Below are 112,423 nucleotides of genomic sequence, written 5' to 3'. Positions count from 1 at the left end.
CCTGGTCGGCGACCACGCCGTCGACAAGCACCACCACGTGGTCCGCGCGGACCAGCGCGGCCCGCTTGGCGGTCGAGCCGACCACTGTCACCCCGTGCTCGCGCAACGCCGCCCAGAGCGCCAGCTCCGTGGTCACGTCCAGCGCCGACGACACGTCGTCGGCGACGAGCAGTTCGGTACGCGGGGCGAGCGCCCGGGCCAGCGCCAGCCGCTGGAGCTGACCGCCGGAGAGCCGGGTCCCCTTGTGCCCGATGAGCAGCCCGAGCCCGCCTCCGGCGACGGCCAGGTCGTGGTCGAGCTGGGCGGTCGACACCGCGCTCGCGGCGTCGACCGGGTGGCCGAGCGCGATGTTCTCGGCCACCGTGCCGGAGAGCACCCGGGGTAGCTGGCCCACGTAGCCGACCTGGTTGGGGCGCAGGAACAGCTCCGGCTCGGTGACCGGCTCGCCGTTCCAGCGCAACGCGCCGACGTGGTGCACGATCCCGGCGAGCGCGCGCAGCAGCGACGACTTGCCGGCCCCGACCGGGCCGACCACCAGCACCAACTGGCCGCGTTCGACCACCAGGTCGACGTCGCGGACGGCGAGCGTGCCGTCGGAGTGCAGCGCGCCGAAGCCGGCCAGCTCCAGCCGGCGCAGCGGGCGCCGGGGCGGCGGCTCCGGCGCGGGCGCGGTGCCGGCGACCAGGTCCAGCCCGGGCACCGGCTCGGAGTAGTTGGCCGTCCCGGTCATCGCCACGGTCCGCCGCGTCCACACCCGCGCCGACGGGTACTGCGAGACGAGCGCCGCGGTGGTCCACGCGAACCAGCGGGCCGCGCCCAGCGTGGAGACCGCGACCAGGGTGGCGCCGGCGGAGAGCCCGCCGGTCAGGTAGAGCGCCCAGGCCCCGATCGGCAGCAGCCCGCTGACGACCGCCGGGGTGGAGCGGGCCCACACCTGCATGGCGATCTCCCGGCGCTGCCGCTCGCTGCGCACCGCGTCCAGCCCGGCCAGGTGGGTCAGCACCGGCCGGGTGGCGCCGGCCAGCTTCACGGTGCGGGCGGCGGAGAGCGCGGAGACCAGCGCGGTGGCGAACGCGGCGCGGGCGGCGACGGTGCCGGCGGCGGTGCGTTCCAGCCGGGGCCCGAACAGCGTCGCCGCCAGCCCGGAGACCACCATCGTGCCGACGAAGAACAGCGCCGGCACGAGACTGCCGGTCACCAGCGTCATGGTGAGCACGATGGCCAGCGAGATGAACTGGTCCATCAGGTTGTCGGCGAGCTGCACCACCCGGTCGGTGTCGCCGCCCTGCGCGACCACCTCGGCCGGGGTGTGCCCGCTGACCCGGCGCGGGCCGGTCTGCCCGTGCACCAACCGGGCGCTGATCCGCAGCATCTGCCGGATCCACCACTGCGGGAACCACAGGTTGGTCAGGTAGGGCAGCGGCAGCACCAGCAGCAGCGCGGCGGCGATGCCGAGCGCCGGCAGCCACGGGTCGCCGCCGGCGACCAGCTCGGCCCAGAGCCAGGGCAGCACCGAACCGTCCAGCCCGAGCAGCGTCAGCACGATGAACAGGCCGATCGCGGCCAGGCCGTACCGGGGATCGTTGAAGCCCAGCCGGAGGATCTCCCGCATGGTCCGCGCGGGCGGCGCGGGCGGCACCGGCGGCGGTTCGGCGCGCGGCATCCCGGCGCGACGCGGCGCGGGGGCCGGCGCGACGACCGGGGCCGCCTCGTCGACCCAGCCGGGCGCGTCGAGCAGTTCCACGCCGCCGCGCCGCGCGCCGGCGCCGGCGTACGCCCCGGCGTGGCTGGTGGCGAGCAGCTCGGCGAAGCGGGCGGACTCGCGCATCGGGCCGGCCTCCAGCACCGCGCCGTCGGCCATCACCACCACCTCGTCGCAGCGGCGCACCGAGGAGAGCCGGTGCGCGACGACGATGCCGATCCGGTCGGTGAGCAGCCGCTCGGTGGCCTCACGGACCCGGTTCTCGGTGACCGGGTCGAGTCGCGCGGTGGCCTCGTCGAGGATCACCACGTGCGGGTCCCGGACCAGGATGCGGGCGAACGCGACGAGTTGCTCCTGGCCGGCGGAGAGCACGTGCCCGCCCTCGCCGAGCCGGGTGTGCACCCCGTCAGGCAGCTCGGCGATCCAGCCGGCCAGGCCCAGCTCGGCCAGCGCCCGCTCGGCGGCGTCGAGCAGCTCCGGGTCGTGCAACGCGACGTTCTCGGCGAGCGTGCCGGCGAGGATCTCGGTGCGCTGGGGCACCACGGCGATCCACCGGCGCAGCTCCTCGACGTCCAGGTCGACCAGGTCGGTGTCGCCCAGGAAGACGGTGCCACGGGGCACCTCCACGGCCCGGGTGAGCACCTTGGCCAGCGTCGACTTGCCCGAGCCGGTGCGCCCGACCAGCGCGTACGAGCGCCCGCGGACGAAGTCGAGCCGCACGTCGCGCAGCGCCGGGCCGCGCTCCTCCCCGGCGGCCGGGTAGCGGAAGGTGAGCCCGCGCACGCTCAGGTCGCCGTCGGTCGGGGCGGCCCCGCCGGCCGGCTCCTGCCGCGCGCCGGCCAGCAACTGCACCCGGGCCCACGCGCCGAACGCCTGTTGCAGGTGCGGCACCCAGCGGGCGATGTGCTCGACGGTGGCGCCGAACGCGATGGCGAGCAGCCAGACGGCGGTGAGCCGGGCGGCGTCGACCCGCCCGGTCGACAGCGCCCACGCGCCGGCCAGCACCACACCGGCGACGCCGGCCCGGACGCCACCGGCGGCCACCGAGGTGACCCGGGCGGAGAGCCGGAACACCCGGCCGCAGCGGGCGACCACCTCGGCCGCGCGGCGGGCGTAGAGCCGCAGCACATACGGCCGAGCCAGGCTGGTGCGCACGTCGTCCTGCCCGTGCACCGCCTCCTCCATCACGGCCGCGAGGTCGGACCAGGCCTCCTCCTCGGCCATCCGGGCCGGGGCGATGCGGGCGGTGGGCCGGCGCAGCACGACCGCGAGCAGCGTGGTGAGCAACACCATTCCCACACCGGCCGGCCACCAGACGACGAGCGCGCTGACGGTGGCGAGCACACAGACGGCGAGGCCCTGCGCCAGGCGTACGCCGGTGTTCCGCATCTCGGCGGCGACCTGGTAGACGTCGTTGTCGATCCGGTCGAGCAGCTCGCCGACCGGCGTGGTCTCCAGGGCGGGCAGCTCCTGCCCGAGCGCGACCCGGCAGAGCCGGCGACGCACGTCGGCGGACCAGTCGGCGGTGAGCCGGGCCATGATCAGCCCGATCAGCAGGTCGGTGACGACGGCGGCGACCAGCGCCACGGCCAGCGCGACGAACCAGCCGGACGAGCGGTGCACGAGCACCGGCCCGGCCAGCGCGGAGGCGGCGGCCTGGCCACCGGCGCCCAGCACGATCAGCAGCAGAACGGCCGCCATCCGCCGGGGTGCGGTGGCCCAGAGGTCTCGGAGCAGGCGCATGGGACGGTCCTCCGGACTCGGACGGGTGGGGGCGGTGCACCCAGCCTTCCCGCCGGACCGGCGTGGTTCAACCGAATTACCGCGTTCCGGTCAGGTCCGGGCGACCCGGCGGACGATGCCGAGCAGCGCCTCCTGCACGTCGCCGATCGGCCGCTCGGGCTGGAACACCAGCCAGTCCACGGCCACCACCAGCCCGACGCCGAACAGCGCCGAGCTGGCGGTACGCACGTCCAGGTCGGCCGGGAGGTCACCGCTGTCCACCCCGGCCCGGACCGTCTCCGCGATCACCTCGATCGCCTCGCCGCGCAGCAGCCGCAGCGTCTGCTGCCACTCCCGGTTGGTGCGCCACATCTCGGAGAGCAGCAGTTGGGCGAAGGCCCGGTAGCGGCGGATGTAGTCCAGTTCGGCGCGGACCAGCGCGGCGAGCGCCTCGCGCGGCGGCAGCCCGTCGACGGCGGCCCGGAACTCGGCGGTGAGCAGGCCGATGCCGTGTCGCAGCAGCTCCTCGAAGAGGACCGTCTTGGACTCGAAGTTGTAGTAGACGGTCCCCTTCGCCACCCCGGCGCGGGCCGCGATGTCGTCCACGGTGGTCGCCGAGAAGCCCTGCTCGGCGATCAGGTCCACCGCTGCCACGAAGAGTCGTTGGCGGGTGTCCTCCCGCCGGCGGGTCCGTCCGTCCGTCACCAGCCCATCCTCACATGGTCAGTTCGGGGTGCAGCCTGGCCGGGGTGAGCCGGCGGGAGCGGCGCGCCGCGCCGACGCCGAGCGCCAGCGCACCCAGCCCGAACGCGAGCAGCACCAGCGCGGCGGTGACCACCGGGCCGGCCGGCCCGCCGTTGATCGTGTGCCGCAGGCCGCCCACCACGTACGTCATCGGCAGCCAGGGGTGGACGGCCTGGAAGAAGCCGGGCGAGGTCTGCACCGGGTAGGTGCCGCCGGACGAGGTGAGCTGCAGCATCAGCAGCGCCAGCGCGGCCAGCCGACCGGCCGGGCCGAGCGCCACGCCGAGCAGTTGCATGATCGCGGTGAACGCCAGCGAGGTGAGCGCGAGCAGCCCGAACGTCGCCGCGCCGTGCGTCGGGTGCAGCCCGAGCGCCAGCGTCACCACGGTGTAGAGCACGGCGACCTGGGCCAGGCCGATCCCGGCGGCGGGCAGCCAGCCGGCGAGCACCACCCGCCAGCCGGGCGCGCCGGACATCACATGGCGTCGGTTGACCGGCCGCAACAGCATGTACGTGATCATCGCGCCGACCCAGAGCGCCAGCGCCAGGAAGTACGGGGCGAAGCCCACGCCGTACGAGCCGGCCGGGTGCTGCGAGTCGCGGATCAGGCCGACCGGGTCACCGAGCACGTCGGCGCGACTGGCCGCGTCGTCGTACCCGGGCAGTTTCTTCTCCCCGGCGGCGAGCCCGTCGGCGAGGTCGCCGGCGCCGCCCTCCAGCTTGGTCAGCCCGTCGACGAGCGAGGTGCTGCCGGTGCCGAGCCGGGCCAGGCCGCCGTCGAGCGCGCGGGCGCCGGTGGACAGTCGGTAGAGGCCGCCGCGCAACTGGTCGGCGCCGGTGGACGCGTCGCCGAGCCCGTCGCGGAGCTTGGCGCTGCCCTGGGCCAGCGTGCCGAGCCCGCTGGCCAGCTTGTCGACCTTGGCCCGGGCGGCGGCGACGTCGTCGGCCAGGTGCGGCGCGGCGGCGGCCACCTCCCGGGCGGTCTTCGCGACCTCGGTCATCTGCTTCTTCAGCGCGGCCAGGTCGGACCTGTCCACGGCGGACGCCAGCGCCTCGGCCTGGGTGACGGCCCGGTCGGCGGCCGTGCGGGCGGCGGCGAGGTTCGGGTCGTCGGCCAGCTCGGGGTGCGCCTTCGCGACCGCGTCGAGCCGGTCGGAGGTCTCCTTCGCCAGCCTGACCACCTCGTCGGCCTTGGCGGGCAGCGCGTCCAGGCCGGCGGCGAGCTGCTGCGCGCCGGTGGCGACAGCGGTGGCCGCCTGCTGGATCTTGTCGGCGTTGCGGCGCAGCACCGGCTCGTACCTGTCGGCGGCGGCGTCGACGGTGGCGGCGGCGGCCTTCGTCTCGGTGGCGGCCCGGCCGGCGCCGTCGGCGAGCTGGGCGGCGCCGGTCTGCAACTGGTCGAGCCCCTTGGCCAGCTTGTCGGCGCCCTGGACGGACGTGTTCAGCCCGCCGGCGAGCTGCCCGGCGCCGTTCTCGGCGTCGCCCAACCCGTCGGCGAGCTGCCCGGCGCCCCGCTGGGAGGCGTCGAGCCCGTCGGAGATCTTTCCGGCCCCGTCGGCGGCGCGGCCGGTCTCGGCCTTGGCGTCGGTGAAGCCGATCAACATCTTGTCGAAGTACGAGGCGGCGGTGCTCTCCGCGGCGGCGGCCCGGATCTCGCTGAACGCCGAGCGGGCGAGCAGCCCGGAGAGGTAGTTGGTGGCGTCGTCGTTGACCACCTTCAGCTCGCCCTGCCGGGCCGGCCGGTCCGGCTCGGGGCTGGCCGCGAGCGTGGCCGAGAACTCGGCCGGGATGGAGAAGACCAGGTGGTAGCGCCCGTCGCGGAGGCCCTTCGTGGCGTCGGCCTGGTCGGTGACGGTCCAGCCGAAGACCTTGCGGTCGATCAGTTCGTCGGCGAGGTCCCGGCCGGCGTGCACCTCGCTGCCGTCGGCCGCCTTCGCCGGCCGGTCGGCGTTGACCAGCGCGACCGGGATCCGGTCGAGGTTCCCGTACGGGTCCCAGAACGCGTAGAGATAGAGCGCGCCGTAGAGCAGCGGGACCACGGTGAGCACGGCGAGCGCGGCGCGCGGCAGCCGGCCCCGGGTCATCCGGCGCAGCTCGAACAGGGCCAGTCGCAGGATGCTCATGCGGACACCTTCAGAGGTAGGACCGGGTCGCCGATGCGGTGCACGGTGGCGGCGACGCCGGGCTCGACGGCCCGGGCGCTGACGACCACCGCGTACCCCTGGTCGGCGAGGCGTGCCAACGCGGCCCAGATCCACTCTCGTTCGGGGCGGTCGGCGCCGGCGTCCACGTCGTCGGCGACGATCAGGCTGGGACCGCCGAGGCTGGCCAGCACCAGCCCGAGCACCTGCCGGTCGACCGGGGTCAGGTCGCGGCCGTACCGGTCGGGGTCGAGCGGGGTGTCGGTGAAGCCGGCGCCGGCGATGGCGGTGGCGTAGGCGTCGCGGCGGTAGGCGCGGCGAGCCCGCAGCGCGGCCACCGGGACGAGCTGCCGCCGGCGGCGCGGCACCGGCCCGAGCAGCAGCAGCCGTTCGGTGATGTGCTCGGCGACGGTGAGCGTCGGGTCGGGCTCGTGCACGCCGGCCACCTGGCCGAGCGCGGCCGGGCCGCGGCGGCGCAGCTCGCCGTGGCTGTGCGGGAAGCGCCCGGCGAGCGCGAGCAGCAGCGACGTGCGACCGCTGCCGGGTGGGCCGGTGACCGCGTGCAGCTCACCGCGTTCGGCGGTGAGGTCGACGTCCCGGTAGACCCAGCCCCGACGGGTGCGTAGTCCCAATCCGCTGGCCTCGACGATTGCCATGGCGCCCTTCTAGACTGACTGGTCAGTACAAAAACATGACCAGCATAGCGCCGGGTGTCCGGTTCGGGGCAAGGCGGGGCGGGGTGATCCTCAGAACAGCACGGTGGCGAGCGTGCCGACCGGGCGGAAGCCGCACCGCTCGTAGACGCGCCGGGCCGGCTGGTTGAAGTCGTTGACGTAGAGACTGACGGTCGGCGCGACCCGGGCCAGCGCGTCGCGGACCACCGCGGCCATCGCGGCGACCGCGATGCCCCGGCCACGCCACTCGGGTGCCACCCAGACCCCCTGCACCTGCGCGGTGCGCCGGGTCACCACCGCCAGCTCGGCCTTGAAGACCACCCGGCCGTCGACGAACCGGGCGTAGGCCCGGCCGGCGCGCACCAACTCGGTCACCCGCCGCCGGTAGCCGCGCCCGCCGTCCTCGGCCAGCGGCGAGACGCCGACCTCCTCGGTGTACATCGCCACCGCCGCCGGGAAGAGCCGGTCCACCTCACCGACGCGCACGCGACGCACGTGCGGGTCGGGCGCCACCGGCGGCGGCGCGTCCGTGGCCAGCAACGGCTGGTTCGGGCGTACGTCCCGGGCCGGCCCCCAGTGCGCGGAGAGGCGGTCCCAGAGGCCGAGCACCGCGTCGGCGCGACCCACGATCGAGGAGCAGAGCCGCTCCTCCTCGCCCAACTGCTCGGCGAACGCGGCCACCGCCGACCCGGACGCGAGCACCGGCGTCAGGTTGCCGCCCAACCAGCAGATCGACTCCAGGTTGCGCCGGGAGCCGTAGCCGAGGATCCGCGCCTCGGCCCGCCACCAGGCCAGGCCGCGCGCCGCGACCCGCTCGGCGACCTGCGCGCCGGCGTAGGGGTCGAGGTCGAGCAGCCGCTCGACCGAACGGCGCTCCGACTCCCCCAGTTGGCGTACCGGCATCGTGAGCACGGTTACCAGCCTGCCAGATGCAGCCGGGAGCCGGTGGGCCGACCGGGCACTCGCCCGTTCCCGCCACGTCTTGTCGGCGACGCGTTGCCGATATATCGTTGATGCATCAGTGATAGTCGCGGCGAAGGAGGAGTCCGATGGGTTTCCGTCGACACGTCCACACCATGCACGACGAGATGCACCGGCACGGCGGCTTCGGCTTCCCGCCCGTACCCCCGGGTCCGCCGCCGTTCCCACCCGGGCCGCACGGGCCGCACGGCCACGGGCGCGGCCGGGGCGGTCGGGGTCGCGGCCGGCGGCCGAACGTGCGCGGCGCCGTGCTGGCCCTGCTCACCGAGCGGCCGATGCACGGCTACGAGATGATCCAGGAGATCGACGCCCGCACCGGCGGGGCCTGGCGGCCCAGCCCCGGGTCGATCTACCCGACGCTGCAACTGCTGGAGGACGAGGGCGTCATCGCCACCGCCGCCGACTCCGACGGCGGGCGCAAGCGGTTCGCCCTCACCGAGCAGGGGCAGGCCGAGGCCGCCCAGGCGGCGGAGGCCCCGCCCTGGGCGGAGTTCGCCGAGCAGACCGTCAACAGCTGGCACGACATCCGCGACGCGGGGAACCAGGCCATGAACGCGCTGCGGCAGGTGATGACCACCGGCACGGACGACCAACGCGCCCGCGCCGCCCAGGTGCTCGACGAGACCCGCCGCAAGCTCTACGCCATCCTCGCCGACCCCGAGTGACCCCTCCCGCCCCCGCCCACGCCCCTCCCCCTCGCCGCACCAGATTCACGGAAAGCGTGGTCATTCCGCCCGCCATGGCCACGCTTTCCGTGAAACAGCGGGGATGGGGTGCGGGGCGTGGGGTGAGACGCGCGTGCGGCCGGCCCCGACGGGGGACGGCCGCACGGCGTGACGCGGACAGGAGGGTCAGTGCACCGTGACCGTGGCGCCGCCGGGCACCAGCTCGCGCAGCTCCTCGGGCAGCTCGGCGCCCATCTCGTCGGCGATCCGCAGCGCCTCCTCGATCAGCGTCTCCACGATCTGCGCCTCCGGCACGGTCTTGACGACCTTGCCCTTGACGAAGATCTGGCCCTTGCCGTTACCGGAGGCGACGCCCAGGTCGGCCTCGCGGGCCTCGCCCGGACCGTTCACCACGCAGCCCATGACCGCGACGCGCAGCGGCACCGGCAGCCCTTCCAGGCCGGCGGTGACCTCCTCGGCCAGCTTGTAGACGTCGACCTGGGCCCGGCCGCAGGACGGACAGGAGACGATCTCCAGGCCGCGCTCGCGCAGGCCCAGCGACTCCAGGATCGCGGCGCCGACCTTGATCTCCTCCACCGGCGGGGCGGAGAGCGAGACCCGGATGGTGTCGCCGATGCCCTCGGCCAGCAGCGCGCCGAACGCCACCGCCGACTTGATGGTGCCCTGGAACGCCGGGCCGGCCTCGGTGACGCCCAGGTGCAGCGGATAGTCGCACTTCTCGGCGAGCAGCCGGTAGGCGCGGATCATCACCACCGGGTCGTTGTGCTTCACCGAGATCTTGATGTCCCGGAAGCCGTGCTCCTCGAACAGCGAGCACTCCCAGAGCGCGGACTCGACGAGCGCCTCGGCGGTGGCCCTGCCGTACTTGGCCAGCAGGCGCTTGTCCAGCGAGCCGGCGTTCACGCCGATCCGGATCGGCGTGCCCGCGTCACCGGCCGCCTTGGCGATCTCCTTGACCTTGTCGTCGAACTGCCGGATGTTGCCCGGGTTCACCCGCACCGCGGCGCAACCGGCGTCGATCGCGGCGAAGACGTACTTCGGCTGGAAGTGGATGTCGGCGATCACCGGGATCTGCGACTTGCGCGCGATCGCCGGCAGCGCCTCCACGTCGTCCTGCGACGGCACCGCGACCCGGACGATCTGGCAGCCGGACGCGGTCAGCTCGGCGATCTGCTGGAGCGTGGCGTTGACGTCGGAGGTGAGGGTGGTGGTCATGGACTGCACCGAGACCGGTGCACCACCACCGACCGGCACCGAACCGACCATGATCTGGCGGCTGGCCCGGCGCGGGGCCAGCGGCGGCGGCGGTACGGGGGGCATACCGAGACTGACAGCGGTCACTTCAGGCACTCACCTTGAGAAGAGCGTGATCGGGTTGACCACGTCCGCGGTGACGGTCAGCAGCGTGAACACGCCACCCACCAGGATCACCGCGTACGTGAGGGGCATGAGCTTGAGGTAGTCGACGCGACCCGGGTCGGTGCGGCCGATCCGGGCGTAGAGCCAGGAGCGGGCGCGCTCGAACCAGGCGATGGCGATGTGGCCGCCGTCCAGCGGGAGCAGCGGCAGCAGGTTGAACACGCCGATGAAGAAGTTCAGCGACACGAAGAGCATGAAGAACACCAGCCAGGCGTTGTTCTCCACGGCCTCGCCGCCGAGCCGGCTGGCGCCGACCACGCTGATCGGGGTGTCCACGTCGCGCTCCGCGCCGGTGATCGCGTTCCACAGCGCCGGCACCTTCTGCGGGATGCGCTGCATGGCGTGGAAGGTCTGCACCGCCATGTTGCCGGTGAAGTCGGCGGTGGCGCCGAACGCGGCGACCGGACCGTACTCCACCCGGGTCGGCGTGCTGGGCCGCAGCGCCACGCCCAGCGCGGAGACCGCCGAGGTGGCGCCCTTGGGGTCGTCCAGCGGCGGGCGCTGCACCGAGGCCAGGTCGACGGTGGCGGTGGCCGGGGTGCCGTCGCGCAGGTAGGCGACGGTGGCCGGGCCGGGCTGCGTGCCGCGGACCACGTCGAGCATGTCGCCCCAGGTGGAGACCGGCCGGCCGTTCACCGCGGTGATCCGGTCGCCGTCCTTGAGCTGGGCCTGACCGGCCGGGCTGGCCGGGTCGCCGGCCTGGCAGGCGCGGGGGGCGTTCTCCACCACGACGCAGTCGGCGAGCGCGATCACCGCCGGTTCGGCCCGGAAGCCGGCCTCGGTGGTGGGGAACTTCGGGTTCGGCAGGCCGGCGGAGACCGCGATGATCCAGAGCGCGACCAGCGCGATGGCGAAGTGCATCGCGGAGCCGGCGGACATCACGATCGTCCGCTTCCACACCGGGTACCGCCACATGGCGCGCTTCTCGTCCCCGGGCTCGACGTCGTCGTCCTGCGGGGTCATTCCGACGATCTTGCAGAAGCCACCGAGCGGGATGCCCTTGACGCCGTACTCCGTCTCACCCCGCTTGAACGACCAGAGCGTCGGCCCGAAGCCGACGAAGTAGCGGGTGACCTTCATCCCGAACGCCTTGGCGGTCAGCATGTGCCCCGCCTCGTGCAGACTCACCGAGATGAGGATCGCCAGGGCGAACAGCACCACCCCGAGCAGATAGCTCATCGAGCTCCTTCCACCGACCCGACGATGATCTCCTGGGCGTGCGCCCGTGCCCACGACTCGGCGGCGAGCACGTCCTCGACGGTACCTGGTTCGTCGAAATCGGGAGCGTCCTCCAGCACCCGCCCGAGGGTGTCGACGATGCCGAGGAACGGCAGCCGGCCCGCCACGAACGCGGCCACGCACTCCTCGTTGGCCGCGTTGTAGATCGCCGGCCGGCACCGTCCCGCCTCGCCGGCCGCCTTGGCCAGCGCCACCGCCGGGAACGCGGCGTCGTCGAGCGGGGCGAACTCCCAGGTGTGCGCCGTGGTCCAGTCGACAGCGGTGGCGGCCCCGGACACCCGGTCCGGCCAGCCGATGCCCAGCGCGATGGGCAGCCGCATGTCCGGCGGGCTGGCCTGGGCGAGCGTGGAGCCGTCGACGAACTCGACCATCGAGTGGATCACCGACTGCGGGTGGACCATCACCTCGATGTCGGCGTACGGCACGTCGAACAGCTCGTGCGCCTCGATGACCTCCAGCGCCTTGTTGACCATGGTGGCGGAGTTGATCGTGACGACCGGGCCCATCTGCCAGGTCGGGTGCGCCAGCGCCTGCTCCGGTGTGACGTCGGTCAACTCCTCGCGCCGCCGGCCCCGGAACGGCCCGCCGCTGGCGGTGACCACCAGCCGGCGCACCTCGCCCCGGGCGCCGCCGCGCAGGCACTGCGCCAGCGCCGAGTGCTCGGAATCGACGGGAACGATCTGCTCCGGTCGGGTCACCGCGGCCTTCACGAGCGGGCCGCCGGCCACCAGCGACTCCTTGTTGGCCAGCGCGAGGGTGCGCCCGGCGCGCAGCGCGGCAAGCGTCGGCGGCAGGCCCAGCGAGCCGACCACGCCGTTGAGCACGACGTCACACGGCCACTGCGCCAGCTCGGTCATCGCGTCCGGCCCGGCCACGATCTTGGGCAGCTTGAAGTCGCCGGAGGCCCAGCCACGCCGGCTCGCCTCGGCGTAGAACGCGAGCTGAAGATCCTGCGCGGCGGATGCCCGCGCCACCCCGACCGCCGCCACGCCCAGTTCCAGCGCCTGCGCGGCCAGCAGCGCCACGTTGCCGCCGCCGGCGCCGAGCGCGACCACCCGGAACCGGTCCGGGTTGCGCTTGACGATGTCGATGGCCTGGGTGCCGATGGAGCCGGTCGAGCCGAGCAGCACGAGGTCTCGGGGAGTGGTCACGCGCCCCATTGTTCCCCAGCGCCGCCCGCCGCCTCACCCGGCCTGTTCCGGCGCCTCCTCGCCCAGGAGATCGCCGGGATCGACGGTGAAATCGAACGGCTGCCGCATCACGAAGGGAGTGCCCGCCGCCGCAGCGGCCAACGGTCGGTAGTCGCCGTCGACCAGCTCGAACAAAGCGATGGTGGGCACGCGGTTACGCAGGTCGACCCGGAGGAAATACGGCACGCCGGCGGCGGCGTACTCACGCGGACGGTCGATCACGTCCTTCCGCCGATTGCCCGGTGAGACGATCTCACCGAGCAGAACCGCGTGGCGGATGTCCATCGTCGTGCGTCCGCCCCCTGGCACATCGAGGATGACGATGTCGGGGATGAAGAGATCCCGGCCCGATACGACGTTGCTCTCCTGATAGAGCCAGAGCTTGGCGCGTTTGGCGGCCTGCTTCAGCAGATAGGCCAGATCCAGTTCGGCGTCCTGGTGGTCATAGCCGGCATGTGGTGTCACGATCACGCTTCCGCTCAGGACCTCGACCTTCGGGCCGTTGGTCTCCGGTAGGAGATCAAGAGCGAGCTGCGCGGTCCACGGCTCATCGTGCCAGCGGAGCACGTCGAACGACGGCTCGGCGGGCTGCGGTGCCGGCTCGGGCGCGAATGCGGCCTGGGCCATCGGGCTCACCCCCTCGGCGGGTAATCGTGCTACCACCCACCCTAGCGGCGCTGCCCCGTCTCGCCCTGCTCGCACACGGTGTCCGTCACGGCCTACCCGGGGATGACGCCGTCGCGCCGAGAGGCGTAAAGGTCGGCGAGAAAGCGGTCCAACTCGTCGTCCGACTCGAACAGCTCGGGACGAGCCAGTTCGTCAAGGCAGGCGACCGGTTCAATTCCCTGGCGAAGTGCGAGTTCGTCCGCCGTGAGCCCGGATTCCGCATCGGTCGGCCTGACCGCGCTCACCTTCGCCGCCTCACCGGATCGTCCGCTCTGCCGTGATCATGAAGGAGTGGAGGAAGGCGGTGCCGGGCGTGCGCCGCGCCGTGGCCGTGCCAACCGGCCCGACTGCGGCTGCGCCGCGAGTACGCACACGACCGCCCCGGCCTGGCCATCTACCTCTGCGTACTGATGCACGACGCGATCGCCGACGCGCTGCGGCCGGGCTCGGGCGAGGTCGACCCGGCCGAGTACTTCGCCAGGTTCGTCGGCTGGACCCGGCCCTGGCCGGACCGGACGGTCAGACCTCGGGCACGGCCACCGGGCCGGGGCGGTCGTGGCCACCGGACGCGGTGAGGTGCTCCAGGTGGCGCATGGGCAGGTGCGGCGGCTGCCACTCCAGGAACAGCGCGGTGGCGTCGTCGTCCAGCTCGTCCCGCTGGTACGCGAGGACGGCGCGGATCAGGCGACGCATCGTCTCCGGGCTGGGCAGCCGGTCGTTGAGGGCACGCTCGACGAAGTCGACCAGCCGGTCCAGCCCGAACCGCTCCTTGTTGTCGCCGCGCGCGTCGGTGATGCCGTCGGTGTAGGCGAGAATGCGGTCGCCCGGGTGCAGCGCCTCCTCGTGCACCCGGGGGCGTTTGCCCGACAGGTTGCCCAGGCCGAGCGGCAGCGCGGTCGGGCCGGGCAGCGCCCGGACGGCCCGGCCGTCCCGCAGCAGCATGGCGCCCGGGTGGCCCGCGTTGATGATCCGGAGCAGACCGGTACGCCTGTCGAGTTCGGCGAGCAGCGCGGTCGCGAACGTGCCGGGGTGTTCGGCGCGCACCCACCTGTCGATGCTGATCGCCGTGTCGACCAGGTCGAGGCCGGTACGCCGGGCGTTGCGGTACGCGCTGACCACGAGTGAGGCCAGCGCGCTCGCCTTGATGCCGTGCCCGCAGGTGTCGAAGAGGCCGACGCTGAGCACGTCGTCGTTGAGCGCGTAGTCGAAGATGTCCCCGCCGACGTCGTAGCAGGGTTCGAGGATGGCGGTGATCACCAGGTCGTCGGTGGCGAACGTCAGCGGCGGCAGCAACCCCCAGACGATCTCGGCGGCGACCTGCATCGGCAGACGGCGGCGGATCCGTTCCACGACGTCGCCGTAGAGGCGGCGGTTCACCAGAAGCTGGGCGACGTTGACAGCGAGTTCCCAGGCCGGCCGGTCCGACGCGGGGTCGGCGGCGACCGGCGACACGACCTCCAGCACCCCCAGTCGTTCGCAGCCGAGCAGCAGGGGCACCCAGAGCCGGTCCGGGTGGGCGGGCGCGCGCTGCACTTCGAGGCTGGTGAACGCCCGGCCGGCCAGCGTCGTCTCGATCGTCAGCTCGTCCCGGGCCGGGCCGGCGCCGGGCATGGGGACCAGCGACGACTGCGTGTAGTCGGCCAGGTAGATCACGATCTCGCTGGCGCCGACGGCCGGCGCGGCGCTGCTCACCAGGAGCGACAACTCGTCCGGCCCGCCCCGGGACGCGTGGAGTTGCAGCCAACGCGCTGCCTCGCCGCCGTCGACCACCGCACCTCCCCCGCGTCCCCACCACCGTAGGAGTCCGACGGCGAACTGCCAACGTACGGGCACCGGACGAGACGAGGAACTCCGGCTAGGCGGGACGGTCCAGGACGAACGTCTCCAGCTCCGCGCCGCCGTACCAGTCGGTGCGCACGCCCAGGTGCGTCATGCCGAGCCGCCGGGCCACCGCCGTCGACGGCTCGTTGCCGGCCATCACCACCGCGTACACCCGGCCGGTGCCGGTGGCGAACTCCCGCTCCAGCACCGCCCGGGCCGCCTCGGTGGCGTAGCCGTGGCCCTGCGCGTCGGGGTGCAGGTGCCAGCCGACCTCCAGGTCGTCGGTCGGCGTGACACCGTCCCGGCCGGGCAGCGGCTTGAGCAGCACGCTGCCGGCCGCGCAGCCCGTCGCGCGCGGCTCGATCGCCCACAGGCCCCACCGACCGGCGTACGGCGCGTTGCGCTCGCACCAGGAACGCACCCGCTCCCGCGCCTGCCCGGGGTCGGTCAACCGCCCCTTCCCGCCGCCCAGCCAGCGCATCACCTCGTCGCGGGAGTAGATGTCGTACACCCGGGCGAGGTCGTCGGGTGACTCGGTCCAGTCCCGGACCACCAGCCGCTCGGTCGAGGCGATCATCATGACGCCGGATCGTAATGCGTGGCCGGCGACCGCACGGGGAACGAGGGGGCGATGGGCGACGGCTGGCAACGCACGAAACGGATCACCTCGGCGGCGTTCCGGCCGGTCCGGGGCCGGGACCTCTCGCTGCACGCCGCCGCGATCACGTTCTACGGCGCGATCGCCGTGGTGCCGGTGGCGCTGCTGGCGATCTGGCTCACCGGGCTGCTCGCCGGCGCCGACCGGGTGCGCCGGCTGACCTCGTACGCGATCGACACGCTGCCCACCGAGATCGGCGCGCACCGGGCGGTGGCCGCGCTGGTCGAGGCCGGGTTGGGGCTGACCCCGCTGCTGGCGCTCGCCTCGCTGCTGCCCGCCTCGCTCTACGGCGAAGGGCTGCGCCGGGCGTTCGTCTCGGTGGCCGAGCCGCGCGCCGAGTCCGGCGCGCTGGTCGGCTGGCGCGGCCGGCTGCTGCTGCTGCCGCTGCTCGCGCCCGCCCCGGCCCTGCTGCTGTCGATCCTGCTGGCGCTGCCGCTGACCACCCGGCTGGTCCGGCAGGGCGGCTGGATCGGCGCGCTCGGTGTGGTGCTGTCGTTCCTGGCGGTGTGGCTGGTGCTCACGCCGGTGCTGGTGTGGGTGTTCCGGGTGGTCGGGCCGGCCTCCCCGGACTGGTTGTCCACGCTCGGCATGGGCTCGTTCACCGCCGCGAACCTCTCCGGCTTCCTGCACGGTTTCGTGCTGTTCTGCTCGCTGCCGCTGAACCTGGGCGTGCCGTTCGGCGGGTTCGACGAGATCGGCGGCGGGGTGGCGGTGCTGCTCTGGCTCTACCTGTTCCACGTGATCGTGCTGGCCGGCTACTCGGCCACGCTGGCGTTGAGCCGGTGGCGGGCCGCCCGGGCGGCGGCCCGCGCCTGAGCCGGTCAGCGCCGGAACGGGCCGCGCACCTCGTAGGTGATACCGCCGGTACCGGCCTTCGCGCCGCTGGTGCCGCGCTGGGACGAGAAGTAGAGCCGGCTGCCGTCCGGCGCGAACGCCGGGCCGGTGAGTTCCGACGCCGACTGCCCGAGCAGCCGCAGGAACGGCGTCACCACGCCGGCCGGCGTGATCATGTTGATCTCCATGTCGCCGCCGTCCTCGGCCACGTAGAGATCGCCGCCTGCGGTGCCGGTGATGTTGTCCACCCCGGTCAGCGGCGCCGCGCCGGCCTCCACCAGCGAGTCGTCGTACGCGAGGTCGAGCCGCTCCCGCGCCGCGTCGTACGCCCACACCCGGTTGTCGCCCTTGGTGGTGAACCAGCAGGTGTCGTCCGCGTACCAGCAGCCCTCGCCACCGGCGAACGACTTCGCGGCGCCCACCTGGTAGCGGGTGGGCACCGGGAAACCGTCCCGGTCCGGCAGGTCCCGCCAGGTCACCGGGCCGGCCACCTGGTCATCCGGGGCGCAGAGCACCTGCACCCGACCGGTGCGCAGGTCACCCCAGGTGTCCGGGACGAAGCGGTAGAAGCACCCGTCCGGCTCGTCCTCGGTCAGGTAGACCACCTGCCGGACCGGGTCGCAGGCCGCCGCCTCGTGCTTGAAGCGACCCATCCGGGTCCGTTCCTCGCCGCCCCGGCCGCCGTCCGGCCAGGTCTCGAACACCCGGCCCAGCGGCACCTCCTCGCAGGAGAGCCACGTCCCCCACGGGGTGGGACCGCCGGCGCAGTTGTTGTTGGTGCCGCCGAGGATCCGGTACGCGGCGACGATCGTGCCGTCGGCCGCGAAACGCACCGCCGAGGCGCCACCGACGAGCGGCACCTCCGAGTTGGAGACGTAGCACCAGCCGTCGCCGGCCGGGAAACACGCACCGCCGTCCGGCGCCGGGTGCCAGACGTACGAGGTGCCGGCGACCCGCTGGCCGGAACGGGCGATCACCCGACTGGTGAAGCCGGCCGGCAACCGCAGGCCGTTGGCGTCGGCGGCCAGCAGGTCACCGTAGGGGCCGGGGCCGGGCTGGGCGGGCGCCGCCGGCGCGGCGGCGGCCCAGAGGCTGCCCGCGAAGGCGGTGCCGCCCGCCACGGTGGCGGCACGCAGGACGGTACGACGATCCATCGGATGACCTCCCCGAGACGACGACTCCCCGCCGACGGTAGACCCGTCGTCGCATCGAGCGCTGCCGCTGCGCGGTGAACGCCGGATGACCTCAGAGTCGGTCGACGTACCGCTTCGCCTCGGCCAGCGACCAGTTCGTGTGCTCCCGCACCAGCTTGACGGCGTGGATCTTCTTCCCGGCGCGGACGAGCCGGGCCGCCTCGGCCCGCACCTCGTCGTCCCCGACCGGCCCGGACAGGCCACCCGGCCGGGCCGGCAGCGGGCCGCCCGCCCGCAACGCGTCGACCGCCTGCTTCGCCTCCAGCAGCGGCAGCCCGGTCTGCTGGCTCAGCAGTTTGACCGCCTCGACCGTGCGCCCCGCACGGGCCAGCCGGAGCACCTCGCCCTGCCCGCCGCCGGTGGCGGGATCCGGGGCGACCAGGTCCCGGGGGCGGCCGGCGGACCGCCGGAGCACGAACCAGAGCAGGAGCAGGACGACGAGCACGGCCGGGAGCGCGAACTGGACTGCCTCGGGCATGCCGGCCACGGTAGCGCCCGGCCGCGAACCCTCCCGCCGGGGTCGGCCCGGCAGTAGGCTCCGTTCCCATGACTGACGGGACTGAGCTGCCGGCACGCGCCGACGTCGTCGTGGTCGGCTCCGGGCACAACGGCCTGGTCTCGGCGATCCTGCTGGCCCGCGCCGGCCTCGACGTGCTGGTGCTGGAGGCGGCCGAGGTGATCGGCGGCGCCACCCGCACCGAGAACCCGTTCCCGCTGGTGCCCGGGCTGCGTCACTCCACCGGGTCGTACCTGCTCGGGTTGATGCCGCCGGAACTGCTCGCCACGCTCGACGTGAGCATTCCGGTGCTGCGCCGCGACCCGCACTACTTCCTGCCCACGCCCGGCGGCCCCGGCGCGCCGTACCTCCTCTTCGGCAGCGACGCGGCGGCCACCCGGCGGCAGCTCACCGAGATGTTCTCGGCGGCGGACGTGGCGGCCGACGACGCGCTCCAGGCCGAGCTGGCCCAGCTCCGCGAGGACCTCGCGCCGGCCTGGCTGGCCGAGCCGCTGGCGGTCGACGAGACCGCCGAACGCTACGTCCGGCCGGCCCTGCGACAGGTCTTCGTCGACCTGGTCCGCGGCTCGGTCGCCGACCACCTGGCCCGCTTCGACTTCCGCTCCGAGCTGCTGGTCAGCATGTACGCGGTCACCGACGGGCTGTCCGGGCTCAACGCCGGCCCGGACGACCCGGGCACCGGGCACAACTTCCTGGTGCACAACATGTGCCGGCTGCCCGGCGCGGACGGCACCTGGATGATCGCCGAGGGCGGCATGGGCACCGTGTCGCGCACGTTCGCCGACGCGGCCCGGGGCGCGGGCGCCGGCATCGTCACCGGCGCCCCGGTCACCGCCATCACGCTGGACTCCGGCGCCGCGTCGGGAGTGGTGCTGGCCGACGGTCGGCAGGTCGGCGCGTCAGTGGTGCTGGGCGCGTGCGACCCGTACCGGCTGATCGACCTGTTGCCCGACGGCGCGCTCCCGGCGGAGCTCGGCGCGCGGATGGCGGCGGTCCGCCGGCCCGGCACCACGCTCAAGCTCAACCTGGCGCTCACCGGGCTGCCGCGCTTCTCCTGCCTGCCGGCCGACGCGCCGAGCCCGTTCGGCTCGACCATCCACCTGCTGCCCGGCTCCGACTCGCTGGTCGGCGGCGGCGGTGAGTCGCCGATGGCGGCGCTGCGCGGCATGTGGGCCGACGTCCAGGCCGGGCGGCTGCCGGACGAGCCGACCATCGAGTGGTACCTGCACACCACCGTCGACCCGTCGCTGCAGGACACCGCCGGGCACCACTCGTCGGCGCTGTTCGTCCAGTCGGTCCCCTACGAGCTGGCCGGCACCACCTGGGACGCGGCGCTGCCCGGGTACGTCGAGCGGCTGATCGCGATCTGCGAGCGGTACGCGCCGGGCACCGCCGACCTGATCGCGGACGCGGTGCCGCTGCCCCCGCCCGGCATCGAGGCCCACTTCGGCATCACCGGCGGCCACATCCACCACGTCGACAACACGGTGTCGTTCACCGACCGGATGCCGTACGCCACCGGCGTGGACGGCGTCTACGCCGGCAGCGCCGGCTGCCACCCGGCGGGCAGCGTGATCGGCGCCGCCGGCCACAACGCCGCCCGCCGCATCCTCGCCGATTTGAAGTAAGGAGGGGGCCCCGGTTAACGCCTCCGGTATAGGAGGGGCCCCCTTTTAACACCTCACGGCGAGGCGGCCTCCTGGCCGGCGCGTGGGAGGTCGCCCGGGCCCCGGATCACGTAGAGGCCGACCAGCAGCAGGTACGCCAGCAGGCTGAGGATCGGGTCGACGAACACGACCGCGAAGGCCACCAGGTACAACAGCGGGCCGAGCCGGAACCGGCGGGCCACCGCCCGGGCCAGCCGCGGGTCGAGATCCGGGTGCAGCAGACCCCGGCGACGGGCCCACCACCAGCTCAGATTGAAGAACACCGCCTCGCCGAGCACCGTGCCGACGTACAGCGCCGCGGTCAGCCGCTGGTCGCCGACCGAGCCGCGCAGATGGTCCGCCAGCAGGTTCGCGGTGAACGGGATGGCCGCCACGAACATCAGCAGCAGCAGGTTCAACACCAGCAGCATCTGGTCGACCCGGCAGACGTAGCGCCACATGTTGTGGTGCGTCAGCCAGACCTGGCCGACGACCGCGAACGTGATCACGTACGCCAGGTAGGCCCGCCACTCGTGTGCCAACGCGGCCGGCAGCCCCCGGTCGTCCGGGGCGTCCGGGCCGAACTGGAGCAGCTCGACCGCCATCAGCGTGAGCACGATGGCGATCACCGCGTCGCTGAACGCCTCCACCCGGGAGGCGTCCCGCGCCATCTCGCTGCTGCGCGCGAACCGGTACGCCGGCTCCCGGTCCGCCCCCGTCACGCCGCCGCCCTCACCAGGAGATGGTCGCGCGCCGGGGGCGGCGGGCGGGGCGAAAGCGTCAGATGACCGGGTTCCCGGCCGGCGCCGGCGTCTCCTCGTCGGCCCGGTGGGCGCGGATCTTGTGCCCGACGCTGGTCAGGCACCGACCGCTGGGCAGGTCGAACTTCCACCCGTGGAGCTGGCAGGTGAGCTGGTCACCGTCGACGATGCCGAACCGGCTCAGGTCCGCCTTCAGGTGCGGGCAGCGCCGCTGCACCACCCAGCCGTCGACAGTGATGTCCTCGGCGTCGACCGCGCGCTCGTGCTCGTCGTACCAGCCCTCGGCGTACTGGAGGCGCTCCTCGGAGAGGCACTTGAAGAACGCGTAGACGAACTCGTTGTACTGGCCGATCCGGGCCGCCGAGAACCGGCAGGAGAGAAAGAGCGAGTTGACCCAGTCGACCTCGCCGATGTGGAACAGGTGCTCGATCAGCGCCCGCTCGGTGCGGAACCGGTAACGGACCTTCTCGTCCGCGTACGGCCGGACCTCCTTGCCCGGGAAGTCCACCACGATCGACTCGACGTCGGCGCCGTCGTAGCTGACCAGGTCGAAGCGGACCGGGCCGCCGACGCCCTTGGCCAGGTAGATCGACTCGTCGAGCAGCGGCTCGATCCGGCGCTTCATCTCGGCCAGCACGTCGATCTCCGGGTGCCGCCAGGACGCCTTCTCCGCCTCGATGACGCCGCGCTTGCGCTCCCGCATCTCCTCCAGGTGGGCGACCTTGTTGGCGAAGAACTCCGCCACCGGCTGCGGGTGGGTGGTGGTCGCGCCCTCGGTGGTGATCTCGGTGACACTCCCGGGCAGCAGCACGATGCCGTTGTGGCCGCCGACCTTCGCGTACTCGGCCAGGAAGACCGACTGGTCGGGGAAGATGTTTCCCTCGTCGCCGAAGATGTCGTTGAACTGCCACAGCTCGTCGTCGAGGAAGCAGGGCGGGCCGGCGATCGGGAAGACGTGATCGGCCTTCAGGTCGTCGATGTAGCGCCAGGTGCGGTCGAACTGCCGGTCCCGCTTCTGCTTGCCGAACGCGGTCTTCGCCGACTGCGGCAGCTCGTAGACCATCGGGTACCAGATCGCGCCGGAGAACTGGAGCATGTGCGCGTGCACGTGGCCCAGCTCGGCGAAGACGGTCAGGTCGGTGGGGCGGGCGTCGTTCTGGTTGAGCAGCCGGACGCCGTCGTACTCGACCCAGAGCGACGAGTCGCCGATCGGGCCGTCGGTCGGGCTGGTCAACGCCTGGATCATGACCTTGAGGCCGCCGGGCAGCTCCACCACCTGCTCGTTCGGGGCCTTCAGGAACTTCGTGAAGCCCAGCTCCCGCAGCTCGTCCTCCATCTCGGAGGTCGGGTACTCGGGCAGCAGGACGGTGGCGTCCTTCGAGACGAAGTCCCGCAGGTGCTTCGCGTCGAAGTGGTCCCGGTGCAGGTGCGACACGTAGAGGTAGTCGACCTGGCCCAGCGTCGCCCAGTCGAGCTGCGAGTTGTCGGGGAAGGGGAACCACGAGGCGAAGTAGGCGGGATTGACCCACGGGTCGCACAGGATGCTGCCCGCGGGCGTGTCGATCCGCATGCTGGCGTGGCCCGTACCGGTCACTCGCACCGTAGTCCCCCTCAAAAAGGCATCAGGCGTACGACAAGACGCTACCGGAGACAGTGTGGTCGCCGTCCCGCGACGCCCACAGTGCCGGCCGGCCCCCGCGGAACAGGTCCAACGGCCCGGGCCGGTCCGCCCACCGTCGCGTCGGCCGCCGGTCGCCCGTGCGGGTCGTCCGGCCGCGTCGGGTCGGACCCTGCGCCGGGCCCGGCACGCGGCGTGCCAGACTAACCGGAGATCCGATCGCGAGGGGGAAGGACCGACAGTGGCAGGAGACGAGCCGGTAACCGCGCCAGACCAGCACAGGCCCGGGCACCGCAGGTCCGGACGGATCGGTGCGGTGGTGTCGGCGGTGGCCCTGGTGTTGATGGCGCTCTGCGGCACCGAGGAGGGCCGGGTGGAGCACATCTGGCTGTTCGGGATCGCCGCGCTGCTGCTCGCCATCGTCATCGGCGACGCCGTGCTGCGCCGCAACGGCCTGCGGTCCTGACACCCGGCGCCAGCGGTACGCGGAAGGGCCCGTCCCCTCGGGGGCGGGCCCTTCGTCGTCGAGTGCGTCGTCGGGTGCGGTTCAGCGGCCGCCGAGCAGGATGTCCTGCACGTCCTTGAGCGCGGCGTCGACCTCCGCCTCGAAGTAGCCGCCGGGCACCAGCCCGAAGCGCAGCGTGTCCAGCTCCTTCGGGTTCACCGGCATCGGGTTACGCCCCTGCATGCCACCGAGCAGCGTGTCGAAGAACCGGTCGACCTGGTCCGGGTCGTACCCGCTGCCGAACCGACGGACCTGGAAGCCGCGCCGGATCTGGTCGACCCGGTGCAGGTCGCTGCCGGGCGGGCCGGCCATCGGCGGGCCCACCATCGGCGGGCCGGCGGCCGGCGGACCGACAAGCGGCGGGCCCGTCATCGAGGGGCCGCCGCCGTAGCCCTGGTCCGGCGGGCCGTAGCCCTGGTCCGGCGGACCATAACTCTGCTGCGGCAGCGCCGGCGGGCCGGCCGGGCCGCGCCCACGCAGCTCCCGCAGGTCTCGCTCGGGCATCCGGATCTCCGCGGTCATGTCGGCCCGACCGTGCCGGCCGGCCTCGAAGCCGTCGAAGCGGTCGCCCGGTCCGCCGTACCCACCCGGGCCCTTGTCCTGGCCGTAGCCGCCCGGACCGGTCTCCTGGCCGTACCCGCCGGGACCGGTGTCCTGGCCGTACCCGCCGGGACCGGTGTCCTGGCCGTAGCCACCCGGGCCGGTGTCCTGGCCGTAACCGCCCGGACCGGGCGGCAGGCTGCGCGGCGGCGGTCCGCCGTGCCCGATCGGGGCGCCCGGCCCGGGACCCATCGGGCCGGGACCGGCCGGGCCGCGCGGCGCGTCGTAGCCGCCACGGGGGCCGTCGTACCCACCGGCGAACGCGCCGGTCGGCTCGTCGTAACGGTTGCCGTAGCGGTCGACGGGCGGGCCGGCCTGGGCCGGCATCTGCCGGGGCGGCATCGGCGGCTGCGGCACCGGGGACAGGCCACGGTCGTCGCGCATCGGCGGGCCGAGCCGGTCGGCCATCCGGGGATCGGCGCCGCGCCCGCCGGGGGCGCCGGTGCGCTCCTCCAGCTCGGCGAGCTGCCGCTCGACCCGGTCGAGGTGCAGGTCGACCTGCCACTCGTCATAGCCGTTGAACCGGACCCGGAAGACGACGTCGTGGACCTCCTGGGACGCGACGGGCGCACCGACCGGCTGGCCGTCGAGGGTCGCCTCGACCCGGTCCAGGAAGGCGTCCACCTCGTCGACCTTGTATCCCCGACGGAGCGCCTTCCGCCGGAAACGCTGACCCTGACTCGCCACTATGTCTCCTGGTCTCGTACCGCTACGCCGTTGCCGCGCGGGGGTCGCTGTCGGTGTCCTCGGCGGCGGCGAGCTGCCCACACGCCCCGTCGATCTCGCGCCCCCGGGTGTCCCGCACCGTGGTGGACACGCCGGCGTCGCGCAACCGCCTGACGAACTCCCGCTCGACCGGCTTCGGGCTGGCGTCCCAGCGGCTGCCCGGAGTCGGGTTGAGCGGGATCAGGTTCACGTGGGTCAGCTTGCCCGCCAGCAGCCGCCCGAGCAGGTCGGCCCGCCACGGCTGGTCGTTCACGTCCTTGATCATCGCGTATTCGATGGACACGCGACGCCCCGTCGTGGCCGCGTAGTCCCACGCCGCGTCCAGCACCTCGGACACCTTCCAGCGCTGGTTGACCGGGACGAGTTCGTCGCGCAGCTCATCATCGGGGGCGTGCAGCGACAACGCAAGGGTCACGGAGAGGTCTTCGCTGGCCAACCGCCGAATGGCCGGCACCAGCCCGACCGTGGAGACGGTGATGTGCCGCTGGGACAGGCCGAGCCCCTCCGGGGACGGCGCGACCAGCCGGCGGATCGCCGCCACCACCCGCGCGTAGTTGGCCAACGGCTCACCCATGCCCATGAACACCACGTGCGACAGCCGCGGCGGCGAGCCGACCACCGCACCGGAGGCGGCCACGCCGGCCAGGTAGACGGCCTGGTCGACGATCTCCGCGGTGGAGAGGTTACGGGTCAGCCCGGCCTGGCCGGTGGCGCAGAACGGGCAGGCCATGCCGCAGCCGGCCTGGCTGGAGATGCAGACGGTGACCCGGTCCGGGTAACCCATCAGCACGCTCTCCACCAGCGAGCCGTCGTGCAGCCGCCAGAGCGCCTTGCGGGTGGCGCCGTCGTCGCAGGCCAGCTCGCGCACCGGGGTGAGCAGCGTGGGCAGCAACGTGCCGGCCAGCCGCTCCCGGGTCGCCGCCGGCAGGTCGGTCATCCGCTCCGGGTCACGGACCAGGCGGCCGAAGTAGTGGTTCGACACCTGCTTGGCGCGGAACGCCGGTTCGCCCAGCTCGGTGACGAGCGCCTGCCGGCCCGGCAGGTCGAGGTCGGCGAGGTGGCGGGGAGGCATCGCGGGCCGGCGGCCGCGGGCGTCGGGGTCTACGGAGATCAGCGGGAGGCTCGTCATGGCGCGTCCAGTCTGACACGCGCCGAGCCGGACGCACCTGTCCACCGGCGCCGAATCGCCCCCGACCGGCCGGTCGGGGACGTGACGACGACGTGATCCATCCCTCAGCTCACCACCGGCACGAAGACCGCCAACAGCAGGTACGCCGTCGGCACCGCGAACAGGATCGAGTCGAGCCGGTCCATCAGGCCGCCGTGGCCGGGCAGCAGGTTGCTCATGTCCTTGACGCCCAGATCGCGCTTGATCATCGACTCGGCGAGGTCACCGAGCACCGCCGCGCAGGACATCGCCATCCCGAACAGCGCGCCCCACCACGGGGCCACGTCGAACAGCAGCCACAGCAGCAGCGCGCTGCCCGCCGCGGCGGCGGCGACCGAGCCGGCGAAGCCCTCCCACGACTTCTTCGGGCTGATCTTCGGAGCCATCGGACGCTTGCCGAAGGCCACCCCGGCCGCGTACCCACCGGTGTCGGAGAGCACCACCGCCACCAGCGTGACCAGCACCCGCAGGTGACCGTCGTCGGGCGCGGCGGCGAGCAGGGCCGCGAAGCCGGCGAGGAAGGGCACGTAGACCGCGATCAGCGTGGCCGCGGTCAGGTCACGCTGGTAGTTGCCGGGGCCGTCGCCGAGCCGCCAGATCATCGTGCCCAGCACGGTGACGAGCAGCCCGAGGCAGAGCGCGTCCGGGCCGGCGAACCAGGCCAGCCCGACCATGATCACGCCACCGGCGACCAGCGGCACCAGCGGCGGGTGGGCGCCGCTGCGGCGGACCGCCCGCGCCATCTCCCAGATGCCGATCGCCACCGCGGCGGCGAGCACGGCCAGGAACGCCGGCAGGAAGAAGAAGAGCGGCACCACGATCGCCGCGCCGAGGGCCGCCCCGACGCCGATCGCCGCCGGCAGGTTGCGGCCCGCCCGGGACGCCGGCGGCGCGGTGGTCGGGGGACGGTCCGCGCTCGCCCGCCGACGCCCCTTCGACCGGCGACCGGCCGGCGGTTCGGGCGCGGGCTCGTCGCGTACCGCGGGGTCGTCACGGGCCGTGAGCTCGTCGCGGACCGGGGCGATCTGCGCGGTGGGGTAGTCGTCGTCCGGCCGGTCGTCGCCCGCCGGGACGCGGTCGCCGGGCCCGGGCTCCTCCCGCCGGCCACGCGGCGCGGCCGGGGGGCCGTCGGGCGGCCACGGCGCGTCGTGGTGCCGCTGATCCAGCGGGTACGCGTCGGTGACCGGCCCGGCGTACGCCTCCGCGTCGGGAAAGGCGTCCGGGCCGGGGGCGGGACGCCGCCACGGACCGGGCTCCAGGCCGGTCTCCGGCCAGGGCAGGGCGGGGGCCGAGCGGTCCCAGCCGCGCGGCTCGGTGCTGCCGTAGGGGTCGGGGTGGGACATCACGCACCGGCAGACGGTACGAAAGCCACCACATGACGCAAGACCAAGACCATCCCCTACCGGCGTGAGACTTCCTGTTGACCGACCGACGACCGGACGATCCCCGCCGTTCACCCGGTGGTGGTCGCCGAATCGTGCCGAGCCTACTGCAACCGCCCGGCGTCGAGGGTGGACGCCGCCGGGCACGACGACGGCACCGGGCCGCCGCCCGGGGTGCCGGGCGACGGCGGCGCGGTGCCGTGACGGAGTGCGCGGGCCGTTCAGACCTCGAGCAGCTCGCTCTCCTTGTGCTTGATCATTTCATCCACGGTGCCGACGAAGCGCTGGGTCAGGTCGTCCAGGTCCTTCTCCGCGCGCCGGCCCTCGTCCTCGCCGACCTCGCCGTCCTTGACCAGGCGGTCCAGCTCTTCCTTGCCCTTGCGGCGGATGTTCCGGACGGCGACCTTCGCCTCCTCGCCCTTCTGCCGGGCGACCTTGATCATCTCGCGTCGCCGCTCCTCGGTCATCTGCGGGAGCACGATGCGCAGCTGGTTGCCCTCGTTGTTCGGGTTCACCCCGAGATCCGAGTCGCGGATCGCCTTCTCCATCGCATTGGTCTGCGAGGTGTCGTACGGCTTGATGATCACCATGCGCGGCTCGGGCACCGCGATGGACGCCATCTGCGGCAGCGGGGTCGGGCTGCCGTAGTAGTCGATGACGATCCGGGAGAACATGGCGGCGTTGGCACGACCGGTGCGGATCCCGCCGAATTCCTCCCTGGCGTGCTCGATGGCACGCTCCATCTTCTCCTCCGCCTCGAGGAGGGTGTCGTCGATCACCGGTCTCCTCGCCTCCTTCTGTCGCTCGTCGTGGGCTGTGCTGGGGCTGTGGCAGAGGACCGCTGCCGGTCCGGGTGGGCCGGTCAGGCGGTGATCAGCGTGCCGATCTTCTCACCGCCGACGGCGCGGACGATCGTGTCGTCACCCTGGGCGCCGAAGACCAGCATCGGCAGGCCGTTCTCCATGCAGAGGCTGAACGCGGCGGCGTCGGCGACCCGCAGGTTGCGGCGCAGCACCTCGGAGAAGGTGATCGAGTCGAGCTTGCTCGCCGTCGGGTCGATCCGGGGGTCGGCGGTGTAGACCGCGTCCACGCCGTTCTTGCTCATCAGCACCACGTCCGCGCGGATCTCCAGCGCGCGCTGGGCGGCCACCGTGTCGGTGGAGAAGTAGGGCATCCCGGCGCCGGCCCCAAAGATCACCACCCGGCCCTTCTCCAGATGCCGGATCGCGCGCAGGGGAATGTACGGCTCGGCGACCTGGGCCATGGTGATGGCGCTCTGCACCCGGGTCTCGATGCCCTCCTTCTCCAGGAAGTCCTGGAGCGCGAGGCAGTTCATCACCGTGCCCAGCATGCCCATGTAGTCGGCGCGGGCGCGGTCCATGCCGCGCTTCTGCAGCTCGGCGCCGCGGAAGAAGTTGCCGCCGCCGACCACCACGGAGACCTGCACGCCGCGGCGGACCACGGTGGCGATCTGCCGGGCGATGCCCTGCACCACGTCCGGGTCGACGCCGATCGCGCCGCCGCCGAAGACCTCGCCGGACAGCTTCAGCACCACCCGACGGGACCGGCCGGGCGGAGGGGCGGTCGGGTCATCCGCCGCCAGGCTCCGGTCACTCACAACCTGCGTCATCCGCCCCGCCCCTTCTCCCCGCGCACCGCGCGAGCGTCGCGTACCTGCCCTTGCCGACCCTATGTGACGAGGAGGCCGCGGTGCCTGTCGCGTACACCGGCGGCCTCCTCGTCCACGTTCTCGCTGCCCGGGCCCGCGGCCCGGGTGGCGGCTCAGGCCTGGCCGACCTCGAACCGCACGAAGCGGGTCACCTCGATGCCGGCCTCGGCCAGCACCTGCTTGACGGTCTTCTTGTTGTCGGCGACCGCGGCCTGCTCCAGCAGGACGAAGTCCTTGAAGAAGGCGTTCACCCGGCCCTCGACGATCTTCGGGAGCGCCGCCGCGGGCTTGTTCTCCTCGCGGGCGGTCTGCTCGGCGATGCGCCGCTCGGACTCGACCGTCTCGGCGGGCACCTCGTCCCGGGTGAGGTACTTCGGCCGCATCGCGGCGATCTGCATCGCGACGCCACGGGCGTCCGCGTCGCCCGCCTCGTCGTTCTTGCCGGAGTACTGCACCAGCACGCCGACCGCCGGGGGCAGGTCCTGGCTCTTGCGGTGCAGGTAGACCGCGGTGGTGCCGTCGAGCTTGGCGAAGCGGTTCAGCACCAGCTTCTCGCCGATCTTGGCGGACTGCTCCTGGATCAGGTCGGCCACGCTCTTGCCGTCGATGGTGCTGGCGAGCAGCTCCTCGGCGTTGGTGGCGTCACTTGCCACGCCGTGCTCGACCAACTGCTGGGCCAGCGCGATGAACGCGTCGTTCTTGGCGACGAAGTCGGTCTCGCAGTTGAGTTCGAGCAGCGCCTGGCCGGAGTGGGCGACAAGACCGTTGGCGGCGGTGCGACCGGCCCGCTTGCCCACGTCCTTCGCGCCCTTGACGCGCAGGATCTCGACGGCCTTGTCGAAGTCGCCCTCGGCCTCGGTCAGCGCCTTCTTGGAGTCCATCATGCCGGCGCCGGTGAGGTCCCGGAGCTTCTTGACGTCCGCGGCGGTGAAGTTGGACATGACTCTCTCTTCGGTGTCTGTGACTACTGCGGTGGGATGGTCTGACTGCCGGTTACCCGGAACCGGGCCGGTGTCGCCCGGTGTGTCCGCCGCGCCCCGCCGGCCGGCGCAGAACCGGCCGGCGGGGACGCGACGGCGCGATCACTCCGCGGCGGCGGTCGCCGGCTGCTCGGCAGCGGCCGGGGCCGACTGCTGCTCGGCGGCCGGGGCCGACTGCTGCTCGGCGGCGGCCGGCTGCTCGGCGGCGGGCTGCTCGTCGGCCTTCTTCGGCTCCTCGAGCAGCTCGCGCTCCCACTCGGCCAGCGGCTCGTCGGCGCCGACCTGGCCCGCCTCGGGCTTCTCGTCGCCGCCCCGGCCACGGCCGGAACGCGCGATCAGACCGTCGGCGACGGCCGCGGCCACGACCTTGGTCAGCAGCTCGGCCGAACGGATGGCGTCGTCGTTACCCGGGATCGGGAAGTCGACCTCGTCCGGGTCGCAGTTGGTGTCCAGCACGGCGATCACCGGGATGCCCAGCTTGCGGGCCTCGTCGACGGCGATGTGCTCCTTCTTGGTGTCGACGATCCAGACCGCGGCCGGGAGCTTCTGCATGTCCCGCAGGCCACCGAGGGTCTTGGTGAGCTTGATCTTCTCGCGGGAGAGCTGGAGGGTCTCCTTCTTGGTGTAACCGGCGGCGGTGCCGCTCAGGTCACCCAGGGCCTCAAGCTCCTTCATCCGCTGGAGCCGCTTGTACACGGTCTGGAAGTTGGTCAGCATGCCACCGAGCCAGCGGTGGTTGACGTACGGCTGGCCGACCCGGGTCGCCTGCTCGGCGATGGCCTCCTGGGCCTGCTTCTTGGTGCCGACGAACAGGATGCTGCCGCCGCCCGCGACGGTGGTGCGGATGAACGAGTACGCCTTCTCGATGTAGTCGAGGGTCTGGCGCAGGTCGATGATGTAGATACCGTTGCGCTCGGTGAAGATGAAGCGCTTCATCTTCGGGTTCCAGCGCCGGGTCTGGTGCCCGAAGTGCACACCGCTCTCCAGCAGCTGACGCATGGTCACGACGGCCATGGTGGGTACTCCTACTTTGTCCCTGGTTGTCCGTCCGGCCGGCGGCCGGACGCCTGGCGCCCGGTCGCCGGCCAGGGTGGGCCCGGATGAAGAACCGGGACCAGGGAGGCCGTCGCTCCACGGAATGACCATGGAGAGGGCACGCGAGGTCGACCGCACGAGGCGGTCGCCAGTTGACCAGTGTACGCGCCTTCTCCGCCCACCGGCCCCGGGGTGCGCGGTCGGCGGCGGTCAGCGAGCCGCGAGCGCGGCGGCGACGAAGAGCACCAGGCCCACGGTCAGGTACGCGGTCGGCGGGCGGAGCCAGCCGCGGCTGCCGTCGGCCAGCGCGAGCCCACCGGTGCGCAGGCCGTACAGCCCGGCGCCGAAGATCGGCAGCCCGACCACCAGGAACGTGCCCACCACGACGTGCGACGTGGAGACCGGGTCACCCACCAGCCCGTGCAGCAGCACCCGGAACGCGGGCACCTCCAGCACCAGCACGAGCGCCGCCAGCAGCACCGCCAACGCCGGACGCCGGGTCCGGTAGACGCCGTCACCGGGCGGCGGCCCGTCCGGTCGGGGTACGACCGTCGGCATCGGGCCGGTCGGCATCTCCAAGGGGTTCACCGGCGCCGTCGGCTCGGCCGGGGCGGGCGGGCGCTCACCGATGGTCAGCGAGGTGGCCGCACCCGGGCTCGGCCGGCCGCCCACCGAGATCTGCGTCCCGCCGGCCGTGGCGGGCTCCGCCGACCGACCGGTCTCCACGATCGGATAGCCACCGAGCGGGCCGGGACGGGCCGGATCGCCATTCCCGGCCGAGGCGTCCGCGCCGAAACTCCCGAACGAGGCCGGACCGCCCGAAACCGCACCCCCGGCCGGAGCGTCCGCGCCAAAACCCCCGAACGAGGCCGGACGGGCCGGGTCGGCGCCCCCGGCGAGGGCGTCGGTCCCGCGCGACCCGAGCGGGTCCGGCGCGCCACGCGACGCGGTGCCGAGCGCGTCGACGCCGCTGCGCGACACCGCGCCGAGCCGGTCGTCCCCGTGCCCGGCCGCCGCCTCGCGGGCCGCCCGCCGGCCGGCACGCCCCGGCAGCTCCCCGGAGACCTCCGGGTCGTCCGGTCGCTGTGACCGCCAACCACTCGTGTCGTCGACGAGCGGATCGGCGGCGGAGTACCGACCCGGGTCCGCGTACCGGCCTTCGCCCGCCCGCTGCTCCGGGGCGCGGTAGTCGTCGTCGCGGTAGCGCGGCTCGCCCGCGGCTCGCCAGTCCGACTCGTACCCGCGGTCGCCCCACCGCGGTTCCTGCTGATCCTCGGGATAGCTCCGTCGTCCGTCCACGACCGGCACGGTATGCGACCGGCACCAGCCACGCCATTCGGGTCGCCCGGAGCGTCACCGCAGCTCATCCCCACACCGCCCGGTTGTCGCGCGATTACGGGGAGTGTCCTCGTGGATCATGCCTTAGCAGATCGGGCGCGAGATCGGGTGCCCGTCCACAACCCCACCCTCGTCCACAGACCGGCGACGGCAGCTCCGCACGACCACGCCCCTCGGTCGCATCCTGACCGGCATGACGAACCGGAACCAGGCCGTCGGCGCCTACGGCGAGCGGTGCGCGCTGCGGCACCTGATCGAGACCGGGCTACGCCCGATCGCCCGCAACTGGCGCTGCCCCGACGGGGAGATCGACATCATCGCCTGGGAAGGGCCGGTCCTCGCCTTCTGCGAGGTGAAGACGCGGCGCACCGAGCAGTACGGCTCCCCCGCCGAGGCCGTTGTCCGGGCCAAGGCACGCCGGCTGCGCGGCCTGGCCGCCCGCTGGCTCGCCGAGACCGGCACCACCGCCGACGAGGTCCGTTTCGACGTGCTCTCGGTCCGGTTGCCGGCCGCCGGCCACGCCCGCGTGGAACACCTCCGGGGCGCGTTCTGACATGGGCTACGCCAAGGTCCTCAGCGTCGGGCTGGCCGGCGTGTCCGGGCAGGTGGTCGAGGTGGAGGCCGACCTCGCGCCCGGCCTGCCGGCGGTGCTCATCTCCGGCCTGCCGGACACCGCGCTGCACGAGGCCCGCGACCGGGTCCGCGCCGCCATCGTCAACTCCGGCCAGAAGTGGCCCAACCGGCGGATCACGCTCAACCTGCTCCCCGCCACCCTGCCCAAGTACGGTTCCGCGTTCGACCTCGCCATCGCCGTCGCCGTGCTCGCCGGTTCCGGCGAACTGCCGCCGGTCGCCCTGGAGGGCACCGTCGTCCTCGGCGAACTCGGTCTCGACGGGACGGTCCGTCCGGTCCGGGGTGCCCTGCCCATGGTCGCCGCCGCCGCCCGGGCCGGCTGCCCGCGCGTCGTGGTGCCGGCCGGCAACGCCGCGGAGGCCGCCGTCATCCCCGGCGTACGGGTGCACGGGGTCGACACGCTGCACCGGCTCGTCGCGCACGTCCGCGGCGGCGTGCCGCTGCTCGCCTCACCGGAGCCGCCGCCGGCCGGCGCGCCCACCGGTCCCGACCTCAGCGACGTCGCCGGGCAGCCCCTCGGCCGGCGGGCACTGGAGATCGCCGCCGCCGGCGGCCACCACCTCGCCCTGCTCGGCCCGCCCGGGGCCGGCAAGACGATGCTCGCCGAACGACTCCCGTCGATCCTGCCCGCGCTTGACGACGAGGCCGCCCTGGAGGTGACGGCGCTGTACTCGATCGCCGGCCTGCTGCCGCCCGGCGGCGGGTTGCTGCGCCGCCCACCGTTCCAGGCGCCGCACCACACCGCCACGGTGCCCGCGCTGGTCGGCGGCGGCTCCGGGCTGGCCCGGCCCGGCGCCGTGTCACTGGCCCACCGGGGCGTGCTCTTCCTCGACGAGGCGCCGGAGTTCAGCAAGGGCGCGCTGGAGGCGTTACGCCAGCCGCTGGAGAGCGGACGGGTCCGGGTCGCCCGCACCCGGGGCGCCGTCGAGTACCCGGCCCGTTCCCAACTGGTGCTGGCCGCCAACCCCTGCCCCTGCGCGAAGCCGTCCGGCGACGCCGACTGCGAGTGCGCCCCGCAGGCCCGGCGGCGCTACCTCGGCCGGCTCTCCGGGCCACTGCTCGACCGGGTCGACGTGCAGGTGCAGCTGATGCCGGTGACCGCGGCGGAGCTGATGGAGACGATGACCGTGAGCGAGTCCTCGTCGACGGTCGCCGCCCGCGTCGCCGCGGCCCGACGAGCCGCCGCCGACCGGTGGGCCGGCACCGGGCACCGGCTCAACGCCGAGATACCGGGGCCGCTCCTCCGCCGTCCACCGTGGCGGCTCCCCGCCGGCGACACCGCTGAGCTACGCGCCCGGCTGGACTCCGGATCGATCTCCGCACGCGGCTTCGATCGCGTCATCCGGATGGCCTGGACCGTCGCCGACCTGGACGGGCGAGCACGCCCGGACCGGCAGGACGTGCTGGAGGCCCTCCAACTCAGGACGGGAGCGGGCGCATGAGCACCGGGGAGGAGCGGCTGCTCGCCCGACTGGCGTTGACCTGGCTCACCGAGCCCGGCACCTGGACCGTGTACCGGCTGGTGGACTCGATCGGCCCGATAGCCACGCTGGACCTGCTGCTCGACGGCGGCGCGCCCGAGGACCGGCTCCGCGCCACCGTGGCGGCCCGCCGCGCCGGCGGTGACGCACGCGGCGTCGCCGCCGACGCGCTGGCCCGCGCGGAACGGCTCGGTGCCCGCGTCATCTGCCCGGAGGACGCCGAGTGGCCGGCTCGACTCGCCGACCTGCGCCGTCTCCGGCTGCCCGACGCCAGCCGGCGGGTGGACCTGGAAACCGCCCCGCCGCTGTGCCTGTGGCTGCGCGGCGCCCCGCGACTGGACGAATCCCTGGAGCGTTCCGTGGCCGTGGTCGGCGCCCGGGCCGCGACCGCGTACGGCCTGCACGTGGCGACCGAACTCGGCTACGGTCTCGCCGACCGGGGCTGGACCGTGGTCTCCGGGGGCGCCTTCGGCGTCGACGCGGCGGCGCACCGGGGCGCGCTGAACGCCGGCGGGGTGACGGTGAGCGTCCTGGCGTGCGGGATCGACCGGCCCTACCCGCTGGGTAACGCCGCGCTCTTCGACCGGATCGCCGAGACCGGGTTGCTGCTCGGCGAATGGCTGCCCGGGGCGGAGCCGTTGCGTCCCCGGTTCCTCATCCGGAATCGCGTGATCGCCGCCGGCACCCTCGGCACCGTGCTGGTGGAGGCGTCGGCCCGCAGCGGGGCGACCCAGACGACGAGACGGGCGCTCGCCCTCGACCGCCCGGCCATGGTCGTTCCGGGTCCGGTCACGTCGGCCATGTCCGTCGGCGCGCACGAGATCCTCCGCGAGGAACCGAGGGCCCGCCTGGTCACCGGCGTGGCACACGTGCTGGAGGAGGTGGGCCGGATCGGCGCGGACCTCGCCCCGCCCGTACGCGGGCCGAGCCGGCCCACCGACCAGCTCGACGACGAGGCCACGCTGCTGGTGGAGACGTTTCCGCGCCGCGGCGTGATCGGGCTGGAGGCGCTGGCCGCCCGGGCCGGCGTGGACATCCGGGCGGCCATGCGGAAGCTGTCGCTGCTGGAGGAACTGCACCTCGTGGTGCGCCGCGACGGCGGGTACGCGTTGGCGCCCCCGCCGGCGACCGTCAGGCGGACGGACGCTCGGACCGGAGATGGGTGAGCACGTTCCGTTCCCAGGTCTCCAGTTCCGCGACGAGATCCCGGGTCCCCGGGTCCGCATCCGCCAGGTGCGGCGCCAGCATCCCGGCCGCCGTCACCAGGCCGGCCGCGCGCAACAGCCGACGCATCTCGTCCGGGGCCAGTTCACGCCAGCGCGGGGCGACCTCGACCGCCTCCGGGGTGGACATCGGCATGACGGCCGCAAGGCCGGCCAGCGCGAACCGGGGATCCAGCAGCGGGATCGACGGGTCACGGTGTGCGCGGTCCACCGCGGCGGCGGTCACCAGCAGCCGCCGGACGACTGCCTCGCGCTCGTCGATGCCGCCGGCCGCCCGGGCCCGGGCCAGCACCACGTCATACGCGGCGGAGAGCGCCGGCCAGTCCGGCACCGGCGCCCCGGCCACCTCGTCGGTGAGGTACGCCGTGAGACGTTCCAGCACGCCCAACCATTCGTTGCCCGTCCACCGCACGTGCTCCGGCGCGGTGGAACGGAGCCAGGTGACGAGGCCCGACAGGTCGAGCCTCGTCACCTGCTTCCAGTCGGCAATCACCGGAAGATGACGCCGAGCTTCGCGAAGGCGTCGACGCCGCGCTTCTTGGACCCGGCGGAGGGCTTGTAGTGACCGCTGTGCACGTCGATCTCCACCCCCCAGTAGCCGTCCCGGGCGTTGCCCACCACCACCGCTTCCCCGGCGGCCAGCACGTCGGCACCGCGGGTCAGGGCGGTGTGCGGGATCTCCTGCCTGCCCACGAACTTCGGCACCACCACCAGGGTGCCATCCGTGAGCACCGCCCACTTGACCTTGCCCATCTCGGTGGCGTCGGCGTTGATCGCCCGGTCGAACTCCGGGGTGCCCGGGCGACTGGGCCGGACCCCCAGGTCGTCGACGAGCTTGAGCTCCTGCTGCAGGAGATCGGCCATCTGGTTCGGGAACTTCTCACAGCCGCCGTCGGCGGTCGCGGCCATCCGCGTCAGCCCGGCGGTGGCCGCGCCGACGATGCAACCGGTCTTCTTGAACCGCTTGAGCTGCCGGAGCAGATCCACCGCGCGGGCGCCCCCGAACAGCTCACCGGCGCCGGGGATCATCGCCAGGAAGCTCAGCGCCGCTCCCGTCCTGTCCCCGTTCAGCAGTGCGATGACCGCGTCGAGCCCGTCGCAGACCTCACCGGCCACCGGGATGAACCCGCAGACCGCGAGCACCAACTGGATGATCACCATCGCCTGCTCGCGCTCGTGCGCGTTCTTCTCGTCGTAGTACTGCATCACCTCATCGCAGATGGGCCGGTGGCCGAACTGCAACGTGCACGCGTTCTCGCCGTTGGCCAGCGCGTCGAGCAACTCGCCGCCACTGCAGTGGATGCCGTGCAGCTTGTACGCGAGGTTGCACTCCGGCAGCGGCGTCGGGTCGGCCTGGCCCGCCTCCCGGCGTGCCTTCTCCTCGGCCCGCTGCTTCTCCACGCTGATCCGGACCGCATCGGCCGCCAGTCGGGCTGCCTCGGCCGCGTCCTTGCCGGCCGCCTCGGCCGACGCCTGGGCGTCCGCGGCCGCCCGCTGCGCCTTGTCGGCGGACGCCCGGGCCCGGTACGACGACGCGGTCGCCTGCTTGGCGTAGACGTCCGCGCTGGCCGCGGCCTGGGCGGCCCGGGCAGCCGCGTCCCGTGCCGTCTGCGCCGAGGCGGCAGCCTGATTGGCGGACTGCCTCGCCTGCGCCGCCGCGTCGGCAGCCTGTGCCGCGTAGCCGTCGGCCTGGCGCGCGGACTCGGCCGCCTGCGAGGCGTACCCGGCCGCTTCCGAGGCCGCGTTGCGCGCCAGCGCGGCGGCCTCGGCCGCCTTCGCCGCCTCCTTGAACGCGGTCCTCGAATCGCGTGCCGCCTCCAGGATCATCGCTCTGATCTTGGACGCGTGCGCCGTCGCCTCGGCGTCGCGTTGCGCGGCCTTGAACCGGGTGACCTGGAGGAAGTGCCGGATCGCGGAACGCGGCCCGGCGAGCGCGATGCGCCCGGCCGCCTTCACCTCGGGGCCTCCGGCGCTGATGGCCTGGGCGACCAGGATGCGGTTGTCGGTCTCTGCCGCGTCGAACTGCCCACTGCTGAGGAACGCCTGCCGATCGGCGTCCGTGCCGTTGAGCGCGGCCTGTCCGGCCGCCTTCGTCGTGGTCCCCCCGGCGGTGATGATCTGGGCGATCTTCACCCGGTCGTCGGTCTCCTTGTCCGGGTAGGCGCGGGTGCGCAAAAACTCCCGGACCTGGGCGATCGGCGCGGAGAGCGCCTGCTCGGCGGCCACCTTGAGGGCCGGTTTGTCGGCGCTGTCGGCGACCAGTCCGACCTTGGCCCGGTCGTCCTGCTCCGCCGCGAGGTCGGCGCCGACCGCCACGTACTGGATGACGTCTTCCTCGTTGCCCACCAGGGCCCGCTCGGCAGCGGCCTTCGACCACGAACCGCCGCTGACCGCGAGCCGTGCCGCAGCCAGACGGCCATTCCTGACCACCACCGCACGGGGTGCTCCGGCAGCCCGGGCCTCCGTCAGCCACTGCGCCGTCTCGGCGTCCCGGCGGGTCTGCTCCTCGGCGTCCCAGGCGGCCTTGCCGAGCCGTTCCTGCTCCTCCTCCCGGGCCTGCTCCGCCTCGAACACCGCCTGGTCGGTGAGGGCGGCGAGCCGCTCCTCGTCGGCCACGCGGGCCTGCTCCTCGACCACCTGCGCCTTCGCCACCGCGTCCGCGGCGGCGTTGGCCGCCGTCATCGCGGCGGCCGCGTGCGCGGTCGCCCGCGCCGCCGCGCCCGCGGCCTGCCCGGCCTGGTCGGCCGCCTCCTCCGCCGCCACGGCAGCGGCGTCGGCGTGCACGGCGGCGTTGGTGGCGAATCGTTGCGCGTCGTCGGCCGCCGTGGCAGCCTGCCGGGCCAACGACTGCGCCGAGTTGGCCGCGCGCCTCGCGGCTGCGGCCTGTGCCTTGGCCCGGGCAGCGGCGGCCCGGGCCCGAGCGGCCTCGGCCTCCGACACACCGGCCTGTCCGGCCGCCTGCTGGGCAGCGGCGGCAGCCGCTTCGGCATTCGTCACGGCGCCACCGGCCGCGGTGGCGGCATCGGCCGCCGCCCGCACGGCGACGCCGGCCTGCTTGGCCGCATCCGCGGCCCGACGTGCGCCGGCCGCGGCGTCCCGGGCGCGCTTCGCCGCCGCCCGCGCGTCGGCCGCCTTGCCGGCGTCCAACGACGCCGCCGAGGCGGCACTCTGCGCGCGAGCTGCCGCGTCGCCCGCCAGGGCCGCGGCGTTGGCGGCCTTCGCCGCGGCCTGTGAGGCCACCCGGGCGGAGGCCGAGGCGGCATTCGCCGCACCGATCGCGGTCTGCGCCGCCTTCGCCGCCCGGGCCGCCGAGTCGGCGGCCCGGCCCGCCGCCGCCGATGCCTTGGTGGCGGAGTCCTTGGCCGCGGCCGTCTCGGCAGCCGCCCGTTCGGCCGCCGCCTTCGCGGCGGCAGCCGCCCGGACCGCCTGCTGCGCGTTGTCCTCGGCCTGCTGCGTCTCGGCGGCGGCGAGCTGGCTGGCCTCCTTCGCCAGGCCGGCCAGTTGGGACACGCTCAACAGCTCGGCGTCGCGGGCCCGCGCGACGTGCTGCCCGTACTCGATGAACTCGCGCAGGTCCTCGGCGGTGCCGTTGAGCGCCGTCTGCGCGGCGGCCCGGACCTCGGGCCCGCCCGCGGACATGATCTGCCCGACCCGGATGCGGTCGTCGGCCTCCTGCGCGGCGAACTGACCGGTGCTGAGGAACTCGGTGATGGCGTCGTCACCGGCGTTCAGCGCGGCCTGTCCCGCCCGCTGGACGGTGGAGCCGCCGACCGAGATGACGCGGCCCAGGCGGATCCGCTCGTCCGTCTGCCAGGGCGCCTCCCAGCCGGTGGCCAGGAATGCCTGCCGCTCCGCGGTGCTGCCGGCGAGGGCGGCCTGCGCCGCCTGGGTGAGGGACGGACCGCCCAGGGCGATCATCTCCTCGATCCGGACCGTGTCGTCCTGGTCACCGGCGACGCGCAGCCCGGTGCGCAGGAACTCGACGACCTCCGCGTCGGAGCCGACCAACGCGACCTGCGCGGCGCGGGAGACGTTCGTGTCACCCGTCAGCATCATCGTCAACGCGGTCCCGCGCGCGTCGATCTCGGGCGCGGTCTCGGCCGCCCGCGCGGGCGCCACCAGCGCACCGGTGGCGACGATGCCCGCCACCGCCGCCGTCCCGAAGCGCCACCAGCGCGACCGCTGCCGCCATCTGCCTGTTGTTCGCATGCCTCTCCCCGTTGTCGAAGGTGGTGGTGACGCTGAACCGATCGCACCGGCCGTCGACCGGGACGACGCAGCACCGAACGGCCGGCCGCACGGTCGATGCGCCGTGAGCCGTTCCTCGGGAGCACTCCGGAAGTTCCACACCGTCGGGCGGTCGGCCGCCGAACGCGGCGGACGGATCGGCCCGGGCCCGGCGGACCTAGTGCGACGGCGTACGTGTTCGCTGACGCGGCAACGCCTGGGCCGCATGGGCATGCCTCATGGGCAGCACCGGCTCACTCATCAGATCCCCCCGTGGATCGTGTCGCGACACCGGGACACCCACGGTCGCCCGCAGGGCACCGCACGTGTCGCGTGGCCCTCATCCTTGAGGCTGGAGCATGTGGTTGGCAACGACGCCGGCACCGACAGGTCTCGATATCCGGCTTTGTGTCCGCCGGACCACAATGGACCGGCCGTTCGACGGATTGCGGCGCGGGGCGCGTACGCCTGTTGGCACCCGAACGGCGCCCGTAGGCTGACTCCGACGACTGGCGGCGAGCGCGGGATCGACGACGGGGTGGGCATGAGCGGACGAGGCGGCGGCACCCGCGACCGCCACGCGGCGCTGCCCACCGCCATGCGTGCGGCGGTGGACGACTTCGCCGACCACCTGTCCCGGGTGCGGAACCGCTCCGCGCACACCGTCCGGGCGTACGTCACGGACGTGGTCGCACTGCTGGACCACGCGGTGCGGATGGGCTGCACCGACCTGCCCGAACTGGACCTCGCGGTGCTGCGCAGCTGGCTGGCCCGGCAGCGGACCATGGGGACCGCCCGGACGACGCTGGCCCGGCGGGCCGCCGCCGCCCGGACGTTCAGCGCCTGGGCGCACCGGGCCGGCCTGCTCCCCGGCGACGTCGCCGCGCCGCTGGCCAGCCCCCGGGCCCGCCGGGACCTGCCCACCGTCCTGCGCGCCGATCAGGCCGCCGACCTGATGGACGCCCCGGCACGGGCCGCCGAGGCCGCCGACCGGAACCCGGGACTGCCCGCCGAGACCGAAGCCGACGCGGACGCCGGGGCCGGCACGCCCGAGGCGGTGCTGCTGCGGGACCGGCTGCTGCTCGAACTGCTCTACGGCACCGGGGTGCGGGTCAGCGAGGCGTGCGGCCTGGACGTCACGGACGTCGACCAGGCCCGCCGGGTGGTACGCGTGCTGGGCAAGGGCGGCCGGGAACGGGCGGCGCCGTACGGGGTCCCGGCGCAGCGCGCACTGGACGCGTGGCTCGACGCCGGCCGGCCCGCCCTGGTGGTGCCCGGCTCGGGCCGCGCGCTGCTGCTCGGGGCCCGGGGCGGACGGCTGAACCCGACAACCGCCCGGCGGATCGTGGCCGGCTGGACCGCCGCGGCCGGCGTGCCGCGGGTGACCCCGCACGGGCTGCGCCACTCGGCCGCCACCCATCTGCTCGAAGGCGGCGCGGACCTGCGCGCCGTGCAGGAGTTGCTCGGGCACTCGTCGCTGGCCAGCACGCAGATCTACACGCACGTCTCGGTCGAACGGCTGCGGGCGGCCTACCGGCAGGCGCACCCGCGGGCCTGACGGAACCGGCCGGCGGTGATCCACGGCGGGCTACCATCGACGGATGACGGTGCCGCAGCCGCCCGAGCCGATTCCCGGGGCTCGACTGCTCTTCTCCCTCGACCCGTCCGTCAGCCACCTCAACCACGGCTCGTACGGTGCCGTGCCGGTCGTCGTGCAGCGCGCCCAGCAGCGGCTGCGCGACGAGATGGAAGCCAACCCGATGCGGTTCTTCGGCCCGGGCCTGGTCGACCGGATCACCCACGCCCGGCGGCACCTGGCCACCTTCCTCGGCGCCGACCCGGACGGCACTGCCCTGGTCGGCAACGCCACCACCGGCGCGGCCGTGGTGTTGCAGTCGCTGGGGCTGCGCCCCGGCGACGAGGTGCTGACCACCGACCACGGGTACGGCGCGGTCGCCCTGTCGGTGGCCCGGGAGTGCGAGCGGACCGGGGCGGTGTCCCGTACCCTGCCGGTGCCGTTGACGGCCACCGACGAGGAGATCGTCGAGATCGTCCGGGCCGGGCTGCGCCCCGGGCGGACCCGGTTGCTGATCGTCGATCAGCTCACCTCGCCGACCGCCCGGCTGTTCCCGGCGGCGGCGCTCGTCGCGGTGGCCCGGGAACGGGAGGTGCCGGTGCTGGTGGACGCGGCGCACGCGCCGGGCATGCTGCCGGCCACTGTGGCGTCGGTCGGCGCCGACTTCTGGGTCGGCAACCTGCACAAGTGGGCGTACGCGCCGCGCGGCACCGCCGCGCTGGTGGTGGCGGAGCCGTGGCGGGAGCGGATCCAGCCGCTCGTCGTCTCGTGGGAGCAGGGCAGCGGGTTCCCCACCCGGGTCGAGTGGCAGGCCACCGACGACTACACCGGTTGGCTGGCCGCCCCGGTCGGCGTGTTCACGCTGCGCAGCCTCGACGTGGACCGGGTGCGCGCGCACAACGCGGCGCTGGCCGCGTACGGGCAACGGGTGGTCGGGGACGCGCTCGGGGTGGCGCCGGAGCGACTGCCGGCGCCCGGCGGACCGGCGGTCGCCATGCGGCTGGTGCCGCTGCCGCCCGGCGTCGCGACGACGCTGGACGCGGCCCGGGCGCTGCGGGCCCGGATCGCGGACCGGCTGGCCGCCGAGGTGTCGGTGGCCGGCTGGAACGGCCGGGGCTACCTGCGGCTGTGCGGCCAGGTCTACAACACCCCGGAGGAGTACGACCGGCTGGCGGTGCGGCTGCCCGCGCTGCTCGCCAAGGGCTGAGCGCCCGGGTCGGCCGGCATGGCCGGCGTCGGGTCGAGGGGAAGGAGTCGGACCCGGCCCAGCCCGAGCAGGGCGAGCGGGTCCAGGTAGTCGTCACCGTGGCGCAGCCCCCAGTGCAGGCAGGCCGCGACGGCACAGCCGGGGTGGCCGGCGAGCAGCTCGCCGACCGGGGTGCCGGCGTCGACCCGGGTGCCGGCCGCGAGCCGGGAACGGACCGGCTCGTAGGTGGTACGCAGCCCGGCACCGTGCCCGACGGTGAGCACCGGCCGGCCGGCCACCACGCCGGCGAAGAGGACCGTGCCCGCTCCGGCGGCGCGCACCTCGGCACCCGGTGCGGCGACGAGGTCCACGCCCCGGTGCCCGGGCAGCCAGGGCCGGGGTGGCGGGTCGAACCGCCGGACCACCCGGGGTGGGCCCGTCAGCGGCCACCGGAAACGTGCCGCCGGACCGGTTCCCGGCGCCCCGGCCGCCGACGCCGGTGGACTTACCGGCGATGCGGCTCCGGCCGACGGGAAAGCCCGGACCGCCGGTGGCGCGGCCCCGACGGGAGACACGGCCGCGGCCGGTGATGGAGGCGCCGGACGTACGGCGCCGGCCGGGGCCGGGCGACGCGACGGCTCGGCGGACGGGCCCGGCGTGAGGCACAGCACCAGCAGCACGGCCGCACCGGCGGGACCGATCGGGGTAGCCATGCCGCGCACTCTGCCCGCGCCGCCCGGCGTCCGGCCACCGCTCGCGGACGACGCTGTGGACGGACACCCGCTTGTGGACGACGCCCGAACTCGGAACGGATCTGCTAGGGCGGATCCGCCTATGCTGGCCGCGTGACGAAGGACTGGCACGCCTGGCACCGCGACTACGACCAGCCCGACTCGGCGTTGGCCCGGCGGCTCGTCGAGGTGCGGCACCGGATCGTCGAGGCGCTGGACGCGGCGCCGCCCGGCCCGCTGCGCGCGATCAGCCTCTGCGCCGGCCAGGGCCGCGACCTGATCCCGGTGCTCGCCACCCATCCGCGCGGGCGGGACGTGACCGCCCGCCTGGTCGAGTTGGATCCGCGCAACACCGAACCGGCCCGCCGGGCCGCCGCCGAGGCGGGGCTGACCGGCGTGGAGGTGGTCACCGGCGACGCGGCCCTGACCGACCGCTACGCCGACCTGGTCCCGGCGGACCTGGTGCTGGTCTGCGGCATCTTCGGCAATATCGACGACGACGACATCCGGTCGACGGTGCGACACTGTGCGTCGCTCTGCGCCACCGGTGGCACGGTGCTGTGGACCCGGCACCGGCGGGAGCCGGACCTGGTACCCGTCATCTGCGACTGGTTCGCCGAGGAGGGCTTCGTGCCGGTGGCGGTGAGCAGCCCGGCCGACGGGGTGGGGGTCGGCGCGCACCGCTTCACCGGCCCGCCCCGGCCGCTCGCCCCGGGGGTGCGGATGTTCGAGTTCGTGGGGTACGACGAGTTGGAGCAGCGATGACCTCTGTGGACGACGTCAGCCGCCCCTCGCGGGTCGCCGGGCCGGACGAGGCGATCAGCGTCGAGGAGCTTCAGCTCGCCGCGCGCAACCACGGCATCCCGCTGGAGGCGTTGCGGTACGACGTGACGCCGGCGGGCCTGCACTACCTGCTCATCCACTACGACATCCCGGACGTGGACCCGGCCGGGCACACGCTGACCGTGTCCGGGGCGGTCGAACGTCCGCTCCGGCTGGACCTGGCGACGTTGCGCGCCCGGCCCCGGGTCACCCGGCAGGTCACGTTGGAGTGCGCCGGCAACGGGCGGGCGTTGCTGCATCCACGTCCGGTCAGCCAGCCCTGGCTGGTGGAGGCGGTGGGCAACGCCGAGTGGACGGGCACCCCGCTGGCTCCGCTGCTGCGTGAGGCCGGGCTGTCCGCCGACGCGGTCGACGTGGTGTTCACCGGCGCCGACCACGGGGTGGAGCGCGGCGTCGAGCAGGACTACCAACGCGCGCTGCCGGTGGCCGACGCGCTGCGCGAGGAGGTGCTGCTGGCGTACGAGATGAACGGCGCTCCGTTGCTGCCGCAGCACGGCGCCCCGTTGCGGCTGATCGTGCCCGGCTGGTACGGCATGGCGCACGTCAAGTGGCTGCGCGACATCCGGGTCACGACGGAGCCGTTCGACGGTTACCAGAACGCGGTGGCCTACCGGCTGCGGACCGACGCCGGTGACCCGGGCGTGCCGGTGACCCGGATCGAGCCGCGCGCGCTGGTGCGTCCGCCCGGTTTCCCGGATTTCATGTCCCGTACGCGGGTGCTGCGGCCGGGGCCGTGCACGGTGGACGGTCGCGCCTGGTCGGGGCACGCGCCGGTGACGTCGGTCGAGGTGACGTTCGACGGCGGCGACACCTGGACGCCGGCGCGTCTGGACGAGCCCACCGGGGGCGGGTGGGCATGGCGCCGGTGGTCGGTGGCGTGGACGGCGACGCCGGGGCGGTACGTGCTGGGGGCGCGGGCGACGGACGCCTCGGGGCGGGCCCAGCCGGTCGAGCAGCCGTGGAACCGGGGTGGGTTCGCGAACAACCTGGTGCAGCGCGTCGAGGTGGTCGTGCCGGCGGAGTGAGCCGCGCCCGGCGGCGGGCGGTTCGGCCCGCCCGGCTCAGCCGCCGAAGCCCGAATCCGCGGGGAGCGAGATGTCGGGCTTTTCGAGCTCTTCCACATTGACGTCCTTGAACGTCATTACTCGGACGTTCTTGACGAAACGGGCAGGACGGTACATGTCCCACACCCAGGCGTCGTGCATCTCGACCTCGAAGTAGACCTCACCGTCGGAGTTGCGGACGTGCAGGTCCACCTGATTCGCCAGGTAGAAACGGCGCTCGGTCTCCACCACGTAGGAGAACTGACGGACAATGTCGCGGTACTCCCGGTAGAGCTGCAGCTCCATCTCGGTCTCGTACTTCTCGAGATCTTCCGCGCTCATCGCACTCCGCCTTCCATGACCACATCTTCCCCCACCGACACCGGAGGTCGAGGCTGCTCGCCCAACGCCACGCCGACGGTACCCCCTGGCGGGCCGGAGTGCTCCATCGGCTCGTCCCGACCCCCCGCCCCACGACCGGTGAGCGGCGCCGTCGGCTCCCCGCCCACCGGGCGGCGGGCCCGCGGCGGCCGGCCGTCCCGCCCGGAGACGGCCGCCACGTTCACGTACGAGAACCGGTGTTCCCGGCAGGGCCCCCGCTCCCGCAGCGCCGCACTGTGCTCCGAGGTGATGTAGCCCTTGTGCTCGGCGAAACCGTAGCCCGGGAAGCGTCCGTCCAGCTCCACCATGAGGCGGTCCCGGGTGACCTTGGCGAGCACGCTCGCCGCCGCGACGCAGGCCGCCACCCGGTCGCCCTTCCAGACCGCCAGCCCCGGCACGTCGAGCCCGTCCACTCCGAAGCCGTCGGTCAACACGTAGTCCGGCCGGGTGTCGAGCGAGGCGAGCGCGCGGCGCATCGCGGCCAGGTTGCACACGTGCAGCCCGCGGGCGTCGACCTCCTCGGCCGGGATGATCACCACGGCGTACGCCAGGGCCCGGGCCACCACCTCGTGGTAGACCCGCTCGCGGGCCGCCGGGGTGAGCAGCTTCGAGTCGGCCAGCTCGTCGATCTCGCCGCGCCGCCCCTCGGGCAGCACCGCGGCGGCGGCCACCAGCGGCCCGGCACAGGCGCCCCGGCCGGCCTCGTCGGCGCCCGCCACGTGCCGGAAGCCGCGCCGTTGCAGCGCCCGCTCCAACGCGTAGAGGCCGCCGTCGCGGCGCACCACGGTGCGCGGCGGGGTCAGCACGTGCCACCCCCGGTCAGCACCCGGCCGAGCCGGTCGGGCAGGTCCGGCGGGTAGTAGCGCTCGGTGGTGACGGCCAGCTCGGTCACCACCCACCAGCGGTGCCCGTGCACGCTGACCCGCTCGACCTCGTCGAAGCCGGCGGTGTCGACCTCCCACCCAGGCACCCGGACCAGAAAGAACTCCTGCTCCTGGCGGTACCAGACGCCGTCGAACGGGAACTCGACAGTCTCCGACCAGACCGGCGCGCCCAGCTCTGCCGGCGCCAACCGGAGGCCGGTCTCCTCGGCCAGCTCCCGCGCCGCGCCCTGCGCCGGGGTCTCCCCCGGGTCGAGCCCGCCGCCGGGGGTGAACCAGTAGCGGTGCCCCGGCCGGCCCGGATCGCTGCCCTCGAACAGCAGCACCCGGTCGGCGGCGTCGATCAGCAGCACCCGGGCCGCGCGACGAGGGGTGTAGACGGTCACCGCACCAGCCTGCCAGACGCCTCCGACGAACGACCACGCGCTCCGGTCAGGGATTGGGGATGCCGTCGAACTGCTTGGGCACGGTGAGCCAGGTGGCCCGGTCGACCGGCCAGAAGATGGTGAAGGCCCGGCCGACGACCTCGCCCTCCGGGATGGTGGCCTCGGTGATGTCCTCACCGGACTGCTGCCAGTGCTCCAGCGAGTCGCCGGAGGCCTCCCGGTGGTCGCCCATCACCCACAGCCGACCCTTCGGCACGGTGATGTCGAAGTCCTGGTCGGCCACCTTGTTACCGGGGAAGACGAACGGCTCGTCGATCGCCTTGCCGTTGATGACCAGCCGCTCCTGGCCACCGGTGCGGTCGCAGCAGACCACGTGGTCGCCCCCGACACCGATCACCCGCTTGATGAAGTCCTCACCGTCAGGGTTGCCGCTCCACTCGGTGGGCGCCTTGAAGACGATCACCTCACCGCGGTGCGGTGAGCGGAAGTCGTAGACCAGCTTGTTGACCAGCACCCGATCGTCGATCGCGAGGGTGTTCTCCATGGACGGGGACGGGATGAAGAAGGTCTGCAGCACGAAGGCACGAACCAGCACTGCGACCAGGATCGCCACACCCAGGAGGATGGGCAGTTCCTTCCAGAAGGAGCTGCGCGGCTTTTCGGTCTGCTCGTCAATCACGGGAGGAGCCTACGTCCACCGGTGCGGCGCAGTCGCCCCGAACCCGGGAGAACGGCCAGCGTGGCCGTGACCGGAAGAATCAGGACGACACCCCCCAGCGGGTCGGGATCGACCGGGACCGGACGGGCCGGCGCGGCGTCCGCGCGGGGCAGGTCCGCGAACGTCCTGGGTACGGGCAGGCTGGTCCACCGCTCGGACGGCCAGACGATCATGAAGGCCCGGCCGACCACGTTGTCGATCGGGACCGGCCCCTGGCAGCGGGCGTCCTGCGACACCAGCCGGTGGTCGCCCATCACGAAGATCTGACCCGGCGGCACCACCACCTCGGTGAACTGCCGGGAGCGGCACTCCTTCGGGTTGGGCGGCAGGTCGACCGGGGAGTCCTCGGAGACGTACGCCTGCTCCTCCAGCGGCGTGCCGTTGACCACGACCCGGCCGTCGTCGCAGCACCAGACCTTGTCGCCGGGCACCCCGATGACACGCTTGATGAAGTCCTTCTCGCCGGGGCGGCTGACCCCGACCAGGTCGCCGAGCGTGCGGCCGACCTTGCCGGCGAGGTTGGTCGGCGGGGCCGGCGCCTCCTGGGCGACCCAGCGGTCGGTGCCCCGGAACACCACGACCTCGCCGCGGACCGGGTCGCGCATGTCGTAGACGACCTTGTTGACCAGCACCCGGTCCCCGATGAGCAGCGTGTTCTCCATCGACCCGGACGGGATGAAGAAGGCCTGGAGCAGGAACGTGCGGATCAGCACCGCGAGGCAGAACGCCACGACGAGCAGCAGCGGCAACTCCTGCCAGAGCGGCATCTGCCGTCGGGAACGCCGGGACCGCCGGCGCCAGGGATCGACGGTGCCGTCCTCGTCAAGCATCTGCACCATGCCACTCTCCGGATCGCCGCGAAAACGACACTACCGCCCGGGAGTCTCCTCGAAGACCCCACGGGCGGCAGTGGACCGCTTCGCGCCGTCCGGCTGCGCCCGTACCGACCAGGGTAATGCGATCCGGTCGATACGACATCCGCGCAGCTCGGGCGGCGTGGCGAAAGTCGATCAGTTCGCCGGCTGCTTCTCCCGCAGCTCCTTGATCTTGGCCTTCTTGCCGCGCAGCTCGCGCAGGTAGTAGAGCTTGGCGCGCCGCACGTCACCGCGGGTCACGATCTCGATCCGGTCGATGCCCGGGCTGTTCAGCGGGTAGGTCCGCTCCACGCCGACACCGAAGCTGATCTTGCGGACCGAGAAGGTCTCGCGCAGGCCGTCACCCTGGCGACGGATGACCACGCCCTGGAAGATCTGGACCCGGGACCGGCTGCCCTCGACGACCCGCGCGTGCACCTTGACGGTGTCACCGGCACGGAAGTCGGGCAGGTCGGCGCGCTTCGACTGGGCGTCAAGGGCGTCCAGGATGTTCATCGCTGCGTCCTCGTGAGGCTCACGGCGCATCGTCAGTCGATGCGCGAACGGGTGATTCTGACCCCCGGGTGGTGACCGGCGACGCCGGCCCCGGTCGAGGGTCCTCGCAGCCGCCCACGGCGTGAACGGATGCGGCAACCCCTCTACTTTGCCACATGCTCCGGCGGGGACTGAAACCCACCCCGGTCCAGCGCCGCCCGGTCCCGCTGGTCCAGGCTCTCCGGGGGCAGCGCGCCGACCAGGTCGGGGCGACGGGTCGCGGTGCGCCGCAGCGCCTCGTCGCGTCGCCAGCGCGCGATCCGGGCATGGTCGCCGGAGCGCAGCACCTCGGGCACGTCGAGGTCACGCCAGGTCGCCGGCTTCGTGTAGAGCGGCGCCTCCAGCAGCCCGTGCGCGTGCGACTCCTCGTCCAGCGAGCCGGCGTTGCCGAGCACCCCCGGCAGCAGCCGGGTGACCGCCTCCAGGATGACCAGCACGGCGACCTCGCCACCGAACAGCACGTAGTCGCCGAGCGAGACCTCGGTCACCGGCATCCGGGTCGCCGCGTGGTCGAGCACCCGCTGGTCGATGCCCTCGTACCGGCCGCAGGCGAAGAGCAGGTGCGACTCGGTGGCGAGTTCGTGCGCCATCGCCTGGGTGAACGGGACGCCGGCCGGCGACGGGACGAGCAGCCGGGGCAGCGTGTGGCCGTCCGGGCTCAGCTCGTCGGGGGCCAGCGCGTCAAGCGCCTCACCCCACGGCTCCGGCCGCATCACCATGCCGGGACCGCCGCCGTAGGGCGTGTCGTCCACCGTGCGGTGCACGTCGTGGGTCCAGGTCCGCAGATCGTGTACGGCCAGCCGCAGCAGCCCGTTCGCCCGGGCCTTGCCGATCAACGAGAGGTCCAGCGGGGCGAAGTACTCCGGGAAGATCGACACGATGTCGACGCGCATGCGGTGGCTCCAGCTAGAGGTCGAGCAAACCGCCGGGCAGGTCGACGACGACGCGACCGCCGGCGAGATCCACCTCGGGCACGATCGCCTTGACGAACGGAACGAGCACGGGACTCCCCGCCGGACGCCGCACCACCAACAGGTCGGAGGCGGGGGCGTGGTCGATGCGGTCCACCTCGCCGAGCCGCTCCCCGTCCCGGGTGACCACGGCGAGCCCGACCAACTGGTGGTCGTGGAACTCCTCCGGGTCGTCCGGCTCGGCGACGTCCGCGCTGTCCACGCCGACAAGCGTGTTGCGCAACGCCTCGGCGACGTCGCGACCCACCACGCCGGCGAACACGACAAGCAGGCGGCCCTGGTGCCAGCGCGCCGACTCCACGGTCAGCGTCGGCGGCACCCGCCAGGCGCCCGGCTCGGCCGGCACCACCCCCGGCTCGGTGACCAGCACCGAACCGGGGGCGAAGCGTGCTTCGGGCTCATCGGTCCGCACCTCCACGGTGACCTCACCACGGATGCCGTGCGGTTTGCCGATCCGGCCGACGACGAGAAGCATCAGTACGAGTCGACGATGTCGACGCGTACCCCACGTCCGCCGATGGAGCCGATCACCTGGCGCAGCGCCTTGGCGGTCCGTCCGGACCGCCCGATCACCGTGCCGAGATCCTCCGGGTGCACGCGGACCTCGAGCCGCTTGCCCCGACGGGAATCGACCATCCGCACCCGGACGTCATCCGGGTGGTCGACGATCCCCTTGACCAGGTGCTCCAGGGCGGGACGCAGCGCCATGTCAGGCCTGCTCGCCGGACTCGGCGCCGGTCTGCGCCTCGGCCTTCGGCTCCTCCGCCTTCGGCGCCTCGGCCTCGGGCTTCGCGGCCTCCGTCTTGGCGGCCTTCTTGGCCGGCTTGGCCGGGGTGTCCGCCACACCGGCGGCGGCCTTCGCCTCGGCCTCGTACGCCGCCTTGCGGTCGGCCCGCTCCGGGGCGACCTTCAGCGGCGGCGGGGCCGGCAGGCCCTTGAACTTCTGCCAGTCACCGGTCAGCTCCAGCAGACGCTGCACGGCCTCGCTCGGCTGAGCGCCGACCGACAGCCAGTACTGGACCCGCTCCGACCGGACCTCGATCACCGAAGGGTCCTCCTTCGGCTGGTACACACCGACGAACTCGATCGCGCGACCGTCACGCTTGGTGCGCGAGTCGGCGACGACGATGCGGTACTGCGGGTTGCGGATCTTGCCCATCCGCAGGAGCCGGATCTTTACGGCCACAGTTGTTTCGCTCCTGTTGCGATCTCACCGGCCCGTCTGGGCGGTGTGGCGGGTGAGCGCCGACCGGCACAGTGGGGTTTGGGCCGGAGACTGCTCGGTGAACTGGCGACGCGCCCGGGTTAGAGGGCGCCGGACGCGTGCCGGATACCAGCGGACCATTCTGCCAGATCCGACCCGGAACGCTCGCACCGGACCCGGACCGCGCGCCCCGGACCGGCCGGGTCGTGACGAAGGACACCGTCAGCGCGCCGGCGGGCGGTCCCAACCGGGCGGCAGCTCGTCCGGAACGTCCCATTCCGCGGGCGGCGTGAAGTCACACCACGTCCCGTCGAACGGGAACGCGCCCGACTCGGCGATCCGGATCACCCGTTCCCCCTCGGCGCGCACCGCCTTCTCGTCGGTCACCCAGTAGTGCTCCGGGAAGGCGAGCCGCTCGGCGAACTCGTCCTCGTCCTTCCACTCCCAGGTCAGGTCCGGATGGATCACCACATCGAGGTCCTGGTCCACCATGTCGACCCCGGCCACCGCGCCGTCGTCCCAGCGGACGCCGGGCTCCTCCAGGTTCACGTACCAGTTCCTGAACCGGCCCCGCTCGTCGGAGAACCACCACACCGAGTGGGCGGCGCCGGCGGGCAGGAACTTGAGCACCGGCGGCCCGTTCCAGGTGCCGACCGCCAGCGCGTACGAGGAGACGATCCACTCGGCGAACGGCACCGCGCGCATGCCCGACCCGGCGGCGGTCACCTCGTGCGCCGCCGGCGCGCCCCGCGCCACCCAGAGCAGCAGCCCGCGCTCGTCGTCGGAGACGACGCGGGCCGTCCGGACCCACCCGATCCGTCCGTGCCGCACGTTGCGGTGCAGGACCAGCCGGCCGGGTTCGAAGCGCACGCTCACCTTCCCTGACTTGTTAAGAGGGGCCCCCGCCTCTACCGAATGCGTTAACAGGGGGCCTTCCTTACACCCTCAGTAGGCGCGGGCGAGGATGGCGACCAGGTCGGGCTCGTCCTCGGTGTCCGGCACCGACCCGTCGGCGCGGAGCAGGCAGCGGACGGTGACCCCCTGCGCGTTCGCCTCGGCCTCACCGGGCACGCCGACCGCCGACCAGGGCACCATGGCCCAGCCGGTGGCGGACGCCTCGATCGCCTCGGCCAGCGTCGACACCTCGACGGTGCGGGACCGGCGGAACTCCAGCGCCTGGTCGTGCAGCGCCCGCTGGTCGGCCTCCAGCGCGGCCAGCACCGCGCCGACCACGTCGGCCACCGGCGTCGGGGCCTTCGAGCCGTCGGTACGCCGGACCACCACCGCGTTACCGGCGGCCAGATCGCGCGGGCCGACCTCGACGCGGACCGGGTAACCGCGCAGCTCGGCGTCGACGGCACGGCGGCCGAACGCGGTGTCGGTGCGGTCGTCCAGCGCCACCCGGACACCGGCGTCGCGCAGCGCGTCGCGCAGCTTGGCCGCTGCCTCGCCCACGCCCTCGCCGTCCTTGACGACCATCACGTACGCCTGGACCGGCGCCAGCTTCGGCGGCACCCGCAGCCCGTTGTCGTCACCGTGCGCCATGATCAGCCCGCCGAGCATCCGGGTCGAGGTGCCCCAGGAGGTGGTCCAGGCGTGCTCCCGGCCGCCCTCGGCCGACGAGTAGCTGATGTCGAACGCCTTGGCGAAGTTCTGCCCCAGCTCGTGGCTGGTGCCGAGCTGGAGCGCCTTGCCGTCGCCCATCATGCCCTCGCACGTGTACGTGGCGGTGGCCCCGGCGAAGCGCTCCCGGGCGGTCTTCAGGCCGACCACCACCGGGATGCCCAGCACGTTGACCATCAGATCCTCGTACGCCTCGTGCAGGATCCGCCGGGCGTAGGCGCGGGCGTCGTCCCGGGAGGCGTGTGCGGTGTGCCCCTCCTGCCAGAGGAACTCGCTGGTGCGCAGGAAGATCCGCGGGCGCAGCTCCCACCGGACCACGTTCGCCCACTGGTTGAGCAGCAGCGGCAGGTCCCGGTACGAGTCGATCCACTTGGCCATGAACTCGCCGATGACCGTCTCGCTGGTGGGGCGCACCACCACCGGCTCGGCGAGCTGCTTGCCGCCGCCGTGGGTGACCACCGCCAGCTCCGGCGAGAAGCCCTCGACGTGCTCGGCCTCACGCTTGAGGTAGCTCTCCGGGATGAAGAGCGGGAAGTACGCGTTCTCCGCGCCGGCCGCCTTGATCCGGGCGTCCATCTCGGCCTGCATCCGCTCCCAGATGGCGTAGCCGGCCGGTCGGATGACCATGGTGCCCCGAACCGGGCCGTTGTCGGCCAGCTTCGCCTTGGCGATCAGGTCCTGGTACCAGCGGGGAAAGTCCTCCGCACGGGGAGTGAGCACGCGTGCCATGACCGCACATCCTATGCGTCGCGCGGGTCGCCGTTGCGCCGGGGAGCCGACCCGCGCCGTGTCGACCCGGCGGCCGTAGACTTCGACGACGATGGGTGAGGCGCGGAACGCGATCGTGGAGGCCGCCCGGGCGCAGACCGTGGCCTGCGGCTGGGACGGCGTACGGATGGGCGCGGTGGCCGAGGCCGCCGGCGTCAGCCGGCAGACGGTCTACAACGAGTTCGGCACCAAGGCCGGCCTGGCCGAGGCGCTGGCCCGACGCGAGGTGGACCGGTTCGTCGGCGACGTCCGGGCCGCGCTCGGCGAGCACGGCGCCGACGTGCGCGCGGCCGCGTACGCGGCGATCCGCCGCACGCTCGCCGCCGCCGCCGACAACCCGCTGGTCAAGGCGATCCTGACCAGCGCCCGGGGCGGCTCGGACGAGCTGCTGCCCTACCTGACCACCCGCTCCGAGCTGGTGCTCACCGAGTCGACCGCGGCGCTGCTGGAGTGGGCCGGGTGCCACCTGCCCGACGCCGACCCGGCGGCCCTGGCGTTCGCGGCGGACAGCGTGGTGCGCCTGGTGGTGAGCCACATCGTGCTGCCCCGGGCCCCGGTCGACGAGACCGCCGGCAAGCTGGCCGACCTCGCCGTCCACCTCTTCCTGACCGCCGCCCCACCGCACTGACCCACCCCCACCCCACCCCCCCGAACGTCGATCAAGGAGTTCGCGTCGGGGATCGGGCGATCCTGGACGCAAACTCCTTGATCAACTGACCCGGGCGCACCCCCGGGACGGGTAGGGGCGGTCAGCCGACGATCTGGTCGGACGGCGGGGTGAACTGGCGCGTCGGTTGCCCCTTCAGGGCGTCGCGCAGCGTCTCGGCGACCGCGTTCACCGGGATCTGGGACTGCCCGTCACCCACCGCGTTGAACGGGTTGTCCGGATCGGCGATGAAGCTCGCCGCGGCCAGCTCCGGGGTGTAGCCGACGAACCACGCCGACCGGGTGCTGTCCGTGGTGCCCGTCTTGCCGGCGACCGGCCGGCCGACCGTCTTCCGTACGCTGTCCGCCGTCGACCAGCCGCCGCAGCTCCCCTTGGCCGGGGTGTCGCCGGTCGGGCAGCGGGCCGCGTCGGTGGCGGCCCGGGCCGCGTCCGCGTTGACGACCTGGCGGCACCGGGGCTTGGCCACCTCCCGCTGCACCCCGCCCGGCGTGGACCAGGTGGTCGGCGTGCCGTCCCGGTTCATGATCGCGTTGACCGGGATCGCCTCGCAGTAGCGTCCGTCGGCGGCGACGGCCGCGTACGCGTTCGCCATCTCCAGCGGGGTGGCGTCGGAGACGCCGAGCGTGAACGCGCCCCACTTCCTCGCCTTGGCCGGTGACGCCTGCTCCTTGTCCACGTCGGTACGCCAGCGCAGCCCGAGCTGTTCGGCCAGGCGCACCCCGGCGTCCGCGCCGACCTTCTCCTCCAGTTGCACGAAGTAGGTGTTCACCGACTTGCCGAACCCGGACCACATGGTCTGCCGGCCGGTCATCGCGCCGCTGGCGTTGGAGGGCGCCCAGCCGTCGTAGACCGCCGACTGGTACCGGTAGGGCGAGTCGTACGCGGTGGACAGCGGCATCCCGGCGTTGAGCGCGGCGAGCATCGGGAACATCTTGAACGTGGAGCCGGCCTGGTAGCCGGGGAGCGTCCCGCCGCCGAGCAGCGGCGCCACCGTGTTCGGGTAGTTCGCCTTGACCTTCGGGCCGGCCTCCGGGTTCGAGCTGTTCGGGTTCTCGGCCAGGTCGAGCGAGTAGTTCCGGTTCACCGCCATCGCCTTGATCCGCCCGGTGCCGGGTTCGGCGACCACGATGCCGTTGGCGAACGGGCTGCCGGTGTTGTCCTTGGCGCCGACGTTCTTCTCGGCCGCCGCCTGCGTCTTCGGGTCGAGCGCGAGCACGATCCGGTAGCCGCCCCGGCGCAGCTTGTCCATCCGTTCGAGGCGGTTCTCGCCGAACGCGGGCTGGGCGCTCCACCAGTTCTTCAGGTAGTCGCAGTAGAAGCCCCAGGCGCGGTGCGCGCCGTCGATCGCGGCGCAGTCGTTCGGCGGGTCGGTCAGCTTCAGCTTGATCGGCTGGGCCTTGGCCGCGGCGGCGGCGTCCGGTGACAGGTAGCCGAGGCGGGCCATGTTGTCCAGCACGTAGTTGCGTCGGCCGGTGGCGTCCTTCTGGTCGGAGGTGATCGGGTCGTACTCGGAGGGGGACTTCACCAGCCCGGCCAGGGTGGCTGCCTCGACCGGGGTGAGCGTGGCCGGCGTCTTGGAGAAGAAGATCTGCGAGGCGGCGTAGATGCCGTACGCCCGGTGGCCGAAGTAGGCCGAGTTGAGGTAGCGCTCGAGGATCTGCTCCTTGCTCAGGTGCTTCTCGATGTCGAGCGCCATGCGCATCTCCTTGACCTTGCGCAGGCTGGTCTGCTGGGTGGCCTCCTGGACCTCCTTCGGCGTGCTCGCGCTGTCCCGCAGCGCCATCCGGACGTACTGCATGGTCAGCGTCGAGGCGCCCTGGGAGACGCCGCCGGAGCGGGCGTTGGAGACGAAGGCACGTGCGACGCCCTTCGGGTCGACGCCGTGGTGCTGGTAGAAGCGGTTGTCCTCGGCGGCGACGATCGCCTGCTGGATGTTCGGCGACATGTTCTCGATCTTGGTGTACTGCCGGTACTCCTCGTAGAACATGGTCAGCACGGTCTTGCCGTCCGGCGCGTAGAGGTACGAGGTCTCGGCCGGCAGCGCGGTCTTGAGGATGTTCGTCTTCTGCTCCACGGCGTGCGCGGTGGCCTTCGCGCCGATGCCGGTGACGGCGGCCATCGGGTACAACGCGGCGGCGACGACGATGCCGGCGATCAGCCCGGCACGGAGAAGGGGCACGGCACGACCGGCGGACGCAAGGGGTCGGTTGCTCACGGGGTCAAGCTATGACATTTCCGATTCGGAAATGAGAAGAATTCATAAACGGGCGGGCCGTGACGCGACCCACGCCGGGATGCGCTGTCCCGGGACGCGGCTTCCCGGCAGGATCGCGGTCATGCCCGCACCACCGCCCGCCGCCACGCCCGCCGAACCCGACCTGGGACACCACGGGGACGCCGAGGCCACGCCCGGCCTGGTGGACCTGGCGGTCAACGTGCGCCGCGCCCCGATGCCCGACTGGCTGGCCGACCCGGTCACCGCCGCGCTGGGCGAGCTGGCCGCGTACCCGGACCCGGCCCCCGCCCGCGCCGCCGTCGGTCACCGGCACGGGCGACCCCCGGACGAGGTACTCCTGACCGCCGGCGCCGCCGAAGGCTTCGTGCTGATCGCCCGCGCGCTGCGCGACACCCGCCACCCGGTGGTGGTGCACCCGCAGTTCACCGAGCCGGAGGCCGCGCTGCGGGCCGCCGGTCACCGGGTGGACCGGGTGCTGCTCGACCCGGCCGACGGCTTCCGGCTCGACCCGGCCCGGGTGCCCGCCGACGCCGACCTGGTCATGGTCGGCAACCCCACCAACCCGACCTCGGTGCTGCACCCGGCGGACACGATCGCCGCGCTGGCCCGCCCCGGCCGGGTGCTGGTGGTCGACGAGGCGTTCGCCGACACCACGGTCGCGCCCGGCGTCGACGGCGAACCGGAATCCCTCGCCGCCCGCCGCGACCTGCCCGGCCTCGTGGTGGTCCGCAGCCTCACCAAGACCTGGGGGCTGGCCGGGCTGCGGATCGGCTACCTGCTCGGCGCCGCCGACCTGCTGGCCCGGTTCGCCGCCGCCCAGCCGCTCTGGGCCGTCTCCACGCCGGCGCTCGCCGCCGCCACCGCCTGCGCCGGGCCGGGCGCGGTGGCGGCCGAGCGCGCGATCGCCGCCGTGCTCGCCGCCGACCGCGAGCACCTGGTGGCCCGCCTGGCCACCCTGCCCGGCGTACGCGTGGCGGGGCGCCCGGCCAGCGCCTTCGTCCTGATCCACACGCCCGGCGCCGCCGCGCTGCGGGAGCGGCTGCGCGAGCACGGCTGGGCGGTACGCCGGGGCGACACGTTCCCCGGGCTCGGCCCGGACTGGCTCCGGATCGCGGTCCGCGACCGGGCCACCACCGACGCGTTCATCGAGACACTGGCTCGAATCCTGGAGGCATGATGCTGGAGTCCACCGTCGCGGCGATCCGCCCGCTCGACGAGTCGGCCATGGCTGCGGCGCGTGAGCTGCAGGGCCGGCTGACCAAGCCCGCCGGCTCGCTCGGTGCCCTGGAGCCGCTCTCGGTACGCCTCACCGGGCTGGCCGGGACCTGCCCGCCGCCGCTGCCCGACCCGGCCGCGGTGGTGATCTTCGCGGGTGACCACGGGGTGCACGCCCAGGGGGTGACCCCGTGGCCGCAGGAGGTCACCGCCCAGATGATCGGCAACTTCCTGGCCGGCGGCGCGGTGGTCAACGCGTTCGCCCGGCAGGCCGGCGCCTCGGTCACCGTGGTCGACGTCGGCGTCGCCACCCCGCTCCCGATCGGCCCGTCCGTCGACCCGGCCGCGCTCGCCGCCGCCTCGAACGGTCCGTCCGTCGACCCGGCCGCGCTCGCCGCCGCCTCGAACGATCCGCTCGCCGACCCGGCCGCCTCGGACGGCCCGACCAGCGCCCCCGCGGTGCTCTCCGCCAGCCTCGTCGCGACGCCCGCCGACCCGGCCGGGCCGCGTCTGGTGGCGGCGAACGTGCGGGCCGGCACCCGGGACATGACGGTCACCGCGGCACTCACCCGGGACGAGGCCCGCGCGGCGGTGGAGACCGGCATCCGGATCGCCGGCGAGCTTGTCGAGGCCGGCGCCGGCATCCTGCTCACCGGCGACATGGGCATCGGCAACACCACGCCGGCCGCCGCGCTGGTCGCCGCGTTCACCGGCGTCGACGCGGCGGCGACGACCGGCCGGGGCACCGGCGTGGACGACGAGACGTACGCCCGCAAGGTCGGCGTGGTGCGGGCCGCGCTGGCGCGGCACACCCCCGATCCGGCCGACCCGCTGGGCGTCCTCGCGACCGTCGGCGGGCTGGAGCACGCCGCGCTGACCGGGCTGATCCTCGGCGCCGCCGCGCGTCGGGTGCCGGTGCTGCTGGACGGCGTGATCGCGGTCAGCGCCGCGCTGGCCGCCGCCGCGTTCGCGCCGGACGCGGTGGGCGCCATGGTCGCCGGGCACCGCAGCGCCGAGCCGGGTGCCACGGTGGCGCTGCGGCACCTCGGGCTGGAACCGCTCGTCGACCTGGGGCTCCGGCTCGGCGAGGGCACCGGCGCGCTGCTCGCGTTGCCGGTCGTCACCGGCGCGGTCCGGGTGCTGCACGAGGTGGCCACGTTCGACTCGGCCGGGGTGGCCGAGAAGTGAGCGGTCCGGCCCCGGAGGCGTCACCCAGCCCGTACCCCCTGGGGTTGCGGCTGGCCGGTCGGCGTGTGGTCGTGGTGGGTGGCGGAGCGGTGGCCACCCGGCGGGTGCCCGCGCTGCTCGATGCCGGCGCGGACGTCCTGCTGGTGTCGCCGGAGCTGACGCCGGCGCTGCGCGCCCATGCCGACGCCGGGCGGCTGCGCTGGGAGCCGCGGCGCTTCGCCGTCGGTGACCTGGACGGCGCCTGGCTGGTGCAGGTGGCGGTGGACGACCGGGCCGCCGCCGCGGCGGTGAGCGCCGCCGCGGCCGAGCGGCGGATCTTCTGCGTCCGGGCCGACGACCGCGTCGCGGCCAGCGCGTGGACGCCCGCGGTGACCCGGCACGGCCCGGTAACGGTGGCCGTGCTCGGCGGTGGCGACCCGCACCGCGCGAGGGCGGTCCGCGACGCCGTCCGCACCCTCCTGAGCGCAAGGACGGGCCCCCGGTTAACGGATTCGGTAGCGGAGGGGGCCCCGCTTAACACCGCCGGCCGCGGTGGGCGTGTGGCGCTGGTCGGGGCCGGGCCCGGCGATCCGGAGCTGATCACGGTGAAGGGCTGGCGGCTGCTCACCGAGGCCGAGGTGGTGGTCGCCGACCGGCTCGTCCCCGGGCTGCTCCTGGACGAGCTGCGGTCGGACGTCGAGCTGGTCGACGCGTCGAAGATCCCGTACGGGCCGTCGCGCGCCCAGGAGGAGATCAACCGGATCCTGGTGGACCGGGCCCGGGCCGGCAAGGTGGTGGTCCGGCTCAAGGGCGGCGACCCGTACGTCTTCGGGCGCGGTGGCGAGGAGTTGCTGGCCTGCGCCGAGGCGGGGGTGCCGGTGACCGTGGTGCCGGGGGTGACCAGCGCGATCGCGGTGCCCGGGGTGGCCGGGGTGCCGGTGACCCACCGGGCGGTGGCGCACGAGTTCACCGTGGTGTCCGGGCACGTCGCGCCGGACTCGCCGGCCTCGCTGGTGAGCTGGGAGTCGCTGGCGGGTCTGCGGGGCACGCTGGTGGTCCTGATGGGCCTGAAGAACCTGGCGGCGATCGCGGCGACGCTGATCGCGCACGGCAGACCGCCGACCACTCCGGCGGTGGTGATCCAGGAGGGCACCACCGCCACCCAGCGCACTCTCCGCTCGACCCTCGGCGCGGTGGCCGCCGACGTCACCGCCGCGGGCCTCCGCCCACCCGCCATCGTGGTCATCGGCGACGTCGTCACCGCCCTGACCCCCTGACCCGCGGCCCACGTGCCTTCACGCCACCGCCCACGACATCGATCTTGCACTTGACGCCCCAGGGATGCCCCGATTCGCCCGTTTGGTCCGGGCAGTAAGCGCAAGATCGACGCAGGTGTGGGGTGGGGTGGGGGATGTGGGGCGGCCCGGGACCGTGGGGTCCCGGGCCGCGTCAGCGTGGTCGGGTTACTGCTTGAGCATGTTGTCCAGGAGCAGGGCGCAGCGGATCAGGCCGAGGTGGCTGTACGCCTGCGGGTGGTTGCCCAGGCCCCGTTCGGCCAGCGGGTCGTACTGCTCGGGGAGCAGGCCGGTGGGACCGGCCGTGTCGATCATCTGGGTGAACAGCTCCTCGGCGTCGGTGCGGCGGCCGGTGCGCAGGTACGCCTCGATCAGCCACGCCGTGCAGATGTGGAAGCCGCCCTCCCGGCCGGGCAGGCCGTCGTCCCAGTGGTAGCGGTAGACCACCGGGCCACTGCGCAGGTCCGCCTCGATCTTGAGCACGGTGGAGAGGAACCGCGGGTCGTCGCCGGGGAGCAGCCCGGACAGGCCGATCCAGAGCGACGAGGCGTCCATCTCGTCGTGCCCGTACGCGACGCTGTACGCCTCGGCCTCCGGGTGCCAGCCCTCGTCCAGCACGTTGGCCCCGATCCGGTCGCGCAGGTCGACCCACTCCGGCCGGTCCTGGCCGCCGTGCTGCCGCACCACGTGCAGCGCCCGGTCGACTGTCATCCAGAGCATGACCTTGGAGAACACGTGGTGCCGGGGTGGGAGGCGGGCCTCCCAGATGCCGTGGTCGGGCTCGTGCCAGCGGCGGCGGACCGCCTCGACCATGTTCTCCAGCACCCGCCACTCGTCGTCGCGGACCGAGCCCCGGGCGTCGGCCACCGCGGCGATCAGGTCCGCCACCGGGCCGAAGACGTCGAGCTGGAGCTGGTGGTTGGCCAGGTTGCCGACCCGTACCGGCCGGGAGCCGGCGTAGCCGGGCAGCGTGTCGATGACCGCCTCGGCGCCCAACTCGTAGCCGTCGACGGTGTAGAGCGGGTGCAGCCGCTCCGGGTGCCCGCCGGTGCGCTCCACCACGCCGTCGATCCAGCGCAGCAGCCCTTCGGCCTCCTCGGTGGAGCCGAGGTCGACGAGTGACCGCGCGGTCATCGCCGCGTCCCGCAGCCAGCAGTAGCGGTAGTCCCAGTTGCGGACGCCGCCCAGCTCCTCGGGGAGCGAGGTGGTCGCCGCGGCGAGGATCGAACCGGTCGGCTCGTGGGTGAGACCGCGCAGGGTGAGCGCGCTGCGGGCGACCAGGTCCCGGGCGGTGGTGGGCAGCCGCAGCGAGGCCACCCAGTCCTTCCAGGGCTGCTCGGCGGCGGCCTGCCGCTCGTGCACCGGCACCCGGTGCGGCTCCAGGCTCTGCGTGCCGAAGCGCAGCTCCAGCACCACCTGCCCGCCGGCGGCGGAGAGGTCCACCACCGCCTTCGCGGTCTCGTACCCGGCGTCGTTGGTGACCTCCCACTCGACGCCGGGGGAGTGCAGCGCGACCGGCTCGTTGGAGCCGAGCACCAGCAGCCCGTCGTCGAGCGGCTGGAGCTGCACCGCGACCTGCCCGAACTCGGGGCGCGGGGCGAACTCGACGCGGGCCCGCCCGGTGCCGCTGAGCACCCGGACGAGGGTCGAGTCGCCGCTGACCACGGCCGGGTCGTCCGGCGTGGTCTCCCGGACCGGCAGGTCCAGCCAGTCGGTGACGGTCAGGCCGGACCAGCGGGTCTCCACCGTCATGGTGTTGCTGCGGTAGCGCTGGCCCAGCGGGATGCCGCCGCGCTCCGGGCCGATGGTGAAGTGCCCGGCCGGGCTGCCACCCACCAGGTCGGCGAAGATCGCCGCCGAGTCCGGCTTCGGGTGGCACAGCCAGGTGATCTTGGCTTCCGGTGTGACGAGCGCGACCGTACGCCCGTTGGCGAGCATCGAGTGCCGCTCGATCGGCACCGCCCGCTCCCCGAAGAGCCAGTGCCGCCGGGTCTCCAGCAGCAGGCCGAGCGCGCGGGCCGCCTCGATCGGCTCGGCCACCCGGTAGTCGGCCTGGGTGTCGCCGGGGCCGATCTTGATGCCGACGTCCGGCCCGTGCAGGTTGCCGAACGCGTTCTCGTCGGTGACGTCGTCGCCGATGAAGAGCACCGCTCCGGCCGCGAGCTGGGTCCGGAGCTGGTCGACCGCGGTGCCCTTGTGGGTGGCCACCACCGACAGCTCGATGACCTCCTTGCCCTGGGTGACGGTGACGCCGTCCCAGGTGGCGGGGCCGCTGCGGACCGCGTCCACGGCGGCGGCGGCGACCTGCGGGTCGACCCCCCGGGTGTGTACGGCGACGCTGGCCGGCTTGCGTTCCAGCCGGACGCCCGGGTGGGCCGAGGCGATCTCGCGCAGTTCCTGGCGGAGCCGGTGTCGGACCGCGATCAGCTCCGGGCTGAGCCGCTCGACGAAGCCGATGTCGAACTCGGAGCCGTGGCTGCCGACGAGGTGCACCTCACTCGGCAGCCGGGAGAGGGTGGCCAGGTCGCGCAGCGCGCGCCCGGAGACCACCGCGACGCTGGTCTGCGGCAGCGAGGCCAGCGCCCGGATCGCGGCCACCGACTCGGGCAGCGGTACGGCCCTGGTCGGATCCTCGACGATCGGCGCCAGTGTGCCGTCGTAGTCGCAGGCGATCAGGAGTTGGGGAGTCCGGGCGATGCGGCCGATCGCGGCACGCAGTTCCGGGTCGAGCACGCCACCGGAGGAGGTGGCGGCAGCGGGCGGGGTCACGCAGCCTCCGTATCGGGGACACCGAGCTCGCTGAGGAACGACTTGGCCCAGTGGCCGACATCGTGGCTGCGCAGATGGCGCTGCATGACGCGCATCCGGCGGCGGGCTTCGGGCTTTTCGACGTGCACGGCCCGGAGCAACGCGTCCTTCACCGCGTCCGGGTCGTGCGGATTACACAGGAACGCCTGGCGCAGCTCGGTGGCGGCGCCGGCGAACTCACTGAGCACGAGCGCGCCGCCCTGGTCGGCGCGCGATGCGACGTACTCCTTGGCCACCAGATTCATTCCGTCTCGCAGCGGGGTCACCATCATCACGTCGGCGGCCACGTACATCGCCGCCAACTCGGAGCGACTGTACGACTGATGCAGATAATGAACAGCAGGCACGCCGACCCGGCCGAATTCACCATTGATCCGGCCAACCTCGCGTTCCACCTTCACCCGAAGTGCCTGGTAGTGCTCCACGCGCTCGCGGCTGGGCGTGGCGACCTGCACCATAACCGCGTCCGGAACTGTCAACTTTCCGTCAGCAAGGAGTTCCCGGAAGGCCTTGAGTCGGAGCTCGATGCCCTTGGTGTAGTCGAGCCGGTCGACGCCCAGGATGATCGTCTTGGGGTTGCCCAGCTCCTCGCGGATCTGCTTGGCCCGGGCCTGGATCGTCGGGTCCTCGGCCAGCCGTTCCATCTCCCTGGTCTCGATCGAGATGGGGAACGCGCCGGCCTTCACCTGCCGGCCGTCGACCTGGATCATCTGCCCCTCGTAGCGCAGGCCGAGCAGGTGCCGGGCCAGCCGGACGAAGTTCTGCGCCGCCAGCCGCTGCTGGAAACCGACCAGGTCGGCGCCGAGCAGGCCGCGCAGGATCTCGGCGCGGAACGGCATCTGCATGAACAGCTCGATCGGCGGGAACGGGATGTGCAGGAAGAACCCGATCTTCAGGTCGGGGCGCAGCTCGCGCAGCATCGCCGGGACGAGTTGGAGCTGGTAGTCCTGGACCCAGACCGTGGCGCCCTCGGCCGCCACGTCCGCCGCGGCCTCCGCGAACCGGGCGTTCACCAGGCGGTACGCCTCGCGCCAGCGCCGCTTGTAGGCGGGCGTCTCGACGGCGTCGTGGTAGAGCGGCCAGATCGTCGCGTTGGACTGGCCCTCGTAGTAGCGCTCCAGCTCCTCGGCGCTCAGCGGCACCGGGTGCAGCCGGATGCCCTCCAGGTCGAACGGCTCGGGCGCGGCGCCGGTGCCGCCGGCCCACCCGACCCAGGTGCCCTGGTGCTCGGCGAGCACCGGGTGCAGCGCGGTCACCAGGCCGCCGGGGCTGCGCCGCCACTGCCGTCCCTCGGGTGTGCTCACCTCGTCGACCGGCAGTCGGTTGGCCACTACGACAAAGGAGCTACGGACGGTCACGATCGGCCACCTCCGGGTACTGACGGGTCCACCGCGATGAGCGTACTGAGCGTAGCTGCGGCGTCTGATCCCCCGTGCCGGAGTCCACTACCCGCCCCCGGAACCGCCGAACCCTGCCCGTGATCTTGTCGACACCCGGCTCACAGGTCGATGACCGGCCATTCCTTCGGCAGCACCTCGCCGAGCAGCTCCCGCCGATCCGTTATGATCGGTGTGGTGGCCCGAGCGGCCTCCAGCGCCGTCTGGGCCAGGTCCATGCTGCCCAAGGTGCGCGACCAGCCACCGAGGAACATGCACGTGTCGTGCGCGACCGGCGCGACGACCGCCTGGTCGAGGTCGCCGAGAATGTCCAGAAGGCGCCAGCCGTCGGTGTTCACCCGGCGGTACGCCTCGGCCAGGCAGAGCGCGGGCACGATCACGTACTGCCCTCGGTCCGCCACCTGGACGATCTGCTCGCCGACCGTCTCGGCGCCCTCGGAATATGCCAGCAGGCACGCGGTGTCGAGCACCAGCCCGGGGTCAGCCACCGGCGGTCAACCGTCCACGGGACGACTCGCTCAGCAGCGCCGCCGCCCGGGCGCGCAGCTCCGGCGTGATCGCTGCCTGGGCCTCGTCGAGCGTGCGTCCCGCCTCGGCCAGCCGGTCGTCGGCGAGTCGGAAGCCGACCTGTCGCAGGGCCCGACGGGTGCGTTCCCCGGCCATCCGCTGCCGCACGCTCTCCGTGACGAAGGCGGAGACGTTGGGTTCCTCCGCCAGTCGCGCCGCGACGTCGTCCGGGACGCTGATCGCGATCTTCTTGGTCATACTGAAAAGGCTAGTGAGTAGTATCGAGGGCTGCAACGGGCCACGCCGTACCAGGGCTGGGGTGGGGTGATGTGGGCGCGGCCGCCCGTACCTGTCAGGATTGACGACGGCGTGCGCACGGCCGGCTCCCGGCCGGCGGCGGCGGGCGGAGTCGAAGCCCGCGCCCCGCGCCCCGCAAGCCCGCGATCGCAACCGACGGAGGTAGCCCGCACCGTGGCTCAGTTCATCTACGTCCTGGAGAAGGCACGCAAGGCGCACGGCGACAAGGTCGTGCTGGACAACGTGACGCTGAACTTCCTGCCGGGTGTCAAAATCGGTGTGGTCGGTCCGAACGGCGCCGGTAAGTCCAGCCTGCTCAAGATCATGGCAGGGCTCGACCGGCCGAGCAACGGCGAGGCCCGGCTCATGCCCGGCTTCTCCGTCGGCATGCTGGCGCAGGAGCCGCCGCTGAACGACGCCAAGACCGTCCTGGGCAACGTCGAGGAGGCGGTCGCCGAGACCAAGGCCAAGCTGGAGCGGTTCAACAAGATCGCCGAGCAGATGGCGACGGACTACTCCGACGAGCTGATGGAGGAGATGGGCAAGCTCCAGGAGGACCTGGACGCCGCCGACGCCTGGGACATCGACTCCAAGCTCGAACTGGCCATGGACGCGCTGCGCTGCCCGCCGCCGGACGCCGACGTGACCCAGCTCTCCGGCGGTGAGCGCCGCCGGGTGGCGCTGTGCAAGCTGCTGCTGGAGGCGCCCGACCTGCTGCTGCTCGACGAGCCCACCAACCACCTGGACGCGGAGAGCGTGCAGTGGCTGGAGCAGCACCTGGCCAAGTACGCCGGCACCGTCCTGGCCATCACCCACGACCGGTACTTCCTGGACAACGTGGCCAACTGGATCCTGGAGCTGGACCGCGGCCGGGCCTACCCCTACGAGGGCAACTACTCCACCTATCTGGAGAAGAAGGCCGCCCGGCTCTCCGTCGAGGGTCGCCGCGACGCCAAGATGCGCAAGCGCCTCTCCGACGAGCTGGAGTGGGTCCGGTCGAACGCCAAGGCGCGGCAGACCAAGTCCAAGGCCCGCCTCGACCGGTACGACGAGATGGCCGCCGAGGCGGAGAAGACCCGGAAGCTGGACTTCGAGGAGATCCAGATCCCGCCGGGCCCGCGCCTGGGCAGCACCGTCATCGAGGCGCAGGGCCTGACCAAGGGCTTCGGCGACCGGGTGCTGATCGACAACCTGTCGTTCTCGCTGCCGCGCAACGGCATCGTCGGCATCATCGGGCCGAACGGCGTCGGCAAGACCACGCTGTTCAAGACCATCGTCGGGCTGGAGCAGCCGACCGGCGGCGAGGTCAAGGTCGGCCCCACCGTGCAGTTGTCGTACGTCGACCAGAACCGGCAGGGCCTCGACGGGGACAAGACCGTCTGGGAGGTCGTCTCCGACGGGCTGGACCACCTCATGGTGGGCAAGGTCGAGATGCCGTCCCGGGCGTACATCGCGGCGTTCGGCTTCAAGGGGCCGGACCAGCAGAAGCCGACCAAGGTGCTCTCCGGCGGCGAGCGCAACCGGCTCAACCTGGCGTTGACGCTGAAGATCGGCGGCAACGTCATCCTGCTCGACGAGCCGACCAACGACCTGGACGTGGAGACGCTCTCCAGCCTGGAGAACGCGCTGCTGGAGTTCCCCGGCTGCGCCGTGGTCATCTCCCACGACCGGATGTTCCTGGACCGGGTCGCCACGCACATCCTGGCCTGGGAGGGCGACGACACGAACCCGGCCAGGTGGTTCTGGTTCGAGGGCAACTTCGAGGCGTACGAGAAGAACAAGATCGACCGCCTGGGCGCCGACGCGGCCCGGCCGCACCGGGTGACCTACCGCAAGCTCACCCGTGACTGACCGGTTCGTCTACCACTGCGCGCTGCGCTGGTCCGACCTGGACGCGTACGGCCACGTCAACAACGCCCGCTTCCTCACGCTCTACGAGGAGGCCCGGGTGGCGATGATGTTCGCCGGCGGCCGGGCGTGGGGCGTCGACTCGTTCGCCGACGGGGTGGTCATCCGCCGGCACGAGGTCGACTACCTGCGCCCGGTCGACTACGCGCTCGGCCGGGCCAGCGCGGAGGCCGCGCCGACGGTGCGGATCGAGCTCTGGGTCGACGAGATCCGGGCCGCCTCCTTCTCGGTCGCGTACGAGCTGTACGACGGCGACACGCTGGCCGGCACCGCCCGGTCGGTGCTGGTCCCGTTCGACCTGTCCACCCAGCGCCCGCGCCGGATCTCCGCCGACGAGCGGGTGTTCCTGCTCCGCCACGCCCCCGGGCTGACCGGATGACCGGGACGACGGGCGGGCACGGGTTGACCGGGGTGGCCGACGCCGGCGCGTTCCTCGCCCGGCTGGTCCGGCTCGACCCGGCCGTCCTGGTCCGGCTCCGTCCGGTGCCCGGCGTCGGCCGTACCGCCCTCTGGGCCCGCCTGCCCTGGGGGGTGCTCGTGGTGCGTACCGTGCCCGGGGACGCGCCCGGCGACGTCACGGTCGCCGCCGCGGACCTGTTGGCCGAACTCTCCGCCGGAGGCACGGCGCTACCGCGGCGACGCGACGACGGCTGGCGCTGGCCGCTGCCGCCACCGGTCAGCCGCCCGGTCGAGCTGCTGCCCGGCGCGGAGCTGCGCCGGATCGCGGACGCGGCGGCCGGGACGCTGCGCGAGGCGGCCACCCACGGGGTGGCGGGCCGGGCGGTCGGCCAGCGGGTGCTGCGGGACGCGCTGCTGGACCACGTCGCGGTGGTGGTGACCCCGGACGGCGCGCCCAGCGCGCCGGTGGAGGTGTCGCAGCGGCTGGTGCAGGGCGTGGTGCGGCTCGGCTTCCTCGGCACCGGTGCCGGCGACGTTCAGGTGCGGGTGGCCGGTCACTGGGTCGGGCTGGTCGGGCCGTACGGGGCGGCGTGGTCGCGGACGGTCGCGGACCTTGCACTCACGCCTACCCGGGTTCATCCGAACGGATGACCCGGCATCATTCTTCCGGGCTGGGGCGGCCGGTGGGGGGATGCCTCCTGCCGGCTGTCCGGGTACCGTCCATCCTCGGATCCAACGCACCGTAGGCGGCTGGATCCGCTGGGGAGTGAGGTGCGCGAGCGATGCCGTGGTGGTCATGGCGCCCCGGTCCCGCCGGTGGCGGCGAGCCGGAAACCCGAAGCGGGACCACAGTGGACGACAACGTCCGGGTCGGGCCACCGACCCCACGCCGGCCGGACGACGACGCGGCGGCGCCCGAGCGGCCGGTCATCGCGGACATGCCGGCCACTGTCGCCCCGGTCACGCTGAGCCGGGTCTGTGACGCGCTCGACCTGCTCGACGTGCGTTACCTGGCCGACGGTGACGGCAACCTGCTGGCCATGTGGGAGCGGCACGCCGTGCTGGTCGCGCTGGAAGGGCCGGAGGACGAGATCCTCGTGATGCGGGCCCGTCCACACGCGACGGTGCCGCCGGACTGGGCCGACCGGGCCTACCGGGTGGTGAACGAGTGGAACCACACCCGACGGTTCTGCAAGGCGTACATCGGCGACCCGACCGAGCGTGGCCAGCTCCCGATCTACGCCGAGCTGCAGGTGCCGCTCGGCGCCGGCACCCACGACGCGCTGCTGGTCGAGATGCTCGACTGCGGCGCCGCGGTGGCCACCACGTTCGTCGACTGGCTGCACGACGAGGGCGCCCTGCTCTGAGCCCGAGCCGCCGGGCGGCGCCGGTCAGCCGGCGGCCGGGTCGTCCGCCACGTTCACCATGAAGTACGCGGCCCGCTCCAGGTAGTCCCAGAGCGCGACGGCGAGCTGCGGCGGCAGGTCCAGCGTGTCCACCGCGTGCCGCATGTGGCGCAGCCAGGCGTCGCGTTCGGCGGCGCCGATCCGGAACGGGGCGTGCCGCATCCGCAACCGTGGGTGCCCGCGCTGGTCCGAGTAAGTGCGCGGGCCGCCCCAGTACTGGATCAGGAACAGGGTCAGCCGGTCCGCCGCCGGGCCGAGGTCCTCCTCCGGGTACATCGGCCGCAGCAGCGGGTCGTCGGCGACGCCGGCGTAGAACTCGTCCACCAGCTTGCGGAAGGCGGGTTCACCGCCGATCGCCTCGAACAGCGTCATCGACTCGCCTGGGGAAGTCACGCTCCCATCCTGCCAGGCGCGACCCGGTGGCCGCGCCCGCCCGCCGGGCGGCGGAGGTCACGTCACCGCGTGCCGGTGCCGGGCTCGCTCCAGCCCCCGGTCGCCCCCGGCCGGCTCCCGGGCCGCCGTGGGTCCGTTCCCGGCGGCCGACTCGGCGCGGGCGGCGTCGACGGCCGCCCCGATCGTCGCCGGGCGGGGCCAGGTGACCGCCGCGACGACCATGAGCAGCACCCCGGCCGCGCTCCACACCCCGACCACTGTCGGAATGGTGAACCGCTCGGCGAGCGCGCCGGTGGCCAGCACCGAGACGCCCTGCAGGATCTGCGTGCCGCTGGCCATCACGCCGAACGCCCGCGCCCGGTAGCCGTCCGGCAGCGCCTGCACGAAGAGGCCGTTGGCGACCGGGACGATGCCCCCGACCGCGAAGCCGCACGCGGCGGCCAGCAGGGCCACCACCACCGGTGGCGGATCGAGGAGTGAGGGGACGAGCACCGCCGGCGCGAGGACCGCCAGCGGCGGCATCAGGGCCAGCCGGCGGGCCGGCGTGGCGAGCCGGCCGATCAGCAGTCCGCCGACGACGTAGCCGACCGGGTTGGCGGCCATGATGACCGCCTGGGCGGTGCCGGTGTCCATGCCGCCGTCGGTGCGTTCGGCGGCCCAACCTGCGGCCAGCCCCTCGGGCACGATCGAGAAGAGCATGGCGCTGAACACCAGCACCGCGATGGCGCGCAGCACCGGCCGCTCGAAGACGATGCGGAAGCCCTGCGCGGTCTCCCGCAGCAGGTGACTGCGGTGCGCCTCGGTCATCGACGGGGCGCGGTCGCGCAGGCCGAACCGGACCAGCGCGGCCGACAGCGCGAACGTGCCCGCGTTGAGCAGCAACGCGGTGCTCGGATTCAGCACCGCGATGGTCGCCCCGGCGAGGTAGCCGACGACCTGGGCGGCCTGCGCCGCACTGGTCGAGGCGGCGAGGCCCACCACCAGCCGGTCGCCGGTGAGGACGTGCGGCAGCAGCGCCGAGCGCGCCGCCTGGCTCGGCGGGTTGGCAAGCGTCGCCAGGAAGATCAGGCCGAGAATCGACCAGGCCGGCATGAACGGCATGGCGACCAGCACCATCAGCGCCATCCGGATCAGATCGCAGAGCACCATGACCCGGCGGTAGCGGTGCCGTTCGGCGAGCGCCGAGAGCAGCGGGCCGCCGATCAGCCAGGGCAGGTAGCTGGCCGCGAAGGCGGCGGCGGAGAGCGCGACCGACTGGGTCTCGCGCAGCACGAGCACGGTGACCGCGGCCTTGGCGAGGTAGTCGCCGACCCAGGACAGGACGTTGGCGGCGAACAGCGCGCGGAACTCCGACTGGCCGAACACGTCACGGAAGGTGGCCGGACTCTCCTCGGCGGGTCGCTGGTCGGACACCGTCGCCTCCATCGTTCCGAGCCGGCCACTTGTGATGGCCCGACCGGGAACCGTCGTCAGATCAACCGATCGGCGAGGACACGACACACTCCCCGGGGGAGCGTGTTCACCGGATTCTGCCCGATCGTCTGACAACTGACTAGGGCGAACGGATTGATCGTCGCATCTCCGACTGAACGAACGGACGATACCCGAGGGGCCGCGCGAGGCGCGACCCCCGGAAATCGGTCGTCCGCGCCGGCCCTCAGGCGGTCCCGCCGGTGCCGGTTCCCTCCGGCCGGAGCGGTGCCGGCGGCTGCGGCGGCAGCCCGGGATAGAGCCGGGCGGCGGCGATCCGGGCGGTGATCCCGGAGTTCTCCAGCGCCTCCGCGAGTCGGCGGCGCAGCTCACGGCCGACCGCGAACTGTCCGTCGGCGGTGGTCTTGACCACGGTGCGGATCACCGCGCCGTCGACGGTCATCTGCTCCACGCCGAGCACCTCCGGCTGCTCCACGACCTGTGGGGCCAGCTCCGGGTCCAGCGCCACCGACGCCGCCGCGGTCCGCAGCACCGCGGTGGCCTCCTCGGTGCCGGCGAAGCCGATCGGCAGGTCCACCACGACCAGCGCCCAGCCCTGGCTCTTGTTGCCGACCCGGATGATCTCCCCGTTGCGGATGTACCAGAGCACGCCCCGGCCGTCGCGGACCGTGGTGACCCGCAGGCCCACCGCCTCCACCACGCCCGTCGCCTCGCCGAGGTCGACCGTGTCACCCACCCCGTACTGGTCCTCGATCAGCATGAACAGGCCGGCGATCAGGTCCTTGACCAGGCTCTGCGCGCCGAAGCCGAGCGCCACGCCGGCGATGCCGGCGCTGGCCAGCAGCGGCGCCAGGTCGAAGCTGAACTCCTTGAGCACCATCAGCAGCGCGATGCCGAAGACGAACGCGGTGACCATGCTGCGCAGCACCGACCCGATCGCCTCGGCGCGCTGCCGCCGGCGTTCCGGCACGAACTGCTCCGGGTCGAGGGTGGCGCTGGGGATCCGCTCGCGCAGCGGCCGGAGCATGGTCGGCACCGAGCCCTGGGTGGTGGTACGCACCAGCCGGTTGATGGTGCGGTGCACCGCCCAGCGGGCGGCGACGGCCAGCAGCAGGATCAGCGCGATCCGCAGCGGCTTCAGCAGGATCCAGTAGCTGCTCTCGGCGAACCAGGCGGAGTTGGTGGCCCGGTACACCCACTCGCAGGAACTGCTGCCCTGGCAGTCCGGGCGCCGGTCGGAGACGGCGGACAGCACGGCGGTGATCAGGTCGGAGACATTCACCGGAAATTCGTACCGCACCGGCGGCGCACGGACCGCACGGACCCGCCCCGACGGGGCGGCCCGGGGGCGGCGATCATCCCGGCTGGAACCGGCCATCTTGGCACGCCGGGGTCAGCCTCCCAGCGGGTACCCCGGATTAGTGCGTGCAATCCGGGGCGCGATCAGGGACTATTGGCCCAACGGACGTCGGTGATCCGGCCGGCGCCGGGGCCGTTCCGCGCAGTGCGCGGGGCGGTCTCGGCGTGGTGGCGGCGGGAGGGCTGGACCGGGAGGGTGAGCGCGATGCCTGACATACGACCCACGGCGGGCTCCGGTGCACTCGTTCTCAACGCCACCTACGAGCCCCTGTGCGTCGTGTCGGTGCGTCGGGCCGCCATCCTCGTCCTCTCCGCCAAGGCGGTCTGCGTGGCCGACGGCGAGGGCATCCTGCACAGCGCGCGCAACGCGCTCCCGGTGCCCTCCGTGGTACGGCTGACCCGCTACGTCCGGGTGCCCTACCGCACCCAGGTGGGCCTCTCCCGCCGGGGGATCTTCGCCCGGGACGGGTGGCGGTGCGCCTACTGTCGCGGGCCTGCGGAGACCATCGACCACGTCTTCCCGCGTAGCCGGGGCGGCCGGCACGCCTGGGAGAACGTGGTGGCGGCCTGCGCGCGTTGCAACCACACCAAGGGCGACAAGACGCCCGCCGAGTTGGGCTGGCGGCTGCACCACCTGCCGGCGGCGCCGAAGGGCAGCGCCTGGCGGGTGCTGGGGCACCGCGCCCCCGACCCGCGCTGGGCCGACTGGCTCGACCTGCGCGAGCCGGAGCCCGAGGCGGCCTGACCGGCCGCTCAGCGCGCCTGCACCAGCGACGCGTAGACGACCAGGTTGTCGGCGTACCCGGTCGCGCCGCCCACCCAGCGACCACCGCAGGTGATCAGCCGCAGGTTGGGGCGGCTGAAGTCGCCGTAGACCTCCTGCACCGGCAGCTTCTCCTTGCCGTACCGCTCGATCGAGGTCACCTCGAAGACCGCCACCGACCGGTCCTGGCGGGTCACCTCGATCCGGTCACCGTCGTCGAGCTCCCGCAGCCCGTGGAAGACGGCCGGGCCGGTGGTGGTGTCGACGTGACCCACGAGCACCGCCGGGCCGTACTGGCCGGGGGTCGGGCCCTGGTCGTACCAGCCGACCTCGCCGGCCCGGCTGACGTCCGGCACCGCGATGCTGCCGTCCGGCGCGATGCCCACCCGGTGCACCGGGGCACGCAGGTTCAGCTTGCCGATGGTCAGGTCGGTCGGCGGGCTGGCCGGCAGCACCGGGAACTTCTTCGGCGCTGGTCGCAGGCCGGCGACGATCCGGTCCGGCAGCACGCTCGCGCCGGTCACCCGCTCCACGCCGAGCATCGCCACGATCAGCACCATCAGCCCGGCCACCACCAGCACCGGGACGCCGGGGCCGGGCGTCGGGGCGTACCGGCGGGTGGTGGGCGTGGTGGTGCGGGCCGCGACCGGGCGGACGTGCGGGTCGGCGGTGGCGACGCTGGCCGAGAACGCGTGCCCGGCGGCGTGGGCGAACCGGCGCGCGGCCCGGGACGTCACGCGGAGCGCGGCCCGCAGCCGCCCGGTCCGGTCCGGCCGGTCGGCGGCGGGGCGGGTCCGGCCGCGGCGGGCGCGGCGTGGTGAGCGGGCCATGGCCGCGTCCCGTCAGACGCGGCCGCCGGGCTTGCGGCGGGCGCTCACGCCGGCGATCACGGCCACCGCCGCGAGCCCTCCGACCAGCAGCAGCGAGCCGGTGCCCCGACCGCTGGCCGCGGTGCCCCCGCCGCCGGTCGCGGGCCCCTTGCTCGGCTGCGACATGTTCAGCACGGTGAGCATGGTCGAGGCGGTGTTGCCGTTGGCGCAGTCCAGGTTCACCGGGTAGTCGCCGGGCGCCTTGTTGCCGGGCACGGTGACCGAGCCGGTGAGGAAGCCGTTGTTCGACCGCAGCGTCACCCGGCCGAACGCGTCCGAGGTGACCTGGGCCTGGCGGTTGTTGTTGGCGTCGCAGCCGGCCCGGAGGTTCACCCGCGAGCCCGCCTGGACGCTGTTCGGCGTCACCTCGATGAAGACACTCTCCCCGGCCCGGGCCGGTACGGCCGTGGTGAGGACGAACGCCGCGACCAGGCCGAGCAGGCCCAGTACGGATGACAGCGCGCGATGTGACAGGAGCCCTGGCATGATTCCCCCCTCCCGGTGCGACGGCGCACCGGAATCCTGCTGACGGGCAGCGGGGGCTGCCTTCCCGGCCGGCCGGGGAGTTAACCGGGGCCCCTTCCGCTACCGGAGGCGTTAACCGGGGGCCCCGCCTTTCACCACCGGGTGCCAGGACAGGGGCGTGGACAGGACCATGGTGCTGGAGGGCTGGCCGTAGGGGGCCAGGCGGTCGATGACGGCCTCGAACTCGCCCATCGAGGCGGCGGCGACCTTGAGCATGCTGCACGCGTCGCCGGTGATCCGGTGGATCTCCATGATCTCCGGCCACCGCGTCACCGTCGGGTCGTTGAGGATGCAGCGGGAGCCGTAACAGGACATCCGGATCAGCGCCAGCACGGTCCGCCCGGCCCGGGCCAGGTCCACGTGGGCGTGGTAGCCGGTGATCACCCCGGACTCCTCCAGCCGCCGGACCCGCTCGGCGACGGCCGGCGGGGACAGGTGCACCCGGCGGGACAGCTCGCTGAACGACAGCCGGGCGTCGGCCTGGAGCTCCCGGAGCAGCGCCCAGTCCATGTCGTCCACGCGGCGGCCTTTCTTCCGTGAAGTCGGAGACCCGAGATGCTTTCGGCTCGTGAGGTCAGACCACCATACCGCCGTTGAACCGGCATTCCCTCGGCCCGCGTACCGGCGAGATCATGGCGATTACCCCGCGCACGGACGGAGATGACGGTGGAACACACGACGGCGGTGCGCCCGGCCACCCCGCAGCAGCGGGCGGCCCGAGCGGCGCGCAACGGAGGCGAGCCGACGCTGGAGTTCGCCGAGCGCGTGCCGTACGACGCGTACGTGCACGCCAGCACGCTGCACCAGCTCCAGCAGCCGCTCAGCGACGACCCGGGCGAGATGTCCTTCCTGATGGTCAGCCAGATCATGGAGCTGTACTTCAAGCTGACCTGTCACGAGCTGCGGCACGCCCAGCGCGAGCTGCGGGCCAACCGGATCTGGGAGGCGCTGCCGCCGCTGCGCCGCGCCGCGCTGCACCTGGAGGGGCTCAACGCCGCCTGGCAGGGGCTGCGCTGGATGACGCCGGCCGACTTCAACCGGTTCCGGGACCGGCTGGGCGAGGGTTCGGGCTTCCAGTCCGCGATGTACCGCCAACTGGAGTTCCTGCTCGGCCTGCGGGACCCGGCGCTGATCCGCCCGTTCCGCCGGCAGACCGACGTGCACGCCGAGCTGACCGCCGCGCTGGCCACGCCGAGCCTCTGGGACGACGTGATGGCGCTGCTCGCCCGCCGCGGCTTCCCGCTGCCGGCCGAGCTGCTGGAGCGGGACGTCGCGGTCGAGCACGAGTCGCACCCGGCGGTCGAGGCGGCCTGGGTGCGCGTCTACGGCGACGGTGGTCCGGACAACCACCTGCGCCTGCTCGGCGACGCGCTCACCGAGGTGGCCGAGCAGTTCGGCGACTGGCGGTGGAACCACGTCAAGGCGGTGCAGCGCACCATGGGCGCGAAGGTCGGCAGCGGCGGCTCGGCCGGCCTGGCATGGTTGCAGCGCAGCATGGCCCGGGTGGTCTTCCCGGAGCTGTGGTCGGCCCGTACCGCGATGTGACCGGAGAACACACGATGATCACCCCCGAGAGCGAAGCCCACCGGCTCGACGCCGCCGACCCCGGCCACCGGCACCTGTTCCACGTGCCGCCGGCCGAGGGCGGGCGGCACCCCGACGTGGCGTACCTGGCCGGCAACTCGCTGGGCCTGCAACCCCGGGCCACCCGGGACGAACTCGTCGCCGACCTGGACGCCTGGCGTCGGCTGGGCGTGGAGGGGCACCTGGAGGCGGAGCGGCCCTGGCTGTCGTACCACGAGTTGTTGACCGCGCCGGCCGCGCGACTGGTCGGCGCGCTGCCCACGGAGACCGTGGTGATGAACTCGCTCACGGTGGACCTGCACCTGCTGATGGTGAGCTTCTACCGGCCCGCCGGGGAACGCACGAGGATCGTCATCGAGGACAGCGCGTTCCCGTCGGACAGCTACGCGGTGCGCAGCCAGGCCCGGTTCCACGGCCTGGACCCGGACGCCACGGTGGTGCGGTTGAAGCCGCGCCCCGGTGCGGACACCCTGCGCACGTCCGACGTCACCGACTTCCTGGCGGCCGAGGGGCACACGGTGGCGTTGCTGCTGCTCGGCGGCGTCAACTACCTCACCGGCGAGCTGATGGACATCCCGGCGATCACCGCCGCCGGGCGGGCCGCCGGCGCGGTCGTCGGTTGGGACCTGGCGCACGCGGCCGGCAACGTGCCGCTGGCGCTGCACGACTGGGACGTCGACTTCGCCGCCTGGTGCTCCTACAAATATCTCAACTCCGGTCCGGGCGCGCTGGCCGGCGTCTTCGTCCACGAACGCCACCTCGGCGACGCGTCGCTGCCCCGGTTCGAGGGCTGGTGGAGCACCGAGGCGGCCACCCGGTTCGAGATGACGCCGGTGTCCCGCCCGCCGGCCACCGTGGAGGCGTGGCAGATCTCCAACCCGCCGATCCTGGCGATGGGCCCGGTACGCACCTCGCTGGCGCTGTTCGACGCCGTCGGCATGCCCGCGTTGCGGGAGCGTAGCCTGCGGCTCACCGGCTGGCTGGAACGGCTGCTCGACGAGGTGACGCCCGGCCGGCCGCTGACCGTCATCACACCGCGCGACCCGGCCCGCCGGGGCTGCCAGCTCTCGGTGCGGATCTCCTCGGGTAGTGCGAGCGAGCTGACCAAGCGGCTGCGGCACGAGCACGGCGTGATCGCCGACGCCCGGGAGCCGGACGTGGTCCGGTTCGCGCCGGTGCCGCTCTACTCGACGTACCACGACTGCTGGCGGGTCGCCGACGCGCTGGCCGCGACCGTGGAGGCCGCCTCATGAGCACGGAACGCGACGAGATCGCAGTGGTCGGCGCCGGGCTGGCCGGCTGCCTGCTGGCCTGCTTCCTGGCCCGGCGCGGCTACCCGGTGGCGCTCTACGAGCGGCGGGGGGACCCGCGCACCGGCACCGTCGAGCGCGGGCGCTCGATCAACCTGGCGCTCTCCGAGCGCGGCCTGGACGCGCTGCGCCGGATCGGCCTGGACGAGCAGGTGATGGCGGACGCGCTGCCGATGCGCGGCCGGATGATCCACCCGGTCGAGGGCGGGCCGCAGTTCCAGTCGTACAGCGTCTCCGGCGACCGGGCGATCAACTCGATCAGCCGGGGCGCGCTGAACAACGCGCTGCTCGACGCCGCCGCCGCGCTGCCGGGCGTGCGGGTCGCGTTCGACCACCGGCTGGTCGGCCTCGACCCGGTCGGCGGCGAGATGACGTTCGAGACCCCCGAGGGCAAGGTCACCGCCACCGCGTCGGTCGTCCTCGGCGCGGACGGCGCCGGCTCCGCGGTGCGCGGGCAACTGCTGGCGTACGGGGGGCTGACCGAGAGCCTTGACTTCCTCGACTACGGCTACAAGGAGCTGACCATCCCGCCGATCGGCGGGGAGTTCGCCCTGGACCCGGGCGCCCTGCACATCTGGCCGCGCGGCACCTCGATGATGATCGCGCTGCCGAACCCGGACCGTTCCTTCACCTGCACGCTGTTCTGGCCCACCCACGGCACCCGCAGCTTCGCGTCGCTGAGCAGCCCGGCCGCGATCGAGCGGTTCTTCGCCGACCACTACCCGGACCTGGTCCCGCTCGCGCCGAACCTGGTCGACGACTACCAGCACAATCCGGTCGGCGTGCTCGGCACGGTGCGCTGCACGCCGTGGCAGGTGGCCGGCCGGGTCGGTCTGCTCGGCGACGCCGCGCACGCCATCGTGCCGTTCTACGGTCAGGGCGCGAACTGCGCGTTCGAGGACGTGGTCGAGTTGGACCGCTGCCTCGACGAGTGCGACGACGAGTGGGCCGCCGCGCTGCCGCTGTTCCAGCACCGCCGCCAGGACGACGCGGAGGCGATCGCCCGGATGGCGCTGGCCAACTTCGTGGAGATGCGGGACAAGGTCGCCTCGCCGGTGTTCCGGGCCCGCAAGACGGTCGAGCACGCGCTGGAACGGGCGCTGCCCGGCCGCTACGTCTCCCAGTATGAGCTGGTCTCGTTCTCCACCACCCCGTACGCCCAGGTGCGCCGCCGCGTCCGCCGGCAGTACGCCGCCGTCGGCGCGGTCGCGGCCGGCGCGGTGGCGCTGCTGGCCGCCGGTGTCGGCGCGGCGTCGGGGAGGCGGCGGTGACGCGCTGGGACCCCCGGCTGATGACCGGGCACGCGCCGGACGGCCCCGGCCTGCTGCGCAACTTCGTCGGCGGCGCGTTCGTCGACGCCGGCCCCCGGTTCACCAAGCGCAGCCCGGTCACCGGCGAGCCGGTCTTCGAGGTGGTGGAGGCGTCGGAGTCGGTGGTCGACGACGCGGTGGCCGCCGGCCGGGCCGCGTTGCGCGGCCCGTGGGGCCGGATGGGGGAGCGGGAACGCGCCGAGGTGCTGCGCCGGGTCGCCGACGAGTTGGAGCGCCGCTTCGACGACCTGGTGGCGGCCGAGGTGGCGGACACCGGCAAGGCCATCTCGCAGGCCCGCACGCTGGACATCCCGCGCGGCGCGGCCAACTTCCGGGCGTTCGCCGAGATCGTGGCGACCGCGCCGACCGAGTCGTTCACCACGGTCACCCCGACCGGCGGCCGGGCGCTCAACTACGCGGTCCGCAAGCCGGTCGGCGTGGTCGCCGTCATCGTGCCGTGGAACCTGCCGCTGCTGCTGCTCACCTGGAAGGTCGCCCCGGCGCTGGCCTGCGGCAACGCGGTGGTGGTCAAGCCCAGCGAGGAGACGCCGGCGTCGGCCACGCTGCTGGCCGAGGTGATGGCCGCGGCCGGCGTGCCGGACGGCGTGTTCAACCTGGTGCACGGCTTCGGGCCCGGTTCGGCCGGCGAGCACCTGACCCGGCACCCGGGCGTGGACGCGATCACGTTCACCGGCGAGTCGGCCACCGGCAGCGCGATCATGCGGGCCGCCGCCGACGGCGTGAAGGCGGTCAGTTTCGAGCTGGGCGGCAAGAACGCCGGCCTGATCTTCGCGGACGCCGACCTGGACGCGGCGGTCGCCGGCTCGGTGCGGTCCAGCTTCACCAACGGCGGCCAGGTGTGCCTCTGCACCGAGCGGATCTACGTGCAGCGGCCGGTCTTCGAGGAGTTCACCGCGCGGCTGGCGAAGCGCGCCGACGAGCTGGCGTACGGCTGGCCGGCGGACGAGGCCACGGTGAACATGCCGCTGATCTCGCACGCCCACCGGGACAAGGTGCTCGGCCACTACGCGCTGGCCCGTACCGAGGGCGCCGAGGTGCGCGCGGGCGGCGGCACGCCGCGTTTCGGCGACGCCCGCGACGGCGGCGCGTACGTGCAGCCGACCGTGCTCACCGGCCTCGGGGCGGACGCCCGGACCAACCGCGAGGAGATCTTCGGACCGGTGGTGCACGTCGCGCCGTTCGACTCCGAGGACGAGGCGTACGCGCTGGCCAACGGCACCGACTACGGCCTGGCGGCGACCGTCTGGACCCGGGACGTGGGGCGGGCGCACCGGGCCGGGGCGCGGCTGGACGCCGGCATCGTCTGGGTCAACACCTGGTTCCTGCGCGACCTGCGCACCCCGTTCGGCGGCGTGAAGGCGTCGGGTGTGGGCCGCGAGGGCGGCGTGCACTCGCTGGCGTTCTACTCCGAACTGACCAACGTCTGCGTGGATCTGACGTGACCGCGAGTGAGGAGCCCGACATGACGGTGGACATCGAGGCCGCCAACCGGGAACTGGCGGTGGCCCGGCAGGAGGGGAAACCCTGCCCGCCGCTGCGCGGCCGGCTGCTGCCGGAGGGCGACGTCGAGGCCGCGTACCAGGCGCAGCAGGTCTACACCCGGCAGCGGCTCGGCAAGGGGCACCGCCGGGTCGGCGCGAAGATCGGCCTGACCTCGCGGGCGGTGCAGGAGAGCTTCGGCGTCTTCCAGCCCGACTTCGGGATCCTCTTCGACGACATGGCCGTCGGCGACGGCGTGGAGGTGCCGATCGACCGGCTGCTCCAGCCCCGGGTGGAGGCGGAGATCGCGTTCGTGCTCGGCGTCGACCTGCCGGACGAGCGGGTCACCACCGTCGACCTGATCCGGGCCGTGGACCACGTGCTGCCGGCCATCGAGATCGTCGACTCGCGGATCGCCGGCTGGGACATCTCCATCGTGGACACGATCGCGGACAACGCGTCCAGCGGGCTGTTCGTGCTCGGCACCGCGCCGCGCCGGCTGGCCGACGTGGACCTGCGGCTGTGCGGCATGGTGCTGGAACACGCCGGCGAGCCGGTCTCGGTCGGCGCGGGCGCGGCCTGCCTCGGCAACCCGCTGCACGCGCTGGCGTGGCTGGCCGGCACGCTGGCCCGCGCCGGTGACCCGCTGAAGGCCGGTGACGTGGTGCTGTCCGGGGCGCTCGGACCGATGGTGCCGGTCACGCCCGGCGCCGCGTACGAGGCGCGGATCTCCGGGCTCGGCTCGGTGCGGACCTGTTTCTCCCGGGAAGGACACTCATGAGCGTCGGCGTTGCGGTGCTCGGGTCGGGCAACATCGGCACCGACCTGATGATCAAGGTGCTCAGGCTCAGCACCGAACTGCGGATGGTGGCGATGGCCGGCATCGACCCGGCCTCGGACGGGCTGGCGCGGGCCCGCCGGCTCGGCGTGACCACCACCGCCGAAGGCGTCGACGGCCTCGTGGCGCTGCCCGAGTTCGCCGACGTGGAACTGGTCTTCGACGCCACCTCGGCCGGCGCGCACCGCCGCCACGACGAGGTGCTGCGCGCCCACGGCCGGACCGTGGTCGACCTGACCCCGGCCGCGCTCGGCCCGTACGTGGTGCCGCCGGTCAACCTGGACGAGCACCTGACCGAGCCGAACGTCAACATGGTCACCTGCGGCGGGCAGGCCACCGTGCCGATCGTGCACGCGGTCGGCCGGATCACACCGGTCGCGTACGGGGAGATCGTCGCCTCGATCGCCTCGAAGTCGGCGGGGCCGGGCACCCGGGCCAACATCGACGAGTTCACCGAGACCACCGCGCGGGCCATCGAGGTGGTCGGCGGCGCCGAACGCGGCAAGGCGATCATCGTGCTGAACCCGGCCGACCCGCCGCTGCTCATGCGGGACACGGTCTACTGCCTCTGCCCGGACGCCGACGCCGACCGGGCCGCGATCGCCGCCTCGGTGGCCGACATGGTCAAGACCGTGCAGGAGTACGTGCCCGGCTACCGGCTCAAGCAGGAGGTGCAGTTCGACCCGGTGGACACGTACGCGCCGGTGCTCGGCCGGCACGTCACCGGGCTCCAGGTCTCGGTGTTCCTGGAGGTCTCCGGCGCCGGGCACTACCTGCCCGCGTACGCCGGCAACCTGGACATCATGACGTCGGCCGCGCTGCGCACCGCCGAGCGGCTGGTCACGCTCCGGAAGGCGGCTGTGCGATGACCGACCTCTACATCCAGGACGTGACGCTGCGCGACGGCATGCACGCCATCGCCCACCGCTACACAGTCGACCAGGTCCGCACCGTCGCCGCCGCGCTCGACGCCGCCGGGGTGGCCGCCATCGAGGTCGCGCACGGCGACGGGCTGGCCGGCTCCAGCGTCAACTACGGTCACGGCGCGGCCTCCGACGCGGAGTGGATCTCGGCCGCCGCCGAGGTGCTGACGAACGCCCGGCTCACCACGCTGCTGCTACCAGGCATCGGCACCATCGCCGACCTGAAGGCGGCGAAGGCGCTCGGCGTGACGAGCGTGCGGATCGCCACCCACTGCACCGAGGCGGACATCTCCGCCCAGCACATCGCCTGGGCCCGGGAGAACGACATGGACGTCGCCGGGTTCCTGATGATGTCGCACCTGAACGACCCGGCCGGGCTGGCCGCCCAGGCCAGGCTGATGGAGTCGTACGGCGCGCACTGCGTCTACGTCACCGACTCCGGCGGCCGGCTGCTGATGTCCGACGTGGCGCAGCGCGTCGACGCGTACCGGCAGGTGCTGGCGCCGGAGACGCAGATCGGCATCCACGCGCACCACAACCTGTCGCTGGGTGTGGCGAACAGCGTGCTCGCGGTCGAGCACGGCCGCGTGCTCGGCGACGGTCCGGTCGGCTCGCCGTCCGGGCGCACCGTGCGGGTGGACGCGTCGCTGGCCGGCATGGGGGCGGGCGCCGGCAACGCCCCGCTGGAGGTGTTCGTGGCGGTCGCCGAGCTGCACGGCTGGAAGCACGGCTGCGACGTGTTCGCGCTGATGGACGCCGCCGACGACCTGGTCCGCCCGTTGCAGGACCGGCCGGTCCAGGTGGACCGGGAGACGCTCTCCCTGGGGTACGCGGGCGTCTACTCCAGCTTTTTGCGCCACGCCGAGCGGGCCTCGGCGAAGTACGGCGTGGACGTGCGCTCGATCCTGGTCGAGCTGGGTCGCCGCCGGATGGTCGGCGGCCAGGAGGACATGATCGTGGACGTGGCGCTGGACCTGGCGAACAAGGAGAGCAGCTCATGATCGGGCCGGACGTCGCGGAAATCGCCGAGAAGCTGGGCGCGGCGGCCGACTCCGCCACCGCCATTCCGCAGCTCGCCGCCGAGACCGGCCTCGACGTGGACGCCGCGTACGCGGTGCAGGCCGCGTTGGTGCAGCGCCGCCTCGACCGCGGTGAGCGGCTGGTCGGGCTGAAGATGGGGCTGACCAGCCGGGCCAAGATGGCCCAGGTCGGCGTGGACGAGGTGATCTGGGGCCGGCTCACCGACGTGATGCGGGTGCCGGACGGCGGGACGGTCGACACCGGCGACTTCATCCACCCCCGGGTCGAGCCGGAGGTGGCGTTCCTGCTGGACCGGCTGCCCGGGCCCGGTGAGCCGGTCGGCGCGTTCACCCGGGCCGTCCGCGCGGTCGCCCCGGCGATCGAGCTGATCGACTCCCGGTACGCGAACTTCACGTTCTCGCTGCCGGACGTGGTCGCGGACAACACCTCGGCCGCCGCGTTCGCGATCGGGCCCTGGTCACCGGTGCCCGACGGGCTGGACAATCTCGGTGTGCTGCTGGAGATCGACGGGCGGGTGGCGCAGGTCGGCTCGACCGCCGCCATCCTCGGTGACCCGCGCCGCGCGTTGGACGAGGGCCTGCGGCTGGCCGGCCGGTACGGCGTGCGGCTGCGCAAGGGCTGGGTGTTCCTGGCCGGCGCGGCCACCGCCGCGGTGCCGCTGCGCCCGGGCGCGCACGTGCGCGCCGTGGTGGAGAAGCTCGGTACGGCCTCCCTGAAGGCGCTGCCGTGAGCGCGGGGGTGGGGGTTCCGGGCAGCCCGGCCCGCTCCGGGCGGTCAGGCTTGATCCCTGCGCGGGCCGGGCTGCCCGGAACCCCGTCGTGGTCGTCGTCCGCGTCGTCGTCCCGGGGTGGTGGGTCATGAGTGGTCGTGGGCTCGTCGTCGCCGGGAAGGCCGTGCCGCGCGGCGCGTTCCCGCACGTCAAGGTGGCGGGCGGGTTCGTCTTCGTCTCCGGTACGTCGTCGCGCCGGCCGGACAACACGTTCGCCGGTGTGTCGGTGGACGAGTTCGGCACCACCGACCTGGACATCCGGGCGCAGACCCGGGCCGTGGTCGAGAACATCCGCGACCTGCTCCGGTCGGTGGGCGCGGAACTGACCGACCTCGTGCAGGTCACCAGCTACCTGGTCAACATGAACGACTTCGGCGGCTACAACGAGGTGTGGGCGGAGTTCTTCGACGCCGCCGGGCCGACCCGGACCACGGTGGCCGTGCACCAGCTCCCGCACCCGCACCTGCTGATCGAGATGCAGGCCGTCGCCCTACTTCCGTCGGGAGGTTCCCATGAGTGAGATCGCCGAGCCGTTCAGCTTCTCCGGCTGGATCGGTGAGAACCAGCACCTGCTCAAGCCCCCGGTGGGCAACAAGGAGATGCTGCCCGGCAGCGACGACTTCATCGTCATGGTGGTGGGCGGGCCGAACCAGCGCACCGACTTCCACGTCGACCCGTACGAGGAGTTCTTCTACCAGGTCAAGGGCAACATGCACATCAACCTGATGACGCCCGAGGGGCCGCGTACGGTGCACGTGCGCGAGGGTCAGATGTGGATGCTGCCGCGTAACACCCCGCACTCGCCGCAGCGTCCGGAGGCCGGTTCGATCGGCATGGTGATCGAGCGGGTCCGCGAGGAGGGCACGCTGGAGAAGTTCCAGTGGTACTGCGCCGAGTGCAGCCACAAGGTGCACGAGGTCGAGTTGCAGGTGCGCGACATCGCCGCCGACCTGCCCCCGGTCTTCGCCGCGTTCTACGCCGACGAGAAGGCCCGCACCTGCGACAACTGCGGCGCGCTGCACCCGGGCAAGGGCTGATGCCGGTGCCGGTCGTCGACGTGCACACGCACGTCGTACCGAAGGGGTGGCCGGACCTCGACGCGGCCTGCGGCGGGTCCGGTTGGCCCTGGTTGCGGGTGGACTCCGAGCGCGCCGCCATGATCATGGTGGGGGAGACGGAGTTCCGGCCGGTCGGCGCGGCGTGCTGGGACGCGCCCACCCGGCTCGCCGACATGACCACCGACGGCGTCGACGTCCAGGTCGTCTCACCGACCCCGGTCTTCTTCGGCTACGACCGCCCGGCCGACCAGGCGGTCAAGGTGGCCCGGATCTTCAACGACCTCACGCTGGAGGTCACCGCCGCCGGTGGGGACCGGCTGGTGCCGTTCTGCCAGGTGCCGTTGCAGGACCCGGACGCCGCCTGTGCCGAGCTGGACCGCTGCCTCGCGGCCGGGCACGCCGGGGTGGAGATCGGCAACCACGTCGGCGACCGGGACCTCGACGACGCCGGCATCGTGGCGTTCCTGACCCACTGCGCCGAGGTCGGCGCGCCGGTCTTCGTGCACCCGTGGGACATGCCCGGCGGGCCCCGCCTGAATCGGTGGATGGCCCGCTGGCTGACCGGCATGCCGGCGGAGACGCACCTGTCGGTGCTGGCGTTGATCCTCGGCGGCGTGTTCGACCGGGTGCCGGAGACGCTGCGGATCTGCTTCGCGCACGGCGGCGGCAGCTTCCCGTTCTGGCTGGGCCGCGCCGACAACGCCTGGCACCGCCGCGGCGACCTGGTACGCGGCGCGTCCGCCGCGCCGCCCAGCTCGTACGTCGACCGGTTCAGCGTCGACTCGGTGGTGTTCGAGCCCGCCGCGTTGCGGCTGCTGGTGGACACCATGGGCGTCGACCGGGTGCTGCTCGGCAGCGACTACCCGTACCCGCTGGGGGAGCGGCCGGTCGGGCAGGTGGTGCACCGGTCCGACTTCCTCACCGACGCGCAGCGGACCGCGCTGCTGGGCGGCAACGCCCTGCGCTTCCTCGGCCGGTGACTCGGCTCGGGCGGTCCTGACGGCTTTGGGTGCGTCTGTTGTCGCTGGGGCGACGAGAAACGCACCCAAAGCTTCCGACGGGGTCCGGTCAGGAGTGCGGGCAGGTGTCGCGGTACTCCTCGATGGCGCTGCCCCGGGGCGCCGGGCAGAGGAACTGCTCGTAGCGGGTGTCGTCGTCGACGAACCGCTTGAGCCAGGAGATGCTGTACTTCGCGACCGTCACGTTCGGCGAGGTCGGCGCGGAGTGGCTGGCCGCGTTCAGCTCCAGGTACGCCTTGTTTAGGGTGGCCGGCAGGCTGGTGTAGAACGGCTCCGAGTGCGACGCCACCGGCGCCACCGTGTCGTTCTCGGCGCCGACGACGAGCGTCGGCACGCGTACCGACGACCAGTTCTTCACGGTGTGCCAACCGGTCAGCGGGATCGCCGCCTGGAGCGTGGGGCGGGTGTTGGCCGCGGACAGGCTGCCGCCGCCGCCCATCGAGTGCCCCATCACCGCGAGCCGGTTGCGGTCGATCCGGGTCCGTACCGCGCTGGTGGCGGTCAGGTAGTCCAGGGCGGCCAGGAGTTGGGTGCCCCGGCTGGCCGGCTGGTCGTAGACGGAGAGCGTGTCGATGGTGATGACCACGAAGCCCTGGGAGGCCAGGCGCGGTCCGAGCCAGGCGACCGAGGACTGGCTGGCGGTGAACCCGGGGGAGACGGCCACCGCGCCGAACGTGCCCTCGGCGGTGCTGGTCGGGTAGTAGATCGTGCCACCCCGGAATCCGCTCACGGCCGACGCGGCGACAGTGGTCTGGGCGATGGCGAACGGCCCCCGGGTGGCCTCGATGCTGGCCACCGTGGGCGCGGGACCCCGCTCGTAGGGGTTCGCGGCCAGCGCGGCGAGCGGGGCGCCGTCGCGGGCCCCGGCCGGCGCGGCGGGCAGCGCGGTGAGCCCGGCGGCGGCCAGGGCGAGGGCGAGCAGCGTACGGAGGACGTGGTGGATCCCGCGCCGGGGCGGGACGGTCGGCGAGTCGGGTACGGATCGCACGGCGGGCTCCTGAGGTGGTGGTATCGATCGAAGGTTAACGATGGATCGATCGTGCGCCCGCCACCCGGCCCGGCGGCAATCCCGGCTCGGTCATGCCGGCCGGATATGGGGCCGAGCCACCCGCCGCCGGACGTGTCGACCGGCGAACCCACCACCGAGCGGGCAGGATGGTGGTCATGGCCGAGCCGCACGACCTGACCGCGCTGGAGCAGGCCGCCACGATCCGCCGGGGCGAACTGTCCAGCGTGGAACTGGTCGAGCACCACCTGCGCCGGGTCGACGCGCTCGGCGACACCGTCGGCGCGTTCGTCACGGTCACCGCCGAGCGCGCCCGCGCCGCCGCGCGGGCCGCCGACGCCGTGCCGACGGAGGCGCGCGGGCCGCTGCACGGGGTGCCGACCGCGATCAAGGACCTCACGCTGACCGCCGGCGTCCGGACCACGTTCGGCTCGGCCGCGTTCGCCGACTTCGTCCCGCCCGTCGACGCCGACGTGGTGCGCTTCCTGGCCGGTGCCGGGCTGGTCAGCCTCGGCAAGACCACCACCTCCGAGCTGGGCTGCTCGCTCTACTCCGAGGGGCGGGTCGCGCCGCCGGCCCGCAACCCGTGGGACCTGGCGTACACCGCGGGTGGATCCAGCGGCGGCGCGGCGGCCGCGGTCGCCGCCGGCCTGGTGCCGGTCGCGCAGGGCTCCGACGGCGGCGGCTCGCTGCGCATCCCGGCCGCGCTCTGCGGCCTGGTCGGCCACAAGCCCAGCCGGGGCCTGGTCTCCGGCGGCCCGCTCGGCTTCGGCGCGTTCGGGCTGCCCACCAACGGCCCGCTCGGCCGCACCGTCGCCGACGTGGCGGCGCTGCTCGACGTGCTGGCGCAACCGGTGCCCGGCGAGCCCTACCTGCCGCCCGCCGCGCCCGCCGGCGGCTATCTCGGCGCCGCCCGCGCCGCCCGGCCCGGCCGGCTGCGGATCGGCTGTTTCACCACCGGGATGCTCGCCGACGAGCCGGTCCACCCCGACTGCGTGGCCGCCGTCGACCGGGCCGCCGCGCTGCTCGCCGACGCCGGCCACGACGTGGTCGAGGTTCCCGCGCCGCTCGGCCCGGAGGCGTGGCCGATGTTCGAGACCGTCTGGTACGCGCTGGCGCTCGCCCCCGTCCCGGCCGGTCGGACTGGTGAGCTGCTGCCGCTGACCCGGTTCCTGCGCGAGCGGGGCGAGGCGATCGGCGCCGCCCGACTGATGGCCGCGCTCGGCGAACTCCAGGCCCAGGTGCGCCGGGGCGCGCGCCGGACCGCCGGCTGCGACCTGCTGCTCTGCCCCACGCTGACGGCCCCGCAGGCGCCGGTCGGCGCGTTCGCCGCGCTCGACCCGGCAACGGATTTCGACAGGCAGCGGCGTTTCTCGCCGTACTGCGCGGTCTTCAACGTCACCGGCGACCCGTCCGTTTCGCTGCCGGTCGGCCGGACCGCCGAGGGCCTGCCGGTCGGGGTGCTGCTCACCGGCCGGTACGGCGACGACGCCACGCTGATCGCCACTGCCGCGCAACTGGAGCACTGCTGTGGCGGGTGGGATCAGCACCCCGCAATCTGGCGGGCCGTCGACTCCGCTAACGTGAACATCACAAGCGAGGTCGGGCGCGGCCCGTCGTGACCGTCCACCCGACCCGGAACATTCCTGGTCTCTCTTCCGCCTGGGGGCGTTGGGATTGTCTGTTACCGAGACGTTGGTGGTCTTCGTCGGCATCCCGGTCGCCGCGGTGCTGGTGATCGCCGGTCTGGCGGCCGCCGGCAGCCGTGGCCACGGTGGCGGCGCCAAGCGCTACCGGCCGGGCCGGCCCTTCGACTTCACTCCGGTCTGGTTCCTGGGCCGCCCGGAGCAGCTGGCCGACTCGGCCGGCACCGCGCTGACCGCCGGCGCGCAGGCGCCGGCGCTGACCAGCCACAAGCAGGAGCAGGCCGGCCGGGAGGCGCCGGCCGGTGGAACCGGAGGCGCAAGTGACCGTTGGTGAAGCGCGGCCCACGACCGGGACGGGCACCCCGCCCGACGTGCTGGACGGGCCGTTCTCGACCCGGCAGCTGCTCCGCATCGACGAGGCGCTCCGCCTGGCCGACCAGGGCACCGGCCTGGTCTTCTCGGTCTACGTGGGCGGCCTCGACGAGCCGATCCGGGAGCACGCCGAGCGGCTGCACCGGCAGCTCGCCGAGCCGGACAAGTCGGTGCTGATCGCGGTGTCGCCCAACCAGCGGCAGCTGGAGATCGTCACCGGCAAGTACGCCCGCAAGCGCATCCCGGACACGTACGCGAAGCTGGCCGCGCTCTCCATGGTGGCGTCCTTCGGCGGCGGCGACCTGGCCGGCGGCGTCATCCAGGGCCTCGACCAGCTCGCCAGCCACGCCGGCAAGGGCTGAGCGCAGCCCGGCACGCACGACGAAGCCCGGCCCACGTACGCGTGGGCCGGGCTTTCTCGTGGGCTCAGCGGGGCCAGGCGGAGGGGTCCAGGCGCATCGGCCATGGCTCGTCGATGTGCACCGGATCGTCAGGGCCGAGAGTCCCGACCAGGTCGTAGTGCACCCCCTTGACCAGGTGGTAGCGGTAGACCACCGGGCCGAAATCCCCCTGCTCGACCCGCCAGTAGTGCGGGATGCCGGCCTCGGCGTAGAGCGCAGGCTTGGTGAACCGGTCGTGCCGCCGACTGTTGGGCGATTCCACCTCGATGACCAGAGCGACGTTCGCCGGTTCTGCCCACATCTGTTTCCGAGGTGCATCCGGCTTGAGCACCGTGATGTCCGGGATCAGGTTGCCCTCGGGCACTCGCACCCCGATCTCGCGAATCACCCGCCAGCCCTCCGGTGCGGCCTGTCGCAGGGCCATCCGGATGTCGTCCGCGATCTCGTGGTGCTCCGGCAAGGCCGGTGGGGTCACGTGCAGGCTGCCATCGATGATCTCGTAGCGGTTCGCGTCCTCCGGAAGGTCGGACAGGTCCTCCTCCTGCCACGGCCGCTGACGCGGATGCCACTCGTGGGTCGGTTGTGCCATCACGTCCACCTCCTCCGTACACGATAAAGGGCCGGGGCCGGCGCGGGCTTCCACCCACGCCGGCCCCGGCCGTCGTACCCCTGCTCAGGCGCTGCGGGCGTCCCGCTCACGGGCCTTCAACGCGCGGACCACGCCGTCGCGGCCCTCGGCCACCAGCCGACGCAGCGACGCCGGCTGACCGTCACGGGCCAGCCACGCGTCGGTGGCCGCGACGGTGTCCTCGTCGACCAGGTACGCCGGGTAGGCGAGCTGCACGAACTCCTGCGCCGGCTCGCTGTCCCGCTGCGCCCACACCTGGTCGACGGCGGCGAAGTAACGCTCCCGGTAGGGCGCGGTCAGCTGCACCTGCGCCGGGTGGGTCAGGCCCTGCAACAGCGCGCGGTTGCGCCAGTTGGGCAGCGCGTCCGGGCCGGTGAGCTGCGCCCACACCGCGGCCTTGTTCGCCTCGGTCGGCACCAGCGCGTACGCGTACGCGGCCTCCCGCTCGCCGCTGGCGGTGCGGTCGCTCGCCAACTCGGCCTCCACCTCGGCGACCCCGGCCGCGCCGTTGGCGACGAGCGACTGGAGCACGGTCCACCGCAGCTCGGTGTCGACGGTCAGGCCGGCCGGCACCCCGCTGCCGTCCAGCCAGCCACGCAGCGTCGCCAGGTCCTCGCCGGAACGGGCCGAGGAGGCGCACGCCCGGGCCCAGGCGAGCTGGAAGCCGCTGCCCGGCTCCGCCGCGGCCAGCGCGGTCCGCGCGGTCCGGGCCAGGTCGGCCCAGCCGGTCGGCGCCCACTCCGGGTCGGCGTAGAACGTGAGCGCGGTGGACGCCTGCCGCAGCGTGGCGGTCACCAGGTTGATGTCGGTCTCGGCGGTCAGCCCGGCCAGCACCAGCGCCACGTAGTCGCGCGCCGACAGCTCGGCGTCCCGGGTCATGTCCCAGGCGGCCGTCCAGCACAGCGCCCGGGCCAGCGACGAGTCGAAACCGGCGATGTGCTGCACCACTGTCGACATGGACCGTTCGTCCAGCCGCAGCTTGGTGTAGGTGAGGTCCTCGTCGTTGAGCAGCAGCACGTCGGCCGCGGGCTTGCCGTGCAGCGCGGACAGCTCGGTCAGCTCGCCGGTCACGTCCACCTCGACCAGCTCGCGCCGGACCAGCCGGCCGTCGGTCAGGTCGTAGAGGCCCACGCCGATCCGGTGGGTCCGCAGCGTCGGGTGCCCGGCCGGCGCCTCCTGCCGCACCACCACCCGCTCGTACGCGCCGTCGGCGCCGATGGCGACGTCCGGGCGCAGCGTGTTGACCTGTGCGGTCTCCAGCCACTGGGCGGCGAACTTGCGCAGCTCCCGGCCGGAGGCCGCCTCCAGCTCGGAGAGCAGGTCGTCGAAGGTGGCGTTGCCCCAGGCGTGCTTGCCGAAGTAGGCGCGCAGGCCGGCCAGGAACGGCTCCTCGCCCACGTACGCGACGAGCTGCTTGAGCACGCTGGCGCCCTTGGCGTACGTGATGCCGTCGAAGTTGACCTCGACCGCCTCCAGGTCCGGCATCTCGCAGTAGACCGGGTGGGTGGAGGAGAGCTGGTCCTGCCGGTAGCCCCAGTTCTTCCGGATCGACAGGAACGTCGTCCAGGCGTCGGTGAAGCGGGTGGCGTGGGTGTTGCACCAGTGGCTTGCCCACTCGGCGAACGACTCGTTCAGCCACAGGTCGTTCCACCAGCGCATGGTGACCAGGTCACCGAACCACATGTGCGCCAGCTCGTGCAGGATCGTGTTGGCGCGCTGCTCGTACTCGAAGTCGGTGACCTGCGAGCGGAAGATGTAGTGCGACTCGGCGTGCGTGACGCAGCCGAAGTTCTCCATCGCGCCGGCGTTGAAGTCCGGCACCCAGAGCTGGTCGTACTTGGGCAGCGGGTAGCGCACGCCGAACTTCTCCTGGAAGAAGTCGAAGCCCTGCGTGGTGATCAGGTGCAGGTCGTCCGCGTCGAGGTGGGGCGCCATGCTGGCCCGGCAGAAGTAGCCCATGTCGATGCCGTCGTGGGAGTGGCGCACCTCGTGGTACGGCCCGGCGCACAGCGCGGTGATGTAGGTGCTCATCCGCTCGGAGCGGGCGAAGTGCAGCGTCTTCATGCCCTCGTCGGCGGCCTCCTCGCGGGCCACCGGCATGTTCGACACGACCTTCCAGTGGTCCGGGACGGTGGCGTGCCAGGTGTAGACGCTCTTCAGGTCGGGCTGGTCGAAGCAGGCGAAGACCCGCTGCGCGTCGGCGGTCTCGAACTGGCTGTACAGGTAGGTCTCGCCGTCGACCGGGTCGACGGTGCGGTGCAGGCCCTGGCCACTGTTCGAGTAACCGAAGTCGGCGTCGACCACGAGGACGTTCTCGGCGGCCAGGCCGGTCAGCGTGAGGCCCTGCTCGGCGGACCAGTCGGACAGGTCGACCGGCTCACCGTTCAGCGTGGCCGACCGCACCGTGTCGGCGGCGGCCTCGATGAACGTGGTCGCCCCCGGCTCGGCGCAGCGGAACCGGACCTCGGTCACCGAGCGGAACGTGCGGCCGGTGGGCTGCACGGCGGTCGACAGGTCGAGGCTGATGTCGTACCCGGTCACCTCGAGCAGGCGGGCCCGCTCGATCGCCTCGACCTGGGTCAGGTTGCGCACTCCCGGCACTGTTCGTCTCCATCCCAGTCGTCTCGCCGCGCCCCGCGGCACCGGCCTCCCCGTCCGCTCGTGACGGGCGGTCCGAAACCGAGTCTTCCATGCAGACGCCCCCTTCGGCGGCCGAGGTCAGGCTCTCATTCGGGTGCGTGTCGATACGGTGCGGGGTGCAGACTCGACAGGAGAAGGCGCCGGAAGGCCGGCGCGGTGCGGAATACGCGAAGGGACAATACCGTGACCGATCGTGTCACCGCGGACATGTGGTTCGACCCGCTCTGCCCGTGGGCCTGGATCACCTCCCGTTGGCTGCTCGAGGTCGAGCAGGTCCGGGACGTGGACATCCGGTTCCACGTGATGAGTCTGTCCGTGCTCAACGAAGGCCGGGACCTGCCCGAGGAGTACCAGGACATCATGCGCCAGGGCTGGGGCCCGGTACGGGTGTGCGTCGCCGTCGAGCAGGCGCACGGCGCCGAGAAGCTGGCGAAGCTCTACACCGCGATGGGCACCCGGATCCACCTGGGCAAGGAGGAACTGGGCCGGGACATGCTGGTCGGCGCGCTCACCGACGTCGGGCTGGACCCGGCGCTCGCCGACGCCGCCGAGTCGACGCAGTACGACGACGCGCTGCGGGCCAGCCACGAGGCCGGCATGCGTCCGGTCGGCACCGAGGTCGGCACCCCCGTGGTGCACGCGCCCGGCCCGGACGGCGGTCAGGTCGCGTTCTTCGGCCCGGTGATCACGCCGGCGCCGAAGGGCGAGGCCGCCGGTCGGCTCTGGGACGGCGTGCTGCTGGTCAGTGCCACCCCCGGCTTCTACGAACTCAAGCGCACGCGCACCCAGCCCCCCATCTTCGACTGAGGTGCAAGGAGGGGCCCCCTGTTAACGCCTCAGGCATAGCAGGGGGCCCCGTTTAACAGCGCCGAGCCCCGCGCCGCCCGTCACCGGGCCGGTGCGGGGCTCGTTTCACCGGGTGTTCCCGCCGGCGGCCCGATCGTCGCCGCACCCGGCAGTTCCTGGAGGCGTTCCGCATGGGTAAGCACCGCCGCCTGTCCGACGACGTACCGCCGGCGGCGGCCGAGGACTCCGGTGCGACGTACTGGTCGGTGGCCGAGGGCGACTGGTCCGGCGGCCCGCCCGAACTGGCCGACCTGCTGGCTCCACCGATCGTGGTCGGGGTGGCCCGGGTGGTGGCCACCTCGCGGATGACTCCGCCGGAGGCGGCCCGCCCCGGCCGCGCGACAGCCCGCTCCTCCGCCGGCCATCCGGCCGCTGCGGGCGCGACGACGGTACGCCTCAACGCCGGCCCTCACCCGTCCGCGCCGCCCCGTCGCCCGGCCGGTCCCGGCCGCCACCGCGACCCCGTCGCCTGACTGTTAACCGGGGGCCCCGCCTCTACCGGAGGCGTTAACCGGGGGCCCCTCCTTTCACCTGGTGGAAGGAGGCGAGTCCGGTGACCGGGGTGGGGTGGGCGCGGGTAGCGTCAGCGGACATGACGGTCGTGCATCCGATCGCCCGGGCCTGGATCACCACTGGCGGCACCGGCGCGCAGAACTACGACGAGTTCGCCGACGACGCGGAGATCACCGCCATCGTCGAAGCGAATCCGCACAGTGCCCTGGGCATCGAGATGCCCCACCGGGCGCCGGGCAGCCTGGGGAAGTCCTTCCTCGACGCGCTCCCGGACGCGGTGTCCCGCCTCGCCGAGGCCAAGGCGGACGGCAGCTACACCCCGGCCGAGCAGGTGGTGGTGCTCTACCGGATCAGCGCGCCGGGGGAGGAGAACGCGTACGGACTGTGGGCGATGGTCGACACCGACCAGATCTCCACCCGCGCCGACGAGCCGGGCCTGGTGATCCGCAACGAGGATGTGTTCATCGCCAAGGTGCGGGAGCGCGTCGCGCTGGCGGAGGCCGTCGGCCACCTGCTCTCACCCGTACTCCTGCTCCAGACCGGGCGTGGCGACGAGCTGCACGCGGCGCTCGCGGCGGCGACCGAGACGGCCGGTGCGCCCGCCGCCACCGACGTCGACCAGTCCGGCCGGACGCACGCGATCTGGCTGGTCGGCCCCGGCCCCGCGCAGGACGAGCTGACCGCGCTGGCCGGCGGCGGCGAGCTGGTGGTCGCCGACGGCAACCACCGCAGCCTGGCCGCGCAGACCGGCGGCTTCCCGCGCTTCCTCGCGGTGGTCACCACGCCCGCGTCGGTCGCCATCCAGCCCTACAACCGGCTGGTCAGCGAGCTGACCACCACCCCGGACGAGCTGCTCGACCGGCTCCGCGCCGCCGGCGCCGAGGTCACCGAGGCCGCCGGCCCGGTCGGCGTGCCGGCCACCGGCGGCGCCGTCCACCTGCACCTCGCCGGCCGGGGGTACGCGGTGACGCTGCCGCACGTCGCCGCCGGCCGGCTGGAGAACCTCGACCACGCGCTCGTCGAGCGGCTGCTGCTGCGCGACGCGCTGGGCCTCGACCCGGGCGACAAGCGGATCACGTACGTGGGCGGCGACTACCCGGCGAGCTGGCTCACCGGTGAGGTCGACGCCGGCCGGGCCGAGCTGGCCGTGCTGGTGGCGCCGGTGACGGTGGACGACTTCGTCGCGGTCAACCTGGCCCGGGAGAAGATGCCGCGCAAGAGCACCTGGTTCACCCCGAAGGCGCGGGCCGGCCTGGTCGTCGCCGAGCTGCCCCGCTGAGCACCCGTGTGACGAATCCGCCTCCGGGTCGCCGCCCGCGCGTCGGCCCGGGGGCGGGCCTGTCAGACTGCGCGGTATGCGCGTCTATCTGGGATCCGACCACGCCGGTTTCGAGCTGAAGGTGCACCTGGCCAACCATCTGGCCAAGCAGGGCTACGAGGTGGTGGACGTGGGTCCGCACGCCTTCGACCCGGACGACGACTACCCGGCGTTCTGCCTGCACACCGGCGACCGGGTGGTCGGCGACCCGGGCAGCCTCGGCGTGGTGATCGGCGGGTCCGGCAACGGCGAGCAGATCGCCGCGAACAAGGTGGCCGGCGTCCGGGCGGCGCTCGCCTGGAACATCGACACCGCGCAGCTGTCCCGGGAGCACAACGACGCCAACGTGGTCGCGATCGGCGCGCGACAGCACACGCTGGACGAGGCGACCGCCCTGGTCGAGGCGTTCCTGACGACGGCGTTCTCCGGCAATCCCCGGCACAGCCGGCGCATCGCCCAGGTGGCCGACTACGAGCAGAGCCGGCGGCTGCCCGAACTGCCGGCCTGACGCGTCCGGCCGGGCGCCGGGAACCCGGCGCGACACACGTCATCAAGCGGTCGTCAGCGTCCGCCGCGCGGCAGGTCCTCGCGGGGCACCCAGTTGCGGCGCACCAGCACCACCCGCGCCTCGGCCGCGGCGAGGTCGTCCTCGCTGGGGCGGGCGGCGTCCCGGGCCCGCAGCGCGGCGGTGACGCTCACCTGCGACGACCCCGAGCCGACGAGACCACGTAGCCCCCGTTCGCCGTCGTCGGCGGACGGGGCGCCGCGACGCCCGCGAGGCTCCGACGACTCCAGCTCGGCGCGTCTGGCGCCGCGCGGCGCCCTGGAGCCGTCGTCCGACGATTCCGGCTCGGCGCGTCTGGCGCCGCGCGGCGCCCTGGAGCCGTCGTCCGACGATTCCGGCTCGGCGCGTCTGGCGCCGCGCGGCGCCCTGGAGCCGTCGTCCGACGATTCCGGCTCGGCGCGTGTGACTCCGCGCGGCGGTCGGGGGGTGACGTCGTCGTCGACCGCGGCCGTGGTCGCGCTCAGCTCTCCGGCCGCCGACGGCTCAATCGCCTCGCCGTGATGCCGCAGTCTCCGCCGCCGCCGCTCCGCCTCGCCCACCCCCCGACCGTACCGCCCAACCGGGCCGCTCACCGGCCTCGTCCGTCCGCGTCCACGCCGGACGATCATGAAGTTGCGGGGACGATTCGGACACGCCGCACCGCCAGCCTCATGATCGCCGACCCGGGGCGGGACCGGGTGGGTCAGAAGTTCTCCATCGGGGACGGGGCGCGGTGCCAGGTGAAGGCGGGGGTGGCGGCGGTCAGCGTGTCCGGGAGCAGTTCGCGGACCCGGCCGGCGGCGGCCAGCGCGGCCGGCGTGGTGCCGCCCAGCAGAAGTTCGCCCAGCGCGCGGACGTCGCAGGCCAGCCCGGCCGGCGCGGTGGTGGCCGTGCACTCGGCGCCGGCCGGCCCGCCGACCAGCCGCCAGCGGCCGGTGTTCTCCGGCAGCAGCTCGTCGGTGACCTCGATCACCACGTCCACGTCGGCGGCGTAGCGCCGGGCGGCGAGCGCGGCCGGCACGTCCACCACCCGCACCCAGAGCGCGTCGGCGAGCTGCGGGGCCAGTTGGCGCGGCTCGTCCACCAGGCGCAGCAGCGGCTCGTCCACGGCGGCGGTCGGGAACGACAGCCGCCGGGTCAGGTCGACCGAGAGCAGCAGCCGCCACAGCGCCAGCGACGCCTCCGGGGTGACGGCCACCACCTCGCCGACCTGCACCTCGCCCCGGGGGACGTCGCCGACCCACTCCTCCTTCGTCCGGTAGAGCGCATAGCCGTCGAGCCCGTCCGGCCCGTGGTGCAGCAGCACCCGGCGCTCCGTGGCGCCGCCCCGGCGTCCCTTCGCGTCCAACAGCACGTACGCCCACCAGCGCTCGTCCCGCCGGGACCAGCCGGGGCGGTCGGCGCGCGCCCGCTCGTACAGTCGGGCCAGCTCGTCGGTGTGCGGGGCCGGCCGGTCCAGGCGCAGCCTGCCCTCGGCGGGCGTCGGGGCGGGCAGCCGCAGCCCGGTGGTGTCCGCGGTCAGCATCAGCCGCTGCGCCGCCGAGCCGTAGCCGAAGCGGGGATAGATGCGGCCCTCGCTGGCCCAGAGCACCGCGACCGGCTCCCGCCCGGCGTCGCGGATCTCCCGCAACTGCCGCCGCATCAGGCCGGTGAGCAGGCCGCGACGGCGGTGTGTCGGGGCGACCGCCACCATGCTCACGTGCGCGGCCGGTACGCTCCCGCCCGGGACGGCCAGGTCGCGGCTGAACGCGCCGGCGTGCGCGACCGCCGTCCCGCCGTCGCGGATCAGCAGGGAGCGTTCCGGCTCGAAGATCGGGCGCTCGACCTCCTGCACCTCGGGGTCGGTGTCGCCGTGGAAGCAGAGCGCCAGGAAGGCGGCGATCTCGTCGAAGTCGTCGGCCCGGGGCACCACCGCGTCGGTCATCGCCCGTGTCTACCCCATCGCCGTCGGGGTCGGCACCCTATTTGCCGGGTGGCTACCCTCGACAGCGGAGGCGGACGTCGGTCGAGGGGGAGGACGAAGCATGGCGGACCAGACACAGCCGTGGGCGGAGCGCACCGTGGAGGTGCCGCCCCAGCCGGGGGTGGTGCCTTCCCAGCGGGACGCGTTCCAGCGCGGGGTGGCGGCGGTCGGCCGGCCGCGTACGCCCCGGACGGAACAGTTCCCCACCGTGGAGCACGGGGTGTCCGGTGACTGGGCCGACGCGTCGACGCCCCGCCGGTCGATGAGCTGGCACCTCGCCCAGGCCCGCCGGGGCGGGGAGTGGAGCGCGGCGGGTGCCCTGTTCGCGTTCGTCTGCTGGGGCATCTGGGCGATCTCCGGCCGGGGTAACCTGGTCGCCCCGCTGCTCACGTTCGTGCTCAGCCTGCTCACCGCCGTCGGCCTGTTCGCGTTGGCCCGGCTGCTCGGCCGGTTGATCCTGGAGCGGCAGCTCGGCCGGGTGCGCCGCAGCGCGCGGGGCGCGCACATGATCACCGCGCTGTTCCTGGCCGGTGTCGGGGTGGCCTACCTCCAGCAGACCGAGTGGGTGGTCTCGGCCTGGAACTGGGTCACCGGCAACTGACGTCCGGGACGCGCGGGCCGGTCGGCTTCGGTGCCGCCGCCCGCGCGTCGTCCGTCGACACGTCGGGCCGCCCCCGGGGAACGGCCCGCACGCGGACGGGTCAGAAGACGGTGGTGACCCCGGCCGCCTTGCAGGCCGCGTTGAAGTCCTCGCCGGCCTTCGCCATCGCGGGGTTGTCGGCGGCGGTGGCCGGGTCCGGCGCCGCCGCGGCCTTGGTGACCTCCACGCTGAACCGGCGCAGGGCGGCGGCCGCCTCGCCGTCACCAGCGGTCCTGGTCAGCGCGCTGACCTTCTGTCCCAGCTCGGTCATGATCTTCGCGAGCTGCGTGTTCGCGTCGCCGCCGGACTGCATCGCGGTGACCAGCTTCGCCCGCATCTCGTCGCTGGTCTTCTTCGCGGACGTGCAGAGTTCCCGGTCACCGACGGCGTTCGCCGCGGCCGGCGAGGAGGGCGCGGCGGAGCGGGTGGCGGGGGCGGCGGACGGGGTCGGGGCGGTGGAGGTCGCCGCGGCGTCGGCGTTCGTCGAGGTGCCCTCGCCGCCGCAGGCGGTGAGCGCCGTGGCCGCGAGGCAGGCCAGGACGACAGGGAAAATGCGCATCGGTTTCACGTGGGCGCACGCTAGTCGATGCCGATTTCATGATCAACGAGGATGTGCGGGCGCTCGCCGCGGGCGGGCGGCGTGCCGCCGCCCGCCCGGGCCCGGTCGCGGTACGCCGCGACGCCGGCCGTCACTCCACCAGGACGGCGCTCGCATTACCCGGCGCCGCCCGGTTCATCCGTCGCCCGTTGGGCTGAGGGCTCACTGCTCCTCGGCGTCGGCCTTCGGCGAGGCGACCCGCGCGGCGGGTTCCTCGACCCCCGGCTCGCCCCCACCGGGCGCCACCATGCCGTCGTAGTTGTAGACCACACCGTCGTCGCCGTGCTGCTGCGTGGTCTTGACGTAGCGGTGGATCATGCCGTCGATCTCGATCTCCATCAGGGCCTGGTCACCCGCGTCCTGGGTGCTGCCGCCCCTGGGACCGCCCACCAGGTACGCCTTCGTGTTCGTCGCCAGGTGGCCGCCCTACCCCCGCCCGCGGGCCGGAAACCGCGGTCCCCGGCCGACGTGCCGACCGGGGACCGCCCGGGTCAACGCGTCCCGGCCGCGTGGTCGCGGGCGACCCGGACCAGTTCCACCAGGCCGCCGGCGTACTCCTGGGACTCGCTGTGCGCCTCGTCGAAGGGCGGCTGGAAGCCGACGCCCTCCCACTGCCCGGTGGCCTCGTTCCAGCGGTCGTTGCCGACCTCGAAGTCCCAGGCGAAGATGCCCAGCTCGTAGTAGAGCTGGTCGGCGGAGTTGCCGGCCGCCGAGTAGAGCACGTCGGCGACCGGGCCGGTCTGCGACGGCCAGGTGACCGTGCCGCGCTCGGTGGCGATGGCCCCGACGATGCGGCGCGCGCTGGCCAGGAAGAGCGTCGACTCGTCGATCGACGGCCGCGGCAACGTCACCCGGCCGTCCGCCCGGTACGCGCCGGGCGGCCACATGAAGTAGCCGCCGTAGGAGTGCACGTTCATCGCGAACCTGATGTTGGGGTGGGCCCGGGCCAGGTCGATCACGTTGCGGCTCTCCGCCTCGGACAGCTCGGCGGTGCCGGCGTAGTTGCCGGACAGGCAGTTGGCGCTGGCGCCCACGTACCCGTCGAACAGCGACCCGACCGTGTAGTTGCGGTTGACGTCCACGCCCCAGGTGGTGCGGTACCTCGGGTCGCGGGCGGTGCCGGTGCAGTGGTTGACCAGGTTCTTGCGCTGGAGGTTGTAGTCGTGGAACGAGTAGTTCGCGCCGTCCGGGTTCACGGTCGGGATCACGAACACGTCGACCTGCTCCAGCAGTTGCCGGGTCGCCGCGTCGGTGCGGGCGTTGGCCAGCAGCCGTTCCGCGAACTCCAGCGTGACCAGCGGCGTCGCCCACTCCCGGGCGTGCTCCTGCGAGTACGCGAGCACCCCGACCCGGGAGCCGTCCCGGTGCTTGCCGATCCGCAGCGCCTGCACGGTCCACGGGCGGGTCGGCACCTCGGTGCCCTGGAGGCCGTCGTCGAGGCGTACCGGGCCGGCCACCGGCATCGGCAGCCCGGCCGAGCCGTCCTCCACGATGGCCCGGAAGCGGCTGCCCTGCCGCGCGTTGATCGCGGCGGCGACGTCGTCGGTGCTGCTGGTCACCTTGCCGGCGGCGTCGGTGGCCAGGGAGACCGTGAGCACCCGGTCCCGGTACCGGACGGTCAGCGGCCGGCTGGCCCGACCCGGGTCGACGGTACGCGCCTGCACGCCGTTCATGCCCTGGTCGCCGAAGCGCACCGACTCCACGACCAGGGCGGCGACGGCCGGGTCGCCGAGGTACGTGGCGGCGGTGCGGCGGTAGCCCTGGGTGCGGTTCGGCAGGTCGATGACGTCGACCAGGTCGCGGTACTGGCGGCCCAGCCGGGCGATCCGCGCCCTGATGTCGACGGGCGTCAGGTAGGCGTCGATGAAGTCCTTCTGGTAGCCGGCCGGCTGCGGCGGCGGGGTGGCGTCCGGCCAGCGTGCCGGAGTGACCGGCCGGCTCGTACCACCCAGGCTGGAGGTGGCGGTGAACTGCACCGGCCGGCCGGGCACCGGCTGCGGCAGCGCGTAGTGGTACTGGTACTCGCCGGAGTCCTCGAACCGGTACAGCGGGAAGGAGCCGGTGGCGCCGTCCGCCGTCCGCCAGCTCACCGTGATCTCCACGTCCGGGTCGTCGGTGGCGGTGGTGGCCACCTGAGCCTGGAGGAACGTCCTGCCGCCGGTGGTCCACCAGTACGCCTGGAGGAACTGGAGCGTGTCGGTGCCGTCGGCGGCGCGCAGTCCGGCGCGGGTACGGGCCTGCGCCGCGCGGGTGCTCTCGGCGAGCCGCCGGGCGCCGTCGTCGGCGCGCTGCACCACCTGGAGCGCGCTCGCCCCCTGCCGGGTGAGGTCGGCGAGCTGCCGGCCGGTGAGGACGAGGTCGGCGACCGGGTGCCCGTCGCGGGAGCGGGGTCGGTTGGCCAGGTCGGCGCCGGCGGCGACCAGGCGGGCGAGCTGCGTCTCGTCGGCCAGGCGTACCCGGACCAGGGCGGTCTCGGTGGGGGCGAGGGTGATCGCGGGTGCGGCCGGCGCGGCCACGCCGGGACCGGGGTGGGACAGGGCGGCGGTGATCAGGATGCCGGTGGTGGCGAGTGCGGTCCACCGTCGTCGGACGAACAAGGTGCCTCCTGACGGACGTCGATCTCACTGACCACCAGACCAGTCGAGACATCGATGCCTGTCAAGCTCACTTTCGGTCGCGCCGGTCGCGCCGGTCGCGCCGGTCAGCCGGCGAACCGGTCAGCCGGCGAACCGGTACAGCCGGAACTCCTTCTCCGCGCCGCACACCAGCACCTCGGTGGTCCAGGAACACGACTCGCTGCGGATCTGCTTCACCTCGCCCATCTCGACCGGCTTGCCGTCCACCGCCAGCCCGGCGAGGACACGGTCGTCCTCGTAGCCGCTGGGCGCCTTGCCGAAGAGCAGCAGATTGCCGGCGTCCAGCCGGACCGCGACCCCGTCCCGGTCGCGCAGCACCGCCGTGCCGTCCGGGGTGAACACCGTCACCGCGTCCCGGGGCGAGTCCCGCGCGGCCAGCAGATGGTCGCCGAGCGGGACCAGCCGCTGCGCCCCCGGGGCCGGCCAGCGCCGGCTGTCCTCGCCGTCCGCCACGACCACCACCCGGGTGCCGTCGGCGCCCGCGCTCGGCACCTCCAACAGGCAGGCGCGATGCTCACCACAGGTGACCAGCGCCCGCGCCCGGCTGTCCCGTTCGGTCGCCTCGTACCGCACGTCCGGCGTGCCGAGACCGCCGAGGTCGTAGGAGACCAGCCGCAGGCCCCGGTCGCTCTCCGCCACGTACAGCCGGTCGTCCCGGGCGGCCACCGGGTCGTCCAGGTCGGCCACGTTGCCCCGGCTGCGCAGGATCTTCCCGTCGTCCATGGCCACCACCCGCACCGAACGGTCCGCGCCCACCTGGACCAGCCGGTCGGCCTCGCCGGCCCACGGCGCACGCGGCGAGCCGTCCGGGTACGCCGTGCCGTCGAGCGCCGCCCCGGTGGCGACCGGCACCACCACGGTCCGGGCGTCGCCGTACTCGGTGCGCGGGTTGTCCTTCGACCACCGCTGCCGGCCGTTGTCCAGCCGCAAGCCGACCAGGCGGTTGCCGGCGCGGTCCAGCCGGACCACCGTGTCGGCGCCGACGAAGATCTGGTCGTCGCCCTGGATGCCGACCTCCCACCGCTGCTCGCCCGAGTCGCCGTCGAGCACCGCGAACGGTCGGGGGGTGCTGGTGCCGGACGCGTCGGCCACCGCGGCCACCCCGTCGGGCAGCGCCCGGATCCCCGCCCACCGGTCGGCGCTCGCCCGGGTCTGCTTCTCCCAGATCCGCCGGCCGGTGGCGGTGTCCACGGCGACCACGTTCAGTCGGTTGTCCGGCCGCGACCAGGCCAGGTAGGCGCGGTCGGCGAGCGTCGCGGTGAACATCTCAGCCGGCCGCTCGTCGCCCGCGGCCACGGTCCCGACCAGCTCCGGCGGGTGGAAGTCCAGCGCCGGGTGCCGGTCCCGGAACACCCAGAGCAGCGTCGCCGCCGTCACGCCGACCACCGCGAGCGCGGCGCCCAGCGCGAGCCACCGACCCCGCCGGCCGCCGCCGGAGGACGCGCCGTCCGGCGTGCCGGCACCGCCCGCCGAAGGCCCCCAACCCGGGGGTACGCCGGGCGCGGCGTACGTCGGCGCGGGCTGCCCGGCCGACGTCGCGGGAGCACCGCTCCCGGCGTACGCCGGCGCGTGCCGGGCGGGCGGCGCGGCGTACCCCGGAGGGGTGGGGCCGGCCACGTCGGCGACCAGCGTGCCGTGCGGGCCGCCGGGCGCGGTGGTCGCCGCCCCGGCGGGCGTGCCGGCGACGGTGGTCGCCGCACCGACGGTCGCCGCCCGGTCCTCGGGCGTCGGGCCGGGCGTCGGGTGGGCCACGGTCGGGTCCGGCGTCGACGAGCCGGCGGCCGGTGCTCCCGCCGGCGGGCCCCCCGCCGGGGCGGCGAGGCTCCCGGCGGGCGGCCGGGCACCGGGCCGGCCGGCCCGGCGGGGCAGCGGCAGATCGGTCAGCGCCCCCTCGGCGACCGGGAGTTCCGGCTGCTCCAGCACGGTCGGCGCGATGCCCAGCTCGGCGTGGAGCATCCGGGCCACCAGCGGGATCCGGGTGGAGCCGCCGACCAGGAACAGGCCGGAGAGCTGCTCGGGCCGCACCCCGGCGGCGGCGGTCACCTGCCGGGTCTCGGCGACCGCGCGGGTGAGCAGCGGCGCGGCGAGACGCTCGAAGTCCTCCCGGGCCAGCGGCACGGCCGCCTCCACCCCCGGCACGGCCACCGGCGCGACCAGCACCCGGGAGAGCATCTCCTTGGCCCCGCGCACGTTGTCCCAGAGCTGCTGCCGGTCGCGCCGGTCGGCGGTGGTCGCCGGGTCGGTCAGCCGGGCCCAGCGCCCGGGGTGGGCCGGACCCACCAGCTCGCCGAGCCGCCCGAGCAGGGCCGCGTCCAGGTCGAGGCCGCCCAGGTCGGCGATCCCGCCGGTGGCGACCAGGTGGAAGCCGGAGTCGCCCCACGGGTCGGCGCCCTCATTGCGCAGCACGGCCACGTCGAGCGTGCCGCCGCCGAAGTCGAACACGGCCACCGCGCCACCCACCGGCACCGGCCGGCGCAGCACCTGGGTGAAGTAGCGGGCCGCGGCCACCGGCTCGCGCAGCAGGCGGGTGCCGGGCGCGATCGGTCCGGCGAGCGTGTGCTCGGCGGCGGCCGGCCAACCGGCCAGTTCCAGCGCGTCGTGCAGCACCTGCCGCCGGGCCGGCGACCAGGCCGCCGGATGCGTCACCACCGCCGGGGGCAGCAGACCGACCGCGACCACCGCGGCGTCCGCGACCGTCCGCAGCGCCGTGGCCAGCAGCTCCGCCGGCCGGTACGCCCGCCCGCCCAGCTCGACGGTCTCCTCGTCGACCCGCCGTTTCGGGTTCGGCTCGTAGCCGGCCGGGTCGGCCTGGGCCAGGCGCTGGGCGTCCCGCCCGACGTGCAGGTGGCCGGCGGTGTCGGCGTACACGCCGGACGGCAGGATCGGGTGGCCGTCCACCAGCAGCGGCCGGGTGGTCCCGTCCGGCCGGCGCAGCACCGCCACCGTGTTCGAGGTGCCGAGGTCCACGCCGAGGGCGAAACCGTCCTGCTGGCCTGACATCCGTCACTACCTCCACCCGACGAGGGCACGTCCGGCCCCGCATCGTACGCAGCCCGCGCCGCCCCGAACCTCGCCCGGTACGCGGAATCGGGTGGCCCGGTCGGCCGGTCAGCGCCTACCGTCGCCGCCATGAGGGTGCTCTCCGTGAACGTGGGCCGGCCCCGACCCAACCCCTGGAAGGGGCTCGGGGCGACCGGCATCGACAAGCGACCCGTCGACGGCCCGGTCGCGGTCAGCGCGCCCGGTCCGAAGGGCGCCGGCGAGGTCGGTCTGGCCGGTGACCGGGTCTACGACGTGGCCCACCACGGCGGCACCGACCAGGCGGTCTACGCGTACGCCCGGGAGGATCTGGACCGCTGGCAGGCCGAGCTGGGCCGGCCGCTGGGCAACGGCAGTTTCGGGGAGAACCTGACCACCACCGGGGTGGACGTGAACGGCGCGCGGGTCGGTGAGCGGTGGCGGGTCGGGGCCGACCTCGTCCTGGAGGTCTCCTGCGCGCGCATCCCGTGCGGCACGTTCCAGGGTTGGCTGGGCGAGCAGGGCTGGATCAGACGGTTCACCGAGGCCACGGTGCCGGGCGCCTACCTGCGGGTGGTCGAGCCGGGCGCGGTCCGGGCCGGCGACCCGGTGGAGGTCGTGCACCGGCCGGACCACGAGGTGACAGTGGCGTTCCTGTTCCGGGCCGTGACGCGGGAGCCGGACCTGCTGCCCCGGGTGCTGGTGGCCGACGCGCTGCCGGCGGAGGACGCGGAACGGATCCGGAGACGACTCGGCGGCTGACCGCCGGCCGGGCGGTGGAGCGGTGGAGCGGGCGACGGGAATCGAACCCGCGTAGTCAGTTTGGAAGACTGAAGCTCTACCATTGAGCTACGCCCGCGAGCGCCTCGCTGTCGCGGGGCGCGCCCGACAGCCTACCGAATGCCGGAGCCGGACGCGCAGTGCCCACCCTCGCCCCGGTCACCCACCCGGGGGCCCGGACGGCATACACTCTTTGTCGCCACGGGGTGTGGCGCAGCTTGGTAGCGCACTCGCTTTGGGAGCGAGGGGCCGTGGGTTCAAATCCCGCCACCCCGACTGTCGTTCGCGACCGGATCGTCCCGGGAACCGCCGGTTTCGCCGCGCGGTACCCGGGCCCTGCCGATGCCGCAGGCCGACTCGCCTACACTCGATGCGCGCAATCACGCCCCAGAATCGACACCCAGATCCGTCAAGGAGTACGCCTGTGAAGAGCACCGTCGAGACTCTGAGCCCGACGCGCGTGCGGCTCGCCATCGAGGTGCCGTTCGTCGAGCTCGAGCCGAGCCTCAAGAAGGCGTACCGGGAGATCGGGCAGCAGGTCCAGGTTCCCGGCTTCCGCCGGGGCAAGGTTCCCAGCGCCGTGATCGACCAGCGGGTGGGCCGGGGGACCGTCCTCAACGAGGCGATCCAGGAGGCCATCCCGCAGAACATCCTCGCCGCGGTCCGGGAGCACGACCTCAAGACGCTCGGCCGTCCCGAGGTCGACATCACCGAGTTCAACGACGGTGACTCGCTCAACTTCACCGCCGAGGTCGACGTCCGTCCGGAGATCACCCTGCCGGACCCGGCCACCATCGAGGTGACCGTCGACGAGATCGAGATCGCCGACAGCGAGATCGACGAGCAGGTCAACAGCCTGCGCGAGCGGTTCGCCACGCTGAAGACGGTGGAGCGCGCCGCCCAGGACGGCGACTTCGTCCAGATCGACCTGAACGCGACCGTCGACGGCGAGGACGTCCCCGGCGGTTCGGCGAGCAACATCTCGCACGAGGTCGGCAGCAAGCAGCTCCTGCCGGGGCTGGACGAGGCGCTTGTCGGCCTGGCCGCCGGCGACAGCACCACCTTCACCACCCAGCTCGTCGGCGGCGACTTCGCCGGCCGGGACGCCGAGGTGGCGGTGACCGTCCGCACGGTGAAGGAGAAGGAGCTCCCCGAGCTCGACGACGACTTCGCGCAGATGGCCAGCGAGTTCGACACCATCGAGGAGCTGCGCGCCGACCTGCGTGAGCGGGTCACCCGCGGCAAGCAGGTCGAGCAGATCTACGCCGCCCGGGACAAGGCGCTGGAGCAGATGGTGGCCGCCGCCGAGGTGCCGGCGCCGGAGGGTGTCGTCAAGGAGGAGGTCGAGAGCCGTAAGGCCGCGATGGTCGACCAGCTCGAGCGCATCGGCGCCTCCCTGGAGGAATACCTCGCCGCGGAGGAGAAGACCGAGGAGCAGATCGACGCCGAGCTGACCGAGGCGGCGACCGACGGCGTCAAGATCCAGCTGCTGCTGGACACGCTCGCCGACGCGGAGGACGTGCAGGTCTCCGACGACGAGTTCGGCCACGAGATCGTGCACCGGGCGCAGCGCGCCGGCATGGCCCCGCAGCAGTACTACGACCAGCTCGCCCGCTCCGGCGCCGCCGCTGCCGTCTTCGGTGACGTCCGTCGGGGCAAGGCGCTGGCCGCGGTGATGGAGAAGATCAAGATCAAGGACGCGGCGGGCAACGAGGTCTCCCTCGACGCGCTGCGGGCCCAGAACGAGGCCGAGCACGACCACCAGCACTGACCGTTGCGGCGACGGCCGCCGTCCCGCGCTGCGCGCCGGGCGGCGGCCGAAACCCTTTCCGGGGTACGCCGAGCGGGTGACTGCGCTGAGAGCGAACAGTGCCCCGACCGGGAGTACGCCCGTAGGGCGAGCGGTTAGTGTCGGACAGGACGGTACGGAGAGCGAAGGGCTGCCATGACCGACATGCACATCCCCAAGAAGTCGCTCCGGGCGATCGAGGCCCGCGGTGGCGACTCCATTGGCAACCTCGACGACTCGGTCTACAACCGGTTGCTCAAGGAACGCATCATCTTCCTGGGCAGCGAGGTGAACGACCAGGTGGCCAACCGCATCTGCGCGCAGCTGCTGCTGCTCGCCGCGGAGGACCCGGACCGCGACATCTTCCTCTGGATCAACTCGCCGGGTGGCTCGGTCTACTCCGGCATGGCGATCTACGACACCATGCAGTACATCGACAACGACGTGTCGACCGTGGCCATGGGCATGGCCGCCTCGATGGGTCAGCTGCTGCTCTGCGCCGGCACCAAGGGCAAGCGCTACGCCCTGCCGCACGCGCGGATCATGATGCACCAGCCCTCGGGTGGCCTCGGCGGCACCGCGTCGGACATCGCGATCCAGGCCGAGCAGATGCTCTACACCAAGCGGATGTTCCAGGAGCGGGTCGCGCACCACACCGGCCAGTCCCAGGCGCAGATCGAGGCGGACTCGGACCGCGACCGCTGGTTCACCGCCCAGGAGGCCATGGACTACGGCTTCATCGACAAGGTGATCATCGGGGCCACGCAGGTTCCGGATGGCGCCGGGACCCTGAGCTGACCGAGGAGCTGACGATGACCGACCTGAGCCTGCCGCCCCAGTTCGCGGCCGTGCACAACCGCTACGTCCTGCCGTCGTTCGTCGAGCGCACGTCGTACGGGATGAAGGAGTCCAACCCCTACAACAAGCTCTTCGAGGACCGGATCATCTTCCTCGGGGTCCAGGTGGACGACGCGTCGGCCAACGACGTGATGGCCCAGCTGCTGACGCTTGAGGGCACCGACCCGGACCGCGACATCATCATGTACATCAACTCGCCCGGCGGCTCCTTCACCGCCATGACGGCGATCTACGACACCATGCAGTACGTCCGGCCGGACATCTCGACCGTCTGCCTCGGGCAGGCGGCCAGCGCGGCGGCGGTCCTGCTCGCGGCCGGCACGCCGGGCAAGCGCATGGCGCTGCCGAACTCGCGGATCATCATCCACCAGCCGGCCACCGAGGGCGGCTACGGCCAGGGGTCGGACATCGAGATCCAGGCCCGGGAGATCCTGCGGATGCGGACGCAGCTGGAGGACATGCTGTCCCGCCACTGCAACCGGCCGATCGAGCAGGTCCGTAAGGACATCGACCGTGACAAGATCATGACGGCCGAGGAGTCCAAGGAGTACGGGCTTGTCGACACCATCCTGACCAGCCGCAAGAAGGGTCTGCTGGCGAGTCACGCCGCGGGCTGAACACGAACGGGGTCGGAGGTCGGTCGGGGGCGGTTCCCGACCGACCTCTGACACACCCGTTTTGGGGGTCGGAGAAAGCCCGGCCACCGGGTAACGTCGGGTCCGTACCGTTCAGGGGTCGGATCGGGTGGATTCGACAGCACAGCATGACGACAGGACGGACGGGCGCGGTGGCGTCCGCAGGTCAGGGCCGGCGCTCCGGCCGATGAGTGCAGGGAGAACGTAGGTGGCACGGATCGGTGACGGCGGCGACCTACTGAAGTGCTCCTTCTGTGGCAAGTCACAGAAGCAGGTCAAGAAGCTCATCGCGGGCCCCGGGGTCTACATCTGCGACGAGTGCATCGATCTCTGCAACGAGATCATCGAGGAGGAGCTGGCCGAGTCCGGCGAGGTGAAGTGGGAAGAGCTTCCCAAGCCGATGGAGATCTGCCAGTTCCTCGACAACTACGTCGTCGGTCAGGAGCAGGCCAAGAAGGCGCTCGCCGTCGCGGTCTACAACCACTACAAGCGGATCCAGGCCGAGGCCGCGGGCGCGCCCGGTTCCGGCAGTGACGGCGTCGAGCTGGCCAAGTCCAACATCATGCTGCTCGGTCCCACCGGCTGCGGTAAGACCCACCTGGCGCAGACCCTGGCCCGGATGCTGAACGTCCCGTTCGCGATCGCGGACGCCACCGCGCTCACCGAGGCGGGCTACGTCGGCGAGGACGTGGAGAACATCCTCCTCAAGCTGATCCAGGCCGCCGACTACGACATCAAGCGCGCCGAGACCGGCATCATCTACATCGACGAGGTCGACAAGATCGCCCGCAAGTCGGAGAACCCGTCGATCACGCGCGACGTCTCCGGCGAGGGCGTCCAGCAGGCGCTGCTGAAGATGCTGGAGGGCACGGTGGCCAACGTGCCGCCGCAGGGTGGTCGTAAGCACCCGCACCAGGAGTTCATCCAGATCGACACCACAAACGTACTGTTCATCTGCGGTGGCGCGTTCGCCGGCCTCGACCAGATCATCGAGTCGCGCACCGGCTCGGGCGGCACCGGCTTCGGCGCCCGGCTCCGGTCGGTGTCGGAGCGGTCGACCGACGACATCTTCAGCCAGGTCATGCCGGAAGACATGTTGAAGTTCGGGCTGATCCCCGAGTTCATCGGCCGACTCCCGGTGATCACCAACGTGCGCAGCCTGGACCGGGGCGCCCTGGTGAAGATCCTCACCGAGCCGCGCAACGCGCTGGTCCGGCAATACCAGCGCCTCTTCGAGCTGGACGGCGTCGAGCTGGAGTTCGAGCAGCCGGCGTTGGAGGCCATCGCCGATCAGGCGATGCTGCGCGGCACCGGCGCCCGGGGCCTGCGGGCGATCATGGAGGAGGTGCTCCTCTCCGTGATGTACGAGGTGCCGAGCAACCCCGACGCCGCCCGGGTGCTGATCACCCGCGAGGTCGTCCTGGAGAACGTCAACCCGACGATCGTGCCCCGTGAGTTCACCGGCCGGCGTCGCCGGGACCGCGAGGAGAAGTCGGCCTGACCGCCCGTCGCGACCGCGCCCGGGTCAGCTCGGGCGCGGTCCGCGTGAGCGGGTCCGGCGGTCCCACTCGCCCGACGGGGTGACCGCCACCATCATCAGTCGCACCGGCTCGTCGCCGGCCGTGCGGTAGCCGTGCTCCCGGTCGGCGTGGAACTCCACCGTCTCGCCGGCGTCCACCCGGTGGTCGACGCCGTCGACGGTGACCGTGACGGCGCCGTCCAGCACGTGCAGGATCTCCCGGGTGCCGTGGGCGTGGTCGGGGGAGTGCAACGCCTCGCCGGGCCGCATCCGCCAGTCCCAGAGCTCCACCAGGTCGGGTTCGCCCAGACCGCTGAGCAGGCGGGCGACGCCGCCGTGCGCGCCGCGCCACAGCACCGGCGCCTGGTCCGCCGGGGTGATCCGGACGGTGCTCTCCTCGACCGGCTCCAGCAGTCGCGCCATGCTGACCCCGAACGCGTCCGCGACCCGGCAGAGCGTGCCGATGCTCGGGTTGGTGCGGGCGCCCTCGATCTGCACCAGCATCCCCTTGCTGACCCCGGACCGGCCGGCGAGTTCCTCGAAGGACCAGCCGCGTGCGGCTCGCAGTTCGCGTACCTGCCGGGCGACCGCGGCGGTCACCGCGCTCACCCGCCCACCGCTCTCGGTCATCATACTATCCTTCACGGTCACTATTGTGGTACGACTGCCGGATGCTTCCCATTGTGCTCGCCGCGGTTTCCGCGATCGCGTTCGGCACGGCCGACTTCTCCGGCGGCAAGGCCTCCCGGCACGCCGACCCGATCGCCGTGACCGTGGTGTCGCAGATGATCAGCCTGCCGCTGCTCGGTGGGCTGGTGCTCGTCGTGCCCGGCACACCGACCGGCGGCGACCTGGCCTGGGGCCTGCTGGCCGGCGTGGCCGGCGCGGCCGGCGTGGTGCTGCTCTACCGCGCGCTCGCCACCGGCGTGATGGCGGTCGTGGCACCCGTCACCGCGATCACCGCGGCGATCGTGCCAATCGTCGCCGGCCTGCTCGTCGCCGACTCCCCGGGCGCCGTCGCGCTGGGCGGCGCCGGGCTGGCCGTGGTGGCGATCGCTCTGGTGAGCCTCGGCGAGCGCGGCGGCACCGGCCGCGTCTCGGGGCGGATCATCGGCACCACGCTCGCCGCCGGCCTGCTCTTCGGCGTCTTCTTCGCGCTGCTCGGGCAGGCCGACGAACGCGCCGGCATGTGGCCGGTGCTGGCGCTGCGCGTCAGCTCCATCGCGTTCGGGCTGGCGCTCGCCGCCCGCGCCGGTGTCCGCCTACGGCTGGGCCGGCGGGTGCTCGGCTGGGTCGCCGCGGCCGGACTGCTCGACTCCGCGGCGAACGCGCTCTACCTCGCCGCCGCGGCCCGGGGCCACCTCAGCGTGGTGGCGGCCATCGCGTCGCTCTACCCGGCGAGCACGGTGCTGCTCGCGCTCGCCGTGGACCGGGAACGGCTACGACCGGTGCAACTGGCCGGGCTCGGATTCGCCGCCGCCGCGCTCGTACTGGCCAGCGTCTGAGCCCTGTCGTCCCGCCGCCGGCAGCCGTACCCTCTCCTCATGCGCGTCGCCGTCTGCCAGCTCAACGCCCGCGACGACCGGGCGGCGAACCTCGCCGCCGCCGAGGCCCTGCTGGTCCGGGCCGCGGCGGCCGGCGCCGACCTGGCCCTCCTGCCGGAGTACGTGGACTACCTCGGTCACGCCGACCGGATGCCGCCGGCCGAACCGGTCGACGGCGAGGTGGGCCGGTTCTTCGCCGAGACCGCCCGCCGACTCGGCCTCTGGGTGATCGCGGGTTCGTTCCACGAGGCCGGCCCGGACCCGGCGCACACCTGGAACACCTCGCTGGTCTTCGACCGTACGGGCGCGCTCGCCGCCACGTACCGGAAGATCCACCTGTACGACGTGGAGATTCCCGGCCGGGTCTCCTATCACGAGTCGGCCACGGTCGCCCCGGGGGAGAAGCCCGTGGTGGTCGACGTCGAGGGTCTCCGGGTCGGCCTGTCGATCTGTTACGACCTGCGGTTTCCGGAGCTCTACCGGCAGCTCGCCGTCGACGGCGGCGCCGAACTCCTGGTTGTGCCGGCCGCGTTCATGACGCACACCGGGCGGGACCACTGGGAGGTGCTGCTGCGGGCCCGGGCGATCGAGAACCAGTGCTACGTGGCGGCGGCCGGCCAGACCGGTGACCACGACCCGGGCCGGACCTGTTTCGGGCGGAGCATGGTGGTGGACCCGTGGGGGACGGTGGTGAGCCAGGTTCCGGACGGCCCAGGCCTGGCGGTCGCCGAGGTGGACCTGGACCGGCTGCGAACCATCCGGGCCGAGCTGCCCAGTCTCGCCAACCGCCGGCTCTGACCCGGCTCAGGTCTCCAGGAGCACGCCCAGCACCGCGAAGCAGGCGATGGCCGCGGCGGTGACCAGCAGCGCGGTGGCCATCCGGGACGGGCCCCGGCGGGCCAGCCGTCCCACCGACAGCACCAGCACGGCGAGCACGAACGCGCCGATGACCAGCTGCCAGAACGGCAGCAGGAGACCGAGCAGAGCCTCCTCGGCGAGGGCCGGGAGCCGGGACAGGTCAACCATGCGGACCACTCTGGCACGGCGGGTCCCGATCCGGACCCTCCCCGCGAGCGCCATCTCCGGAACCCGGGTCGCCGCAGACAATGACGATCATTGATTTGCCTTCCCGGGCGGCGCCGCGTAACTTTCTCTCTGCACGCGGGAAGCCGGGGCAAACCGGCCGAGAGCGGGCACCAGGATGGTGGCGGTGACGCCGAGCCAGACTGAGGATCCGGGCGGTGCGGAAAGACTCCGGGAACACGGGGTTGCAAACGCGAAGCCGACCGGGTAGAGTTCGGAAGCCGGCAGGGAGACGGGCGGGTGGCTGTGAAAACAGCGCCGGCCGGTCCGCCGGAAACCACGACAGCAACGACCGCCGGGTACGGCGTGCGTCAGCGTGGATCGGCTCGAACCAAGGTGATCGCCTCGAACCTGAGGTTGACAGCGAAAGTCGAGCCGGGTAAGTTAGAGGGGTTGCCCCAAGCGGGGGTCCTGCGACGCAGGGCTTCGGGTTGGTGTGTGGTTGTTCTTTGAGAACTCAACAGGGTGCTTGATAAGCCAGTGCCAATTGTTTTATACCCCGGACTGGTCAGGCTTTGGTCTGTCTGGTCGGGATTCCTTTGGCAACACTTTTG

At 73.4% G+C, this 112,423-nt stretch carries 107 protein-coding genes, 2 tRNA genes and 2 pseudogenes (1 of these 111 cut by a window edge); 49 read left to right on the top strand and 62 right to left on the bottom strand.

Features of this window, described 5'->3' with window-relative positions; genetic code table 11:
* The 5 genes from C8054_RS07460 to C8054_RS07440 form a co-directional block, all read right to left on the bottom strand.
* A protein-coding gene (locus C8054_RS07460) for an ABC transporter ATP-binding protein/permease (protein ID WP_107155992.1) crosses the window boundary here: on the bottom strand, positions 1 to 3,445 show its 5' portion. It extends 47 nt beyond the left edge of the window; the window shows 3,445 of its 3,492 coding nt (coding positions 1–3,445); the start codon lies at positions 3,443 to 3,445; the stop codon falls past the left edge of the window.
* A 90-nt stretch (positions 3,446 to 3,535) separates the two neighbouring features.
* Positions 3,536 to 4,129 (bottom strand): TetR/AcrR family transcriptional regulator, encoded by a 594-nt coding sequence (locus C8054_RS07455; protein ID WP_107155991.1) that lies wholly within the window; start codon positions 4,127 to 4,129, stop codon positions 3,536 to 3,538.
* A gap of 10 nt (positions 4,130 to 4,139) precedes the next feature.
* Positions 4,140 to 6,290 (bottom strand): YhgE/Pip domain-containing protein, encoded by a 2,151-nt coding sequence (locus C8054_RS33180; protein ID WP_107155990.1) that lies wholly within the window; start codon positions 6,288 to 6,290, stop codon positions 4,140 to 4,142.
* The gene (locus tag C8054_RS07445) at positions 6,287 to 6,964 is read right to left on the bottom strand and encodes an ATP-binding cassette domain-containing protein (protein ID WP_107155989.1); all 678 of its coding nucleotides are present in this window, start codon (positions 6,962 to 6,964) and stop codon (positions 6,287 to 6,289) included. The genes C8054_RS33180 and C8054_RS07445 overlap by 4 nt, the downstream gene beginning before the upstream one ends.
* Before the next feature lie 90 nt (positions 6,965 to 7,054).
* Positions 7,055 to 7,894 carry a DUF4081 domain-containing GNAT family N-acetyltransferase gene (locus C8054_RS07440; protein WP_107155988.1) on the bottom strand — a complete coding sequence of 280 codons (840 nt, stop codon included), beginning with the start codon at positions 7,892 to 7,894 and terminating at the stop codon, positions 7,055 to 7,057.
* Between the two features lie 137 nt (positions 7,895 to 8,031).
* On the opposite strand from C8054_RS07440, the gene C8054_RS07435 reads away from it, so the two are divergent.
* Positions 8,032 to 8,628: a PadR family transcriptional regulator gene (locus C8054_RS07435; RefSeq protein ID WP_107155987.1), complete on the top strand. Its 597-nt coding sequence runs from the start codon at positions 8,032 to 8,034 to the stop codon at positions 8,626 to 8,628.
* A gap of 186 nt (positions 8,629 to 8,814) precedes the next feature.
* Here C8054_RS07435 and ispG read toward each other — a convergent pair whose 3' ends face one another.
* The 5 genes from ispG to C8054_RS07410 form a co-directional block, all read right to left on the bottom strand.
* Positions 8,815 to 9,990, bottom strand: coding sequence for a flavodoxin-dependent (E)-4-hydroxy-3-methylbut-2-enyl-diphosphate synthase (ispG, locus tag C8054_RS07430; protein WP_107155986.1), 1,176 nt, complete (start codon positions 9,988 to 9,990; stop codon positions 8,815 to 8,817).
* A 9-nt stretch (positions 9,991 to 9,999) separates the two neighbouring features.
* On the bottom strand, positions 10,000 to 11,247 hold the full coding sequence (locus C8054_RS07425) for an RIP metalloprotease (RefSeq protein ID WP_107155985.1): 1,248 nt from the start codon (positions 11,245 to 11,247) through the stop codon (positions 10,000 to 10,002).
* A complete protein-coding gene (gene dxr / locus C8054_RS07420) occupies positions 11,244 to 12,458 on the bottom strand; it encodes a 1-deoxy-D-xylulose-5-phosphate reductoisomerase (RefSeq protein ID WP_107155984.1) in 1,215 nt (404 codons plus the stop codon). The genes C8054_RS07425 and dxr overlap by 4 nt, the downstream gene beginning before the upstream one ends.
* A gap of 33 nt (positions 12,459 to 12,491) precedes the next feature.
* Positions 12,492 to 13,124, bottom strand: coding sequence for a Uma2 family endonuclease (locus tag C8054_RS07415; RefSeq protein ID WP_107155983.1), 633 nt, complete (start codon positions 13,122 to 13,124; stop codon positions 12,492 to 12,494).
* Between the two features lie 92 nt (positions 13,125 to 13,216).
* A complete protein-coding gene (locus C8054_RS07410; RefSeq protein ID WP_107155982.1) occupies positions 13,217 to 13,408 on the bottom strand; it encodes a hypothetical protein in 192 nt (63 codons plus the stop codon).
* A 60-nt stretch (positions 13,409 to 13,468) separates the two neighbouring features.
* Between C8054_RS07410 and C8054_RS32580 the strand changes: the two are divergent.
* Positions 13,469 to 13,738, top strand: a pseudogene (locus C8054_RS32580) (hypothetical protein); the annotation flags it as partial.
* Here the strand turns inward: C8054_RS32580 and C8054_RS07400 are convergent.
* Complete coding sequence (locus C8054_RS07400) at positions 13,683 to 14,933, bottom strand: PP2C family protein-serine/threonine phosphatase (protein WP_199199588.1); 1,251 nt, start codon at positions 14,931 to 14,933, stop codon at positions 13,683 to 13,685. The pseudogene C8054_RS32580 and the gene C8054_RS07400 overlap by 56 nt on opposite strands.
* Positions 14,934 to 15,018: 85 nt before the next feature.
* Complete coding sequence (locus tag C8054_RS07395) at positions 15,019 to 15,564, bottom strand: GNAT family N-acetyltransferase (protein ID WP_107155981.1); 546 nt, start codon at positions 15,562 to 15,564, stop codon at positions 15,019 to 15,021.
* Positions 15,565 to 15,615: 51 nt separating this feature from the next.
* Here C8054_RS07395 and C8054_RS07390 point away from each other — a divergent pair, with 51 nt between their 5' ends.
* Positions 15,616 to 16,458 carry a YhjD/YihY/BrkB family envelope integrity protein gene (locus C8054_RS07390; protein ID WP_107155980.1) on the top strand — a complete coding sequence of 281 codons (843 nt, stop codon included), beginning with the start codon at positions 15,616 to 15,618 and terminating at the stop codon, positions 16,456 to 16,458.
* Between the two features lie 5 nt (positions 16,459 to 16,463).
* Here the strand turns inward: C8054_RS07390 and C8054_RS07385 are convergent, their stop codons facing one another.
* Both C8054_RS07385 and C8054_RS07380 read right to left on the bottom strand, forming a co-directional pair.
* The gene (locus tag C8054_RS07385) at positions 16,464 to 17,630 is read right to left on the bottom strand and encodes an alkaline phosphatase PhoX (RefSeq protein ID WP_107155979.1); all 1,167 of its coding nucleotides are present in this window, start codon (positions 17,628 to 17,630) and stop codon (positions 16,464 to 16,466) included.
* A 91-nt stretch (positions 17,631 to 17,721) separates the two neighbouring features.
* Entirely contained in the window at positions 17,722 to 18,147 is a 426-nt protein-coding gene (locus C8054_RS07380; RefSeq protein ID WP_107156078.1) for a 50S ribosomal protein L7/L12, read from the bottom strand.
* A gap of 68 nt (positions 18,148 to 18,215) precedes the next feature.
* On the opposite strand from C8054_RS07380, the gene C8054_RS07375 reads away from it, so the two are divergent.
* A complete protein-coding gene (locus tag C8054_RS07375) occupies positions 18,216 to 19,814 on the top strand; it encodes an NAD(P)/FAD-dependent oxidoreductase (RefSeq protein WP_107155978.1) in 1,599 nt (532 codons plus the stop codon).
* A 53-nt stretch (positions 19,815 to 19,867) separates the two neighbouring features.
* Here C8054_RS07375 and C8054_RS07370 read toward each other — a convergent pair whose 3' ends face one another.
* Positions 19,868 to 20,503 carry a TMEM175 family protein gene (locus C8054_RS07370; protein WP_199199589.1) on the bottom strand — a complete coding sequence of 212 codons (636 nt, stop codon included), beginning with the start codon at positions 20,501 to 20,503 and terminating at the stop codon, positions 19,868 to 19,870.
* 109 nt (positions 20,504 to 20,612) lie between these two features.
* Positions 20,613 to 22,193: a Rieske 2Fe-2S domain-containing protein gene (locus tag C8054_RS07365; RefSeq protein WP_107155976.1), complete on the bottom strand. Its 1,581-nt coding sequence runs from the start codon at positions 22,191 to 22,193 to the stop codon at positions 20,613 to 20,615.
* Between the two features lie 259 nt (positions 22,194 to 22,452).
* On the opposite strand from C8054_RS07365, the gene C8054_RS07360 reads away from it, so the two are divergent.
* Entirely contained in the window at positions 22,453 to 22,677 is a 225-nt protein-coding gene (locus C8054_RS07360) for a DUF2631 domain-containing protein (protein ID WP_107155975.1), read from the top strand.
* A gap of 81 nt (positions 22,678 to 22,758) precedes the next feature.
* On the opposite strand, the gene C8054_RS07355 is transcribed toward C8054_RS07360, so the two are convergent.
* The 8 genes from C8054_RS07355 to C8054_RS07320 form a co-directional block, all read right to left on the bottom strand.
* Entirely contained in the window at positions 22,759 to 24,003 is a 1,245-nt protein-coding gene (locus tag C8054_RS07355; protein ID WP_107155974.1) for a DivIVA domain-containing protein, read from the bottom strand.
* 22 nt (positions 24,004 to 24,025) lie between these two features.
* Complete coding sequence (rlmN, locus tag C8054_RS07350; RefSeq protein WP_107155973.1) at positions 24,026 to 25,171, bottom strand: 23S rRNA (adenine(2503)-C(2))-methyltransferase RlmN; 1,146 nt, start codon at positions 25,169 to 25,171, stop codon at positions 24,026 to 24,028.
* Between the two features lie 104 nt (positions 25,172 to 25,275).
* Positions 25,276 to 26,553, bottom strand: a complete 1,278-nt coding sequence (locus C8054_RS07345; RefSeq protein ID WP_107155972.1) for a phosphatidate cytidylyltransferase — start codon at positions 26,551 to 26,553, stop codon at positions 25,276 to 25,278.
* 260 nt (positions 26,554 to 26,813) lie between these two features.
* Positions 26,814 to 27,371, bottom strand: a complete 558-nt coding sequence (gene frr, locus C8054_RS07340) for a ribosome recycling factor (RefSeq protein ID WP_107155971.1) — start codon at positions 27,369 to 27,371, stop codon at positions 26,814 to 26,816.
* A gap of 83 nt (positions 27,372 to 27,454) precedes the next feature.
* Positions 27,455 to 28,222 carry a UMP kinase gene (pyrH, locus tag C8054_RS07335; protein WP_036345766.1) on the bottom strand — a complete coding sequence of 256 codons (768 nt, stop codon included), beginning with the start codon at positions 28,220 to 28,222 and terminating at the stop codon, positions 27,455 to 27,457.
* A 152-nt stretch (positions 28,223 to 28,374) separates the two neighbouring features.
* On the bottom strand, positions 28,375 to 29,202 hold the full coding sequence (gene tsf / locus C8054_RS07330) for a translation elongation factor Ts (protein WP_107155970.1): 828 nt from the start codon (positions 29,200 to 29,202) through the stop codon (positions 28,375 to 28,377).
* A gap of 141 nt (positions 29,203 to 29,343) precedes the next feature.
* Entirely contained in the window at positions 29,344 to 30,255 is a 912-nt protein-coding gene (gene rpsB / locus C8054_RS07325; RefSeq protein ID WP_107155969.1) for a 30S ribosomal protein S2, read from the bottom strand.
* Positions 30,256 to 30,486: 231 nt separating this feature from the next.
* Positions 30,487 to 31,575 carry a hypothetical protein gene (locus tag C8054_RS07320; protein WP_233219526.1) on the bottom strand — a complete coding sequence of 363 codons (1,089 nt, stop codon included), beginning with the start codon at positions 31,573 to 31,575 and terminating at the stop codon, positions 30,487 to 30,489.
* Positions 31,576 to 31,807: 232 nt separating this feature from the next.
* Here C8054_RS07320 and C8054_RS07315 point away from each other — a divergent pair, with 232 nt between their 5' ends.
* From C8054_RS07315 to C8054_RS07305, 3 genes are read left to right on the top strand one after another with little or no spacing between them, the layout of a single operon-like run.
* A complete protein-coding gene (locus tag C8054_RS07315; protein ID WP_107155967.1) occupies positions 31,808 to 32,167 on the top strand; it encodes a YraN family protein in 360 nt (119 codons plus the stop codon).
* Position 32,168: 1 nt separating this feature from the next.
* Entirely contained in the window at positions 32,169 to 33,689 is a 1,521-nt protein-coding gene (locus C8054_RS07310) for a YifB family Mg chelatase-like AAA ATPase (RefSeq protein WP_107155966.1), read from the top strand.
* The gene (locus C8054_RS07305) at positions 33,686 to 34,894 is read left to right on the top strand and encodes a DNA-processing protein DprA (protein ID WP_107155965.1); all 1,209 of its coding nucleotides are present in this window, start codon (positions 33,686 to 33,688) and stop codon (positions 34,892 to 34,894) included. Before C8054_RS07310 ends, C8054_RS07305 begins: the two co-directional genes overlap by 4 nt.
* Here the strand turns inward: C8054_RS07305 and C8054_RS07300 are convergent.
* A complete protein-coding gene (locus C8054_RS07300; protein WP_107155964.1) occupies positions 34,860 to 35,444 on the bottom strand; it encodes a hypothetical protein in 585 nt (194 codons plus the stop codon). The two genes, C8054_RS07305 and C8054_RS07300, sit on opposite strands and share 35 nt — an antisense overlap.
* On the bottom strand, positions 35,441 to 39,160 hold the full coding sequence (locus C8054_RS07295) for an ALF repeat-containing protein (protein ID WP_158273814.1): 3,720 nt from the start codon (positions 39,158 to 39,160) through the stop codon (positions 35,441 to 35,443). The genes C8054_RS07300 and C8054_RS07295 overlap by 4 nt, the downstream gene beginning before the upstream one ends.
* Before the next feature lie 562 nt (positions 39,161 to 39,722).
* On the opposite strand from C8054_RS07295, the gene C8054_RS07290 reads away from it, so the two are divergent.
* Together C8054_RS07290 and C8054_RS07285 are read left to right on the top strand one after the other, a co-directional pair.
* On the top strand, positions 39,723 to 40,736 hold the full coding sequence (locus C8054_RS07290) for a tyrosine recombinase XerC (RefSeq protein WP_107155962.1): 1,014 nt from the start codon (positions 39,723 to 39,725) through the stop codon (positions 40,734 to 40,736).
* A 43-nt stretch (positions 40,737 to 40,779) separates the two neighbouring features.
* On the top strand, positions 40,780 to 41,961 hold the full coding sequence (locus C8054_RS07285; RefSeq protein ID WP_107155961.1) for an aminotransferase class V-fold PLP-dependent enzyme: 1,182 nt from the start codon (positions 40,780 to 40,782) through the stop codon (positions 41,959 to 41,961).
* Here the strand turns inward: C8054_RS07285 and C8054_RS07280 are convergent.
* A complete protein-coding gene (locus C8054_RS07280; protein WP_107155960.1) occupies positions 41,895 to 42,653 on the bottom strand; it encodes a murein hydrolase activator EnvC in 759 nt (252 codons plus the stop codon). The two genes, C8054_RS07285 and C8054_RS07280, sit on opposite strands and share 67 nt — an antisense overlap.
* A 132-nt stretch (positions 42,654 to 42,785) precedes the next feature.
* On the opposite strand from C8054_RS07280, the gene C8054_RS07275 reads away from it, so the two are divergent.
* Both C8054_RS07275 and C8054_RS07270 read left to right on the top strand, forming a co-directional pair.
* Positions 42,786 to 43,436 carry an SAM-dependent methyltransferase gene (locus C8054_RS07275; protein ID WP_107155959.1) on the top strand — a complete coding sequence of 217 codons (651 nt, stop codon included), beginning with the start codon at positions 42,786 to 42,788 and terminating at the stop codon, positions 43,434 to 43,436.
* Positions 43,433 to 44,539: a sulfite oxidase gene (locus tag C8054_RS07270; RefSeq protein ID WP_107155958.1), complete on the top strand. Its 1,107-nt coding sequence runs from the start codon at positions 43,433 to 43,435 to the stop codon at positions 44,537 to 44,539. Before C8054_RS07275 ends, C8054_RS07270 begins: the two co-directional genes overlap by 4 nt.
* A 36-nt stretch (positions 44,540 to 44,575) precedes the next feature.
* Here C8054_RS07270 and C8054_RS07265 read toward each other — a convergent pair whose 3' ends face one another.
* The 12 genes from C8054_RS07265 to proS form a co-directional block, all read right to left on the bottom strand.
* Positions 44,576 to 44,899, bottom strand: a complete 324-nt coding sequence (locus C8054_RS07265; protein WP_007075222.1) for a DUF2469 domain-containing protein — start codon at positions 44,897 to 44,899, stop codon at positions 44,576 to 44,578.
* Positions 44,896 to 45,744: a ribonuclease HII gene (locus C8054_RS07260; protein ID WP_107155957.1), complete on the bottom strand. Its 849-nt coding sequence runs from the start codon at positions 45,742 to 45,744 to the stop codon at positions 44,896 to 44,898. The genes C8054_RS07265 and C8054_RS07260 overlap by 4 nt, the downstream gene beginning before the upstream one ends.
* Positions 45,738 to 46,205 carry an NUDIX hydrolase gene (locus C8054_RS07255; protein WP_107155956.1) on the bottom strand — a complete coding sequence of 156 codons (468 nt, stop codon included), beginning with the start codon at positions 46,203 to 46,205 and terminating at the stop codon, positions 45,738 to 45,740. Before C8054_RS07255 ends, C8054_RS07260 begins: the two co-directional genes overlap by 7 nt.
* A 46-nt stretch (positions 46,206 to 46,251) precedes the next feature.
* Positions 46,252 to 46,884: a signal peptidase I gene (lepB, locus tag C8054_RS07250; protein WP_107155955.1), complete on the bottom strand. Its 633-nt coding sequence runs from the start codon at positions 46,882 to 46,884 to the stop codon at positions 46,252 to 46,254.
* On the bottom strand, positions 46,881 to 47,762 hold the full coding sequence (gene lepB, locus C8054_RS07245) for a signal peptidase I (RefSeq protein WP_107155954.1): 882 nt from the start codon (positions 47,760 to 47,762) through the stop codon (positions 46,881 to 46,883). Before lepB (C8054_RS07245) ends, lepB (C8054_RS07250) begins: the two co-directional genes overlap by 4 nt.
* A gap of 171 nt (positions 47,763 to 47,933) precedes the next feature.
* Complete coding sequence (rplS, locus tag C8054_RS07240; RefSeq protein ID WP_091064199.1) at positions 47,934 to 48,293, bottom strand: 50S ribosomal protein L19; 360 nt, start codon at positions 48,291 to 48,293, stop codon at positions 47,934 to 47,936.
* Between the two features lie 143 nt (positions 48,294 to 48,436).
* On the bottom strand, positions 48,437 to 49,225 hold the full coding sequence (trmD, locus tag C8054_RS07235) for a tRNA (guanosine(37)-N1)-methyltransferase TrmD (RefSeq protein WP_107155953.1): 789 nt from the start codon (positions 49,223 to 49,225) through the stop codon (positions 48,437 to 48,439).
* 13 nt (positions 49,226 to 49,238) lie between these two features.
* Positions 49,239 to 49,778, bottom strand: a complete 540-nt coding sequence (rimM, locus tag C8054_RS07230) for a ribosome maturation factor RimM (protein WP_107155952.1) — start codon at positions 49,776 to 49,778, stop codon at positions 49,239 to 49,241.
* Entirely contained in the window at positions 49,778 to 50,011 is a 234-nt protein-coding gene (locus tag C8054_RS07225) for an RNA-binding protein (protein ID WP_013732101.1), read from the bottom strand. The genes rimM and C8054_RS07225 overlap by 1 nt, the downstream gene beginning before the upstream one ends.
* A gap of 1 nt (position 50,012) precedes the next feature.
* On the bottom strand, positions 50,013 to 50,489 hold the full coding sequence (gene rpsP, locus C8054_RS07220) for a 30S ribosomal protein S16 (RefSeq protein ID WP_107155951.1): 477 nt from the start codon (positions 50,487 to 50,489) through the stop codon (positions 50,013 to 50,015).
* A gap of 240 nt (positions 50,490 to 50,729) precedes the next feature.
* On the bottom strand, positions 50,730 to 51,377 hold the full coding sequence (locus C8054_RS07215) for a DUF402 domain-containing protein (RefSeq protein WP_107155950.1): 648 nt from the start codon (positions 51,375 to 51,377) through the stop codon (positions 50,730 to 50,732).
* Between the two features lie 75 nt (positions 51,378 to 51,452).
* On the bottom strand, positions 51,453 to 52,859 hold the full coding sequence (gene proS / locus C8054_RS07210) for a proline--tRNA ligase (RefSeq protein ID WP_107155949.1): 1,407 nt from the start codon (positions 52,857 to 52,859) through the stop codon (positions 51,453 to 51,455).
* 91 nt (positions 52,860 to 52,950) lie between these two features.
* On the opposite strand from proS, the gene C8054_RS07205 reads away from it, so the two are divergent.
* A complete protein-coding gene (locus tag C8054_RS07205) occupies positions 52,951 to 53,526 on the top strand; it encodes a TetR/AcrR family transcriptional regulator (protein ID WP_107155948.1) in 576 nt (191 codons plus the stop codon).
* Positions 53,527 to 53,647: 121 nt separating this feature from the next.
* Here C8054_RS07205 and C8054_RS07200 read toward each other — a convergent pair whose 3' ends face one another.
* Entirely contained in the window at positions 53,648 to 55,780 is a 2,133-nt protein-coding gene (locus C8054_RS07200) for a transglycosylase domain-containing protein (RefSeq protein ID WP_107155947.1), read from the bottom strand.
* 121 nt (positions 55,781 to 55,901) lie between these two features.
* Here C8054_RS07200 and cobC point away from each other — a divergent pair, with 121 nt between their 5' ends.
* Genes cobC through cobA form a run of 3 tightly spaced genes read left to right on the top strand, consistent with a single transcriptional unit; the run spans position 55,902 to position 59,460 of the window.
* Positions 55,902 to 56,978, top strand: a complete 1,077-nt coding sequence (gene cobC, locus C8054_RS07195) for an Rv2231c family pyridoxal phosphate-dependent protein CobC (RefSeq protein WP_107155946.1) — start codon at positions 55,902 to 55,904, stop codon at positions 56,976 to 56,978.
* On the top strand, positions 56,975 to 58,204 hold the full coding sequence (locus C8054_RS07190; protein ID WP_233219525.1) for a nicotinate-nucleotide--dimethylbenzimidazole phosphoribosyltransferase: 1,230 nt from the start codon (positions 56,975 to 56,977) through the stop codon (positions 58,202 to 58,204). The genes cobC and C8054_RS07190 overlap by 4 nt, the downstream gene beginning before the upstream one ends.
* Positions 58,201 to 59,460, top strand: a complete 1,260-nt coding sequence (cobA, locus tag C8054_RS07185; protein WP_107155945.1) for a uroporphyrinogen-III C-methyltransferase — start codon at positions 58,201 to 58,203, stop codon at positions 59,458 to 59,460. Before C8054_RS07190 ends, cobA begins: the two co-directional genes overlap by 4 nt.
* Positions 59,461 to 59,646: 186 nt before the next feature.
* Here cobA and otsB read toward each other — a convergent pair whose 3' ends face one another.
* From otsB to C8054_RS07165, 4 genes are all read right to left on the bottom strand, one after another.
* Entirely contained in the window at positions 59,647 to 62,247 is a 2,601-nt protein-coding gene (gene otsB / locus C8054_RS07180) for a trehalose-phosphatase (protein WP_107155944.1), read from the bottom strand.
* Positions 62,244 to 63,644, bottom strand: coding sequence for a trehalose-6-phosphate synthase (locus tag C8054_RS07175; RefSeq protein WP_107155943.1), 1,401 nt, complete (start codon positions 63,642 to 63,644; stop codon positions 62,244 to 62,246). Before C8054_RS07175 ends, otsB begins: the two co-directional genes overlap by 4 nt.
* Positions 63,645 to 63,784: 140 nt before the next feature.
* Entirely contained in the window at positions 63,785 to 64,171 is a 387-nt protein-coding gene (locus C8054_RS07170) for a hypothetical protein (RefSeq protein ID WP_107155942.1), read from the bottom strand.
* Positions 64,164 to 64,448: a hypothetical protein gene (locus C8054_RS07165; RefSeq protein WP_107155941.1), complete on the bottom strand. Its 285-nt coding sequence runs from the start codon at positions 64,446 to 64,448 to the stop codon at positions 64,164 to 64,166. The genes C8054_RS07170 and C8054_RS07165 overlap by 8 nt, the downstream gene beginning before the upstream one ends.
* A 213-nt stretch (positions 64,449 to 64,661) precedes the next feature.
* On the opposite strand from C8054_RS07165, the gene ettA reads away from it, so the two are divergent.
* The 4 genes from ettA (at position 64,662) to C8054_RS07145 (ending at position 68,161) form a co-directional block, all read left to right on the top strand.
* Positions 64,662 to 66,338 (top strand): energy-dependent translational throttle protein EttA, encoded by a 1,677-nt coding sequence (gene ettA, locus C8054_RS07160; protein ID WP_107155940.1) that lies wholly within the window; start codon positions 64,662 to 64,664, stop codon positions 66,336 to 66,338.
* The gene (locus C8054_RS07155) at positions 66,331 to 66,774 is read left to right on the top strand and encodes a thioesterase family protein (protein WP_107155939.1); all 444 of its coding nucleotides are present in this window, start codon (positions 66,331 to 66,333) and stop codon (positions 66,772 to 66,774) included. Before ettA ends, C8054_RS07155 begins: the two co-directional genes overlap by 8 nt.
* The gene (locus C8054_RS07150) at positions 66,771 to 67,445 is read left to right on the top strand and encodes a hypothetical protein (protein ID WP_107155938.1); all 675 of its coding nucleotides are present in this window, start codon (positions 66,771 to 66,773) and stop codon (positions 67,443 to 67,445) included. The genes C8054_RS07155 and C8054_RS07150 overlap by 4 nt, the downstream gene beginning before the upstream one ends.
* 131 nt (positions 67,446 to 67,576) lie before the next feature.
* The gene (locus C8054_RS07145; protein ID WP_107155937.1) at positions 67,577 to 68,161 is read left to right on the top strand and encodes a YbjN domain-containing protein; all 585 of its coding nucleotides are present in this window, start codon (positions 67,577 to 67,579) and stop codon (positions 68,159 to 68,161) included.
* 24 nt (positions 68,162 to 68,185) lie between these two features.
* Here the strand turns inward: C8054_RS07145 and C8054_RS07140 are convergent, their stop codons facing one another.
* The 3 genes from C8054_RS07140 to C8054_RS07130 all read right to left on the bottom strand — a co-directional run bounded on the left by C8054_RS07140 (position 68,186) and on the right by C8054_RS07130 (position 71,279).
* The gene (locus C8054_RS07140) at positions 68,186 to 68,572 is read right to left on the bottom strand and encodes a globin (protein WP_107155936.1); all 387 of its coding nucleotides are present in this window, start codon (positions 68,570 to 68,572) and stop codon (positions 68,186 to 68,188) included.
* Positions 68,573 to 68,650: 78 nt separating this feature from the next.
* Positions 68,651 to 70,018, bottom strand: coding sequence for an MFS transporter (locus C8054_RS07135; RefSeq protein ID WP_199199587.1), 1,368 nt, complete (start codon positions 70,016 to 70,018; stop codon positions 68,651 to 68,653).
* Positions 70,019 to 70,250: 232 nt separating this feature from the next.
* Positions 70,251 to 71,279 (bottom strand): mechanosensitive ion channel family protein, encoded by a 1,029-nt coding sequence (locus C8054_RS07130; protein ID WP_233219532.1) that lies wholly within the window; start codon positions 71,277 to 71,279, stop codon positions 70,251 to 70,253.
* 309 nt (positions 71,280 to 71,588) lie between these two features.
* Between C8054_RS07130 and C8054_RS07125 the strand changes: the two genes are divergently transcribed.
* Positions 71,589 to 72,128, top strand: coding sequence for an HNH endonuclease (locus C8054_RS07125; RefSeq protein ID WP_107156075.1), 540 nt, complete (start codon positions 71,589 to 71,591; stop codon positions 72,126 to 72,128).
* 8 nt (positions 72,129 to 72,136) lie between these two features.
* Here C8054_RS07125 and C8054_RS07120 read toward each other — a convergent pair whose 3' ends face one another.
* The 3 genes from C8054_RS07120 to C8054_RS07110 all read right to left on the bottom strand — a co-directional run bounded on the left by C8054_RS07120 (position 72,137) and on the right by C8054_RS07110 (position 74,059).
* Positions 72,137 to 72,901, bottom strand: a complete 765-nt coding sequence (locus C8054_RS07120; RefSeq protein WP_233219531.1) for a class F sortase — start codon at positions 72,899 to 72,901, stop codon at positions 72,137 to 72,139.
* A gap of 87 nt (positions 72,902 to 72,988) precedes the next feature.
* Positions 72,989 to 73,501 (bottom strand): hypothetical protein, encoded by a 513-nt coding sequence (locus C8054_RS07115; RefSeq protein WP_107155933.1) that lies wholly within the window; start codon positions 73,499 to 73,501, stop codon positions 72,989 to 72,991.
* Positions 73,502 to 73,612: 111 nt separating this feature from the next.
* Positions 73,613 to 74,059 carry an Lrp/AsnC family transcriptional regulator gene (locus C8054_RS07110; RefSeq protein ID WP_107155932.1) on the bottom strand — a complete coding sequence of 149 codons (447 nt, stop codon included), beginning with the start codon at positions 74,057 to 74,059 and terminating at the stop codon, positions 73,613 to 73,615.
* 141 nt (positions 74,060 to 74,200) lie between these two features.
* Between C8054_RS07110 and C8054_RS07105 the strand changes: the two genes are divergently transcribed.
* The 11 genes from C8054_RS07105 to C8054_RS07055 all read left to right on the top strand — a co-directional run bounded on the left by C8054_RS07105 (position 74,201) and on the right by C8054_RS07055 (position 84,853).
* The gene (locus C8054_RS07105) at positions 74,201 to 75,085 is read left to right on the top strand and encodes a tryptophan 2,3-dioxygenase (protein WP_107155931.1); all 885 of its coding nucleotides are present in this window, start codon (positions 74,201 to 74,203) and stop codon (positions 75,083 to 75,085) included.
* 14 nt (positions 75,086 to 75,099) lie between these two features.
* Positions 75,100 to 76,377 (top strand): kynureninase, encoded by a 1,278-nt coding sequence (gene kynU / locus C8054_RS07100; protein WP_107156074.1) that lies wholly within the window; start codon positions 75,100 to 75,102, stop codon positions 76,375 to 76,377.
* Positions 76,374 to 77,705, top strand: a complete 1,332-nt coding sequence (locus C8054_RS07095) for an NAD(P)/FAD-dependent oxidoreductase (protein WP_107155930.1) — start codon at positions 76,374 to 76,376, stop codon at positions 77,703 to 77,705. Before kynU ends, C8054_RS07095 begins: the two co-directional genes overlap by 4 nt.
* 20 nt (positions 77,706 to 77,725) lie before the next feature.
* The gene (locus C8054_RS07090) at positions 77,726 to 79,207 is read left to right on the top strand and encodes a 2-hydroxymuconic semialdehyde dehydrogenase (RefSeq protein ID WP_107156073.1); all 1,482 of its coding nucleotides are present in this window, start codon (positions 77,726 to 77,728) and stop codon (positions 79,205 to 79,207) included.
* A 20-nt stretch (positions 79,208 to 79,227) separates the two neighbouring features.
* Positions 79,228 to 80,025, top strand: a complete 798-nt coding sequence (locus C8054_RS07085) for a 2-keto-4-pentenoate hydratase (RefSeq protein WP_107156072.1) — start codon at positions 79,228 to 79,230, stop codon at positions 80,023 to 80,025.
* The gene (locus tag C8054_RS07080) at positions 80,022 to 80,951 is read left to right on the top strand and encodes an acetaldehyde dehydrogenase (acetylating) (RefSeq protein WP_107155929.1); all 930 of its coding nucleotides are present in this window, start codon (positions 80,022 to 80,024) and stop codon (positions 80,949 to 80,951) included. The genes C8054_RS07085 and C8054_RS07080 overlap by 4 nt, the downstream gene beginning before the upstream one ends.
* A complete protein-coding gene (gene dmpG, locus C8054_RS07075; RefSeq protein WP_107155928.1) occupies positions 80,948 to 82,006 on the top strand; it encodes a 4-hydroxy-2-oxovalerate aldolase in 1,059 nt (352 codons plus the stop codon). Before C8054_RS07080 ends, dmpG begins: the two co-directional genes overlap by 4 nt.
* Positions 82,003 to 82,776 (top strand): 2-keto-4-pentenoate hydratase, encoded by a 774-nt coding sequence (locus tag C8054_RS07070; protein ID WP_107155927.1) that lies wholly within the window; start codon positions 82,003 to 82,005, stop codon positions 82,774 to 82,776. Before dmpG ends, C8054_RS07070 begins: the two co-directional genes overlap by 4 nt.
* A gap of 127 nt (positions 82,777 to 82,903) precedes the next feature.
* A complete protein-coding gene (locus tag C8054_RS07065; protein ID WP_107155926.1) occupies positions 82,904 to 83,335 on the top strand; it encodes a RidA family protein in 432 nt (143 codons plus the stop codon).
* Positions 83,328 to 83,852: a 3-hydroxyanthranilate 3,4-dioxygenase gene (locus C8054_RS07060; RefSeq protein WP_107155925.1), complete on the top strand. Its 525-nt coding sequence runs from the start codon at positions 83,328 to 83,330 to the stop codon at positions 83,850 to 83,852. Before C8054_RS07065 ends, C8054_RS07060 begins: the two co-directional genes overlap by 8 nt.
* Positions 83,852 to 84,853 (top strand): amidohydrolase family protein, encoded by a 1,002-nt coding sequence (locus tag C8054_RS07055; protein ID WP_107155924.1) that lies wholly within the window; start codon positions 83,852 to 83,854, stop codon positions 84,851 to 84,853. Before C8054_RS07060 ends, C8054_RS07055 begins: the two co-directional genes overlap by 1 nt.
* Positions 84,854 to 84,941: 88 nt before the next feature.
* On the opposite strand, the gene C8054_RS07050 is transcribed toward C8054_RS07055, so the two are convergent.
* Positions 84,942 to 85,880, bottom strand: coding sequence for a dienelactone hydrolase family protein (locus C8054_RS07050; protein ID WP_199199586.1), 939 nt, complete (start codon positions 85,878 to 85,880; stop codon positions 84,942 to 84,944).
* A 176-nt stretch (positions 85,881 to 86,056) separates the two neighbouring features.
* Between C8054_RS07050 and C8054_RS07045 the strand changes: the two genes are divergently transcribed.
* The 3 genes from C8054_RS07045 (at position 86,057) to C8054_RS07035 (ending at position 88,278) form a co-directional block, all read left to right on the top strand.
* Positions 86,057 to 87,520 (top strand): amidase, encoded by a 1,464-nt coding sequence (locus tag C8054_RS07045; protein WP_107156070.1) that lies wholly within the window; start codon positions 86,057 to 86,059, stop codon positions 87,518 to 87,520.
* A 73-nt stretch (positions 87,521 to 87,593) separates the two neighbouring features.
* Positions 87,594 to 87,878, top strand: coding sequence for a hypothetical protein (locus C8054_RS07040; protein ID WP_107155923.1), 285 nt, complete (start codon positions 87,594 to 87,596; stop codon positions 87,876 to 87,878).
* A complete protein-coding gene (locus tag C8054_RS07035; RefSeq protein ID WP_107155922.1) occupies positions 87,865 to 88,278 on the top strand; it encodes a DUF5130 family protein in 414 nt (137 codons plus the stop codon). The genes C8054_RS07040 and C8054_RS07035 overlap by 14 nt, the downstream gene beginning before the upstream one ends.
* Before the next feature lie 64 nt (positions 88,279 to 88,342).
* Here the strand turns inward: C8054_RS07035 and C8054_RS07030 are convergent, their stop codons facing one another.
* Both C8054_RS07030 and pepN read right to left on the bottom strand, forming a co-directional pair.
* Positions 88,343 to 88,906 carry a Uma2 family endonuclease gene (locus tag C8054_RS07030; RefSeq protein ID WP_107156069.1) on the bottom strand — a complete coding sequence of 188 codons (564 nt, stop codon included), beginning with the start codon at positions 88,904 to 88,906 and terminating at the stop codon, positions 88,343 to 88,345.
* Between the two features lie 84 nt (positions 88,907 to 88,990).
* Complete coding sequence (gene pepN, locus C8054_RS07025) at positions 88,991 to 91,537, bottom strand: aminopeptidase N (RefSeq protein ID WP_199199584.1); 2,547 nt, start codon at positions 91,535 to 91,537, stop codon at positions 88,991 to 88,993.
* A 231-nt stretch (positions 91,538 to 91,768) separates the two neighbouring features.
* Here pepN and C8054_RS07020 point away from each other — a divergent pair, with 231 nt between their 5' ends.
* The 4 genes from C8054_RS07020 to C8054_RS07005 all read left to right on the top strand — a co-directional run bounded on the left by C8054_RS07020 (position 91,769) and on the right by C8054_RS07005 (position 94,770).
* A complete protein-coding gene (locus C8054_RS07020; RefSeq protein WP_107155920.1) occupies positions 91,769 to 92,392 on the top strand; it encodes a disulfide bond formation protein DsbA in 624 nt (207 codons plus the stop codon).
* Positions 92,393 to 92,562: 170 nt separating this feature from the next.
* Positions 92,563 to 92,904 (top strand): hypothetical protein, encoded by a 342-nt coding sequence (locus C8054_RS07015; RefSeq protein WP_107155919.1) that lies wholly within the window; start codon positions 92,563 to 92,565, stop codon positions 92,902 to 92,904.
* A 119-nt stretch (positions 92,905 to 93,023) separates the two neighbouring features.
* Complete coding sequence (locus C8054_RS07010; RefSeq protein ID WP_107155918.1) at positions 93,024 to 94,223, top strand: DUF1015 family protein; 1,200 nt, start codon at positions 93,024 to 93,026, stop codon at positions 94,221 to 94,223.
* Positions 94,224 to 94,299: 76 nt separating this feature from the next.
* Complete coding sequence (locus tag C8054_RS07005) at positions 94,300 to 94,770, top strand: ribose-5-phosphate isomerase (protein WP_107155917.1); 471 nt, start codon at positions 94,300 to 94,302, stop codon at positions 94,768 to 94,770.
* A 53-nt stretch (positions 94,771 to 94,823) separates the two neighbouring features.
* On the opposite strand, the pseudogene C8054_RS32575 reads toward C8054_RS07005, so the two are convergent.
* Both C8054_RS32575 and C8054_RS06995 read right to left on the bottom strand, forming a co-directional pair.
* Positions 94,824 to 95,039 (bottom strand): annotated as a pseudogene (locus C8054_RS32575) (hypothetical protein); the annotation flags it as partial.
* 470 nt (positions 95,040 to 95,509) lie between these two features.
* On the bottom strand, positions 95,510 to 96,730 hold the full coding sequence (locus C8054_RS06995; protein WP_107155915.1) for a GNAT family N-acetyltransferase: 1,221 nt from the start codon (positions 96,728 to 96,730) through the stop codon (positions 95,510 to 95,512).
* Positions 96,731 to 96,830: 100 nt separating this feature from the next.
* On the opposite strand from C8054_RS06995, the gene C8054_RS06990 reads away from it, so the two are divergent.
* On the top strand, positions 96,831 to 97,370 hold the full coding sequence (locus C8054_RS06990; protein WP_107155914.1) for a hypothetical protein: 540 nt from the start codon (positions 96,831 to 96,833) through the stop codon (positions 97,368 to 97,370).
* A 100-nt stretch (positions 97,371 to 97,470) separates the two neighbouring features.
* Here the strand turns inward: C8054_RS06990 and C8054_RS06985 are convergent, their stop codons facing one another.
* Positions 97,471 to 97,968 (bottom strand): hypothetical protein, encoded by a 498-nt coding sequence (locus C8054_RS06985; protein WP_233219524.1) that lies wholly within the window; start codon positions 97,966 to 97,968, stop codon positions 97,471 to 97,473.
* Positions 97,969 to 98,006: 38 nt separating this feature from the next.
* Between C8054_RS06985 and C8054_RS31945 the strand changes: the two genes are divergently transcribed.
* A complete protein-coding gene (locus C8054_RS31945; protein ID WP_158273813.1) occupies positions 98,007 to 98,165 on the top strand; it encodes a hypothetical protein in 159 nt (52 codons plus the stop codon).
* A 4-nt stretch (positions 98,166 to 98,169) separates the two neighbouring features.
* Here the strand turns inward: C8054_RS31945 and C8054_RS06980 are convergent, their stop codons facing one another.
* The 3 genes from C8054_RS06980 to C8054_RS06970 all read right to left on the bottom strand — a co-directional run bounded on the left by C8054_RS06980 (position 98,170) and on the right by C8054_RS06970 (position 103,643).
* Positions 98,170 to 98,397, bottom strand: a complete 228-nt coding sequence (locus C8054_RS06980; RefSeq protein ID WP_107155912.1) for a hypothetical protein — start codon at positions 98,395 to 98,397, stop codon at positions 98,170 to 98,172.
* Positions 98,398 to 98,498: 101 nt separating this feature from the next.
* Entirely contained in the window at positions 98,499 to 100,604 is a 2,106-nt protein-coding gene (locus C8054_RS06975) for a M14 family zinc carboxypeptidase (protein WP_107155911.1), read from the bottom strand.
* Between the two features lie 120 nt (positions 100,605 to 100,724).
* Positions 100,725 to 103,643 (bottom strand): Hsp70 family protein, encoded by a 2,919-nt coding sequence (locus C8054_RS06970; RefSeq protein ID WP_107155910.1) that lies wholly within the window; start codon positions 103,641 to 103,643, stop codon positions 100,725 to 100,727.
* A gap of 129 nt (positions 103,644 to 103,772) precedes the next feature.
* On the opposite strand from C8054_RS06970, the gene C8054_RS06965 reads away from it, so the two are divergent.
* Positions 103,773 to 104,423 carry an MOSC domain-containing protein gene (locus tag C8054_RS06965; protein WP_107155909.1) on the top strand — a complete coding sequence of 217 codons (651 nt, stop codon included), beginning with the start codon at positions 103,773 to 103,775 and terminating at the stop codon, positions 104,421 to 104,423.
* 23 nt (positions 104,424 to 104,446) lie between these two features.
* On the opposite strand, the gene C8054_RS06960 is transcribed toward C8054_RS06965, so the two are convergent.
* Positions 104,447 to 104,520, bottom strand: a tRNA-Gly gene (locus tag C8054_RS06960).
* Between the two features lie 123 nt (positions 104,521 to 104,643).
* On the opposite strand from C8054_RS06960, the gene C8054_RS06955 reads away from it, so the two are divergent.
* The 5 genes from C8054_RS06955 (at position 104,644) to clpX (ending at position 109,224) form a co-directional block, all read left to right on the top strand.
* Positions 104,644 to 104,717: transfer RNA gene (locus C8054_RS06955), tRNA-Pro, on the top strand.
* A 148-nt stretch (positions 104,718 to 104,865) separates the two neighbouring features.
* Positions 104,866 to 106,212, top strand: coding sequence for a trigger factor (gene tig, locus C8054_RS06950; RefSeq protein ID WP_158273812.1), 1,347 nt, complete (start codon positions 104,866 to 104,868; stop codon positions 106,210 to 106,212).
* Positions 106,213 to 106,386: 174 nt separating this feature from the next.
* Entirely contained in the window at positions 106,387 to 107,028 is a 642-nt protein-coding gene (locus C8054_RS06945) for an ATP-dependent Clp protease proteolytic subunit (RefSeq protein ID WP_107155907.1), read from the top strand.
* A 14-nt stretch (positions 107,029 to 107,042) separates the two neighbouring features.
* Positions 107,043 to 107,705, top strand: a complete 663-nt coding sequence (locus C8054_RS06940; RefSeq protein ID WP_107155906.1) for an ATP-dependent Clp protease proteolytic subunit — start codon at positions 107,043 to 107,045, stop codon at positions 107,703 to 107,705.
* A 226-nt stretch (positions 107,706 to 107,931) separates the two neighbouring features.
* Positions 107,932 to 109,224, top strand: a complete 1,293-nt coding sequence (gene clpX, locus C8054_RS06935; RefSeq protein WP_107155905.1) for an ATP-dependent Clp protease ATP-binding subunit ClpX — start codon at positions 107,932 to 107,934, stop codon at positions 109,222 to 109,224.
* Positions 109,225 to 109,248: 24 nt separating this feature from the next.
* Here the strand turns inward: clpX and C8054_RS06930 are convergent, their stop codons facing one another.
* A complete protein-coding gene (locus C8054_RS06930; protein ID WP_107155904.1) occupies positions 109,249 to 109,872 on the bottom strand; it encodes a helix-turn-helix domain-containing protein in 624 nt (207 codons plus the stop codon).
* Positions 109,873 to 109,913: 41 nt separating this feature from the next.
* Here C8054_RS06930 and C8054_RS06925 point away from each other — a divergent pair, with 41 nt between their 5' ends.
* Both C8054_RS06925 and C8054_RS06920 read left to right on the top strand, forming a co-directional pair.
* Positions 109,914 to 110,747 carry an EamA family transporter gene (locus tag C8054_RS06925; RefSeq protein ID WP_107155903.1) on the top strand — a complete coding sequence of 278 codons (834 nt, stop codon included), beginning with the start codon at positions 109,914 to 109,916 and terminating at the stop codon, positions 110,745 to 110,747.
* Positions 110,748 to 110,786: 39 nt separating this feature from the next.
* Positions 110,787 to 111,584 carry a carbon-nitrogen hydrolase family protein gene (locus tag C8054_RS06920; protein ID WP_107155902.1) on the top strand — a complete coding sequence of 266 codons (798 nt, stop codon included), beginning with the start codon at positions 110,787 to 110,789 and terminating at the stop codon, positions 111,582 to 111,584.
* Between the two features lie 6 nt (positions 111,585 to 111,590).
* On the opposite strand, the gene C8054_RS06915 is transcribed toward C8054_RS06920, so the two are convergent.
* Positions 111,591 to 111,812, bottom strand: coding sequence for a hypothetical protein (locus C8054_RS06915; protein WP_107155901.1), 222 nt, complete (start codon positions 111,810 to 111,812; stop codon positions 111,591 to 111,593).
* Between the last annotated feature and the right edge of the window lie 611 nt (positions 111,813 to 112,423).

It is taken from the genome of Micromonospora sp. RP3T (assembly GCF_003027925.1).
Lineage (GTDB): Bacteria > Actinomycetota > Actinomycetes > Mycobacteriales > Micromonosporaceae > Micromonospora.
This window is presented reverse-complemented; position numbering and strand designations above follow the sequence as displayed.

Bases quoted from the DNA above. Each gene is read 5' to 3' on its own strand.
- C8054_RS07205 (WP_107155948.1), top strand. From the start codon at position 52,951: ATGGGTGAGGCGCGGAACGCGATCGTGGAGGCCGCCCGGGCGCAGACC.
- C8054_RS07055 (WP_107155924.1), top strand. From the start codon at position 83,852: ATGCCGGTGCCGGTCGTCGACGTGCACACGCACGTCGTACCGAAGGGG.
- C8054_RS07310 (WP_107155966.1), top strand. From the start codon at position 32,169: ATGGGCTACGCCAAGGTCCTCAGCGTCGGGCTGGCCGGCGTGTCCGGG.
- C8054_RS06940 (WP_107155906.1), top strand. From the start codon at position 107,043: ATGACCGACCTGAGCCTGCCGCCCCAGTTCGCGGCCGTGCACAACCGC.
- C8054_RS07425 (WP_107155985.1), bottom strand. From the start codon at position 11,247: ATGAGCTATCTGCTCGGGGTGGTGCTGTTCGCCCTGGCGATCCTCATC.
- C8054_RS07150 (WP_107155938.1), top strand. From the start codon at position 66,771: ATGACCGGGACGACGGGCGGGCACGGGTTGACCGGGGTGGCCGACGCC.
- rplS (WP_091064199.1), bottom strand. From the start codon at position 48,293: ATGAACATCCTGGACGCCCTTGACGCCCAGTCGAAGCGCGCCGACCTG.
- rlmN (WP_107155973.1), bottom strand. From the start codon at position 25,171: ATGACGAGCCTCCCGCTGATCTCCGTAGACCCCGACGCCCGCGGCCGC.
- C8054_RS06990 (WP_107155914.1), top strand. From the start codon at position 96,831: ATGGCGGACCAGACACAGCCGTGGGCGGAGCGCACCGTGGAGGTGCCG.
- C8054_RS31945 (WP_158273813.1), top strand. From the start codon at position 98,007: ATGATCAACGAGGATGTGCGGGCGCTCGCCGCGGGCGGGCGGCGTGCC.
- C8054_RS07015 (WP_107155919.1), top strand. From the start codon at position 92,563: ATGGGTAAGCACCGCCGCCTGTCCGACGACGTACCGCCGGCGGCGGCC.
- C8054_RS07385 (WP_107155979.1), bottom strand. From the start codon at position 17,630: ATGGATCGTCGTACCGTCCTGCGTGCCGCCACCGTGGCGGGCGGCACC.
- C8054_RS07045 (WP_107156070.1), top strand. From the start codon at position 86,057: ATGGCCGAGCCGCACGACCTGACCGCGCTGGAGCAGGCCGCCACGATC.
- proS (WP_107155949.1), bottom strand. From the start codon at position 52,859: ATGGCACGCGTGCTCACTCCCCGTGCGGAGGACTTTCCCCGCTGGTAC.
- C8054_RS07090 (WP_107156073.1), top strand. From the start codon at position 77,726: ATGACCGGGCACGCGCCGGACGGCCCCGGCCTGCTGCGCAACTTCGTC.
- cobC (WP_107155946.1), top strand. From the start codon at position 55,902: ATGCCCGCACCACCGCCCGCCGCCACGCCCGCCGAACCCGACCTGGGA.
- C8054_RS07125 (WP_107156075.1), top strand. From the start codon at position 71,589: ATGCCTGACATACGACCCACGGCGGGCTCCGGTGCACTCGTTCTCAAC.
- C8054_RS07280 (WP_107155960.1), bottom strand. From the start codon at position 42,653: ATGGCTACCCCGATCGGTCCCGCCGGTGCGGCCGTGCTGCTGGTGCTG.
- C8054_RS07140 (WP_107155936.1), bottom strand. From the start codon at position 68,572: ATGACGCTGTTCGAGGCGATCGGCGGTGAACCCGCCTTCCGCAAGCTG.
- C8054_RS07085 (WP_107156072.1), top strand. From the start codon at position 79,228: ATGACGGTGGACATCGAGGCCGCCAACCGGGAACTGGCGGTGGCCCGG.
- C8054_RS06915 (WP_107155901.1), bottom strand. From the start codon at position 111,812: ATGGTTGACCTGTCCCGGCTCCCGGCCCTCGCCGAGGAGGCTCTGCTC.
- C8054_RS33180 (WP_107155990.1), bottom strand. From the start codon at position 6,290: ATGAGCATCCTGCGACTGGCCCTGTTCGAGCTGCGCCGGATGACCCGG.
- C8054_RS07395 (WP_107155981.1), bottom strand. From the start codon at position 15,564: ATGATGATCGCCTCGACCGAGCGGCTGGTGGTCCGGGACTGGACCGAG.
- C8054_RS07065 (WP_107155926.1), top strand. From the start codon at position 82,904: ATGAGTGGTCGTGGGCTCGTCGTCGCCGGGAAGGCCGTGCCGCGCGGC.
- C8054_RS07305 (WP_107155965.1), top strand. From the start codon at position 33,686: ATGAGCACCGGGGAGGAGCGGCTGCTCGCCCGACTGGCGTTGACCTGG.
- C8054_RS06995 (WP_107155915.1), bottom strand. From the start codon at position 96,730: ATGACCGACGCGGTGGTGCCCCGGGCCGACGACTTCGACGAGATCGCC.
- kynU (WP_107156074.1), top strand. From the start codon at position 75,100: ATGATCACCCCCGAGAGCGAAGCCCACCGGCTCGACGCCGCCGACCCC.
- C8054_RS07060 (WP_107155925.1), top strand. From the start codon at position 83,328: ATGAGTGAGATCGCCGAGCCGTTCAGCTTCTCCGGCTGGATCGGTGAG.
- C8054_RS06985 (WP_233219524.1), bottom strand. From the start codon at position 97,968: ATGCGCATTTTCCCTGTCGTCCTGGCCTGCCTCGCGGCCACGGCGCTC.
- C8054_RS07165 (WP_107155941.1), bottom strand. From the start codon at position 64,448: ATGACCAAGAAGATCGCGATCAGCGTCCCGGACGACGTCGCGGCGCGA.
- C8054_RS07445 (WP_107155989.1), bottom strand. From the start codon at position 6,964: ATGGCAATCGTCGAGGCCAGCGGATTGGGACTACGCACCCGTCGGGGC.
- C8054_RS07295 (WP_158273814.1), bottom strand. From the start codon at position 39,160: ATGCGAACAACAGGCAGATGGCGGCAGCGGTCGCGCTGGTGGCGCTTC.
- C8054_RS07290 (WP_107155962.1), top strand. From the start codon at position 39,723: ATGAGCGGACGAGGCGGCGGCACCCGCGACCGCCACGCGGCGCTGCCC.
- C8054_RS07415 (WP_107155983.1), bottom strand. From the start codon at position 13,124: ATGGCCCAGGCCGCATTCGCGCCCGAGCCGGCACCGCAGCCCGCCGAG.
- C8054_RS07375 (WP_107155978.1), top strand. From the start codon at position 18,216: ATGACTGACGGGACTGAGCTGCCGGCACGCGCCGACGTCGTCGTGGTC.
- pyrH (WP_036345766.1), bottom strand. From the start codon at position 28,222: ATGACGCAGGTTGTGAGTGACCGGAGCCTGGCGGCGGATGACCCGACC.
- C8054_RS07145 (WP_107155937.1), top strand. From the start codon at position 67,577: ATGCCGTGGTGGTCATGGCGCCCCGGTCCCGCCGGTGGCGGCGAGCCG.
- C8054_RS07225 (WP_013732101.1), bottom strand. From the start codon at position 50,011: ATGGCGCTGCGTCCCGCCCTGGAGCACCTGGTCAAGGGGATCGTCGAC.
- C8054_RS07315 (WP_107155967.1), top strand. From the start codon at position 31,808: ATGACGAACCGGAACCAGGCCGTCGGCGCCTACGGCGAGCGGTGCGCG.
- C8054_RS06945 (WP_107155907.1), top strand. From the start codon at position 106,387: ATGACCGACATGCACATCCCCAAGAAGTCGCTCCGGGCGATCGAGGCC.
- C8054_RS07435 (WP_107155987.1), top strand. From the start codon at position 8,032: ATGGGTTTCCGTCGACACGTCCACACCATGCACGACGAGATGCACCGG.
- C8054_RS07190 (WP_233219525.1), top strand. From the start codon at position 56,975: ATGATGCTGGAGTCCACCGTCGCGGCGATCCGCCCGCTCGACGAGTCG.
- C8054_RS06970 (WP_107155910.1), bottom strand. From the start codon at position 103,643: ATGTCAGGCCAGCAGGACGGTTTCGCCCTCGGCGTGGACCTCGGCACC.
- C8054_RS07005 (WP_107155917.1), top strand. From the start codon at position 94,300: ATGCGCGTCTATCTGGGATCCGACCACGCCGGTTTCGAGCTGAAGGTG.
- trmD (WP_107155953.1), bottom strand. From the start codon at position 49,225: ATGCGCGTCGACATCGTGTCGATCTTCCCGGAGTACTTCGCCCCGCTG.
- C8054_RS06930 (WP_107155904.1), bottom strand. From the start codon at position 109,872: ATGACCGAGAGCGGTGGGCGGGTGAGCGCGGTGACCGCCGCGGTCGCC.
- C8054_RS07370 (WP_199199589.1), bottom strand. From the start codon at position 20,503: ATGGCGCGGGACGCCTCCCGGGTGGAGGCGTTCAGCGACGCGGTGATC.
- C8054_RS07030 (WP_107156069.1), bottom strand. From the start codon at position 88,906: ATGGCACAACCGACCCACGAGTGGCATCCGCGTCAGCGGCCGTGGCAG.
- C8054_RS07345 (WP_107155972.1), bottom strand. From the start codon at position 26,553: ATGTCCCACCCCGACCCCTACGGCAGCACCGAGCCGCGCGGCTGGGAC.
- C8054_RS06920 (WP_107155902.1), top strand. From the start codon at position 110,787: ATGCGCGTCGCCGTCTGCCAGCTCAACGCCCGCGACGACCGGGCGGCG.
- tsf (WP_107155970.1), bottom strand. From the start codon at position 29,202: ATGTCCAACTTCACCGCCGCGGACGTCAAGAAGCTCCGGGACCTCACC.
- C8054_RS07010 (WP_107155918.1), top strand. From the start codon at position 93,024: ATGACGGTCGTGCATCCGATCGCCCGGGCCTGGATCACCACTGGCGGC.
- C8054_RS07270 (WP_107155958.1), top strand. From the start codon at position 43,433: ATGACCTCTGTGGACGACGTCAGCCGCCCCTCGCGGGTCGCCGGGCCG.
- C8054_RS07080 (WP_107155929.1), top strand. From the start codon at position 80,022: ATGAGCGTCGGCGTTGCGGTGCTCGGGTCGGGCAACATCGGCACCGAC.
- C8054_RS07105 (WP_107155931.1), top strand. From the start codon at position 74,201: ATGACGGTGGAACACACGACGGCGGTGCGCCCGGCCACCCCGCAGCAG.
- rimM (WP_107155952.1), bottom strand. From the start codon at position 49,778: ATGCTTCTCGTCGTCGGCCGGATCGGCAAACCGCACGGCATCCGTGGT.
- C8054_RS07380 (WP_107156078.1), bottom strand. From the start codon at position 18,147: ATGCCCGAGGCAGTCCAGTTCGCGCTCCCGGCCGTGCTCGTCGTCCTG.
- C8054_RS07390 (WP_107155980.1), top strand. From the start codon at position 15,616: ATGGGCGACGGCTGGCAACGCACGAAACGGATCACCTCGGCGGCGTTC.
- C8054_RS07115 (WP_107155933.1), bottom strand. From the start codon at position 73,501: ATGCCAGGGCTCCTGTCACATCGCGCGCTGTCATCCGTACTGGGCCTG.
- C8054_RS07095 (WP_107155930.1), top strand. From the start codon at position 76,374: ATGAGCACGGAACGCGACGAGATCGCAGTGGTCGGCGCCGGGCTGGCC.
- C8054_RS07070 (WP_107155927.1), top strand. From the start codon at position 82,003: ATGATCGGGCCGGACGTCGCGGAAATCGCCGAGAAGCTGGGCGCGGCG.
- lepB (WP_107155954.1), bottom strand. From the start codon at position 47,762: ATGGTGCAGATGCTTGACGAGGACGGCACCGTCGATCCCTGGCGCCGG.
- C8054_RS07135 (WP_199199587.1), bottom strand. From the start codon at position 70,018: ATGGAGGCGACGGTGTCCGACCAGCGACCCGCCGAGGAGAGTCCGGCC.
- C8054_RS06965 (WP_107155909.1), top strand. From the start codon at position 103,773: ATGAGGGTGCTCTCCGTGAACGTGGGCCGGCCCCGACCCAACCCCTGG.
- C8054_RS06925 (WP_107155903.1), top strand. From the start codon at position 109,914: ATGCTTCCCATTGTGCTCGCCGCGGTTTCCGCGATCGCGTTCGGCACG.
- C8054_RS07285 (WP_107155961.1), top strand. From the start codon at position 40,780: ATGACGGTGCCGCAGCCGCCCGAGCCGATTCCCGGGGCTCGACTGCTC.
- dmpG (WP_107155928.1), top strand. From the start codon at position 80,948: ATGACCGACCTCTACATCCAGGACGTGACGCTGCGCGACGGCATGCAC.
- rpsB (WP_107155969.1), bottom strand. From the start codon at position 30,255: ATGGCCGTCGTGACCATGCGTCAGCTGCTGGAGAGCGGTGTGCACTTC.
- C8054_RS07265 (WP_007075222.1), bottom strand. From the start codon at position 44,899: ATGAGCGCGGAAGATCTCGAGAAGTACGAGACCGAGATGGAGCTGCAG.